Source organism: Rhizobium sp. P38BS-XIX (genome assembly GCF_012641435.1).
Classification (GTDB): Bacteria; Pseudomonadota; Alphaproteobacteria; order Rhizobiales; family Rhizobiaceae; genus Rhizobium.
Genome location: NZ_JABAIJ010000005.1, coordinates 391018 through 505075, shown reverse-complemented (window position 1 = coordinate 505075; position 114058 = coordinate 391018). Strand labels below are relative to the sequence as shown.

The following is a 114058-nucleotide window of genomic DNA, read 5'->3' as shown; positions in this document are numbered from 1 at the left end:
CGCGGGCATCGAAACCTGCGATTCACTGGCCTTCGATTTTCACAAATGGGGCCAGGTGCCCTACGATGCCGGCTTCCTGCTCGTGCGTGACAACACTTGGCAATTGCAAACCTTTGCCTCTGAAGCGTCCTATCTCAGCCGCGCGTCCACGGGCCTTGCCGGCGGTGACTGGTGGCCCTGCGATTACGGCCCGGATCTTTCACGCGGCTTCCGGGCCTTGAAGACCTGGTTCACCCTGAAAACCTACGGCACGAAAGCCTTGGGCGAAGCGATCGGCGCCAATTGTCGACTGGCGCAAGCGCTCGCCGATCGGGTCGAGCGCGAACCCGCCTTGAAACTCCTGGCGCCGGTGGCGCTCAATATCGTCTGTTTTGCCTATGTCGGCCCCAACGGCGATACGCCGCCTGCCGTCAACGCACACATCGTTGAACGGCTGCATGCCGAAGGCCGCGTTGCACCGTCCCTAACACATCTGAACGGACAGCCGGCCATCCGCGCCGCCATCGTCAACCATCGCACGCGGTTGGCTGATATCGATGCTCTCGTCCAAAGCGTTCTCACACTCGGCCCCCGACAGGATCTTGCCCAATGCTGATGACCAAATCTCCCCTCGCCGCTTCGACTTTGCCAAATGCGCGCGACGGCGCTCGAATCATCGGCATGCAGAGTATCGTATCGCTCATCTATGCCGGTCATGACGTCACGCAGCTCTGGAACGACCTGATGCAACGCGTCACGGCCGACCCGAACGACGCTGCAGCCCTTCTCGACATGGCAACGATCCTGCACACCGTCGGGCGTGCCGACGAAGCGCGCCAGGTCCTGCAGAGCGCGGTGAAACTGCGCCGCGATTTCTGCGTCGTCCATGGCGACGGCACCGGCCCGCGCCTACTCGCCTTGGTCACCGAGGGTGATTTCATGGCCAACACGCCGCTGGATTTCCTGCTGGCGGGCAGCAATTGCGTGCTTTGGCTGCGCTACATCGATCTTGAAACCACCGTGCTTGCCGATCTTCCGGAACATGATGTCGCGTTCATGGCGATTGGCGAATCAACGGAAAACGCGCCTCTTCTCGCTCATATGCGGACGCTGCTCGACAGCTTCGACGGCCCGGTCATGAACCGCAATCCGGCGCTGATCAGCGGGCTGACGCGCGATGGCGTCAGCGGGATGCTGGCCAACGAGCCATCCATCCTGTCGCCGCGCACCTATCGCGTCTCGCGAGACGATCTCGTTGCCGTGGGCGCGGGGATCAAGCCACTCGAGACATGCGTTCCGGGCCTCGCATTTCCGCTCGTGGTCAGACCGATCAGCACCCATGCCGGCCACGGAATGGAGCTGATTTCGGACGTCGCGAGCCTGGCGGCCTGGCTGGAAACGCAACCGGCCCCGGAACTCTACGTTGCGCCCTTCATCGATTTTCGCGGAACCGACGGCTACTATAACAAGCAGCGCGTCGTATTCATCGACGGCAAGGCCTATGCCAGCCACATGGCGCTGTCGGATCATTGGATCGTGCACTATCTCAGCGCCGGCATGGGACAGAGCGCCGCCAAGCGCGCCGTCGAGCAGGTATGGATGGAGAATTTCGACACCGATTTCGCAGTGAGGCACGAGGATAGCTTTGCCGCGCTTCATCGCCACATCGGCCTCGACTATTACGGCATCGACTGTGCCGAACTTGCCGATGGTCGCCTGCTGGTGTTCGAGCTCGACGTCGCGATGGTCGTTCACAACATGGACGATCCCGTCGTCTATCCGTACAAGCAGGTCGCCATGCGCAAACTGTTCGCCGGCTTCGTCGACGCCGTTGCCCGCAAGGCGCGGGGCGCAGCGCTCGCCGTTGCTTCCTAAATCGCCGGCCATCGGTTAACCGCGCAAAAGAAAACCGCGCCTTCTTTAGAAGGCGCGGCGTAATCTTCGTCCTGATTGTTCGGCGCGCGGTAGCCCAGCCCGCCGAGCCTTCCTATTAACGGAAGAGCGACAGGATCGACTGCGTCGAAGAGTTAGCGATCGACAGCGACTGAACTGCGAGCTGCTGCTGGGTCTGCAGAGCAGAAAGCTTGCTGGATTCTTCTTCCATGTCAGCGTCAACCAGCTTGCCAACGCCCGATTCGATCGAGCCGGAGAGCGAGGAAGCGAAGTTCGTCTGCAGTTCGATGCGGCTGGAGATCGAGCCGAGCTTCGAACCCATGCTGGTCATGGAGTTCAGAGCGGTCTGAACCATGTTGAGCGCGCTGGAGATCTGGCCGCCAGTCATGTTGGTGATGTCCAGGCTGAAGACCGAGTTGCTGCCCGTCTTGGTGCCGAGGATACCCGTGGTCGTGTCGATCGTGCCGGAAGCCGTTGCGCCGAACAGAACGTTGCCGGTTGCGCTGGAGTCGAACTTGTAAGAGGTCAAGCTGACCGAAACGGTGCCGTTGGTGCCGCGGATGAACGAGGAAACAACCGAAGCGGAGTCGCCGCCCTTGGCCATGACCCAGTTTTCGCCGTTGAACGAAGCCGACTGGGCAACGCTCTTCAGCTGCTGCTGCAGCTGGCCGATTTCTTCCTGAACGGACTTCTTGTCAACCGATGTTTCCATGGCGGTGACGAGCTTGTCCTTGATCTGGCCGACAACGTCGATAGCGCTGGTGACGGCGGTCGTTGCAGTGTCAACCTTGGCAGCGCCGAGGCCGAGAGCGTCAGAAACGGCGCCGATCGAGCTGTTGTCGGACTTCATGCTCGTGGCGATCGACCAGTAAGCAGCGTTGTCGGAAGCCTTGGAGATGCGCAGGCCGGACGAAACGGCGCCCTGGGTCTGCTGCAGGTCGGAACCGATGGTGCGCAGCGTCTGGAGAGCAGCCATTGCAGCGTTATTGGTAAGAATGCTCGTCATAATATTTGCCCCTTTGGCAGTGGTTGAATAAGGGACATTCCGGACCTAAAAACCGGTAACGGCATTCAGCATCATGCCTATTAACCAAACTTGTTAAGGTTAACTCGCCGCTTCGATGATGCTTAAGAAACAGCAATATGGTTAAGAAAAGCTGAACTGCCTCGTTCCGGAAAATATAAAAAAAACCGCGCCTTAGATAGGCGCGGTTAACTTGATGTTTAGGATTTTCGATCGGCGAATGCCGCCGATGCTTCCTATTAACGGAAGAGCGACAGGATCGACTGGTTCGAGGAGTTGGCGATCGAGAGCGACTGGATAGCCAGCTGCTGCTGGGTCTGCAGAGCAGAGAGCTTGCTCGATTCCTGTTCCATGTCAGCGTCAACCAGCTTGCCAACGCCCGACTGGATCGAGTCGGAGAGCGAGGAAGCGAAGCTGGACTGCAGGTCGATACGGCTGGAGATCGAGCCGAGCTTCGAACCCATGCTGGTCATGGAGTTCAGAGCGGTCTGAACCATGTTGAGCGCGCTGGAGATCTGGCCGCCGGTCATGTTGGAGATGTCCAGGCTGAAGACCGAGTTGCTGCCCGTCTTGGTGCCGAGGATACCCGTGGTCGTGTCGATCGTGCCGGAAGCCGTTGCGCCGAACAGAACGTTGCCGGTTGCGCCGGAGTCGAACTTGTAAGCCGACGTGCTGACCGAAACGGTGCCGTTGGTGCCGCGGATGAACGAGGAAACAACCGAAGCGGAGTCGCCGCCCTTGGCCATGACCCAGTTTTCGCCGTTGAACGAAGCCGACTGGGCAACGCTCTTCAGCTGCTGCTGCAGCTGGCCGATTTCTTCCTGAACGGACTTCTTGTCAACCGAACCTTCCATGGCGGTGACGAGCTTGTCCTTGATCTGGCCGACGATGTCGATGGCGCTGGAAACGGCCGTCGAAGCAGTGTCAACCTTGGCAGCGCCGAGGCCGAGAGCGTCAGAAACGGCGCCCATGGCGCTGTTGTCGGACTTCATGCTGGTGGCGATCGACCAGTAAGCAGCGTTGTCAGAAGCCTTGGAGATGCGCAGGCCGGACGAAACGGCGCTCTGCGTGTCCTGCAGGTTGCTGCTGATGCCACGCAGCGTCTGGAGGGCGGCCATTGCGGAATTGTTGGTGATAATGCTGGTCATAGGAGTGTCCCCTGGAAACTGGATACAAAATGAGGACATACCGGACTGAGATACCGGCGATGACGGAGCAGCTTCATGCCCCTCGATCCATTTTCCTAGAGGACCAAACCCGTCATGTGAGGATGAAACTCGCACCCATTACTTGCGAATTCCTTAAACGCGGGCTCCTGGAAAAAGCCTATCGGGAACGTGGCTAAGAATGGGTAAAGACAATTTCGACCGTTGCTTCGGTTTCAGGCAAGCTACGTGCGCAATGATCGCGCGAATCCATGATGCCGGCGCTCGGTCTTTGCCGTGAGCCGATTCACCATTGCGCTCGGAGTTCTCGCTCGTGAATACGAAAAACGCCTTTGTGACCGCGTCCAACTTCTACCAGAAGGGACAATATACGCGTGCGCTCGAGACCCTGAACGAGTTGATGAACGCCGACAGGTCGCCGAAGACCTATGTGCTTCTGGCGAAAACGCTGGTGAAGCTGGGCTTCAAGGCCGATGCGGCCAGCGCCTACGAGCTCGCCGGCAGGCAGCCGCCGCGCCGTGACGACTATCTTCGCGAGGCACTGCTGCTGCACGGCGAGTGCGGCAACGACGATCAAGCGCTTGCCGTCGGCAGCCTGATCCTGCCCCTCGCCTTCAAGGACCCGGAGCTTGCCTACATTCTCTGCCGGATTTTCCTGAGCCGTCAGCAGAAAGAACTCCTGTCCGGCTTCAAGACCGTACTGGTCGAAGGCCCGGAACTGCGGCATCGACTGCTCGCAGCCAAGCTCCTGACCGATGATCTTCACGACGACGGCAACCGGCACATCGTCGCGACGCTCTTCAAGAACTATCCGGACAACATCATCTTCCGCACGCTCTATCTCATCTTTGCCCGCGAAGTGTCCGATCTCGCGCTCGTCGAAAAGCACATGGCGCCGATCAACGCTTCACTGGCGCAGGGCAAGCTCGAATATGTGATCCCGGACAACCCGTTCTTCCACCTGCACTGGTGCGGCGACGAGGCGGTCAACAAATATGCGATCCACGACACCCTACCGCTGCCGGCCGGTCATGCCGAGGCTCGTCGCAAGATGCCGCATAGCTGGAACGACAAGATCCGCATCGGGTATCTCTCGTCCGACTTCTGGCCCGAGCATGCCACGATGAAGCTGATGCAGCGCACGCTGGAACTGCATGACAGAAGCCGGTTCGAAATCTTTCTGTTCGACCATTCCGACCTCGCGTCCCAGAACGAAAAGCCGTTCGACTACACGAAATGGGGAACGATGGTCGATATTCGCACCCTGTCCGATCAGGGTGCCGCCGAAGCGATCCGCTCGCGCAACATCGACATTCTCATCGATCTCAAGGGACACACGAAGGAAAGCCGCGCTCGCATACTCAACCATGTCTGCGCGCCGATCCAGGTCGCTTGGCTTGGTTTCCCCGGCACCACGGTCAACTTCGATCTCGACTATATCATCGGTGACCACTACGTGTTGCCGGAGCATTCCAAGCCGCATTTCCACGAGAAATTCTGCCGCCTGCCCGAGTGCTATCAGCCGAACGATCCGATGTATCGTCCAAAGCCGCGCCCGACGACGCGTGCCCAGCATGGGCTGCCGGAAGATGCCTTTGTCTTCGCCTCGTTCAACGGCAACCGCAAGATCACGCCGCAGATGCTTGATGTCTGGGCGAACATCCTCAAGCGGACCAAGAACAGCGTGCTCTGGCTGCTCTGCAACAGCGCACGCGCCGAGGCCAATCTCTGGGTGCGCCTGGAGGCGCATGGCATCAATCGCAAGCGCGTCGTCTTCACGACGCGTATCCGCTATGAAGACCACATCGACCGCCAGCAGCTTGCCGATCTCGGTCTCGACACCGTCCCCGTCAACGGCCATACGACGACGTCGGAACAGCTGTGGGGCGGCCTGCCGGTTCTGACCATGAAAGGCACCAACTTCGCCTCACGCGTCAGCGAAAGCCTGCTGAACGCCATCGGCGTGCCTGAACTCGTCGCCGAGGACGTCAAGGCCTATGAGGATATGGCCGTCGAGCTGGCAAGCCAGCCGGAGCGTGTCGCGCAGTTCAAGGATACGCTCGCAGCCAATCGCTACATCAAGCCGCTGTTCGACGCGGAACGCTTCACCCATCATCTGGAGACGGCCTTCGAGATGATGGCGGCGCGTGCCAAGCAGGGCCTCGCCCCGGATCACATGGACGTCGCGGCGCTGCCGACGCGGACCGAACCATTCATGACCGAGGACCAGAACGCGGCATCCATCGCTGCGGAATGAAGTGCGGGAAGCGAATCCGATAAAGATCGCCACACCTATCAACCCTCATGATCGCCGGGAGTAACGCTTCCGGCGATGGCTTTTTAGGCCGGCGGTTGAGATTTGGGTCTAGTGGAAAGAGCGAACCAGGCTGCCGACGAGCAGATTCCAGCCGTCGATGAGGACGAAGAAGAGAATCTTGAACGGCAGGGAGATCGATGTCGGCGGCAGCATCATCATGCCCATGGCCATGACGATGGTCGATACGATCAGGTCGATGACCAGGAACGGCAAGACGACCAGGAAGCCGATCTCGAAGCCGCGACGAATTTCCGAGATCATGAAGGCCGGGATCAGCACGCGATAGTCGATCTTGTTGTCGACCACGGTCGTCTGACCGCGCTCCTGCGCGAGATCGACGAAAAGCTTCAGATCCTTGTCACGCGTATTGTTGGACATGAAGGTCCGGAAGGGCTCGGCAATGCGCTGTACGGCATCTCCTTCCGAAATCTGATTGGCGAGGAGCGGCTGCACGCCGTCCTTCCAGGCCTGATCGAAGGTCGGTGACATGACATAGAAGGTCATGAACAGCGCGAGGCTGAGGAGGATCATGTTCGACGGCGTCGTCGCAAGACCCATGCCGGTGCGCAGGATCGAAAAGGCGATGATGAAGCGCGGGAAGCTCGTCACCATGATCAGGATGCCGGGCGCGATCGACAGGATCGTCAGCAATCCGAAGGTGCGGATGATCCACGCGGCGACAGAGCCGTTCACGGGAACGTTCAGAAGATCCGTCGGAAGCTGCGACGGCAATTGCTGCGCCATCGCCAACTCAGGCGATAGAACAGCAAAAACTAATGTAGCCAAGACAAGTATTAATCGAATCATTCGATCACGAAAGTTCTGAACATAACTTTCGATACTCGCCCTTCCGAGCGCAGGTCAACACGCTCTTGAATGTCATCCCGAAGATATTGCAGTCCACGGGCACCTTCGATCTGCTGCAGGGACACCGTGCGGACGTAGCTCAGGATATCCTGATGGATCGATTGGGCCAGCTGAGCATCTGGCGGTCCCTTGAATACCAGGGCGATTTCAAGCCTGATCCAGTTCTGCGAGGGATAGGCAAGATTGGTGGTGATCGGATCGAGCGTCACGATACCGTTGGCCTGCGCCTCGGCAGCAGTGTCCTTGTTGCCCTCGCCGGTGGCTTTCGCCGTCGCCTGGACGGCTGCCGTCGCGGCCTTGATCCTCGGGGCAACCATGCCGCCGACCACCCAGCCGCCGCCGCCGCCGAGCACGGTCAGTACCAGCAGCCCGACGATCGTCATGATCAACGGCGATCCCTTGCTCTTTGCCGGTTCGTCTGCGGCTGCTGCCATGTTTCTATCCGTTCGTTCTTAACTATGCGAAAGCACCGCGCCTCAAAGCGGCGACAGGAGATCGACTGCCTGCTGGCCTCTGGGCGGCTGCTGAATTTCGGTCAGGCGACCGCGGCCGCCGTAGGAAATGCGAGCTTCCGCGATCTTGTCATACGAGATGGTGTTCTCGGAGGTGACGTCCTGCGGGCGCACGATACCGGCGACGTTGAGAATGCGGATTTCCTGGTTCATGCGGACTTCCTGCGAGCCGCTGATCATCAGGTTGCCATTCTCGAGAATGCCGGTGACGACAGCAGCGACCAAGAGATTGATCTGCTCGGAGCGCTGCATCTTGCCCTTGGCATCGGTGCTCGTGTCGGAGCCTGAGGTGGCGTCGGCGTTGGTGGCGGGCTTCCAGCCGAAGATCTTGGCCGAAATATCCCAATTCATATCGCTCTTGTTGGTGCGATTGCGATTGGTCTCGTTGTCCCAGTTCGCCTTGTCGTTGATCTGGATCGTGACCGTCAGGATGTCGCCGACGTTGAGCGCGCGGGAATCCTTGAAGAGAGCAGCCTGCGAATCGTTCCAGAGCGAGTAGCCCTGCGCCACCTGATGCGGTCGCTTCGGATATTGCGACATCTGCGGCGCCTGCGCATATTGCAGACCGCTGCCGATGGGGCTCATGGCAGGCGCCCTGCCGATTTCCTTCAGGCCCTGCGACTGGCAGCCAGCGAGAAAGACGACGATTGTGCAGGCGGCCGTAAGACGCGTGTTCATGAGGGGTCCTTCGACTTCGATGTATTCGGGTCGGATGCACTGGCGATGATATTGGTGATGACCGCCGCCTTCTTCGCATCCATTTCCGCAAGAATGAGGCTCGACTGACGAGCCGAAAGCTTCATGATGATGGCGGCGGCAACCGTGGTTCTGACGTCGTTGAGGCTGGCGGCCGCGGCATCCGGCTTCATGTTCTTGTAGATGTCGACGAGGCCGAGATCCGCGGACTTCAGGAAATCGTCGCGGCGTTTCAGCCAGTCCTCGTACTCGGCCTTGCGCTTATCCATCGTCGCGATGCGTTGATCGACATCCGACTGCAATTTCTCCAGCTCCTGCTTTTGCAGCAGGTAGCGCTGGTCGCGCGCGGGATCGGCGATGTTGGTGCAGAACTGCCGGATCTCGTCCTGACTGGACGCGGGATCGACGACTGGCTTGGGTGCTTCCTGCGCGGCTGCGGCACCGAGCGAAAGAAGCAGCGCCGCCGTCGAGAGGCCCAGGCACGTCAACATTCTTCTGGACGAAACGATCGAGATCATTGCAGCACGAGCTCCGCTTGCAGGGCGCCGGCCGACTTGATGCCTTGCAGGATGGCGATGATGCCGTCCGGCTTGACGCCGATATTGTTGAGACCGGCAACCAGCGTTTTCAGATCAGGCCCTTCGAGTACGGCAACCCGGCCGCCGCTCTTGGTCGCGGTGATATCGGTCTGATCCTGAACGGCCGTCTCGCCGTTGGAGAAGGGTTCGGGCTGGATCACCTGAGGGTTCTCGCTCACTTGCACGGTCAACGTTCCGTAGCTGACGGCAACCGGCGAGACGCGAACGTCGGCGCCGATGACGATCGTGCCCGTGCGCTCATTGATGACGACCTTGGCCGGCGTGTCGGTCTGGACGTTCAGATTTTCGAGATCGGCCATCAGGCGCGTCAGATCCGCCATTTTCGGCTTGGCAACAGAGACTTCCTGCGAATCCTTGGCCTCGGCGATCGGCGCGCCGAAGCGCGAGGTCGCCCAGGCGTTGACGGTATCGGCGATGCGGATCGAGGTGGAGAAATCCGGGTTGCGCAGCTGTAGCACCAGATTGACCGAATCCTTGAAGCGCGAAGGCAGCTCACGCTCGATGATCGCGCCACCGGGAACGCGGCCGGCCGTCGTCACGCCTTCGGTGACGGATGCGGCAGCACCCTGCGCCTGGAATCCGGAAACGATGACGGAACCCTGCGCGACCGCATAAATCTGGCCGTCCGCGCCGGTGAGCGACGTCATGATGAGCGTGCCGCCGCGCAGCGACGTCGCATCGCCGAGCGAGCTGACCGTCACGTCGATGCGGCTGCCGGGGCTGGCAAAGGGCGGCAGGTTGGCCGTGACCATGACGGCGGCGGTGTTCTTTGCGGCGGACTGACCGCCCTGAGTCGAGATGCCGAGATTCTGCAGCATCGCGCGCATGGATTGCTCGGTGAACGGCGATGACCGCAGACCATCGCCGGTCCCCTGGAGACCGACGATCAGGCCATAACCGATCAGCTGGTTATCGCGGCCGGATTGCAGCGACGCGATGTCCTTGATGCGCGATTGCATCGCTGCAGCCGGATCAGCAATGATCAGGCTGGGTAGCGCAAAGAGGACTGCAAGAAATTGACGAAGCCGTTTCATTTTGCGACCACGCGGATCGTGCCGTTTTCAAGAACCGTGCCGTTGACGATGATGCCCGAATCCGTGTTGCGGGCGCGGACGCTGTCGCCGACCGCGCCGTCATCCAGCGGTGTTCCAGCCGCGGTAATCGTCATGCTGCCCATGTTCATGACGAGGCGAACATTCGAGCCGCGCGTCACGGCATAGGGCTGGCGGAGTGTGGAGACGGCGATGGTGCGGCCCGGCAGGAGCGTCCGTTTGGAGACCATGCCGGTGACCTCACGGATGCGCTTGGCATAGTCGCCCGTCAGGTTGGGGTTGGTGACCTCAACCTCTTCGAGCTGCCCGCTGCTGATGATGTCGCCGGGGTAAATCGTCTCCGTCGGAACGACGGCTGTGCCCATGTCGCTGGCGTGGGCCGCTGACGTGCCCGACACGAACATGACGGTGAGGCTCGCTGCGGCGAGCCAGGCCATTGCTAAGCTTTTCATCCGGCAAAACCTCATGTTCGGCCCGTCCTTCCCGTTACTTCAGGTTCTTGCTGACGATCTGCGCCATGTCGTCGGCCGTGGTGATGACCTTCGAGTTCATTTCATAGGCACGCTGTGCGGTGATCAGATCGGTGATTTCCTTGACCGGATCGACGTTCGACGATTCCAGATAGAACTGCTTCATGTAGGCGAAGCCGTTCTGGTTCGGATCGGAGATGACCGGATCGCCGGAAGCCGGCGTCTGGGTGAAGAGATTGCTGCCCATCGGCTGCAGGCCGGCTTCGTTGACGAAGTTAGCGATCTGCAGCTGGCCGAGCACCGTCGGCGTCGTGTTCGTGCCGATGGTGGCGGAAACCTGGCCGGACTGGCTGATGGCGATATTGCTGGCATTGTTCGGGATGGTGATGCCGGGCTGCAGCACGTTGCCGTCAGGCGTCACGATCTGACCGGTATCGCTTTTGTTGAAGGAGCCGGCGCGCGTGTAGGCGGTGGTGCCGTCAGGCATCTGGATCTGGAACCAGCCGCGACCGACGAGCGCAACGTCGAGGTCGTTCTGGGTCTGCGACAGCTCGCCCTGGATCTGAATGTTGCGGACAGCGGAGGTCTGCACGCCGAGACCGATGTTGGCGCCTTCGGGGACGACGGCCTGGTTGGGCCGGTTGGCGATGCCCTTGGCGCGCTCCGTCTGATAGAGAAGGTCCGAGAATTCGGCGCGCGCACGCTTGTAACCCGTCGTGTTGATGTTCGCGATGTTGTTCGCGATGACTTCCAGATTGGTCTGCTGGGCGTCCATGCCCGTTGCGGCAATTGCGAGCGCTCTCATGCTTTCGTCCTTCGAGCTACGGCATCGCCCTCCAGGCCGGATAGCGACCTGCGAACGACGGATGCCAAATCAGGTAATTGGAGCGGGAAATCCCGCCCTAGATCTGCATCTTGGTAATATCGAGAAAGGCAGAGACGACCTTGTCGCGCAGCGCCACAGCGGTCTGCAGCGTCTGGTCGGCCTGCATGACCTTGTCGACGACTTCGCGGGTGCTCATCGTGCCTTTGATACCGGCAAAGGAGGCGCTTTCCGCTTCCTTCAGCGAGTTGATGGAGTCCTTCGCCACATTCGACATGACCGAGGCGAAGCTCATTCCCGCATCCGCGCCCATGGCGACAGCCGGCGAGGCGTTGAGCGCGCTGGAAGCGGCGGACGTCAGATCCGTAGCGATGCTGCCGAGGCCGCGTGTTGCGGAGAGGGAAGCGACATTCTTGATGGAATCGATCATTGGGAGTTCTTCAGCAGGTCAATGGTGGAAGAGATGAGGTCGCGAGCCTGCCGTACCGTCTGCAGGTTGGCCTCGTAGGAGCGGTTGGCTTCGCGCATGTCGGCCATTTCAACGAGAACGTTGACGTTTGGCATCTTCACGTAGCCCTTCGCGTCCGCCGCCGGGTTGTCCGGATCGTATTCCTCGATGAACTTGCCGGTATCCTGGCCCAGCTTCTTGACCCCGACCGTCGTCAGACCGTTGGCGCGATCCATTTCGGCGCCGAACGTCACGGTCTTGCGCCGATAAGGATCGGCGCCGGGCGTATCGCCCGTCGAACGGGCATTGGCGATATTTTCGGAAACGACTCTCAGACGGGTCGATTGAGCCTCCAGGCCGGAGCCTGCGATCTTCAATGCGGCTGATAAGGGGTCCATGACATCTTCACTTCATCTATGGTTTTACGGTCATCAGCATCATGCGATGAAAGGAGCTTACGAGCGCGGTGTTCAAGCTGTACTGGCGCTTGATCTCGCCGGACTTGGCGAGCTCGTCTTCCAGGCCGACGGTGTTACCCGACTCCTGAACGCCGATTTCCTGATTGAGCGACGCCTCTTCGACGTTGACGTCGCCGGTCGTGCTGAATTCACTGCCCGAAAGATGCGCCGGATTGGTCCTGGCCATCCCGACATTCTGGTTGTCCAGAACAGCCTGAAACGGCGTGACATCCTTGGCGCGAAACTTCGGAGTATTGGCATTGGCGATATTGCCGGCAACAACCTGCTGACGCACCTGGAGCCACTCGGCTTGCCGCGAGGCCAGGTCAAAGAGCTGAATGGGTTGCATGGCTTCTCTCCGTTCTTACACTATCACCCTAGCGGGATAATCTTGCGTGGGACTTGCGGGAAATGCGTTCCTGTGAAGTCTTCGGAACGCCTGAAAATCAGGCGTTTCCGCCAGTTTCAATTGTTGCCGTAGACATCGCCCGCGGACGTGACAATGACCCATTTTTCGCCGCGCTGTTCGATCGAGGCGAGACGGCTGTTGTCAGGCAGGACCGAGCCGACCTTGACGACATACATGCCGGTGTCGTCCTCGATGAGCGCACGACCGTTGACCACATGCAGCAGATGGAATCCCGACTTGCCCGGGAAAGGCTGCTGGTCGGCGGGCGGCCCCTTGTCATCCTCGCGGCCGGTATTGCTGACCGTCGCGGTCGTCAGGGGATCCGGGATCAAATCCTTCGGCTCGCCGGGGTTCTTGTTGATCATGGCAAGCGGCGAAACGCTGACGACTTCGCGGCCCGGCCAGTCCGGCAGATCGCGGGTGCGATCACCTTCCGCCACATGAATGCCGAACTTGTCGGGGTTCAGGAAAACATACCAGGGGAAGAAGGCGGAGGCACCGGCAAGCACCAGACCGGTGCAGGCCAGCATCTTGTCCGTGACGGTTCGCTTTCTTGCCAATTTCGGCGGGGCGACGGGTTCGTCTGCGTCGGATTCTCTCACGTCTTGCCCCTCTTTCGGCATGGAATTCGTAGGTATCGGCTGGTTGCGACCAATGGATCTTCGGAACGATGGCGCATGTGCTCGTCACCTTCCCCTGTTCACGACGGCAGCTGCGGAGCCGTTCTTCAGCGCGGTCGCAAGATCGGTGAACGAGTCTTCGACCGGCCGTTCGTCGGGAAGCTGCTTTAGAATGTCGTAGATAATCGGCACCTGACGTACCGCGATGTCGAGATCCGGATCGCTGCCCTGGCGATAGCCGCCGATCAGACGCAGATCGCGGGTTTCCTCGTAGCGATGCACCAGCGCCTTCAGGCGCGAAACCAGCTTTTCCTGATCCGACGTCCATGCCTTGCGCGCCAGTCGTGAGACCGAGGCCAAAGGATCGATGGGCGGGTAACGGCCTTCTTCGGCCAGACTGCGCTGCAGAACGATATGGCCGTCGAGAATGCCACGGGTCGAATCGGCGATTGGGTCGTTGTGATTGTCGCCATCGACGAGAATGGAAATGATGGCGGTGATGGTGCCGGTGCCTTCCGGGCCAGGCCCGGCGCGCTCGAGAAGGCGCGGCAATTCGGTGAAGACCGAAGCCGGATATCCGCGTGCGATCGGCGGTTCGCCCGAGGCCGTCGCGACTTCGCGGATCGCATGCGCGAATCGGGTGACGCTATCGACGATCAGCAGGACGTTGTCGCCCTGATCGCGAAAATGCTCGGCGATTGTGATGGCGGACAGCGGCGCCATCTTGCGCAGCATCGGGCTTTCGTCGCTGGTCGCAACCACCGCTACCGATTTCTGCATATGGCTGCCGAGCGTATCCTCGATGAATTCGCGCACTTCGCGACCGCGTTCGCCGACGAGCGCAATCACCACCTTGTCGAAAGCATCGGCGCGCGCCAGCATCGACAGCAGCGTCGACTTGCCGACGCCGGAACCGGCGAAGATGCCGAGGCGCTGTCCCAGGCACAAAGGCGAGAAGATATCGATGGCCCGGACACCGGTCTTGAAGCCGGTTTCGACGCGCTTTCGCTTCATCGACGGCGGCGCCGTGTTCGAGATCGAGCGCGACGCGAGGCCGGACGTCAGCGGACCAAGCCCATCGATCGGTTCGCCCAGCGAATTGATCGTGCGGCCACACCAGCTATCGTCGGGCGCAATGCGGAAGGCGCCCTTTCGAATGATCGTATCCTGAATACCGATCGGCTCACCCGGTTCGATCGGACAGACATAGGTCAACTCCGGCTCGACGCGGACGACCTCGCCGAGATGGACGCCGGTCGACGAGCGATGGGCGACGAAATCGCCAAGCCGCACCTGCCTCGAAAGGCCGGCGACCGTATAATGCCCCGCGGCGATGGTGCGCACGTGACCGCCATGGGCCACGGCATTTTCGGCCATCGCATAATGCCCGGCAAGCATCGCCATATGCGACAGCTTCGGCGACAACGCGCCCTCCGGCAACCGATCCTCGACCATGATCCGCCCTCTTTACTGGCTGCCGCCGAGGGTCTTGATCGCGTCGGTGAGCGTGCCTTCACTGCTGCTGGTGAGGGTGCTGATATTGTCGAAGGCGCGGCTGACCTCGATCAGATTGGTCATTTCCCGCATGCCGTTGACGTTGGAGTTTTCGAGATACCCCTGGGCAACGCCCACATTGGAGCGGTCGATGACCGGCTTCGGGCTGTCCGTCGGCAAGATGCCGCTGTTTTCATAGCGTAGGAAGCCCTTGCTGACATCCGAGCTGTAGAGGCCGATCTGGCCCATGCGGCGGCCGCCCTGCGTGATGGTCCCGTCAGAGGAAACGCTGGGTGCGCCACCGGCAGGATCGAGCTGGATGGGCGCGCCACCCGGATCGAGCACGGGAAAGCCGCGCACGGAAACCAGCGCGCCGCTATCGGTCATGGTGAAGCGGCCATCGCGCGTCACGACCAGGCCCGCCGGCGTGTTCAAGCCGAAATAGGCATCGCCCTTGACCGCAAAATCGAAGAGATTGCCGGTGTTTTGCAGTTCGCCATTGTCGGTGGAGAGATAGTCGTTGCCCTGAGAGACGAAGGCGACCTTGGCGTTGAGCTTGTTTTCGGTATTGCTGAGAACCTGATCGAACTTGACCTCGGTGCCGCGGAAACCCGTCGTGTTCACATTGGCCAAGTTGTCGGCGATCGTCGTCAGGCGCCGCTCGAGCGCCATCTGGGACGATAGCGCAACATAAATACCAGACTGCATTTTCAACGCCCTCCGGACATTGGAGAATAACGGGAAAGGAAACGCCGGTGCGCTCCTACATTTCGTTAGCGGGGCATGGATGCCCTTACCCGCTATCCTGAAGCGCTTGGCTTGTGCGAAACTGGCAAGGCAAAAAGGACGTGCGCAGGCCCATCGAACAGCCTCACGCAAGGCAGCCCTCCTATTTCATCGTATGAAGCAACGTTCAGGTGTGGACCGACGATGAACATTATTATCGGATTTGTAGTGACCTGCGGCTGCATCATAGGCAGCTTCATGGCCATGGGCGGCGACGTAGGGGCGCTTTTCCAGCCCTTCGAATTTGTCATTATTGCAGGCGCCGGCATCGGCGGCTTCATCATGGCCAACCCGATGAAGGTCGTGAAGGATTCGGGAAAGGCGCTCGGAGAAGCCTTCAGCCATAAGGTACCGAAGGAACGCGACTATCTCGACACGCTCGGCGTGCTCTACGCCTTGATGCGTGACCTGCGCACCAAGTCGCGCAACGAGATCGAAGCCCATATCGACAACCCGGATGAATCGACAATCTTCAAGGCGGCCCCGACCGTTTTGAAGAACAAAGATCTGACGGCTTTCATCTGCGACTACGTTCGTCTCATCATCATCGGCAACGCCCGCTCGCACGAGATCGAGGCGCTGATGGATGAAGAGCTCGACACGATGCAGCACGACAAGATGAAGCCATTCCATTCGATCACGATCATGGGCGATTCCTTCCCGGCCATCGGTATCGTCGCGGCGGTTCTCGGCGTCATCAAGGCCATGAGCCACATCAACGAATCGCCTGAGGTGCTCGGTCACCTGATCGGTTCGGCGCTGGTCGGCACGTTCCTCGGTATTCTTCTGTCCTATTCGGTCTGCGCCCCGCTGGTTTCCCAGATCAAGGTCGTGCGCAACAAGCAGCACCGCCTCTACGTGATCGTGAAGCAGACGCTGCTGGCCTACATGAACGGTTCGGTGCCACAGGTCGCGCTCGAATACGGCCGCAAGACCATCTCTTCCTACGAACGTCCGTCGATCGACGCGGTTGAGCAGGAAATGATGAATCCCGGCGGTGAAAGTAAGGCAGCCTGATAATCATGAGCCAGCAATCCGCGCATAAGGCACAGACGATGGACCGCACCCTCTTTGCCAAGCTCACCGGCAATCTTGGGGATGAGGCGACGCTTGCGAAGCTGGGCACCGCTTTCGCCCAGGTCTATGCCGAATTCCTGCCAGATATCATCAAGACCGAAACCGGTCTGGATATCGGCATCGCCTATGCCGGCTGTCAGTCGGGTTTGATGAAGGATCTGCTGACGGGGCTTGGCGGAAGCCATGCTCTGGTCAACGGTTCGCTGCGCAACTGGGCGCCGAAATTCGTGCTCGGCTGCGGCGCGGGTTTTATCATGACGTTGATGGAACATATGCTCGGCGCCCGCCCGGAAGATATCGAGCCGGCCGTTGCCCGGCCGCTCTCGGTCATCGAGCTCGATCTCTCGGTCATGGTTTTCGACAAGATCGCCAACGTGCTTCGTTCGGCCGTCAACGCTCCCGGTGGTTTCGAGCCTTATCTAGACCCGCCCTACAATGCCGAAGAGATTTCCGTCGCTATTGCCGACGAAGCAAATGAGTTCGCGGCTGCGATTTCGATGACGGTCTCGCTCGGCAAGTCCGTGTCCCAGCTCGTCATCGTCGTGCCCCAGCGGGATCTGCTGCGGACTGTCGTGAGTGCGCCCCGCGCGAAAAACCCGACGGCCGCCTCCCAGGCCTGGTCGGAGCAGCTGAGCGAACAGGTACGCCGGTCGCAGGTGACTCTCGAGGCACGCGTGCGGCTGCAATCGCTGACGCTCGATACGATTTCCAAGCTCGCGGTCGGCGACGTCATTCCCTTCATGGACAATACCGACAATGTCCGGGTCGAGGTCAGCGCCAACAGCAAAGACCTTTACATCTGCGAATTCGGCCGCTCTGGCGAAAATTACACGGTGCGCGTCAAGGACAACGTGAATTCCGACGACGAGCTTCTCCGGCACCTGATGAATTGACCGGCCGGGGGTGACCCACACCCACGGCAGCTTGAGGCAAGTTTCAACTGGAATAGTGATTTCATGGCTACGAAGACGACACAGCAAAGCAGCGAGGAATCGCTGGAGTTTCCAAACAGCGACGCCGCATTGGACGACGCCATCGATGGCCTGCGCGGCGTCCTGAAGAAGGATAGCGAAGGCGGGATGCCCGATTTTGAAGCCGATGCGTTCGGTGCAGAGTCGACCGGCACCGATCTCTCCACCTTCGGCGATTTCGGCGACGATAGCGCCGAGCCGGCTTTCGGTGGCAGCGATTTCGACAGCGCCCCCGCGGCACCGGCTCCTCTTGGCAGCGCGCTTGCCGCCAATCTCGACATGATCATGGACATTCCGATCGACGTCCAGATCGTGCTCGGCAGCAGCCGCATGCAGGTTTCCGGTCTGATGAACCTGACCGAGGGCGCAATCATCGCGCTCGACAAGAAGATCGGCGAGCCGGTCGAGATCACCGTAAACGGCCGCAAGATCGGCCGGGGCGAAATTACCGTTCTGGAACATGATGACACCAGGTTCGGTATCAAGCTCACTGAAGTCTACAACACGAAGAAAAGCTGAACCCGGCTCAGGATGAGCCCACTCCCTGTGCGGGATGGAGACGAAGACCATGATGGACTTTGACGATTTCAGCGGCGCCATCGCCGAGAAACCGTTATCTCAGACTGAAAAGGCGGCCGCCGTCCTTCTTGCCATGGGAAAACAGGTGGCAGGACGGCTGCTGAAGTATTTTACCCAGAACGAACTACAGATGATCATTGCCTCGGCCCAATCGCTGAGGCTCATTCCGCCGGACGAACTGGCACAGCTCGTTGCTGAGTTCGAGGACCTGTTTACCGAAGGCGCCGGCCTGATGGACAATGCGAAGGCCATCGAGAGCATTCTCGAGGAAGGCCTCACGCCGGACGAAGTCGACAGCCTGCTCGGCCGCCGCACTGCCTTCCAGGCATACGAGACCTCCATCTGGGATCGTCTGGGCGAGGCCGACCCGGTCTTCGTCGCCAAGTTCCTGCTGCGTGAGCATCCGCAGACGATGGCCTACGTGCTGTCGATGATGCCCTCCTCCTTCGGCGCCAAGGTCCTGCTGCAACTGCCGGAAGCCCAGCGCCCCGACATCATGAACCGTACCGTCAACCTGAAGGACGTCAGCCCGAAGGCCGCACAGATCATCGAGAACCGCGTTCTCGGGCTGATGGCGGAAATCGATGCGGAACGCAACGCATCCGGTTCGACGAAGGTCGCCGACCTGATGAACGAACTCGACAAGCCGCAGGTCGATACCCTGTTGAGCTCGCTGGAAACGATCAACAAGGAATCGGTCGAGAAGGTTCGCCCGAAGATCTTCCTCTTCGACGATCTCATCCGGATGCCGCAACCGAGCCGCGTCTTGCTGCTCAACGATATCGCCGCGGACATTCTCACCATGGCGCTGCGCGGTTCGAACGGCGAGATTCGCGAAATCGTTCTCTCCTCGATCAGCCCGCGTCAGCGCCGCATGATCGAATCGGACCTGCAGATGGGCAACACCGGCATCAACCCGCGCGAAATCGCGATTGCCCGGCGCGCCATCGCCCAGGAAGCCATCCGGCTTGCCAACTCCGGACAGATCGAGCTCAAGTCCAAGGAAAATACGCCTGTGGACGAAGCGGCTTGATCTTACTGCGACTCACCTAAATCATTTTAGAGTGCTCAGCTCAGGGCCGCGTATGATGCGCGGCCTCTTTCCGTTTCATGAAGGACGGCTGCTTTGGCTGACGAAGACAAGGACAGTAAAACAGAAAGCCCGACGGAGAAAAAACTCCGCGACACACTGGAGAAAGGTAACGTTCCTCACTCCAGGGAAGCGACGCTGTTTGCCTCCATGCTTGCGACGGTCATCTACGTCACCTTCTTCCTGCCGGGGCGCATAGGCCGCATGGGCGAAGTGTTGCGCGATCTCTTCGAGAAGCCGGATCAATGGCAGCTCGAGACAGGGCCGGACGCCATTTCGCTTTTTACCCGAATCGGCTGGGAAGTGGCCAACCTGCTGCTTCCGGCGGTGGTGCTCTTCTTCACTTTCGGTATCGGCGCCTCGATCTTCCAGAACCTGCCGACGCCGGTTCTCGAGCGAATCAGGCCGCAATTCTCGCGGATTTCACCCGCCTCCGGCTGGAAGCGCCTGTTCAGCACGAGCGGCCTGGTGGAATTCGGCAAATCGCTCGCGAAAATCGTGGTGGTCAGCATTATCATGTTCTTCGTGCTGCGCAGCCAGTTTTTCCATTCGATCGATTCGATGGTTTCCGACCCGCAGACCATTTTCGTGCGCCTGTCGACGATCGTTCAGCGAATCCTGATCATCGTGCTGATGGCGACCGCCGTCGTCGGTATCGCCGACGTCCTGTGGAGCCGGTATCACTGGTTCGACGAGCTGAAAATGACCAAGCAGGAAGTGAAGGACGAACTCAAGCAGTCGCAGGGCGACCCGATCGTCAAGTCCCGCCAGCGCTCGATCGCCCGCGATCGCGCACGGCGGCGCATGATGAAGGAGGTGCCGCGCGCCACCCTCGTCATTGCCAACCCGACTCACTACGCCGTAGCGTTGCGCTATGTGCGCGAGGAAGGCGATGCGCCCGTTGTCGTCGCCAAAGGCCAGGACCTGATTGCGTTAAAGATCAGAGAGATAGCCGAAGCCAACAATATTCCCGTTTTCGAGGATCCGCCCCTCGCGCGCTCCATGTTTGCGCAAGTCTCGGTTGATAGCGTCATCCCGTCAGTATTTTACAAGGCCGTCGCCGAGCTCATCCATCGGATTTATGCCGCGCAGTCGAATAGAAAACGGGTACGATAACCAAATGAAAAAATGCCCCTACTCTGCCGAACGTGAACGAATACTTGCCGAAGCCATCAGCCCTGTCGCGAGCGAACTGCGCCTTCTGGACGCAGCCGATCTGATCTCGCTGCTGCGCTTCGAACGATACGGCAATCTGGCCGATCTCGTCGCCTCGGCAGCAGAGCTTTATTTCCTCCCGGGCGTGGTCAATTTCGGCCTCGGCGGGGACTACAAGCTCGATTGGGGCGGCCCGGCCGAAGTAACTATCGACCTCGAAATCAAGCCGCGCGGCGTGACCGTCTACGCTAAGCTGGAACTGACGGAAAATTACGCCGGCATCGAGATCAATCACATCGCCTTCGACAAGGCCTCGGCTGATCCGGACGAGAATACCGCGCTGCTCGCTCGCAGCCTGAGAGATGCACGCTACGTCATCCAAGGCGAGGCAGCGCACGTCATCTGACGCTCTTGTCTAAAAGAATATCTGGGGTTTCCGCTAAGGCGGTGCGCTATCAGCTTATATAGCCGAAGCGGATCGCCTTCGCGATTGCCTGTATGCGGTTGACGCTGTCGAGCTTGATCGTGGCCGAGCCGAGATAGGCGTTGACGGTGTGAACCGACAAGCCGAGCTTTTCGGCTATTTCTTCGCTGATGCGGCCGTCGCCGGCAAGCTGAAGGCACGCAATCTCACGTTCGCTGAGCGCTTCGGCAGCCTGAGAGCGGCGCTCATCCAGAGACAGAAGCTCCATCATGAGCTGGCAGCTGCGGCCATGCAGCTCGACGATCATGTCGCTGACCAGATCCATGAACTTCGCCGTGAAGACCACATAGCCGTTGCCCACAGCGCCCAGCCGGACCGGGAAGGCCACGCCGGCGAACGGCAGCAGGTGTGGCTTCAGACGTTGCGTGAAGGGCGCGAAATCGGGCGTTTCGGCAGTACTGTCGCTATCCCGTCCATTCCACATCAGCGGAAGCATCGACTTGTCAATGTGCTCGATCATGGCTTCGCCATAGGCTTCCACGAAGGATTTGCCGATGACCGAATTGGCCGATCCCCAATTGTCGATCTCGCAGACGAGGCGCTGCTTTTGCGGCAGACCGGATCCGTAAAGCCGATAAACCGCGAAATGCTGCGCATCGATCAGCTTCTGCATCGATACAAGCTTCGGAAACAGATCGGAGCGACCGGATATTCTGCCAGAGCGCGTGAGCCTTACATCTCCCGGCGCGTCCGTCGTTCTGTCCGGCTGGTATCGCATTCAGTGGGCCTTCAAACGAGATTGTTTCGTACGGCGAAGGCGATTGCCTCAGACCGGGTTTTGGTGGCGGTCTTACGCATGACACTGGTGATGTAGTTATTGATGGTATTGCGCGAGATGCCGAGGATCATGGCGATCTCGTCGCTGGTCTTGCCTTCGGCAATCCAGAACAGGCACTCCAGCTCGCGTTCCGTCAGATCGAAATCCCGCTCCGTCTTGCTTTCGAAGCAACGGACCGAGCTTGCGAGATAGCCGGCGAGCAAACCGACATCGCGCAGCCGTTCCGGCGATAACGCTTCCGATTCGCGGACCAGCAACAGCAGCGAGAAACGCGTGCGGCCGACGTTGAAGGTCAGCGCATAGAATTGCCGGCTGACACCACTCGGCAGCTCAACGTCGTCAGGCAAGGAGGCCACGCTTGGCTGGAACAGCGCCATGCACTTTTCCAGCTCGCCAATGCGGCCGTAACTGCCAGTCAATTCGGAGGCAAGACGCCTGACCAGATCGAAGGGCCAGTCGGAGGAAACGACGAAATCAAGGCCGCTTTCCTGGATGAAATCGCACCGCGCCAGGAGATAGCGATAGGCACCGGCATAGCTCGTCAGCGCATGCAGGCCGGCTTGCAGGTAGGTAGGGCCGGAGACCGCGCCAAGCTGCAGAATGAGCTGTTCGCGCGACATGGTTCCGGCAGCCACAACTGACCGCGCCTCCCTGTCGCCCTTGCTCGTCTGCGCTATCTGTATGTCCATTCCTGCATTTCCTGCCGCTGTTGGACGATCGGCCGTCAACGAGAGCATCATTCCGTCTAAGCCCGGCTTCGTTTTCGAGGAAGCCGTCAACGGCTCTCGGGCACAAGGCCGAATCACTGTCTACCGCGACAGAAACACATCACGGTGAAGGCACGATAGATGAACGCACTATCATTGAATGTCAGGTCGGCAATCGAATCGATCAACGTGGCATGTACTGATCTTTCCGCGTTCCTTACTCAGCAAATTTGGAACTATCGAAACACGGAAATCGGAGGTCGATTCGCGCCGATTACGCAGCTTTTACGTAAAGACGCCTTATTTGTAAGTCGATTCTTTTCACCCATCAACGGGATTTCAGGCAAAATTCCATCTTACGAACACGTCAAACCGTTCAATAGCAGCTGACGAGGCACAAAATCCGACGATCAGCACTGGTCATCCCGTGAGAGTTCCAGAAACGCAAAAGACCGGGATTGCTCCCGGTCCTTTCATCACGCGGCCTGATCGACGGCCCATTTCCTGAGAATCTTGGCGGCGCGCTCTTCGCTGATTTCCACCATGCGCGACAGACGCCGCTCCGGACCCTCCTTGACCCGGCGGTTGAAGGTGCCGGCATCGTCGCCCATCGTCAGCAGGTCGTCCGTGCTGTCGAAGCCGAAGTCCGAACCGAAGCCGTCCATCAGGGCGCCGCCGGTGCCACCAACTGCTGGGGCGAAGTCAGGCAGCTCCAGGCCAGCCGCTTCTGGAAGAGCCGTCCCGGCAGCCGCACCGCCGCCAAGCGAGCGGATCAGCGGACGGAAGCCCATCCAGATGATCAGGAAGGCGACGGCGACGAAGGCCAGCGAGTTGATGATGCCGGCCATGTTGCGGCCCAGCATGTCGGTGATGCTGAAGCTGGAGCCAGTGTCCTCGAGCAGCTGGTTGTCGAGGAAGTTCATCGCGTTGACGGTGACGACGTCGCCGCGAGCCTGATCGACGCCGGCAGCCGTCGCGACGATCTTCTGCATCTCGGCGATATAGGCATCGACCTTCGCCTGATCGGCACCTTCGCCGAGCATCTGCGCAATGCGGCCACGGTTGACAACCACTGCCACGGAGAGCTTCTCGATCTTGTAGCTGTTGCGGGTCGTCGCCGTCGTCTTGCTGTTGATTTCGTAGTTGGTCTGCTCTTCGCGCTTGTCGGACTGATCGTTCGAGGTCGGCGAATTGCCACCGGACTGAGGAGCCGCCTGCGGGATGTTCTGCTCGACGGTCGCGGCCGTATCCGGCTGGCTCTGCTGCGACTTCTGCGCTTCCTTTACGGTGCGCACGGAACGCTCGACCTTCGAGTCGGGGTCGAAGGTCGTTTCCTGGACCTGCTGGCTGTCGGTGTTGAGCTGCGCGGTGACGCTGGAACGGAAGTTGTCCATGCCCAGGAACGGTGCAAGCGCCTTGTTGATGTTGCCTTCGATCTCGCCCTGAACGTTCTGGACGATGCCCAGATTGCGGCTGAGAGCGCCGTTGGCCGGGTCATCGCCGGATGCGAGCAACTGGCCGGTGGAATCGAGAATCGTCACGTCGTCAACCTCGAGGCCGGGAACGGCCGATGCGACGAGGTGGCGGATGGCCGGGGCAGACTTGCGGGCGGCTTCCGCGCTGGCGCGGATCATGACCGAAGCTGTCGGCTTCTGATCGGCGCGACGGAAGTTGCCGACATCCTGCATGACGATGTGCACGCGCGCAGCGCTGATACCGGCAATGGAGGTGATGGTACGGCTGATTTCACCTTCCAATGCGCGGACGCGGGTGACTTCCTGCATGAAGGAAGTCAGGCCGAGCGAACCGACATTGTCAAAAAGCTCGTAGCCGGCATTGCCGCTGTTCGGCAGGCCACGCTCGGCGAGCAATGCGCGGGCCTTGCCGGTCATGCCGGCGGGAACCGTGAGGCTGGTGCCGTCGGTACCCACCTGAAAATTGATCTTGGCTTCTGCGAGCGCGATGCTGATCTGGTTCAGATCGGTCGCATCCAGGCCGACATAGAGCGTCTCCTGGGCAGGTTTATTGACGTAGAGAGCCGCAAAAAGGATCAGCATCATCGAGACAGCGCCCACGCCGCCAAGAATCAGCAGCCGGGTTCTCCCGAGGTTCTGGATGTTCCGCAACAGTGGAACTAATTGATTTAACAGATTCATTCTGTTCTCGCACGATTCGTCAAAGACCTGATGGCTTTGTGCCGTGCGGCGAAAATAGAAATCGAAACTTGTGCGAGCGTTTCGTCCGGCCGAGCGGAAATGAAAAAGCCGGGGAGAAGCGAAGAAAATTATATAAGAAAAACAGTATTCGTTATGCGCGGCCGATCAGAAAAAATCGAAATCGCCCGCGGCCTTCGCCATCGGCTGAGAGTGGACGTGGAAGCTGCCGCCGCCAAGCGCCTTCTGCATTTCCGTGAGCTTGACCAGGCTCAGTGCGGTCGCAAGATCGACCGTCCATCCCTCCGGCATGGTGCCGGCAATGGTATCGATGAATTCGGCGATGCCGCGGGTCTTCTGCACTGCAAGGTCGATACCCTGCAGAACCTTCATCGCTTCCGGAGAGGCCATGATGGCGCCGCCGCTGAGGTCGAGCAGCTGCGGCTCGATGCGTTCGATCAGATAGGCGACGTCATGCAGTTCGGAAACGACGCGCAACAGGATGGCTGGCAGCATTTCCTCGGTGGCAGTCGTCTCTATGCGCTGGAAAGGGGTCATGCGGTAGCCTCGTTGATCAGAAGAATTCGATCGTATTGTCGACCGGCTTCGGCGCGACGACCGGGCGCTGTTCCAGAGCCACGGTCTTCTGCGTCTCCGCTCCGGTGAGCGGGTATTGCCTGGCGCGTCCGGAGATCGGCCAATATTCAACCTTGCGGCCATGTTCGCCACCGGTGCTGGAGCTGACGACCGGGATGCCTTCGTCTCTCAGAAACTGCATGGCGAAGGCCGCATTCTGCTCGCCGACATTAGAGAAGGTCGCAATCGTCTTCGCGCCGCCGAAGACTTTCGCCTCCAGCCGGTCACGCCGCGCGCCCTTCTTCAAAAGGCCGTTGATCAGAAGTTCCATAAGGTGCACGCCGTAACGTGTCGCATCACCACCGCTGACCGGCGAGCTGGCCATTCCCGGGAGGAGGAAATGGTTCATGCCGCCGACACCGGCGATCGGATCACGCAGGCAAGCCGCCACGCAGGATCCGAGAATGGTCGCCAAGACCACGTCCGGATCGCTGATGACCTTGTACTCGCCCTGAATGATATGCACGCGACGGGCAGCACCCTCGACGATCATTTCAATGCTCCGAACACGGCTTCGATCGCCGCTTTCATCTTTTCGATGGTGAAGGGCTTTGCAAGGACGTTGTTGGCCCCGAGCTGCGCCGCCTTCTGCACCAGAGCACGATCGCCTTGAGCCGTCAGGATGATGAAGGCGGCCTTCTTCGTCGTCGGGTTGGTGCGAACGGCCTGGAGCAGACCGAGGCCGTCCATCTTCGGCATGTTGAAGTCGGAAATGACGAGATGATGAGGCTGCTGCTCCATGATCTTCATTCCCTGCTCACCGTCGCCGGCGGCCGTGATCTGCTTGAAACCGAGCTGCGTCAGAGCATCGCTCAGCAGCAGGCGGCTGGTGACCTGATCGTCAACGATCAGGACTTTGATTTTCTCCGCTAGAGACATTATTCGCTCCCTTCCTTTCGGGCGGCTGTGGCTTTCAAAATTTCCTCGCCAATGGCGTTCAGCGGAAACTGCTGTTCGACTGCACCAAGCTCGTGAGCGACCCTCGGCATACCGTAGACCACGCAAGTCTTCTCGTTCTGACCGATGGTGCGCGCACCCGCGTGGCGCATCTTGAGGAGACCGGCGGCGCCATCGCGCCCCATACCGGTCAGGATTACGCCGACGGCATTGCGGCCTGCCAGTTCGGCAACCGAATCAAAGAGCACGTCGACGGAAGGACGATGGCCGTTGACCGGCCCGCCGTCTGTCAGACGGCAATGAGGGGCAGACGCATTGGCAATCCGCAGATGCCGCTCGCCGCCGGGCGCAAGATAGATCTTGCCGATTGCGAGCCGTGCGCCGTCGGTCGCCTCTTCCACCACGGGCGCGCACAGACGATTCAACCGCTCGGCAAAGCTGCGGGTGAAGGTCGGCGGCATATGCTGGGTGATGACGGTTGGCGGGCAGTTGGCCGGGAACTTCTGCAGGACGTTGATCAATGCCTCGACACCGCCGGTGGAGGAACCGATGGCAACGATCTTGCGGCCGACGCGAAAATCGGCGACGGCGGCTGCCGGCACCGGTGCGCGCTGGGCACCCGGCTTGACATACTGGCGCTGCGAACGGGCGGCCGCCTTCACCTTCTCGGCCAGGTCGCCGAACGGATGTGGCTCGCCCGGAGACGGCTTGCCGACACAATCGAACGCACCGATTTCCAAAGCGGCAAGCGTGGCATCGGCGCCCCGATGCGTCATTGTGGAAACCATGATGACGGGCATCGGCCGCAACGTCATGATCTTCTCCAGGAAATCGAGACCGTTCATGTTCGGCATCTCGATGTCGAGCGTGACCACATCAGGATTGAGCGCCTTGATGGCAGCACGCGCCTCAAGGGCATCGCCGGCCTGACCGACGACGTCAACCTCGGGATCCGAACGCAGGACGGCCGTGATGAGACCGCGCATGGTCGGGGAATCGTCGACCACGAGAACACGGGCAGCGGCGTTCATGGTTTCCTCCCCGCGTTTTTGCCTTGGTAGCGATAAGTCGTAATGCCGATATTGTCGAAGACGTGCTTGGCTTCGCCGGCAACCCGTTCGGAATGACCGATATAAAGGTGGCCGTTGTCATGCAGCTGCCCGGCGAAACGGCTCCAGATCTTCGTCTGCGTCGGCTCGTCGAAGTAGATGACGACGTTGCGGCAGAAGATGACGTCGAACAGGCCCTTGAAGGGCCACTGTGCCAGAAGGTTCAGTTCGTTGAAGGTGATCAGGCGCTTGACGCGATCATCGACCTGGAATTTTCGCCGTCCCTGAACGTCAACCTCCTGGAACCACTGCTTGCGCATGGCAGGCGATATCGTCTCAAGAGAGGTCTCGTCATAGGCGCCGGCGCGCGCCAATCCCAGGATCTTGGGATCGATATCCGTCGCCAGGATCTTGAAATCGAAATCTGCGACATTCGGCATCAGCGACAGAACCGTGAGCGCGATCGAATAAGGCTCCTGCCCGTCGGAACAGGCGGCCGACCAGATGCGCACGCGGCCGCCAGCCTTGGCGCGAGCCAGAAGCCCGGGAAGCACCTCATCACGCAAATGATCGAAATGATGATTTTCCCGGAAGAAGCGGGTGAAGTTGGTCGTCAGATGCGACAGCATCTCGCGCCGCGCCGCACTGCCGGCCGGCGACGACACCAGCGCACAATAATCGCGGAAGCCGGCCAAGCCCAAGGCGCGGATATGTTTCGACAGCCTGGAATAGACCAGCGACGCCTTGCTTTCGTTGAGAGAAATGCCCGCATCCGAATAGATCATGGCGGCGATCTCGGCGAGATCGCGACGGGTCAGCGGATATTCGCCGCTGGCCAGCACCTCGTCCGGCGATGCCTTCAGATCTATTGCACCCATGACACTCATGCAGCTTCGCTTTCGCTCTCGGGGAACAGGGCTTCCAGTTCGATCAGGCAAATCATGCGGCGATCGATCGCGATGATACCGCGTGCGAACTGCCGCTCGTGGCCGGAGGAGACCTCCGGCGTCGGCTGGATGATGTCGTCAGTAATCGTCAGAATGTCCGAGACCGCGTCGACAAGCAGGCCGACCACCTTTTGGTTGACCTGCGCCACGATGATCACGTGCCGCGCCGTCGGCTCCGCACGCTTCATGCCAAGCCGGCACGAAAGATCGATGATCGGCAGCACGGCACCGCGCAGGTTGATGACGCCGAGCATATAACCCGGCGCATGCGGCATCACCGTAGCCGGGGTCCAGCCGCGAATTTCACGCACCAACATGACGTCGACGCAGAATTCCTGATCGCCGATCCGGAAGGCGATCAGCTCGCGGGCTCCCTGGGTCAGGTTCTTAACGGCATAGGACATAAACTCACCCCGCCGCCGCGTAAGACATTTCGGCCTTCAGCGACTGTCCCCGCGACGCACCGACCACGGCATCGACATCGAGGATGAGCGCTACGCGGCCATCGCCGAGGATGGTCGCGGCCGCGATGCCAGGCACATGGGTGTAGTTGGCCTCGAGGCTCTTGATGACGACCTGACGCTGGCCCTGGATGGCGTCGACCATGAGGGCGCGCTGACCGCCGCCTTCCGATTCCACCAAAAGGGCAACGCCTTCGACCGGATTGGCCTGAGTGGCGCGGAAGTTCAGGATGCGGCCGACATCAACCAGCGGGCAGAAGCTGTTGCGGATCGAGATCAGCCGATGGTTTGCGCCGAAGGAATGGATAGCGGACGCTTCCGGCTGCAGCGTCTCGACGATGGCCGTCAGCGGCACGACGAGCGTCTGGCCGGCAACCGTCACGACCATGCCGTCGAGAACGGCCAGCGTCAGCGGCAGGCTCATGGTGAAGACGGAGCCTTGCCCCGGCTTGGATGTGATGTTGATGCGGCCGCCGAGCGCCTGGATCGAGCGCTTGACCACGTCCATGCCGACGCCACGGCCGGAAATGTCGGAAATCTTGTCGGCGGTCGAGAAGCCCGGCAAGAAGATCAGATTGTCGATTTCTTCATCCGAAAGGTTGGCGTCGGTGGCGATCAGATCGTTGTCGATCGCTTTCTGGCGCACTCTCTCGCGGTTGATGCCGGCGCCGTCGTCGGCCAGTTCGATCAGGATGCGGCCCGAGCGATGCTTTGCCGTCAGGCGAACGGTGCCTTCCGGATTCTTGCCGAGCGTCGTGCGCTTCTCGGGGCTCTCGATACCGTGGTCGACGGCATTGCGGATCATGTGGGTCAGCGGCTCGGCAAGCTTGTCGATGACGGTCTTGTCGACTTCCGTGTTTTCGCCTTCGGTGATCAGGCGGATCGACTTGCCCGTCATGTCGGCGATTTCGCGGACGATACGCGACATGCGCTGGAAGACCGGCTTCACCGGCTGCGCACGGATCGCCATAACGCTGTCCTGGATCTCGCGGGTGAGCTGCTGCAGCTCTTCGAGACCCATGTTGATGGAGGACGCGCCGTTATTGTCGTTCTCTATGACGCTTTGCGAGAGCATCGCCTGGTTGATGACAAGCTCGCCGACGAGGTTGATCAGGCGGTCAACACGGTCGAGATCGACACGAATGGTCTGCCCGGCAGCGGCTGCAGCTGCATTGTTCTGCGCGGCCGCCGTGTTTGCGGCTGCAGCTGCGGCAAGTGCGGCTTCCTTCTTCTCGACGCGGGCGGCGACGGCTGCAAGCTGCGTGACGTTGCTGGCCGTTTCGGCAGCAGCGACGGCTGCGGCGACATCGTTCTTCTGCGCCGGCATCTCTTCGGCCACGGTCGCGATCGGTGCTGGACCTTCGTCGTCGAGTGCCGAAAGATCGAACGGCACGGGAACCATCGGCAGTTCTTCATCGCTGGCGGCGTCGGTCGAGACCTGCCGGACGTCGAGCTCGCAATCCCATTCGGCGAATTCGAAGACGGTGCGGATGGCGTCCTCGCCCTTGTCCGTCTTGATCGAGATCGTCCACTTGAAGTAAGCGCCTTCCGGATCAAGCTCGGGAAGGCCTGGCAAGCCATCGATATCGCAATAGACGCTCATCTCGCCCAGCCGCGCGAGATCGCGCAGCAGCAGCGTGGCGTCGTTGCCCTTGGCATAGAGATCTGAGCGCGGCTTGAAGCTGACTTCGTATTCCGGCATGCCATCAGCAACCGTCTCGTCAGCACCGAAATCATCGTCGAAGCTGAAGGGGATCGGCTGGAAGCCACTGTCATCCGTGGGAGCGGGAGCAACGACCTTCGGGGCCGCCTCGACCACCACGGCGGCGACGGCAGCAACGGCGGGAGCCGGAACATCGCCATTCGCCAGCGCTTCCAGTTCCTTGACCAGACCGCGGCTGCGCGCCTGATCGACACTGCCGCCATCGCGGGCGGCATTGGTGAGGTCCGCCAGCACGTCGGCAGCCTTGAGCATGACCTTCAGGACGTCCTGCGTCGGCTCCAGCTTGTTGGATCGAACGCAATCGAGCGTGGTTTCGAAGACGTGGGCGAATGCGACCAGGTCGTCCAGACCGAAGGCACCTGCCCCACCCTTGATGGAATGAACGGCGCGGAACACGGCATTGACGGTTTCCGGGTCACGGTCTCCGTCATTCATTTTCAGGAGACCGGATTCCAGTTCGGCGAGCTGCTCTTCGCACTCCTGGAAGAAAATCTCTTTGATTTCGTTCATATCCATAAGGGGCGGATCCTGGTTAAGCGGTTACACGCTCGATGGCATCGATCAGCTTGGCAGGGTCGAACGGCTTGACGATCCAGCCGGTCGCACCGGCCTGGCGGGCACGGTTCTTCTTTTCAGCGTCGCTCTCGGTCGTCAGCACGAGGATCGGAACCGCACGGTATCTGTCGTTGCGGCGCACGCCCTCGATGAAGCCGAAGCCATCGAGGCGCGGCATGTTGATATCCGTGACGATGACGTCCGGATTGGCTTCTTCCAGAATTTCCAGACCTTCGACGCCGTCTTCAGCCTGGATGGTCTCGAAACCCGCATTGTTGAGGGTGACGAGAAGCATGTTTCGAATAGTCCGTGAATCATCCACGGTCAGCACTTTTTTCTTCATTGCCGGATCTCCTTGGCAAGCAGATGGGAGATATCCACTCCGATCATCTGCATCGTTTTTTGAAATGCGTCCGACACCTTGGAGAAGGTGAAGGACAGCTTGTCTTCATCCCAGGTTTTGGCAGCGGCCATGATGACCTGCATGCACAAAGCCCCTACCCGTTCGACACCGGATGCATCGATCACGACGTTGCTGCCGCGCAGACCCATCAACTTACCGCGAAGCGTCGAGGCCTCGTTGAGGTCCAGCACGGTCGCCAGACTGATTGTCTTTTCGCCTTTCCTGCTCGGCATCGCTTCATTCCCCGTTGACTGAAATCGGACCTGCCGGTCCGCATGTGCATGAAACTGAAAACTCAATAGACATTCCGCTCGCCTCCCATGGCGGCGCGGCGAAGCGGGAAGCCGAAATCGGTCATCTCGTCCTCGTCCTGCCGTGCGGCGATGTCTTCGCGCGTTAAGGGCTGTCGCTGCGATACGGTCTTCACCGGAAATGAAGCCGCCGCGTGGCGCCGCTCGCGCTCGATGCGGAATTCACGGATGGTCCTGCCAAGCTCGACGACCACGCTGTGCAAATGATCTGCGCCGTCCTGCGAACGGCCGGCCAGGGTCTCGCCGACCGCAGCTCTCTCGCTGAACCCATCGATATCGGTCGTCAGCGACTTGAGGCCCGCGACCTGCAGATCGCTCGCCGCCGCAATGCCGGAAATCGCCTCGTTGATATCGCTCACCTGGCGGACAATGCTGCCGATCGCATCCTGCGTGCGGCCGACCATCTGAACACCGGCATCGACCTGCGCCTTGGTGCCGGTCACCAGAACCTTGATTTCACGCGCGGCATCGGCGGAGCGCTGCGCCAGAGCGCGGACTTCTTGTGCCACCACGGCAAACCCGCGGCCGCTGTCGCCGGCGCGGGCCGCTTCGATCCCCGCGTTCAGGGCAAGGAGGTTAGTCTGGAAGGCGATCTCATCGATGACGCCGATGATCTGACCGATCTTTTCAGCCGATGTTTCGATATCGGACATGGCCGATATCGCCTGGCCGACAATCCGGCCGCTGTCTTCCGCGGCCGTGCGCGTCGAAACAGCGACCCGTTCCGCCGAGCGCGTATTGGCGGCATTGCCGCGGACCTGCTCGGCAAGCTCGGCAAGCTGGCGCGCCGAAGCCGCCAGTCCGCGCGACTGTTCGGAAGAATCTGCGGCCAGCGATCTTGAAGAGGCCGCAATGGCCTGGGTCGTTGCTTCCGCGGTCTGTATGCCAGTGGAAAGCGTGGCAAACTGCTGCCGGATATCGTCCAGCGCGACATTGAGCGCCTGAGCGACGTCAACATAGGCCTCGGGACAATCGGCAGGCAGTCGGGCCGTCAGATCGCGATCGGCAAGGCCGTTGGCCAGTTCGGCGATCAGGTTGGCCGCTTCGGTGCGGTCGGCAAGCCGCTGTTCGGTCAGCGCGCGCTGATGGCCGGTGCGCAATTCGTTGAAACGCAGCGACACGGCGATTTCGGCGTCGACCATGACCAGGCGCACGACCGAAGTCACGAGCTCGCTCAACTCGCGGGCACGACGTTTCGCACCGGGAAGAATTGCACGACCGCCAAGCTCGTCGAGAAGGCCGGTCAGAATATGCTCCAGCATCACGCCATGGCCGGCAACCTGCCAGCGCGGATCGAGCCCCATCTTGCTTTCGCTGTCGGACAAAACCTTGACACGCTCGGCATAGAGGCTGTCGAAGCGGGCGTCTGTCAGCACATCCCAATGCGAGGATTGCAGGTCCTGAAGTCGTTCGAGCTGACTTTCGCTGGTAAAATTGCGCGCGGCGTCTGGAAAGGTCTGGAAGCGATGAAAGAGGTCGCGGAGGCCGGCCTTGAGATGCGCTTCGAGCAGCGGCCGGTTGCGGCGCAGGGTTTCGCATTGTCCGGCATCGAGACCAGCAAAGCGCAAGCGGTCGCGAAGGCTGCCAGCCTGCGCCCTACCTGCCTGATCTGACGGCGAATCCTGCGCCAAAATCGTCCCCGCCGAATGCCGAGCGCCACGCGCCGGCCAAAGCCGCTGATAATCCGCGCAAGGCGCCATGAGGAGGCGAGGAAAAGCACAGGGGGCGACCGATCAACGGATCGGCGCTCTGAAGCTCGCTCGTTCATCAAAGTCTTGTGCGGACCTGTTTGATGAGATGGATACCGGATCGACCGGTACGACGGCGCGGCTTCATGCCTGCTGAGAACGAGTCACAATTTTCCCATTCCGACGTTCAAGCTCAATATTTATGGTTAATTCCTTGCCCGAAGGTTAATGACCGCAGGCGAAGCGTCCTGTTTTGGTAAAGCCTAATTTAGGCATGAAATCTATACATGTTTTATCCGAGTATAAGCGTTGAACGCAAGTTACGAGCAAGCTTCGTGCCCTACTGCTCGCGGGCACAGACACGTGGGTGTCTATACGGAGAGAGCAATGATTGTTCTTGGATTGACCGCTTCGCTGATGGCCAGCATGACGCTCGCTGCCTTCATGCTTCTGGGCCTTATCGAAGGCGCACGTGGCAAGACTGCGTCCCGCGTTCTCTAACCTACTCGATTTCAGGTTATAACCCGGCCATTTGAAGGCTCGGGACGAGGCTTTCGCCCAGTATTTTTCTCGCCAGCCGGTAGCTAGCTTTGAGCTTGATAGTTCCGTATTAAGCCTCACGACCCGGCAGCGAGATCCAGCAGGCAATGTCCGACACGACCCAATCCCGAACCAGCGCCCAGAAACTTTCCCTGAGAGTGGCGCTCGCCATCATTTTCGGGGTCACGCTCTGGCGCGTGCTCATGTTGCTGGTCAACAGGACCGATCTTTTCGTCGACGAGGCGCAATACTGGTTCTGGGGACAGAATCTCGACTTCGGCTATTACTCGAAGCCACCGATGATCGCCTGGGTCATTCGTTTCTTCAACGCAATCTCCGGCTCGGACTCGACCTTCTGGATCCGCATATCAGCGCCGCTCTTCCATCTCGCCACGGCTCTGATGCTAATCTGCACGACACGACGGTTGTTCGATGACGAGACGGGCCGTGAGATCGCGCCCTGGGCAGGCGTCATCTTCATCACGCTGCCGGCTGCGTCGCTCTCGGCCGTGCTGGTGTCCACCGACACGATCCAGATCCTGTTCGTCACCATCGCCATCTGGTCCTTCATCGGATTGACTCGGCGTTCGTCGGTATCCGAAGCGCTGATCCTCGGCATCAGCCTCGGGCTCGCCTTCATGACGAAATATTCCGTGCTGTTCCTTTTGCCCGGGGTCGGCGTTGCAATGCTGACGCTACGCTCGGCGCGCATCACCTGGCGCGACGTTTTCATCGCCGCCATCGCCGGCGCCATCGTCGTTGCTCCCAATTTATGGTGGAACCTCACCCATGATGCGGCAACCGTAAAGCACACGGAAAGCATCGCCCAGTGGAGCACGGGTGGCAATGGAGCGGGCGTGTTGAAGCACATTCTCAACGGGCTCGGTTTCGTCGGGGCACAATTCGGCGTGGTCGGGCCAGTCGTATTCTACGCTCTCCTGTGGGCGACCTGGCGGCTGATCCGCGGGCGGAGCGAAGAGAAGGAAAGGCTGCTGTTCTGGCTGTCCATGCCGGTGGTGGTCCTGATCGCCCTGCAGGCATTTCTGGCCAAGGCCCAGGCCAACTGGGCGGTCTGCGCCTATTCCGCAGGCACGATCCTCGCCGTCTGGCTGCTTTATCGCCTGACGAAGAAGGGATTGGGGACGTCGCTGATCATCGGCGCGGTCGTCGCCTTCGTCATTCCGGTACTGACGGTCTTTGCTCTCGACATCAAATTGCCGAACGGCGATCTCGTGATGAAGCGCTATGTCGGCCGGAGCATCATCAGCCTGCAAGTCGCCGATATCGCCACCACCGCGAAGATATCGGATATCGTGGCCTCGGATCGCGCCATCCTTGCCGACCTTTTCTACACGCTGAAGGGCAAGCCGTTCCACATCTATGCCCGCAATTTCGGCGGCTTCCCGAAGAACTATTACGAGCAGGAGTTCTCCCTGCCCGCGACCTTGCCCGGCCCGGTCCTTTTCATCGACAATGATCCCATCACCTGCGCGGATGGACAGGCCGAGCTGATCAAGAGCTGGTCGCCGCCTTTTGGCGACATGAAGGGCGAGACGCTGTATGCCTACCGCGTTCCCACGAGCTGCCTTGCGCCCAAATCCTGATCTCGATGCACTTCTCCCGGAAGAAATCGCGCCAAAATGGTTGACCGGCCGGCACAACTGCCGCATGACAGGCCGCACTATGAAGACGCAAGCCGCCCTGATATCATGACCGGACCGCCGGACGCCAAGCCGGCAAAGGAATGAAGGCATTTTTGACCGTTGAGCCCGCTCGAATTCGGCGCCGCCGACAGCGAAGATAGAGACGAGAAGCCGCATCGTGCCGGAGCGCGCGTGCTGGCTTCCCTGTTCGTCGCGTTCTTCGCCTATATCGGGCTGGCGCTTGGCGGAGGCATCAATCTTGCCGCGCGCGCCGATGCGGATGCGCTTTCCTCCGGCAAGGACAATCAGCCGCTTTACCTTTCGATGCGCGATCCGGTTCGCGGCATCGTCGTTGCCGATCGCCTCGCGACGCCGAAGGCGACCTGGCATGATGTCGGCCCGGCAGCTCTTGCACCTGTCGCCTCGCTCGACCATCTGGCCAGACCCTGGCAGCGGCTCGACCAAGCCGAGGCCTCGCGGCTCGAATCTCATGCCTTTCGGGCCTATTCCGCCCGCGCGCCGCCACTCGGCTTTGCCTGAACGGTCCACGCCAACACGGCGCCTTCTCGACATGACCTGAACTCCGCCAGCGGCCCGACCGCCGGCATAAGTGTATTTCCAAGGATAATACCCATGCGCACTTCACCATGGCTGGTGGCACTCTACTCGGTGATCATCGTGCTTGGCATTCTCATTGCCTTGCCGAACGTATTGCCGCAGTCGACCCTCAGCAAAATCCCGAACTGGCTGCCGCATAGCCAGGTTTCGCTCGGCCTCGACCTTCGCGGCGGCTCCTATCTCGTCCTTGAAGTCGACGAAAAGGACCTGACCAACGGTCGGCTGCAATCGCTGCAGCAGGATTCGCGCCGTGTCCTGCGTGACAAGAATATCCAGACCCGCTCGATCATCCGCAACGGCAACCAGGTCGTCGTGACGCTGACCGATCCCGCGCAGAGCGGCGATGCAGTCACGCAGCTGCAGACGCTTTCCAACACGATCACCTCGGGCCTCTCGGCCGGCCAGTCCGATCTGACGATCACGCCGAACGGCGGCACGATCGCCATGTCCTTCTCGCAGGCAGGCATTTCGGCCAACGTCGATTCCGCCGTTCAGCAGAGCCTTGAAGTCATCCGCAAGCGCGTCGACCAGGTCGGCGTTGCCGAGCCGACCATTCAGCGCGTCGGTCCGAACCGCGTTCTCGTCCAGCTTCCAGGTGCACAGGATCCGTCGCACCTGCGCGAACTGCTTGGCTCGACCGCGAAGATGTCCTTCCATCTGCTCGCCGACAATGCCGATCCGAACAACCCGCCTCCCGGCGTCACCATCCTCAAGGACGAGCAGGGCAACAGCTACCCGGTTCTCGACCGCATCGAACTGTCCGGCGACCGTCTGACGGACGCCCGCGTCAGCTTCGACCCAAACACGCATGAGCCGCTCGTCACCTTCCGCTTCGACAGCGCCGGTGCCAACCGCTTTGCGGAAATCACCCGCGAAAACGTCGGCAAGCCCTTCGCCATCGTCCTCGACAACAAGGTTCTGAGCGCGCCGAATATCCGCGAGCCCATCACCGGCGGTTCGGGCCAGATCTCGGGCAACTTCACCGCAGACAGCGCCACCACGCTTGCGGCCCTGCTGCGCGCCGGTGCACTTCCGGCCAAGCTCACCGTCATCGAAGAACGCACCGTCGGTGCTGACCTCGGCGCCGACGCCATCCAGAAGGGCATCTACAGCGGCCTGGTCGGCTTCGTCCTGGTCGCCGCCTTCATCTTCGTGCTCTATGGCACCTGGGGCATCCTTGCGAATGTTGCACTGCTCATCCACACGGTCCTCACCTTCTCGGCTCTGACCCTGGTCGGTGCCACGCTGACGCTGCCCGGTATCGCGGGTATCGTGCTTGGTATCGGCCTTGCGGTTGACGCCAACGTTCTCATCAATGAGCGCATCCGTGAAGAAACCCGCAAGGGTCGCGGCGCCTTCGCCGCCATCGATAACGGCTTCAAGAAGGCCTATTCGACGATTATCGACGGCAACATGACGGCATTGATTGCCGCCGCCATCCTGTTCTACTTCGGCTCCGGCCCGGTTCGCGGCTTTGCCGTGACCATGGGTCTCGGCCTCATCATCTCGATGTTCACCTCCGTCGCCTTCGTGCGTGTCGTGATGATCGCCATCACCCGCCGCCGCAAGCTGAAGGTGATCACCATCAAGCCGCTGATCCCCTTCAGCCCCTATGACAAGCACATCCAGTTCATGAAGGCCCGCTTCTTCGGCATCACCGTCTCGGCGATCCTGTCGCTTGCCTCGGTAGTGCTGTTTTTCCATCCGGGCCTCAACTACGGCGTCGATTTCCGTGGCGGCATCCAGATGTCGGTCAAGACCAAGGACGCGGCCGATCTGTCGACCTTCCGCGAAGGCTTGAACACGCTGGGTCTCGGGGAAATCGCGTTGCAGTCCTTCGGCGACAACAACAGCATCCTTGTCCGCGCCCAGCGGCAGGACGGCGGCGAAGAAGCGCAGACGGCGGCGGTGACCAAGCTCAAGGCTGAAATCATCAAGATCGACCCGAGCGCAAGCATCGAAGGCACCGATGTCATCGGTCCGAAGGTCTCGGGCGAGCTTGCCTGGGCCGGCATCCTGTCCGTCGTGATCGCCAGCCTGGCGATGCTCGTCTACATCTGGGTGCGGTTCGAATGGCCGTTCGCGGTCGGCGCCATCGTCACCCTGGTGCTCGACGTCACCAAGGCGATCGGCTTCTTCGCGATTACCGGCCTCGACTTCAACCTGACGGCCATTGCGGCGATCCTGACGCTGGTTGGCTACTCGGTGAACGACAAGGTCGTGGTCTATGACCGCATGCGTGAAAACATGCGGCTCTACAAGTCGATGCCGCTGCGGGAGATCATCGACAAATCGATCAACGAGACCCTGGCAAGAAGCCTCTACACCAACGCCACCGCCTTCCTGGCGCTGGTGCCGATGGCGATCTGGGGCGGCAGCGCCGTCTCCAGCTTCGCGATCCCGATGGTGTTCGGCATCCTTGTCGCCGGCGCCTCGTCGATCTTCATCGCAGCGCCGATCCTGCTGTTCCTCGGTGACTGGCGTCGTCGCCATGCCAAGCCCGTCGCCAACGATGCGACGCCGGCTGACGACAAGTCCGGCAAAGGCAACAAGCAGATACCTGCCGCGGAATAAGCGACAGTCTCATCGAAAAAGAACATGCCCGGCTTTCGGGCATGTTCTCAACGACTTGCAGCGCAGATAGCGAATATTGGACGTCGCGGTGCGCCTAATAGGCCGGATCAGGAAATGGTCGGCATATGCAACGGCAGCCCCGGGCGCGGCGCCGTAATTTTCTCCACCACGCCGTTTTCCTGCTCGCTGACGAGCAAATGCTTACCATCGATGGTAAAAGCGATGCTGCCCGGCCGCGTGCCGTTCGTACGGATATGGCCAGCCATGCGACCTTCGGTGTCGACAAGCGAAATCTCACCCAGTCCGTACATCGCACAATAAAGGACACCGCTGCGGTCGAAGGCGAGGCCGGAGGGGCCGCGCAGCATGTTGATGGCAGGCGATGTCATCGACTGAACGAACAGCTCCTGCCGCCCGCCGATGATCTGCCGATGAACCTTGCCTGTCAGCGTTTCGCTGTAATAAAGCAGCCCATTGGCGTCGAACGCGATTCCGCTTGCGAACAGCAGGCCGGCAGCGAGGACCCTGATGACCCGGCCATCTGCTGGATCGATCTGATAGACACAACCATTATAGGCGGCCTTGAAGAAATCGGGGTGAATACGGCCGCCCTCAAGGAGATCATCGAGGCGAATGCCGGAATCGGTCATGTACAGCAGGCCGTCGGGGCCAAAGGCGAGCGCATTCGGATGCAGGAACGGGCCGTCGGCGCTCCCTTCGATCACCTGAAGGACGCGGCCTTGCGGCGACAGCCGGACAAGCGAGTTCTCCGGGCCATCGGCAACCCAAAAACATCCATCACCATCGATGGCGATCCCTGTCGGGCTGCCACCGATTCGGCAAATTTCCTGATGCGCCCCGCTCGTGTCGAAAAGCTTCAGACAGCGGCGGCTGGTATCCATTTCGACGAGCGCGAAACGCCCATCCTGCAAAGCCACGAGCCCGCTAGGCAGACGCAGCCCAGTGGCAATCGTTTCGTCCATGGTTTGAAACCTTCATTGTACGCACTACGAAGCCCCAAAAACTCAAATCGCCGAGCTAAATTGATACATAAGAATGAAGAAAGTTGTTTTCGAGCCTGAGCCATCGTCGTTCGAATAAGATTCTCGCCTGCAAAGTCACATCTGCGTGCGGATCCGGTCAAGCTTGACAGGTTCGGCCGATTCGGAACATCCATAGAACGTCTGGATAATCATGCCGCTGCGATTCGTCGCGGGTTGCGCCCGGCCATTCCTCATCCGACGCATTCAGGAGATCTCATGAGCGCCGCCTATCTGGAAAAATTGAACCCGGAGCAGCGGCTGGCCGTGGAGCATGGCACGACGGCGGGTGACGGTCATGTCGCCGGGCCTCTGCTTGTTATCGCCGGGGCAGGCTCCGGCAAGACCAACACGCTTGCCCATCGCGTCGCGCATCTGATCGTAAAGGGTGCCGATCCTCGCCGCATACTGCTCATGACCTTCTCGCGCCGCGCCGCGGCCGAAATGGGTCGCCGCGTGGAGCGGATCTGCCGTGAAGTTCTGGGCGCCAACGCCGGCATCACCGCCGATGCGCTTGCCTGGACGGGAACATTCCACGGCATCGGCGCGCGCCTGCTCAGGGACTATGCCGAGCAGATCGGCATCGATCCCGTCTTCACGATCCACGACCGGGAAGACAGCGCCGACCTGATGAACCTGGCGCGCCACGACCTCGGCTTCTCGAAGACAGAGAACCGCTTCCCGACAAAGGCGACATGCCTTGCCATCTACTCCCGTTCAGTCAATGCGGAAGCGCCCCTCGACGGCGTGCTGAAGGATTACTTCCCGTGGTGTGCCATGTGGGAGCAGCAGCTGCGCGATCTTTTCGCTGCCTATGTCGAGGCAAAGCAGGTGCAGAACGTGCTCGATTACGACGACCTGCTGCTCTACTGGGCGCATATGCTGCAGGAGCCGCTGATCGCCGAGGATATCGGCAGCCGCTTCGATCATGTGCTTGTCGACGAATATCAGGACACGAACCGGCTGCAATCCTCCATCCTGCTGGCTTTGAAGCCGGATGGGCGCGGATTGACCGTCGTCGGCGACGATGCGCAGTCGATCTATTCCTTCCGCGCCGCGACCGTGCGCAACATCCTCGATTTCCCGAAGGCCTTCACGCCCTCGGCCGATATCGTCACCCTCGACCGCAACTACCGCTCGACGCAGCCGATCCTCGCTGCCGCCAATGCCGTGATCGATCTTGCCTCCGAGCGTTTCACCAAAAACCTGCGCACCGAGCGGCAAAGCACGGAGCGGCCGCGACTGGTGACGGTGCGCGATGAGGCCGACCAGGCGCGCTACATCGCCGACCAGGTGCTGGAAAATCGCGAGGGCGGCGCAAGGCTGAAGCAGCAGGCCGTGCTCTTCCGCACCTCGAACCATAGCGGCCCGCTGGAAGTGGAACTCACCCGGCGTAATATTCCCTTCGTCAAATTCGGCGGGCTGAAGTTCCTCGACAGCGCCCATGTCAAGGATATGCTGGCGGCGCTGCGCTTTGCCCAGAACCCGCGCGACCGCGTGGCGGGTTTCCGGCTGATGCAGCTGCTGCCCGGCGTCGGCCCTTCGACAGCCCAGCGCGTGCTGGATCATATCGGCGAAGAGGCAAGCCCGATCACGGCGCTCACCGAGCTGCCACCGCCACCCCGCACGGGAGACGACTGGACCGCCTTCGTCGAGACGATGCGGGAGATCAAGAGCGGCAAGGCCGGCTGGCCGGCGGAAATCGGCCTGGTTCGGCAATGGTACGAGCCGCATCTGGAGCGGGTACACGAGGATGCATCGACACGGCTGGCGGATCTCATCCAGCTTGAGCAGATCGCCGCCGGTTATGGCTCGCGCGAGCGCTTTCTCACCGAGTTGACGCTCGACCCACCGGACGCCACCAGCGATCAGGCCGGTGTGCCTTTGCTCGACGAAGACTATCTGATCCTCTCGACCATCCATTCCGCCAAGGGGCAGGAATGGACGAAAGTCTTCATCCTCAACGCCGTCGACGGCTGCATTCCCGCCGATCTCGCCGTCGGATCATCCGCCGAAATCGAGGAGGAACGGCGGCTGCTCTATGTTGCGATGACGCGGGCGAAAGACAATCTCGATCTCGTCATTCCGCAGCGCTTCTTCGTGCATGGCCAGCATGCGCAGGGCGACAAGCACGTCTTTGCCTCGCGTACCCGCTTCATTCCGGCGACGTTGCTGCAGTTCTTCGAGGTCTGTGGCTGGCCGCAGGCGCGGGCCGAAAGCCCGGCCGCCATTCGGGCGCGGCAGGTAAGGGTCGATGTCGGGGCGCGTATGCGGGGCATGTGGCGGTGAGTTGAAGCGATTGAGGTCGGCAGATCGGTCATGTTCGACGACGCCGCGCTTTCGTGCCTGCCCCCTCACCCTAGCCCATGACACGGATCCTCACTTCGTCTCGCGAAACATCTCGATGATCGCCGAAAAATCGCGACCGCCATTGCCGAGCTTTTCGAAGAGCGCGTAGAGTTGCGCGGCTTCCGCTCCCAACGGCGTCGATGCGCCGCTGGAGAGCGCCGCTTCCTGAGATAGCCTGAGGTCCTTCAGCATCAAGGCTGCGGAAAAGCCCGGCTTGTAGTCGTTGTTGGCGGGCGACGTCGGCACGGGGCCGGGCACGGGGCAATAGGTGTTGATCGACCAGCACTGGCCTGACGAAGTGGACGCGACATCGAAGAGGGCCTGATGCGAGAGACCAAGCTTTTCGGCAAGCACGAAGGCCTCACAGGCTCCAATCATGGAAATGCCGAGGATCATGTTGTTGCAGATCTTCGCGGCTTGACCGGCACCGGCATCGCCGCAGTGAACGATCTTTTTGCCCATCACGTCGAGCAAGGGCTTGGCGGCCATGAAGCTTTCGGCCGAACCACCAGCCATGAAGGTCAGCGTGCCGGCAGCAGCGCCGCCTGTGCCGCCGGAGACTGGCGCGTCGAGCGAAAGGCAGCCCCCTTCGGCCGCCATCGCATGAGCCTTGCGGGCGCTGTCGACATCGATCGTGGAGCTGTCGATCAACAGAGTTCCCTTCGGCACGGAGCGCAGCACATCGGTCCAGACGGTGAGCACGTGCTGACCCTTCGGCAGCATGGTCACGACCACCTCGGCATCGGCGAGAGCCTCGGTCAGCACGCTCGCGGGTTTTACACCCGTCGCCTCCGCGGCCTTCAACACATCATGCGAGAGGTCGTAACCAGCAACGGCATGGCCGGCCTTGACGAGATTGGCGGCCATCGGGCCTCCCATATTGCCGAGGCCGATAAATGCGATCTGCGTCATGATGTTTCCTCCCATGATCCGTGGCAGCAATTCCGGAAAAGATGCAGAGCGGCTTTCCGTTCCGAACTTGCCAAAGGTAATCCGATAAAGCGGCTCGAAAACTCTGTGATGAGCCGTTTAGAGCGGTTCAGCTTTTCACGGAATCCCCGAACCGCTCTATCTCTTTGTTCTCGCGCAATTCCTGACGGAAAACCGCTGCGCACTTTTCCTGGAATTGCTCTAGCTCCCGAAAAGTAGTGGTTGGGCCGCGACGAAAAAGCGGTCTATATCCGCAGCCGTGACATCTGAGAGGCTGGCCGGCGACCATTTCGGATTGCGATCCTTGTCGATGACGGCAGCGCGCACACCTTCGTAGAAATCGTGATTGTGCAATATGCCCATGCAGGCACCCAGTTCGCGATCAAGGCACTCGGCAAGATCGGCGCTCACCCTTCCCGCCCGCAGCAGACGCAGCGTCAATTTCAGGCTGGTCGGCGAGCGGCCGGCAATGACACCTGCGGTTTCGGCGGCAAACTCTCCCGTTTCGTCCGCCAGTGCCTGCAGGATGTCTTCGACGGTTTCGCCGGCAAAAGCCCGGTCGATCATATCCCGGTTTGCCGCAAGCCGGCTCTCGCCCGCATCCGTCGCCATCGTCTCGATCAATGCATGGATATCCGCCGCAGAGATCGAGACGGGAAGCGCCGCAACGGCATCGATCAGATCCGGCAGCGCGGATGACGACACGCAGTGATCGGCAAAGCCGGCATGAATGGCATCGGCTGCACCAATGGCAACGCCGCTCAACCCCATCCAGGTGCCGGCTTCGCCCGGTGCGCGCGGCAACAACCAGGTGGCGCCGACATCCGGGAAATAACCGATGCCGGTTTCCGGCATGGCGAGGCGCGTCCGCTCGGTCACGACGCGATGGCTGCCATGGGCCGAGAGGCCGACACCGCCGCCCATGGTGATGCCGTCCATCAGCACCACATAGGGCTTTGGATAGCGCGAGATCGCATGATTAAGCAGGAATTCCTCGCGCCAGAAGGTCTCCGCCTTCCCGGAACCGTCCTTGCCGCTCTGGTGCAACAGGCGTATGTCGCCGCCGGCACACAGACCGCGCTCCCCCTCGCCTGAGACGATAACGCTCGCAACGGCAGGATCGACGGCGAAATCACGCAGGGCCGATGCGATCGTCCGCACCATCGGCAGGGTCAGACTGTTCAGCGCCTTCGGGCGATTGAGCCTGACGATCCCGGCCGCCCCCCGCCGCTCGATGATGACCTCGTCCGTGCTATCCATGCAAATCTCCTGTCCTTGCGTTTGACCACGAATAACGCGTCATCTGTTGTCGGCAAGGATCATCTCGGCGGCCTTTTCGGCGATCATGATCGTGGGCGAGTTGGTGTTGCCCGATGTGATCGACGGCATGATCGACGCATCGGCGATGCGCAGCCTTGCCAATGTCCGGAGCCGCAAGCGGGCATCCACAACACTTTGGGCGTCACTGCCCATGCGGCAAGTGCCGACCGGGTGAAAAATCGTCGTGCCGATATCGCCGGCGGCCCGCTCCAGATCCGCATCCGTCTCATAGGCCGGTCCCGGTTTGAACTCCTCGGGCCGGAAGCGGGCGAACGAGGGTTGCTCCACGATCCGTCGCGTCAGGCGAATGGAGCGAACGGCGATCTCCCGGTCACGCTGAGCGGAAAGATAGTTCGGGCTGATGGCCGGCTGCAGCGCGAAATCGGGGCTACGCACATGCACCGAGCCACGGCTTTCGGGTCTGAGATTGCAGACGCTGGCGGTGATAGCTGGAAAGGGATGGACGGGATCTCCGAATTTGTCGAGCGAGACCGGCTGCACATGGTATTGCAGATCCGGCGTTTCCTTATCGGGACCTGAGCGGGTGAAGATGCCGAGCTGGCTCGGCGCCATCGCCATCGGGCCTGAGCGGCGGATGAGATATTCAAGGCCGATCGCCGCCTTGCCGATCAGCTTCGTTGCTTTCTCGTTGAGCGTGGGAACACCAGTCACCTTGTAAGCCATGCGAAGCTGCAGGTGATCCTGCAGATTTTCGCCGACCGACCTGACGTCGCGCACGACGTCGATACCGGCATTGCGAAGCACATCGCCGTCGCCGATGCCTGACAGTTCGAGAATGTGCGGGGAGCCGATGGAGCCGGCGGAAAGCACGGTCTCTCTCGTGGCATAGGCGCGCTTCGCCACACCGTCGTGCTGGAATTCGACACCGGTGACGGCATCGCCCTCAACGATCAGGCGGCGGACCTGCGCTTTCGTGTAGACGGTGAGATTGCCGCCTTTCATGGCCGGGCGCAGGAATGCCTTCGTGGTGTTCCAGCGGATGCCGGAGCGCTGATTGACGTCGAAATAGCCGGAACCTTCATTGTTGCCGCGATTGAAATCCGCCGTCTCCGGGATGCCGGCCTCCTTGGCCGCAGCCTGGAAGGCATCGAGCACGGCCCAGCGCACGCGCGCCTTCTCGACCCGCCATTCGCCGCCGGCGCCGTGCATCTCGTCCTTGCCGCGATAATGATCCTCGGACTTGATGAAGTAGGGCAACACGTCGTCCCAGCCCCAGCCGGCGCAACCAAGCTGGCGCCAGAGATCGTAGTCGCGCGCCTGGCCGCGCATGTAGATCATGCCGTTGATGGAGGAGCAGCCGCCGAGCACCTTGCCGCGCGGATAATTCAGCGACCGGCCATTCAGGCCCGCTTCCGGCGATGTGGTGAAGCACCAGTCCGTGCGAGGGTTGTTGATGCAATAGAGATAACCGACCGGGATATGAATCCAGTGGTAATTATCGTTGCCGCCGGCTTCCAGCAGCAAAACCCTGTTGTTGCGGTCGGCCGAAAGCCTGTTGGCCAACACGCATCCGGCACTGCCGGCACCGATGATGATGTAGTCGAAGCGATCCATTCAAGAGACTCTGTCGTCCCCTCGCCCCGCCTGCGGGGAGAGGGTTAGGGTGAGGGGCAGGAAGGCCCGGCAAATTCAGCATTCGCTGGAAGTCCGTAATAGCCCCTCATCCGCCCTTCGGGCACCTTCTCCCCGCTTACGGGGAGAAGGAAAATCAAATCGCTAGCGCCGATACTCAAATCCCAGTTTACGTCCGAGCCGCGAGGCATAGAATTCGCCGACGACGCCGCGGCGGAAGAGCAAGACGCAAACCATGAAGACGATGCCGGTGATGATGGTGACCGGGAATTCCGAAGTGGCGAGGTAGTTTTCCAGCGTCGCCACGAACCCCGCACCGAAAAGAGGGCCGATCAGCGTGCCGATGCCGCCGAGCAGCGTCATGAGAATGACCTCGCCGGACATCTGCCAGGCAACATCGGTCAATGTCGCAAACTGGAAGACGAGTGCCTTGACGGAACCTGCAAGCCCGGCCAACGCCGCCGACATGACAAAGGCGCCAAGCTTGTAGCGCGCGACGGAATAGCCGAGCGAAATCGCCCGTTGCTCGTTCTCACGGATCGATTTCAGGATCATACCGAAAGGCGAATTGATGAAACGCCAGATGATCAGCACGCCGATCAGGAAGACGGCGAGGACGAAGTAGTACATGTTGAAGGAGTTGTTGAGGTCGAGGACGCCGAAGAGGTAGCCGCGCGGCACCGATTGGATACCGTCTTCGCCATGAGTGAATTCCGCCTGCAGGCAGAAGAAATAAAACATATAGGACAGCGCCAGCGTGATCATGGCGAAATAGATGCCCTGGCGACGGATCGCGACGAAGCCCATGACAAGCCCGAGCAGCGATGCGCCGGCAACGCCAATCAGGATGCCGAGCTCGGGCGGCAATCCCCACTCCTTCACCGCATGGGCCGTGAAATAGGCGGCACCGCCGAAAAACGTGGCGTGGCCGAAAGAGAGCAGGCCGGCATAGCCGAGCAACAGATTGAAGGCGCAGGCGAACAGCGCGAAGCAGAGCACCTTCATCACGAAGATCGGATAGATGAAGAACGGCGCCCAGATCAAGCCGACGAGGCCAAGAACCAGCAACAGCTTCTGCACCGAAAGTTTCGGACGCTCCTTGGAGCCCAAGCCGATTAATCCAGCCATATCACGCCTCCCGACCGAAGAGGCCCGCGGGCCTGAGGAGCAGCACGATCGCCATGATGACGAAGATGACGATGTTGGAAGCTTCCGGATAGAAGACCTTGGTGAGGCCCTCGGCAATCCCGAGCATATAGCCCGTCACGATCGCCCCCATGATGGAGCCCATGCCACCGACGACCACCACCGCGAAGACGATGATGATCATGTTCGAGCCCATCAGCGGCGATACCTGATAGATGGGTGCGGCCAGTACCCCGGCAAAGGCGGCAAGCGCGACGCCGAAACCGTAGGTCAGGGTCAACAGCACCGGCACGTTGACGCCAAAAACCTGCACGAGCGTCGAATTCTCGGTCGCCGCGCGCAGATAGGCACCGAGCTTGGTCTTCTCGATCAGAAGCCAGGTGCCGATGCAGACGATCAGCGAGGCAATGACCACCCAGCCGCGATAGACGGGCAAGAACATGAAGCCGATATTTCTCGCGCCCGCCAATTCCGTCGGAACGGCATAGGGTTGGCCGGAAGAGCCATAGAGATAACGGAACGTTCCCTCGATGGTCAGCGCCATGCCGAAAGTGAAAAGCAATCCGTAAAGCGGGTCGATCTTATAAAGCTGGCGCAGGCAGAGCCGCTCGACCACCGCCCCGAACAGGCCGACGATCAGCGGCGCGACAACGAGAGCCGGCCAATAGCCGATGCCGGCATAGGCAAGCAGCAGATAGGCGGTGAAGGCGCCGAGCATGTAGAGCGCGCCATGGGCGAAATTGATGACGCGCAGCATGCCGAAAATGATCGCGAGGCCGAGGCTCAGCAGCGCATAGAAGGAACCGTTGATGAGACCGATCAGCAATTGTCCGAGAAGCGCCTGGATGGGGATGCCGAATATCATCGTCATGGCTCAGACCCCCAACACTTTGTGCAGCATGTCCATGCGCTCTGTGAGCTCGCCGACCGGAAACTCGGAAACCATCTGGCCGTGATCCATCAGATAGAAACGATCGGCGATGCGGCTGGCGAAGCGGAAATTCTGCTCCACGAGCAAGATGGTCATGCCGCGACCTTTGAGCTTCTGCAGGACTTCACCGATGCGCTGGACGATGACCGGCGCAAGGCCCTCAGTGGGTTCGTCGAGCAGCAACATACGAACGCCGGTGCGCAGGATGCGGGCCATGGCGAGCATCTGCTGCTCGCCGCCCGACAACCTCGTGCCGACACTGTTGCGCCGCTCATGCAGATTGGGAAACAGCTCGAAAATCTCGTCGAGCGTCATGCCGCCAGCGGCAACGACCGGCGGCAACATCAGGTTTTCATAGACGCTGAGCGTCGAGAAGATGCCGCGCTCCTCCGGCACGAAGCCGATGCCCTGATGCGCCGTCTTGTGCAGCGGCACCTGCATCATGTCCTTGCCGGCGAAGGCGATCCTGCCCTTGCGGGCACGGACGATGCCGACGATGGTGCGCAATGTCGTCGTCTTGCCGACGCCGTTGCGGCCGAGGATGGTGATGGTCTCCCCCTCGTCCACGCGCATGTCGACGCCGTGCAGGATATGGCTTTCGCCGTACCAGGCATTGAGGCCCTGAACTTCCAGAAGCGGCGCCATCGTCAAGCCTCCTCCGTGCCCATATAGGCTTCGCGGACGCGCGGATCGCGGCTGACCGCGGCATAGTCGCCCTGAGCGAGGATCTCGCCACGCTGCAGCACTGTGACATGATGGCAGATATCGGCAACCACCGAGAGATTGTGCTCCACCATCAGCACGGCCCTGTCGCGCGCGACGTCGCGAATGATCGCGGAAACTGTGTTTACGTCCTCAAGACCCATGCCGGCCATCGGTTCGTCGAGCAGCAGCACCTTCGGATCGAGCGCCAGCGTGGTCGCGATCTCCAGCACGCGCTTGCGGCCATAGGAAAGATCGGCAGCGATGGCATCACGCTCCTTCGAGAGGCCGACAGAGGCAATGAGCTGTTCAGCGCGCGCATTGAGACTGTCGAGGGCCGACAGCGGCCGCCAGAATTGGTGCTCGAGATTGTTTGGCCGCTGCAGGGCGACGCGGACATTGTCCAGTACCGTCAGATGCGGGAAGACGGCCGAAATCTGGAAGGAACGCACGAGACCCATGCGCGCAACCTTGTCGGGTCTTGTCTTCGTAATATCGGTGCCGAGCAGCGTAATCGTGCCGTGCGTCGGCTGCATGAACTTGGTGAGCAGATTGAACACCGTCGTCTTGCCGGCGCCGTTCGGGCCGATCAATGCATGGACACGCGCATGCTGCACATCGAGATCGACATTCTTGACGGCCGTGAAGCCGCCGAAGTCGCGGCGCAGTCCCCGGGCGGACAAGACCACCCGGGGTTCTTCCTGCAGATGTGTCGCTGACATCGTCATGGGCTGATCCGCGCCCTATTGCTTGACGAGGTCGCAGCCGCTCTTGGCTGGGTCGATATAGGCTTCCTTGCCCGGGATCGTCGCCAGCACATTGTAGTAATCCCACGGTTCCTTGCTCTCTTCCGGCTTCTTGACCTGAAGAAGATACATGTCGTGGATCATGCGGCCATTGGCGCCGACGGTGCCGCCGCGACCGAAGAAATCGTCGACCGGCATTTCATGCAGTTCCTTGGCGACGGCCTCGGTATCATCGGTGCCAGCCTTCTGCACCGCCTTCAGATACTGCATCACGGCGGAATAGGTGCCGGCATGGATCATGTTCGGCATCTTACCGGTACGGGCAAAGAAGCGCTTGCCGAACTCGCGGCTCTTGTCGTCGAGGTTCCAGTAATAGCCTTCCGTCAGCGTCAGGCCTTGCGCCGCCTGCAGGCCGAGACCGTGGACTTCGGCGAGCGTGAAGAGCAGCGCCGCCAAATGCTGACCGCCCTGGGTGATGCCGAATTCAGAGGCCTGCTTGATGGCGTTGGACGTGTCGAGGCCTGCATTGGCAAGTCCGATGACCTTGGCCCCGGACGACTGCGCCTGCAGCAGGAAGGACGAGAAATCATTGGTCGACAACGGATGGCGGACGGAGCCCAGGATCTTGCCGCCGCTCGCCTTGACGAAGTCGCCGGTCTGCTGCTCGAGGGAATAGCCGAAAGCGTAGTCGGCAGTCAGGAAGAACCACGTGTCCCCGCCCTGCTTGACGAGCGCGCCGCCGGTGCCGACGGCAAGAGCGTGGGTGTCATAGGCCCAGTGGAAGCCATAGGGCGAGCATTGCTTGCCGGTGAGATCGGTCGTCGCGGCACCCGTGACGATGTCGATCTTCTTCTTTTCCTTGGCAACGGCCTGGACGGCGAGCGCGACCGACGAGGTCGTCAGCTCCATGATCGCGTCGACCTTGTCCTGATCATACCATTGGCGGGCGATGTTGGATGCGATGTCGGGCTTGTTCTGATGGTCGGCATCGACGATCTCGATCGGTACGCCCAAGACTTTGCCGCCGAAATCCTCCGCGGCCATCTTGGCGGCCTCGACGGACGATTTACCGCCGAAGTCCGCATAGACGCCGGACTGGTCGTTGAGGATGCCGATCTTGACGACACCATCGGATGGGCCGGCCGCGAAAGCCGCCGTGCTGGTTGCAAGCAAAAATGCCAGGGATGCAATAAGACTCTTTCGCATATCCTCTCCTCCCAGAGATTTCGGCAAAAACGAATCTGTTCAAAATTGGCCAGTCGCTTTCCTCAAAACGACTTTTCCCGCGGCCAAGATCACGGAAATCGCGCGTTGACGCAAGTCGGGATTGCAACTAATTCCAAACAATGTCTGTTCATTTTTGAACAGAAGGGAGAGGCATGAAGAACGCGCCGCACTTCACCTGGGATGACCTGCAGTTCTTTCTGGCCGTTGCGCGAACGGGGCAGCTTTCGACCGCCGCAAGGCAGCTACGCACCAGTCATGCCACGGTTTCGCGCCGCATCGACCGGCTGGAATTCGCGTTGAAAGTCAAGCTGTTCGAGCGCAATCCGCGCGGCTATATGCTGACATCGATGGGCCAGCGCTTTATAGACACGGCCGAGCGCATGGAGCAGGAAACCGAGCGCCTGCGCGCCGATCTTTCCGCAGGGTCGGCGGCACAACGGGGTGTCGTGCGCATCAGCGCGCCGGAGGGATTTTCCAACTTCTTCTTCACCGGCGTGCTACCCGAATTCACCGCACGGCATCCGAACATTTCGCTGGAGCTGATCACCATCCAGCAGATCATGTCGCTTTCGCGCAAGGAGGCTGACATCGTCGTGGTGCTCGACCCGCCGAAGGCCGGTCCCTACTTCACCGAGAAGCTCAGCGACTACCATCTGCAGGTCTATGGATCGCGCGATTATCTTGCCCGGCATCTGCCAATCGAAAGCCGCGACGATCTGCCCGACTTCGCCTTCATCGGCTATATCGAGGATATGATCTTCGCGCCGGGGCTGGATTATCTCGGCGACGTGCACCCGCGCATCAAGCCGCAATTCCAGAGTTCGAGCATCTTTGCCCAGCTGACGGCGACGAAGAATGGCCTCGGCCTCTGCGTGTTACCCTTCTTCATCGCCGGCAAGCATCCGGATCTACAGGTGGTGCTGCCACACGAGGTCGATCTGAAACGCCATTACTGGATCACTTGCCACCGTGACCTTCGTCAGTCGCCGCGCGTGCGCACGGTCATCGACTTCCTGACGGAAGCGGTGCAGCAGAATGCGCCGGCTTTTCTAGGACCATGGTGCGATAAGGACGGCTAAGGCTCATGCGGGCCGTCAGATGCTTGGGGCGGCGCATATCTTCTTGAGCCCGGCGGGATCGAACCCTCCTCGCTCCACAAGACGAAGCTCCCAGTCCAGCGACGAACGCACGATCGTTTCGAGGCTGTTGTGTTTCGGCGACCAACCCAGTTCGCGACGCGCAACTGTCGCGTCGGCGACCACGCTTGCCGCATCGCCTGGCCGGCGCGGCGCGACATGGATCGGGAAGGTACGGCCGTGTACGCGCATGACCATGTTGAGCACGTCGAGCACGGAATAGCCCATGCCATAACCGCAATTGGCGACCAGCGAACACCCGCCCCCGCGCAGATGCCTCAACGCCAGCAGATGTGCCTCTGCAAGATCGCTGACATGGATGTAGTCACGGACACCGGTGCCGTCGTGCGTTGCATAGTCCGTACCGTAGACATTGACCCGGTGGCGGCGACCGAGCGCAGCCTCGCAGGCCACCTTGATGAGGTGGGTCGCCCCATCGGTCGATTGACCCGCGCGCCCCTCGGGATCCGCACCGGCGACGTTAAAATAGCGCAGCGCCACGTAGCTGAAATCGTAAGCCGCAGCGGCGTCGCGCAGCATAAGCTCCGACATGAGCTTCGATTGGCCGTAAGGCGATTCCGGCCGCAACGGCGCATCTTCGGCAACCAGCCTGTCCGCCGGCTGCTGGCCATAGACGGCGGCGGTCGAGGAAAAGACGAAATGACGGATGCCGGCTCGGACGGCGGCACTCATCAAGATACGGGTCTTGCCGGTATTGTTCTCGTAGTAAGCGAGCGGGTCCTCAATGGACATCGGCACGACGGCCGAGCCGGCGAAATGGATGATGGCCTCGATATCGTTTTCGGCAAAAATCTGACGCAGAAGCGCTTCGTCAGCGACATCGCCGAGATAAAAGCGGGCAGCTGGCGGCACCGCCCAGCGAAAGCCCGTCGACAGGCAATCGAGAACAACGACGTCCTCGCCCGCGTCAAGCAATCTCCAGACCATGTGGCTGCCGATATATCCGGCTCCGCCGGTCACCAACACCGTCATTCTTCGCGTCCCCGCCAAGTCTTGTCAGTGCCATATGAGGCTGTCTCTGCTGCGAAATTGATTAAAAATGGGAGAGAAACGAGAAAGATTGCAGGAATGGTTACGGCAAGACTTCCTGGATTGGTTGCATTTTATCGATCCAGGAAACGCGCGGACCAAAAACGGGCGGTCAAAGCATCAATACCGCCCCTTTCTGTATATCACAAGCTCTGAATATATCGACTCAGTCGCTCGGCAGCATCTGTCACCTGCACTGGATCGCGCAGGAAGCAGGCGCGCATGAAGAGCTCACCGCCCAACCCGAAGGCCGTTCCTGGCGCCAAGCCGACGCCGGTCTTGTCGACGATGTCGATGGCCGCCCTGCGGCTGTCGGTGACGCCGTCGATCTTGAGGAAGGAATAAAGCGCGCCATCCGGCTTCAGCGTATGCACGCGATTGGTGGCGATCAGCGCGTCGCAGAGGATATCGCGCGAGCGCTTGGCCTTGGCGATGTTGGAGCGCACGAAATCGTCGCCTTCGTTCAAGGCTGCGACTGCGCCCTTCTGCATGAATTGCGCGACGCCGGAGGTCGAATATTGAACGAGATTTTCGATCACCTGCCCGAGTTCGGCCGGAGCAACGATCCAGCCGACACGCCAGCCGGTCATCGACCAGTTTTTCGAGAAGGAATTGACGAAGAGGATCTTGTCGTCGGCGTCCTTGACGTCGAGGAAGCTCGGCGCGCGGCCGCCCGCATAGTAGTAAAGCGCATAGATTTCGTCGGCCATGATCCAGAGATCGTGCTTGCGCGCCAAGGCGAGGATATCGCGCAGATCCTGCTGGGTCGCGGTCCAGCCCGTCGGGTTCGACGGGGTATTGATGAAGAGGCCTTTGGTTTTCGGCGTGATCGCGGCTTCCAGCCGTCCCAAATCGAGCGACCATTTGCCGTGCTCGAACTGCAGCGGCACGGGCACGGAACGAGCGCCCGCAATCTCGAGCGCGGCGGCGATGTTCGGCCAAGCCGGAGAGAGATAGACCATCTCGTCACCGGGAGAGGTGATCGCCTGCACGGAAAGCTGGATTGCCTGCATGCCGGAACCGACGACGTAGAAATTCTCCATCGGCAGCGACGTACCGAAATGCCGGCCGTAGTAATCGGCGAGCGCCTGGCGCAGTTCCGGAATACCGCGCTGCCAGGTGTAAAAGGTCTCGCCCGCGTTGAGCGAGGCCATGGCGGCGCGATTGATGAAATCCGGTGTCGGCAGATCGCCCTCGCCGACCCACAGCGGTAGCAGACCTTCGCGGCCGCGAGCATAATTCACCACTTCAACGATCCCGCTTTCAGGCGCTGCGAGAGCGCGCGGGCTGAGGCTGTCCAGTATCGGCATGCAAGGTCTCCGGTTTCTGCCTTCATAAAGCAGAGCAGCGGACAAATCCTATGACTTTGCCTTAGCGATCAATCGATTTTGGTGATGAATAAAGCCTCGGCCCTTTTGGGACCGAGGCTTCTGAAAAGACTAAAATGAAAAGCTGCTAGCGCCGTGCGAGAAGATCGCGGATTTCCGTCAACAGCTGAACGTCTGCCGGAGGCGGCGCTGCTTCCGTGACCTTGGTTTCCTTGCGCTCGACCTGAGCGCGCAGCGTATTCACGCCCTTGACCATCAGGAAGATGATCCAAGCAAGGATCAGGAAGTTGATGAGGACCGTGATGAAGTTACCGTAAGCGAACACGGCGCCCTGGGCACGGGCGGCTGCCAGCGTCGGCGCGTTGACCGCCGAGGAGAGACCGATGAAGTAGTTCGAAAAGTCGAAGCCGCCGAAAATCGCACCGACGATCGGCATGATGATATCGTCAACCAATGATTTCACGATACCGCCGAAAGCGCCGCCGATGATCACACCAACCGCGAGATCCATAACATTGCCACGGGCGATAAATGCCTTGAATTCATTAAGCATTGAGCAGTCCCCTTCGCGTTGCCGTTGAATTCACTTGTGATGTTTAGCATCCATCTTTTTCCTTATTTTTCAACAGCAAATTGGCTCAAGGCTCGGATCAGGCAGGTATATCCCACGATAAAGCGGCCCATACGGCCATTTCATCGCTCACAACTTCCCGCTCTTGTTCGATGGTTGCCGACAAAAAATCCGTCGCCATGAACGAGCACTTCACCGGAGCTTGGGTGAGTCGCCTGCCTCAACCGCCAATGCTTCAAGCATTAGGAGCATTTTCCGGCATCACCTTGTCGATAAGCTTGCCTATATGATCCCCGGCAGGCGTCTGGTCGAAAAGGATGCGATAGATGATCGGGGAGATCACATAATCCATCAGCTCCGCCACGGTGGGAAAGGGCTCACCGCTCGCTTCTGCGCGCGCAACGAAGGCCGCCAGTTGCTGTTGTGTGTAACCGCTGCATTTCTCCGCATTGCTCGCGTCCGTGGTCGAGAGAACGTCTCTCAGCATCTGCCGCCCGACGCCCGAGGTCATTTCATCGGCATATTGCTCCACCCAGGCCTGCAGATCCTCGCGAGCAGTGCCGATCCGGGCCGGCTCGCATTCCGGCCGCAGGCGCGAGGCGGCAACGTCAGCGAGAAGCGCCTGGAGATCGCCCCAGCGGCGATAGATCGTCGACGGAGTGACATTGGCGCGCTGCGCAATCGAAGGGATCGTAATATCGGACCGGTCCATTGTCGTCAGCATATCGCGCACCGATTGATGCACGGCCGCCTGGACTCTGGCGCTGCGCCCGCCTGGACGGGGATTTTCCCTGTGACCCATATGCTCTTGCCGATCTTTCCCATGTCGTTTGCGGCAAGTTCTGCGCCGCGATATGCCTCAATATGGGGATGAAGGCGCTGGTTTTAATGGATGGGCGGCGGATTTGCCTGATGGCGCTTACACCGCAGCGTCGGACATACGACGCTGCGGTGCTTCAAATGGCATATTGCCGATCGTGTTGAAGATCAGCCGGATGGGCTGCCAATTAATGTAAGAATACGCTTACGGTTTGAGCTTCAGCTCGGCAAGGCCGCTTCCGTCCATCGCAAACGGCACCGATGTGTGCTCATGGACGATTGTCCAGACGCTCTCTTCCTTTCTGAGGCCGAGCGTCTGGCGAAACCAAAGATCGACGTCGATTCCATCGGTCTTTCGGCCCGTCATCCGCACAAGACCGGTCCAGAAGGCAACATCATCGCCGACGGTCAGCCTGACATCGACGGCATCGCCGCCGATCGGTCCTTCCCAGGTCGAAAACCAGCTTTCCAGACCCTCTTCGCCCTTGCCTTTATAAACGAGAGGTGGGGCCAGCGTGAAGCTGACGATATCGTCGCTCAAATGCCTGACGACGCCAGCGGCATCTTTCTTGCCGAGCGCGGAGGCCCAGCTTGCAATCACTGCATTGATCGCGTCAGCCTCGTGACGATTGCCGATGATCTCGATCATGTCATTCTCCTCGTTTTGCTTGTCTGAACGTAGGACGAATGAAAAGGGCCGCTCCCGACAGGACCGGCCCATTATTTTGATCACCTATGACTTATTGCCTCAGGCCGCCTTCTTGGCCGCATATGGATCGAAACGTCCATAGAAAGTCTCGCCCTTGGCGGCCATGTCCTTCAGCAGTGCCGTCGGCTGGAAATGCGGACCGTAAGCTGCGGCCAGCTTTTCGCAGAGTTTCACGAACGTCTTGACGCCCATGCCGTCGATGTAGGACAGCGCCCCACCGGTATAGGGCGCAAAACCGAAGCCGAGAATGGAGCCGACATCGGCCTCGCGCGGATCGGTGACGATGCCCTCTTCCATGGTGCGGGCCGCTTCGAGCGCGATGGTCACGAGGAAGCGCTGCTTCAGCACGTTGACATCGACATCATCGGCCTTCTTCTGCGGATAGAGATCCTTGAGGCCCGGCCAGAGCGACTTCTTGGCCGGCTTCGGCGGATACTCATAGAAGCCCTTGGCGTTCTTCCGGCCCAGGCGGCCCTCGCGCTCCACCAGACCGGTAACAAGCTGCATGTGACGCGGGTCGACGGCCTTCTCGCCGAGATCAGCAACCGTCGCCTTCAGGATCTTGTAGGAGAGATCGATGGCGACTTCATCGTTGAGCGCCAGAGGCCCGACCGGCATGCCGGCCATCTTGGCGGCATTCTCGATCATGGCAGCGGGCACGCCTTCGATCAGCATGTCATAGGCTTCATGGATGTAGCGGAAGACGCAGCGATTGACGAAGAAGCCGCGCGTGTCGTTGACGACGATCGGCGTCTTCTTGATGGCGGAGACGTAGTCCAGCGCGACGGCAATGGCCCGGTCGCCCGTTTCTTTACCGAGGATGACTTCCGTCAACATCATCTTCTCGACAGGCGAGAAGAAGTGGACGCCGATGAAATCAGCCGGACGCTTCGAATTCTTCGCAAGGCCGGTGATCGGCAGGGTCGAGGTATTGGAGGCGAAGACGGCGCCGGGCGGCAATACGGCCTCAACAGCCTCGATGACAGCCTTCTTGACTTCGCGATCCTCGAACACCGCCTCGATGACGAGATCTGCGTCCTTCAAATCGGCATAATCTGAGGATGGCGTGATGCGGGAGAGCAGAGCAGCACCTTCATCTTGCGTCAGCCTTCCCTTACCGATCGAATCCTTGACCAGCCCCTCGCCGACGCCCTTGCCCTTCGTCGCGGCTTCGATGTCACGGTCGATAAGCGTGACGGGAATGCCGGCGGCTGCAGTCACATAGGCGATGGATGCGCCCATGAAACCGGCGCCGACGACGCCGACCTTCTTCAGCTCCGTCTTCGGCTGGCCTGCCGGGCGGCGCGCGCCCTTGCCGAGCTCCTGCATGGAGATGAACAGCGAGCGGATCATCGAATAGGCTTCGGTCGTCTGCAGCACATGGGTGAAATAGCGCTGCTCGATCTTCAGGCCGGTATCGAAGGGAACCTGCAGGCCTTCATAGACGCATTTGAGTATGGCGAGTGCCGCCGGATAATTGCCCGAGGTCTCGCGGCGCAGGATGGCAGGCGCTGCCGGCCAGAGCTGTGCTGCGGCCGGCGTCCAGATGCCGCCGCCCGGTGCCTTGAAGCCCTTTTCGTCCCAAGGCGCGATAGGCTTCAGGCCGTCCTTGATCATCTGCTTGGCGGCGGAGATCAGCTGATCCGGCTCGACCACCTGATGCACGAGGTTCATTGCCTTGGCCCGTGCCGCCGTCAGCGACTGGCCCGTCGTCATCATCTGCAGGGCGGACTGCGCATCCGTCAGGCGTGACACGCGCTGCGTGCCGCCGGCGCCGGGGAAGATGCCGACCTTGACCTCAGGCAGCGCGATCTTGACGCTCTTGTCGTTCGACGCGACGCGGCCGTGGCAGGCCAGTGACAGTTCGAAAGCGCCACCCATGCAGGTGCCGTTGATGGCCGAAACCCAAGGCTTGCCGCAGGTTTCGAGCTTGCGGAACAGGCCGGTCATGCGGCCGACAAGATCGAAGAGTTTCTTTGCGGCTTCTGCCGGATCCTTCGCCTTTTCCTCCTGATAGAAGGAGAACATCGACTTGATCATCGAGAGATCGGCGCCGCCGGAGAAGGAAGACTTGCCAGAGGTGAAGACCACGCCCTTGACGGCGGCATCGGCGACAGTCGCATCGATGACGGCGTTCAGCTCGTCCATCACCTCGGCGGTGAAGACGTTCATGGATTTGCCGGGCATGTCCCAGGTGACGAGGGCGATGCCGTCTGCGTCCGTTTCGACGGTAAAATTCGTATAGACCATTGGGTTCCCCTCCTCAGACGCGTTCGATGATCGTCGCGGTGCCCATGCCGGCACCGATGCAGAGCGTGACCAGCGCGGTGTTGAGATCGCGGCGCTCCAGCTCGTCCAGCACGGTGCCAAGGATCATCGCGCCGGTTGCCCCGAGCGGATGGCCCATGGCAATCGCGCCGCCATTGACGTTGATCTTGTCATGCGGGATCTCGAAGGCCTGCATGTAACGCAGCACCACGGCGGCGAAGGCTTCGTTGAGCTCGAAGAGATCGATGTCGGCGAGCGTCATGCCGCTGCGCTTCAGAAGCTTCTCTGTCACGTCGACCGGGCCGGTCAGCATCAGCGCCGGGTCGGAGCCGATGTTGGCGAAGGCCTTGATACGGCCACGCGGCTTCAGGCCCATGCTGTCGCCGCCTGCCTTGGAACCGAGCAGCACGGCAGCGGCACCATCAACGATGCCGGAGGAATTGCCGGCGTGATGAACGTAGTTGATCCGCTCGACTTCCGGGTGCGCCTGGATGCCCACGGCTTCGAAGCCGCCCATTTCGCCCGGCATCTGGAAGGATGGGTTGAGCGAAGCCAGCGCCTGCATATCGGTGCCGGGACGCATATGCTCGTCGCGGTCGAGAATGGTCAGGCCGTTGATGTCTTTTACCGGCACGACGGAATTCTTGAAGTAGCCCTTTTCCCAGGCATTGGCGGCGCGCTTCTGGCTCTCGACGGCATAGGCGTCGACGTCATCGCGGGAGAAGCCATATTTGGTGGCGATAAGATCGGCTGAGACGCCCTGCGGCATGAAATAAGCCGGGAAGTTGACTGAGGGATCCATGAACCAGGCGCCGCCGGACATGCCCAGGCCGACACGCGACATGCTTTCGACACCGCCGGTGATGACGATATCGTCGGCCCCTTGCGCGATCTTCGCCGCACCAAAATTCACGGCATCGAGGCCGGAGGCGCAGAAGCGGGAAATCTGCATGCCGGGGGCCTTGGTGGAGTAGCCGGCTTCGAAGGCAGCCCCCCTCGGGATGACGGCGCCGGCTTCCATGACCGGATCGACGCAGCCCATGATGATGTCGTCAACCGTTTCGGTGTCGAGACCGTTGCGGTCGCGGAGTGCCTCAAGCGTCCTGGCGGCGAGACGAACGGACGGCACTTCGTGCAGCGACCCATCCTTCTTGCCGCGCCCGCGCGGCGTGCGCACGTGGTCGTAAATGAAAACCTCGGTCATGTCTCATCTCCCTGCGGCGGCGAACGCCGCCTTGATCAAAAGGCTTCCGCCGCCAGTTCCATCATCGTGTCGGCGCCGGTTTCGATGCGGGCCTTGCGCAGTGCCGTTTCCGGCATGATGCGCTCCATGTAGAACCGCGCCGTGACAAGCTTGTTCTTCAGATAATCCTCGCGCGCGCTGTCGCCAGCCGCAAGGCCATCCTGCGCCGCCTTCGCCATCTTCGCCCACATATAGCCGAGGACGACGAGGCCGAAGAGGTGCATATAGTCGGTCGAGCCGGCACCGGCATTGTCAGGCTTGGCCATGGCGTTCTGCATGAACCACATGGTCGCGGCCTGCACGTCGTTCAAGCCCTTCTTCAGATGCTTGGTATAGAAAGCCATCTGTTCGTCATTGCGGTTCTCTTCGCAGAAGTCACCGATTTCCTTGAACATGGCCATGACGGCGCGGCCGCCGTTCAACGCCAGCTTGCGGCCGACGAGATCGAGCGCCTGGATGCCGTTGGCGCCTTCATAGATCATGGCGATGCGGGCATCACGGACATACTGGCTCATGCCATGCTCTTCGATATAGCCGTGGCCGCCGAAGATCTGCTGCGCCATGACGGCGTGCTCAAAGCCCTTGTCGGTCATGACGCCCTTGAGGATCGGCGTCGCCAGACCGAGGAGATCATCAGCGGACTGGCGCTCCTTCTCATCCGGGGAGCGATGGGCAATATCGGATTTCAACGCGGTCCACAGCAGGAAGGCGCGGCCGGCTTCGTTGAAGGCGCGGATCGTCATCAGCGACCGTCGGATATCGGGGTGGACGATAATCGGATCGGCTTTTTTGTCCGGCGCCTTCGGGCCTGACAGCGAACGGCCCTGGATGCGCTCGCGGGCATAGTTGGCAGCATTCTGATAGGCGATCTCGGCAATCGACAGGCCCTGCAGGCCGACGCCGAGGCGCGCCTCGTTCATCATGATGAACATGGCGTTGAGACCGCGATTTTCAGCACCAATCAGAAAGCCCGTGGCTTCGTCATAGTTCATCACACAGGTGGCGTTGCCGTGAATGCCCATCTTGTGCTCGATCGCGCCGCAGGTGACCGGGTTGCGGTCGCCGAGGGAACCATCTTCCTTGACGATGAACTTCGGCACGATGAACAGCGAAATGCCCTTGGTGCCCTCGGGCGCACCTTCGATGCGGGCAAGAACGAGATGGACGATATTATCCGTCATGTCGTGCTCACCGGCAGAGATGAAGATTTTTTGGCCCGAAATCTTGTAGCTGCCATCAGCCTGAGGCACCGCCTTGGTGCGGAGCAAACCGAGATCGGTGCCGCAATGCGGCTCGGTGAGGTTCATGGTGCCGGACCAGCTACCCTCGACCATTTTCGGCAGATAGGTCTGCTTCTGCGCGTCGGAGCCGTGCACGAGGATCGCGGCAATCGCGCCCTGCGTCAGGCCCGGATACATCATCAGCGACATGTTGGCGGCGGAGGTATACTCGCCGACGGCGCAATGCAGCACATAGGGAAGCCCCTGCCCGCCAAATTCCTCCGGCACGGCGAGACCGAGCCAGCCGCCTTCGCGATAAGCGTCATAGGCCTCCTTGAAGCCCTTCGGCGTCGAGACCGTGCCGTCGTCATGGCGCACGCAGCCTTCCTGATCGCCGGAATAGTTGAGCGGGAAAAGCACCTCTTCCGAGATTTTGGCCGCTTCCCCGACGATCGCCTCGATCATGTCTGGCGTGGCATCGGCATAACCTGGAAGATTGTTGTAGCGCTCCAGTCCGAGCACATCGTTCAGGACAAAGAGCGTGTCGTTCACCGGGGCCTTGTAGACTGGCATCTTTCGAATTCCTCCAATTCGGCGCCGGACCTCAGATTCCGGCCGTTGGTTCACTCTTACAAAATATTGACGTTTGCGTAAACGTCAAATTCACGCGCTGCGCTGAATTTTTGGTGAAGGTGATTTTGACGGAATCGAAATGGGCGGCATCGCCAGTCAACTGGCGCTTTCCATAAGAATAGCAGGCGTTGCGGACGCGGCTACGCAATAAAAGGTTAAAGATTTCAACCGAACTTAACGAGTTGTTTACCACGTTTCGTGAATTGTACGAGTTGAGCAGCACTGCTTCGCGTTACTCTACGTATTCCGTGATGACGCGCTGTTTTGCGGCTCGGTTTGAGGAAAGCCAATACATTTATCCCTTTCCGAACGGTGGGATGCGAGCTGCCAACCATGCTGCATCGTGTTCTTCCCGTCAGCACGTTGGATCAGGGTGGTCCATAGTTCGAGGCGAGCAAAAGATATGAGCGGATCGCGATCAAATCCTACAGGCACGGGCGACTGGGCGTCGCTGGATGCCTTGAGCCGCACCATCGAAGGGCTGGAGGCACGTATCGAGGGCCTTATGGGCTCTGCGACCTCGAGAGATACTCGTCCACGCGCTCCTGCGGGTTATGGCGCTGTTCCCGAGCGAACCGCTCCGCCGGAGCGCATGCCGCCGCGTCCGGAACGGGAGCTAGCCGCCAGCCGGCCCTATGAACGGCCACTGCGCGCCGAGCGTCCGGAGGGCGATCCGCGCCCCGACCCGCTTGCAGAAATCCGCCAGCGCCAACGCATGCTGGAAGCCAACCGCGAGCGGCTGCATTCCCGACGCGAAGAAACCCTTTCTGCCGAGCCGCAGCCCGCCCGCCGCCCGCTCGATACGCACAGCCCGCGCCAGCCGCAGCGTACGAACACCGAAAGCACGGTCGACATCGCCCAGGCGCTCGTCAATCTGCGCCAGGATCTCAAGCGCGATATCGCCGAGAGCGTGACGCGCGAAGTGAGCGCCCTGCGCGCCGAAATTCGCGACATCCGTGAAAATGCCGACGACAAGCATTTCGCCGCCGACGTTCGACAGGACATGGCGCGCCTGGCCGACAGCATCAATCAGCTCGCCGGGCAGCCGGAAACCGCAGGTCTGCGCGCCGAGTTCGACGAACTGCGCTCGCTGATGGACGGCCTTGCCCGGGAGGAATCCCTCCACCACGTCGAGCGCCAGGTGAAGGCGATCGACACGACCGGCCTGCAGGACGAGCTGGTTTCGCTGGCCTACCGCCTTGACGACATCAAGCAGCATCTCGGCGGCATGAACGACAGCCCCGCCGTGCACGCACTGGAAAACAAGCTGCTGACGATCGCGACTGCCATGGAAAGCCTCGGCTCCATGATGCAGCCGCAGGATCAGGCCATGCAGCGGCTCGAGGGTCAGCTCAGCGGCCTTGCGGATCAGATCGACCTCATGCACAGGGATGCGGCACGCCGCCAGCCGACAGACGATCTCTCGGGTCGTCTTGAAGCACTTGCCATGCGCATCGACGAGCTGGGCAGCGCCAAATCCGTCGCGCGTCTCGAGGAGCGTCTGGACCAGCTTTCGCATCTGATGGAGCGTTCGCAGAAACTCGCGCCGCAGCCGGAGCTCGTCGGCTACCTCGCCGATATCTCGCACAAGATCGATGCACTGGAACATGGGTCGGTCGGCAACGTGCTGGCGGACCGTCTGGATTATCTCGCCCGCCGTATCGACGAGATGGATTTCCATCCGCCCGCACCGGCCGCCGTCATCGACGACAGCATGGTTCGCCGGCTCGAAGGCCGCCTCTCCGATATCGCGGCACGTCTGGAAGCCAGCACGGCGGCCCCGCCGACGGATACGCAGGCTCTGCGAAATCTCGAAGAGCAGATCGCCCATCTTTCCACCCTGCTGACGAACGAGCCCCGCGCCGTCGCCGACATGCCCGCAGATTTCGACCGCCGGATGAGCGCGATCGAAGACTACATGTCGACCAACGACGAATACATCATCGAAGCAGCCCGCCATGCGGCGGAAACCGTCGTCGAGGCTTATTCGCGCGACGGCGGAATCGGTGCCGGCGCTCAACCGTCCGACATGGCCGCGCTGACGGCGCTCGCCGAAGATCTTCGCCATCTCGAAGATCTCAGCCGCGCCAGCGACGAACGCACGCACCGCACCTTCGAAGCGCTGCACGACACGCTGCTCCAGATCGCCGATCGCCTCGATCACATGGAAAGCCGCAAGCCGGCGGCTGCCATGCCGGCGGCAGCCTTCGAAAGCGACGTCTTCGCCGAGGCCGACGCACCGCCGATCAAGCCGCCCATGGCCGCAGCGCAAAAAGCCGGCCCAATCATTCGCACGGTCGCCGCCAGCGAAGCTGCGGGCGCTCCCGAAGCAGCCGTTGCGCAGGCGATCGATGCCAACACCAAGGCCGAGATCAAGGCTGCCGCCAAGAAGGGCGGCTCGAAGGCCGGTCTTCTGGCCAGCATCGGCAAGCGCTTCTTCACGCCGGAGAAGGCCGAGCCGATCTTCCCGCCGGACCGTCCCGTCATCGAACAGGCGCCGTCAATCGACCCGGCCGACATGATGCCGGCTGACGATTCCAACGAGCTGCTGGAACCCGGCTCCGGCGCACCGGATATCAAGAAGATCCTGGAGCGCGTGCGTGCCAGCCAGAACTCGGCACGCGGCGGTCGCCAGCCGACCGAAAACGAGCGCGCCGACTATATCGCCGCAGCCCGCCGCGCCGCACAGGCCGCAGCAATCGAAGTCGATCAGGCACAGCGCTCGACGCCGGCTTCCAAAAAAGAAGCAAAGAAAGGTGGAGCGTTCTCGCGCTTCCGTCGCCCGATCCTGCTTGCGATCGGTGCAGCCTTGCTTGCCATCATGGCCTTCCCGCTCGTCAATACGCTGACACGCGGTCAAAGAGCACCGGCACCGGCCGAAATCTCGACGACGGTCGCGCCGAGCAGCGCCCCGACCCAAAACCTCGCAGCCAACGCAAGCCCTGTAGCCGGCGATGCGCAGCCCGCAGCAAATCAGGCGGCAGCACCGGAAGCATCTGCACCGGCTGCCGCTACCTCTGCCGCCGCTACGATTGCGACCCAGCCCGCCGCCGCGGCAATCGCGCCGACCAGCGATCATCTGACGGCCGCCGCTCCGCTCGACGGCAACCAGACCGCCGGCGAAACACTGACGCCGGCCGGAAGCGCGGCTCCCGCACAGCAGACTGCCGCCTTCGTTCCGACAGACAAGTCGGCAGCCGCCACGCAGGCGCCAGCTGCTGCGACGCCCGAAGTCCAGGTTCCGGATGGCATCCAGCCGCCTTCCCTCGTCGCTGCCGCGAAATCGAGCGATCCGGTCGCTCTCTTCGAGGTCGGCGCCCGCTTTACCGATGGCCGTGGCGTTACGGCCGATATGAAGCAGGCCGCCAGCTGGTATCAGCTTTCGGCCGACAAAGGTTATGCACCAGCCCAGTATCGTCTCGCGAGCATGTACGAGAAGGGCAACGGCATCGACCGTGATCTCGTCAAGGCAAAGACCTATTACGAGCAGGCCGCCAATCAGGGCAATGCCAGCTCCATGCACAATCTGGCCGTTCTCTATGCCTCCGGCGCGGCCGGTCAGCAGGATTACAACTCGGCGGCAAACTGGTTTACTCGCGCCGCCAATCTCGGCGTGTCCGACAGCCAGTTCAACCTCGCCATCCTCTATGCGCGCGGCAACGGCGTGAAGCAGGACCTGCAGGAATCCTACAAGTGGTTCGCCATCGCCGCAAAGAGCGGCGACAAGGACGCCGCGCAGAAGCGTGACGAGGTCGCCAACGCCATGAAGCCGGCCGATCTCGACAGCGCCCGCGCCAGGGTCGACCTCTGGAAGGTGCAGTCAGCCGATCCCAAGGCCAACGGCACCGATATTCCCGACGAGTGGACCACCGGCAAGGGCGTAAACACCGCGTCCATCGACATGAAGAAGGCCATTCGCAACATCCAGGCCATCCTCAACAAGAATGGCTTCGATGCAGGAACCGCCGACGGAAGCATGGGCGAGAAGACCGTGGCAGCACTGAAGAGCTTCCAGAAATCGGTCGGCCTGCCTGCCGACGGACGGGTGACGGATCAGGTCGTCAAAGAACTGCTGGCTCGCAACAAGTAATCCTTGGCGCATGCCGCGATACGGATATGCCGGCGGACCACGCCGGCATTTTTCGTTTGAGAGAGGCGTGAAACCCAAAGCCGTTGTCCTCTGGCGCCGCGCTCAACGTCACAGAAATGCGGAAAATGCCGCGCTAGAGTGAAGCCGGCAATTCGAAGGCTGACGCAGCCCAGCTTTTCCTAAGGCTCTGGCAATGATTTCAGATTAGAATTTGCCGTTTAAAGGGGAAAATGGTCCAGGCTGCGGTCATCGTGCCGAAATGCCTGCAAATGGGAACAGCGCGTGACGATCTATCTGCCGATCGCAGAATTGTCGGTGAATATTCTTATTATTCTCGGCATGGGCGCAGCCGTAGGGTTTCTCTCCGGCATGTTCGGCGTTGGCGGCGGTTTCCTCATCACCCCTCTGCTGATTTTCTACAACATTCCCCCGGTCGTCGCGGTCGCCACCGGTTCCAACCAGGTGGTTGCGTCCTCCGTGTCGGGAGCGCTCACCCATTTTCGCCGAGGCTCGCTCGATCTGAAGCTGGGAATGATCCTGCTTGCGGGCGGTCTCGCCGGTGCGACGTTCGGTCTCTGGCTTTTCGTGCTGCTCCGCCGCCTCGGTCAGATCGATCTCATCATCTCGCTGATCTACGTCCTGTTGCTCGGCACCGTGGGAACGCTGATGCTGTGGGAAAGCGTGCGGGCCATGCGCCGCGCCGCCGGCAAACTGCCGCCGCTGAGCGTCAAGCCGCGCCACCATAACTGGGTGCAGCGGCTGCCCCTGAAACTGCGGTTCAAGAAATCCAAGCTGTATCTCAGCGCCATTCCGGTCATCGGCCTCGGCTTCTTCGTGGGCATGCTGACGCCGATGGGTATCGGCGGCGGCTTCATCCTCGTACCCGCCATGATCTATCTGCTGCGCGTGCCGACCAATGTGGTTGTCGGCACCTCGCTCTTTCAGGTCATCTTCGTCACCGCCTTCACCACGATCGTCCAGGCCGCGACCAATTATTCCGTCGATATTATCCTGGCCTTCCTGCTAATGGTGGCGGGCGTGATCGGCGCTCAATATGGAGTGCGCGTCGGCCAGAGACTGCGCGGCGAGCAATTGCGCGCCCTGCTTGGCCTCCTCGTTCTTGCCGTCGGACTTCGCCTCGCAATCGCGCTGGTGGTGACGCCTGCCGACATCTATTCGGTGGTGCTCGAAGGAGTCAGCCGATGAGAGGTCTCGGGCTGCTTGTCGCCACGATACTACTGCTTGCGCCGCTCGGCGCTCGGGCGCAGGTGCTGCTCGATCAACCGACAGCCTCGACGACCTCGCGGGAAACGATGGAGATCGGAACCTCCACCAGCGAAATCGCCATCACCTCGGATTTCGCCGGCACCGACCTGACGATTTTCGGCGCCCTCTCGAACACCGACCAGCTTCTGCTGGCGATCGGTCAGTACGACATCGTCGTCGTGCTGGAAGGACCACGAGAGAATGCGGTCGTGCGCAAGAAGGAGCGCGTGTTCGGTATCTGGGTCAATACGCGGTCGATGACGTTCGAGCATGTGCCGCAGGCCTATTCGCTTTCGAGCACACGCGCCGTCGACAACATCACCGCGCCACTGGAGCTCAGCGATCGCGGCATCGGGGTCGACCACATCCCCCTCACCCCGGTCGGCTTCGTCGGCAATGTCGGCGACGTTCCGGAGTTTCGTCAGGCGTTCCGGCGACTGCAGTCATCCGGGGGCCTCTATGAAAGTGATCCGGCAGGCGTGCGTTTCGTCAGCTCATCGCTCTTTCGGGCAACGCTGAAAATTCCCGCCGATGTGCCGAACGGAGTGCATACCGTGCGCGCCTATCTCTTCAAGAGCGGCAAGTTCCTCAGCGAAAAAGCCCTGCCACTGCGGGTCATCAAGACTGGCATCGAGCAGACGATCACCGACGCGGCGCATCAACAACCCATTGCCTATGGCGTGTTTTCAGTGCTCCTCGCCCTGGTGACGGGATGGGGCGCCAGCTTCCTGTTCCGTAAAAACTGATCAGCCGCTTTTCCTGCGATTGACGACCTCGAGATAGGCTTCGGTCAAACGGTCGAGCACAGAAGGGGTGCCGGGTGGCAGAACCTTGCCGAGATGCTGTGCGCGCAGCTCGTCCATGAAATCCCCCCAGAGCTTCGGGCCACCATTTTCCAGAAGCTCGGCGCGAATGGACAGCTCTTCCGAAACGGGAAGATGCTTGCGACCCCATGCGCCCATATGGGCAAAGAGCGGCACGAGATCGATCGCCATTTCCGTCAGGCTGTAAATGGCTTTCTGCTTGTGGGAGGGATCGTCCTCCCGCGTCAGCAAGCCGCGCTCGACCAACCGTTTCAGCCGGTCAGCGAGAATATTGGAGGCAATGCCCTCCTCCGAATTTTGCAGCAGTTCGCGGAAATGGCGGCGATTGCCGAACATGATGTCCCTGATGATGATCAGGCTCCAGCGATCGCCGAGGATTTCCAGCGTCAGATTGATCGGGCAGCCGGAGCGATGCAGTGCGTCCATAGGGGTCTCCAAAAACTGCTTGCATTTTGCCATCAGTATCGCTAGCTTTCAACTGCTTGCATTTAGCAACTGGTTTTAATTATAGTTTGGTTATCACGATGGAGGACATGATGAGGAAGCTCGTTATCTGGAATTTGATGACACTCGACGGCTATTTCGAAGGAACCAAGCCTTGGGATATCGATTTTCACATGCTCGCCTGGGGCGACGAGTTGGAGCGCTATGCGACGGAGCTGGGTAACGAGGGCGATCTACTGATCTTTGGCCGCAAGACCTATGAAGGCATGGCCTCCTATTGGCCGAGCGCGACGGACACGCCTGAAATCGCCACTTACATGAATGGCATCGCCAAGATTGCCGCCTCGCGCACGCTCGAAAAGGCCGAGTGGAACAACAGCCGCGTCGTCCGCGACATTGCCGCCGAGGTAAAAAAGCTAAGGCAGGAGCCCGGCAAGACCATCTTCGTTTTCGGCAGCGCCGAGGTGGCGGATGTATTGCTGAAGGCGGGGCTGGTGGACGAGATCCGTATCTGCCTCGTTCCCGTCGTGCTCGGTGCCGGGAATCCCCATTTCAAACCCGCCAGCGAGCAGCGACCGATGAAACTTATCGGTTCCAGTCCCTTGAAGACCGGAGCGGTGATCCTGCGCTATGAACCGGTGAACGCGGTTTAGGCGGAGAGATTGCCGAACCGCACGGAATAGATGCGATCGCGGCCGAGCAGGTGCGCAATCAGGCTTTCCCGCGCGAAGAGGCCGGTCATCGCCTTGTGGCGAAGATCGAGGCCACCGGTCATCACACCGAAGGCCGGCATCAACAGACGGGCGCCATCCGTTGCAAAACACGGGCGGCGCACTGATTTCTCCCGGCGCCGAACGGTGGCGGACGGGTGCAAATGGCCGGCGATTTCGCCTGCCTGCAACCCGGCCTTCGGCTCATGACGAAAGGTCAAGCCGCCATAATGCATTTCGTCGACCGAATGGCCGGGCAGATCGACCGTGCCGTCCGGATCGTGATTGCCGTTGATCCAGACCCATTCGCGGCCGCGCGCCATGCCGACGATGCGGCTGCGAAACTCATCCGGCAGATGCTGAGAGCCGACACGATCGTGGAAATTGTCGCCCAGCGAAACGACGATCTTCGGATCATAACGACCGATGACGGCGGAGAGAACCGTCAGCGTCGCCAGCGTGTCGTAGGGCGGCAGCATCATGCCGCGACGGGCGAAGGCCGCGCCCTTTTCAAGATGCAGGTCGGAAACGACGAGAATACCGGCATCCGGCAGATAGAGCCCGCCAAGCGGATCGCAGACGGCAGCAACGCCATGAACGGCGGTCTCGACCGCCTTGGCACCGGTCGAACCGTTTTCCTGTCCGTACATGTCGCGCGCCAGCGCCAAGCGGTTCATCACTTCAGCCGTCTACTTTCGTGTTCCGTTTTGCATGATTCCATCCGAAACCGCCTCGCGCTTTCGGGATCACACCTATTCCATCGCCTCGCGGATCAGATCGTCCGCCGCTTCAGCCAGCAGGGAATCATGCGCCTCGCCGGGCACCGGCACCTTGCCGATCTCCAGCATCACCGGCACTGCGAGCGGGGAAATATGATCCAGCGCGCGATGGGTGATATGGCCCTTGATTCGCTTCAGCATATCCGCAAGACGGCCAATATCCAAAAGTCCGGTCGCCGCATCCTGCCTCGTTGCCTGTAGCAGGATGTGGTCGGGCTCGTGACTGCGCAGCACGTCATAGATCAGATCGGCCGAGACCGTCACCTGTCGGCCGGTCTTTTCCTTGCCCGGATGCCGGCGCTCGATCAAGCCTGCAATGACGGCGCAATTGCGGAAGGTGCGCTTCAAAAGAAAGGATTCGTCGAGCCAGGCTTCGAGATCGTCGCCGAGCATATCCTCGTCGAAGAGATCCGACAGGCTGAGATGGCCGTTGGCGATCATCAGCCCCATGTCCTCCAGCCCCCAGATGCCGAGGGAATAATCGGTGGCCACGAAGCCCATCGGCTTGGCGCCGGCGCGCTCCAGCCTTCGGGTGAGCAGCATGCCAAGTGTCTGGTGCGCCAGCCTTCCCTCGAAGGGATAGGCGACGAGATAGGCGCGACTGCCGCGTGGAAAGGTCTCGATCAGGAACTCGTCGCGCTTCGGCAGCAGCGACTTCTCTTTTTGAATTTCCAGCCAATCCCGCACCTGATCCGGCAGGCGATGCCGCCGATCGGGATCGGCAATCATCGCCCGCACCTGATCGGCGAGATAGGTCGAAAGCGGAAACTTGCCGCCGGCATAGGACGGGATTTTCGGATCCAGCGAGAAGGCCTGCGACGCCAGGCACTCGCTCTCGCGGATGCCCTCGAAGCGCAGCACCTTGCCGGAAAAGAGGAAGGTGTCGCCGGGTGCCAGCTGCTCGACGAAATATTCCTCGACCTTGCCGAGCGGCGCCCCGCCTCGTCCCAGCGAGCCGAGCGTGTTGCGCTTTACCAGCCGGATGTTCAGCATCGCCTCTTCGACGATCGTGCCGAGGTTCAGGCGATATTGCTGCGCGACCTGCGGATTGGAGACGCGCCAGCGCCCATCCGCCGTCTTGCGGATACGGGCATAGCGCTCATAGGTTCTCAGCGCATAGCCGCCGGTGGCGACGAAATCGACGATGCGCTCGAAGGTCTCCCAGGAAAGCTCGGCATAGGGGGCCGCACTCTGAACCTCGTCATATAGCTCCAGCATGTCGAACGGTTCGGCGCAGGCCATGCCGAGCACATGCTGGGCGAGAACATCGAGCGCTCCGGCCCCGATCGGTGGGGTATCCTGCGCGCCGATATAATTGGCATCCAGCGCCGCCTGGCACTCCATGACCTCGAAGCGATTGGCCGGCACCAGGATCGCCTTCGACGGCTCGTCCATGCGGTGATTGGCGCGGCCGATGCGTTGGGCAAGGCGGCTGGCACCCTTCGGCGCGCCGACATGGATGACGAGATCGACGTCACCCCAGTCTATGCCGAGATCCAGCGTCGAGGTGGCGACGACGGCACGCAGCCGGTTTTCGGCCATGGCCGCTTCGACCTTGCGGCGCTGGCCGACATCGAGCGAGCCGTGATGCAGGGCGATCGGCAGATTGTCGTCATTCGCCGTCCACAGCTCCTGAAACAGCATTTCGGCCTGGGAGCGCGTGTTGACAAAAAGGAGCGTCGTGCGATGCGCTTTCAGCTCGCGATAGATATCGGGGATGGCATATTTTGCGGAGTGACCGGACCAGGGGATGCGCTCTTCCGTCGACAGAATGGAAATATCCGGCTTGGCGCCGCCTTCGACGATAACCAGGCCCGCGTGGCGCTCCTTTCCCGGCTCTTGCGCCACCAGCCATTTCTGCAGGTCCATCGGGTCGGCAACGGTCGCCGAAAGACCGATGGTCTGCACATGCGGCGCCAGCTTGCGGATGCGGGCAAGACCGAGCGACAGCATATGGCCGCGCTTGGACGTGACGAGCGAATGCAGCTCATCGAAGACGATGTATTTCAGATCCTTGAAGAAGCGCTCGGCCTCGCGATTGGCAAGCAGCAGCGCCACCTGCTCCGGCGTCGTCAGCAGGATATCGGGCGGGTTGAGCTTCTGCCTTTGGCGCTTGCCGCTCGGCGTATCACCGGTGCGGTTTTCGACCGATACGGGCAGGCCCATTTCCGAGACGGGCTTCATCAGGTTGCGCTCAATATCGACCGCGAGCGCCTTCAGCGGCGAAATATAGAGCGTATGAATGCCGGTGAAGGCTGAGCCCGGCGGGATCTTGCCGCGCCGCGTGAGGTCCGTCAGCGACGGCAGGAAGCCGGCGAGCGTCTTGCCGGCGCCTGTCGGCGCAATCAGCAGCGTGCTTTCGCCCGCTTCGGCCCGCGCCAGCAGCTCCAGCTGATGCGCACGCGGCTGCCAGCCCTTTTCCGTAAACCAGCGGGTAAAGGGGGCAGGCAGGGCAAGGAGGCGGTCTGCATCGATCTGATCCACGGGGTAAATGTAATGAATATACGGCGGATGAGAAGCGGGGGCGTATCGTGTCCGTTGGCTTTGGCGCTCTGCGAGAGTGTGTACCCCCTCTGTCACTTCGTGACATCTCCCCCACAAGGGGGAGATCGTTTGGAGTATGCCGCCACACCTCAGTCAACATCGGGCTTTTGTTTCCGCAGACGCAAGGATTACTTGAGGCAGGCAGGTGCGACGAATTACCGATCTCCCCCCATGTGGGGGAGATGTCACGATAGTGACAGAGGGGGGTGTCGATGGCTCGGCATATTCCAAACAAAGCTTACACGCAGCACATTTCCAAGGCTCTTGACTCCAATCTAAATCATGGATAAAAAATATCTACGATTAGAGAGGCACCAAGATGAAGCTCGGAGACGGCGTCGAACAATCCATTCATTGCGTTGGCATGCTGGCGGGCCTGTCCGATGGTGGCGTACTTTCGGCAGCAGCACTCGCCGAATTTCATGGCGTTTCGGTCAGTTATCTTCTCAAGCACCTGCAGGCGCTTTCTGGCGCCGGCATTCTCGACACGGTTCCCGGGCCAAAGGGCGGATATCGGCTGGCGCGCAAGCCGGAGGCGATCAGCCTGCTTGACATCGTGCTGGCAGCGGAAGGCCCCGCCCCTGCCTTCCGTTGCAGCGAAATTCGCCAGCGCGGGCCGAATCCCTTGGAAGGGCGCTACTTTGCCAAGCCCTGCGGCATCAATGCCGCCATGCTTGCGGCCGAGCGCGTCTACCGGGCCGAACTGGCCAAAACGAGCATCGCCGATGTGCTGACGGATCTCAGGCAGACGGATACGGATGGCGGGATTGCCGCCAGAGGCTGCGCCTTCCTCGCGCTTCATGAGCGCAAGACAAAAAGCTGAACATCAAGACATCGAACCCAAGGAGAAGATCATGCATCCCCGCTTCAACTTCGTAAAAGCCTCGCCGGATTCCTATAAGGCCGTCTCCGCGCTGGAGAATTTTGTGCAGACCTGCGGCCTGGAGCGCCGCTTGATCCACCTCATCAAGCTTCGTGCGTCGCAGATCAACGGCTGCGCCTATTGCGTCGACATGCATTCGAAGGAATCCCGGCATGACGGCCTTAGCGAACAGTGGATCAACCTCATGTGCGTCTGGTGGGAATCGCCCGTCTATGACGACCGTGAACGTGCCCTGCTGGCCTGGGTCGACTCCGTTACCAAGATTGCCCAGACCGGCATTCCGGACGCCGATTTCGAGCCGTTGAAACAGCACTTCAGCGAGGAAGAGATCGTCAAGATCACTGTGGTGATCGGCGCAATCAACCTTTGGAACCGGCTTGCCGTCGGCTTCCGCTCGCAGCATCCCATCGATGCGGCCAGCAAGGCTGCCTGAGTCCACTCCCCAAAAGTAAAAGAGCGCGGGACAAAATCCCGCGCTCTTTTTTCTATACCAGCCTCGTCGAAGCGAAGCTGGAGAACCTTAGGCTGCTTCGGAAGCGAAACCAGCGGTCGGAACTTCCGAGATGGTCTTCAGAACCTGGGACGCGATCTGATAGGGGCAACCCTGCGAGTTCGGACGACGATCTTCGAGGTAGCCCTTGTAGTTGTTCTTGACGAACGAGTGTGGGACGCGGATCGAAGCGCCGCGGTCGGCAACGCCGTAGCTGAACTTGTTCCACGGAGCCGTTTCATGCTTGCCGGTCAGGCGCAGATGATTGTCCGGGCCGTAGACAGCGATGTGTGCTTCGAGGTTCTTGTCGAACTGAGCCATGAGCGCTTCGAAATAGGCCTTGCCGCCGATTTCGCGCATGAACTTGGTCGAGAAGTTGCAGTGCATGCCAGAGCCGTTCCAGTCGGTGTCGCCGAGCGGCTTGCAATGATACTCGATGTCGATGCCGTACTTTTCCGTCAGGCGCTGCAGCAGGTAGCGAGCCATCCAGATCTGGTCGGCGGCCTTCTTGGAGCCCTTGCCGAAAATCTGGAATTCCCACTGACCCTTGGCCACTTCGGCATTGATGCCTTCGTGGTTGATGCCGGCTTCCAGGCACAGATCGAGATGCTCTTCGACGATTTCGCGAGCGATATCGCCAACATTGCTGTAGCCGACGCCGGTGTAGTACGGACCCTGCGGAGCCGGGTAGCCGGATTCCGGGAAGCCGAGCGGACGGCCGTCCTTGTAGAAGAAGTATTCCTGCTCGAAGCCGAACCATGCGTCTTCATCGTCGAGGATGGTCGCGCGGCTGTTGGATGCATGCGGCGTAACACCGTCCGGCATCATGACTTCGCACATGACGAGCGCGCCGTTCGTGCGAGCCGGGTCGGGATAGATCGCGACGGGCTTCAGCACGCAATCGGAGCTGCGGCCTTCGGCCTGCTGCGTGGACGAACCATCGAAGCCCCACAGCGGAAGCTGCTCGAGCGTCGGAAATGCGTCGAATTCCTTGATCTGCGTTTTGCCGCGCAGGTTCGGTACCGGGGTATATCCATCGAGCCAGATGTACTCGAGCTTAAACTTCGTCATTACGCACCTCATAACAGTTAATCAGGCAAGTAGGAAAAACTTGGCCCGGCGCCCGCCGGAAAATTCCTCTCTACGAACGTCTGCCAAGGGAGATGCATACGCCGTGCCAGTTTTTCGAACGGAGCGGAACGGGCTCGAAAATTCCGTGTTTCAGCCTGAAAATTCCGCGCCTCATGAGTGCTAAACGCTGGATTCCGTTCATATCGCCGGCTTCCCGAAAAATAGCGCGGACCAACTTGTCGCAGCCTCTTCGATTGGCGTCAGCGCGCAAAAGGGGCAATCAATATTATTGATTAATAATATTATAAGGATAAAACTGCCTATAATTTCAACTTTCCGCATTTTTTTTGAGCAAAATGCTGAAATCCGCTTTGGACTTTGCTATATATGAAGTGTCTCTTTAAGCGCGCCCGCTTAAATACCAAAAGGGAGAGACAGAGAATGGCAATCGGTGCTCAAAGCGAAACGGCAAAGATCTTTCAGTTCCCCGTGAAGGCCCGGGCTACGGCGGTTAGTCAGCGCCCGCAGGTAAACCTTACTCCGGACATCGGTCCCAGCATCGCGACCGCTGCGTTTGACAGCTGGTATCACGAAGAGGCGATCACTCAGACCGATCCCAGCCGCAAGCAGTAAGGACCTGACGTCAAGCAAGCCCGATCAGAGGGCGATATAGCGATCCGATCGATGATTGATCGCGACGAAGAGGTTGAGCGCGATTGCGCCAATGACCGAGCAGATGACCACGGGAGGCGTGGTCACCGCAAAAGCGACGGCGAGCACGCAGAGGTCGATACCAAGCTGCACCAGTCCCGCCCTGACACCGAATTTTTCTTGCACATAAATTCCGAGAATTCCGACACCGCCGAGGCTCGCGCGATGGCGATAGAGCGCGAGCAGCCCGAAGCCGAGCAGGATGCCGCCGAGAACGGCCGACCATAGCGCATTGATATGCGCAACATCGAAGAGAAGCGGCTGCAGGTTGGTCAGCAGCGAGGTCAGCGTGATGGCGATGAAGGTCTTAATGGTGAAGACCGGGCCGAGCTGCTTCAGCGACAGATAGAAGAACGGCAGGTTGACCACAAAGAAGGCCAGGCCGAAATTCACGCCGATCGCATAATGTAGAAGGAAAGCGATGCCGGCCGTGCTGCCAGTCAGAAGGCCGGCGCTGGAAAGGCAGAACAGCCCGAGCGACGAAATCAGACTGCCTGTCAGGATACCCTGGACATCTTCAACCAGTGAATGACGGGTCGCAGATGTATTCCAGACGCCAAAAGCGCTCTTCGCGTTCGCCATGTGCTTTCCCCTGTGTTTCCTGGCTTTTTGCTAAAAGAGCAGGCGACAATCAAGCGGAATTACGTAAGCAATGCTGACCTATTTGAAATTCGCAAGATTCGACATATTCAAGCCGATTTCCGCGTAACGAACAGAATGCCGTGGACTGGTTTTCCGCCATCCATGCGAATGACGCTACGGGCGAGATCCAGCACGGCAAAGCCGTGATCTGACAAAACTCCCCTGACATAGGCTTCCGAATGAGCAAACCGCAGGGAGTCGCGCAGCAGATAACCATCGTTCTCTTGCGCATCCTCGACCGAAAACGCAAAGACGGCGCCCTCTGCCGATAGCTTCGCCACGATCGCCATCACGCCCTGCAGATTGCCGAGATACATCAGCACATCGGCCGCCGTGATCAGGTCGGCGCGGCCGGCCGCAAGCCCTCCATCGAAGACGCCTGACAGCTCCGGCCCCAGCGAAAGGTCGGCCTGGGCAAGATGATCGTAGACCTGCTTCTCACTGGCCTTGGCAAGCATGCCCTTCGACAGGTCGTAGCCCTCGAGCCGGTCAACCCTGTCGCGGATTTCAGGCCCAAGCAGGCCCGTGCCGCAGCCCAGATCGACGGCAAGTCGGAAATGGTTCGGGATACCGTCCGTCTCGGCGATCAACGCCGCCAGCTTGCCGGGAACGGTGTAGCCGAGCTTCTCGACAAGCGAGGTTTCGAAGCGGTCGGCATAGTCGTCGAACAGGCGCTCGACATAGGGGCTCGGCGGCCGCTCGGGCACCTCTGCGCCACCGAGAACGGCAAGCTTCAGCTCAGCGCCGAACACATCGCCAGCATCGAGCCTCAGCACCTCCTTCAACGCGGCAACGGCACCCTGCACATCGCCGGCCTTCTCAAGATAAGTGGAAAGCGTGAACCAGCCCGCAGCCCAGAGCGGAACCAGCTCCAGCGCCTGCTCCATCAGTTCGGCAGCACTTGCGGGTTCGCCGCTTTCGGCAAGCATCTTCGCATAGTCGGCGCGGCGGTCGGCAATGACATCGCCGGAGGAAAGCTGGCTCGGCAGCATCGGTTTCATCCTGTTTGACGCCCGCGTTTGAACGCGGCCATAAAAAAACTCAAGTCCTATTTCAGGCAGACGCTAGTTTGAGAGGTGCGCCAGGCAAAAATGCTTGCGAGTCGCCGGCCCCGGCCCTATCTCAACAACCACCGACTGCCACCATGGAGACGTCCGTATGCCCGATCAGGTGAACAGATTCCTCGGCGACTCGCCGGGCCGAACGCTGGTGAAGCTCCTCGTGGTGTCGCTCGTCGTCGGCTTCGTGATGAAGTTCTTCGGCTGGCGGCCGCTCGATTTCCTCAACGGCGTGCGCCGGTTCATTGTCGACCTCTGGCACAGCGGCTTTGCCGCGCTCGGCGAATTCGGCGATTACGTGCTGCTGGGCGCAACGATCGTCATTCCCATCTTCATCATCCTCCGCCTGTTCAATTATCGCCGCTGACATGACATCACAGACACTGACCTTATCGCGCCGCGATGCGTTGCGCCTCGCCGCCCTCGCGCTCACCGCGACCGTTGCCAGCTGTGCGACGCCACCAACGCATGTTTCCAATACACCGGCCAGCGACCAGACCGCATCCGCTCTGCCGCTCGTCAATGCACTTCGCGCCAAGCACGGCCTGCCACCGCTGGCGATCGACAGCGCCGCCAGCACCGCCGCCATCTATCAGGCGCGGCGCATGGCCGACGCCGGCAAGATGGAACATCTGATCGGTATCGGCGACGATTTCGGCAAGCGCGTAAAGGCGAGCGGCGTCAAGCTGCCGGCAGCGGAAAATATCGCCGAAGGTCAGCGCGACGTGAATGCCGCGGTCACAGCCTGGATCAATTCTCCGAAGCATTTGCACAACATGCTCGGCAAATATGACGGGCTTGGCGTCGCTCTTGCGTCCACCCCCTCTTCCGGCGGCAGGCCTTATTGGTCCATGGTGCTTTCCTCGAACTGAGGAGGCATAGCATACCATGAATGTCCAGCAAGGAGGCGGGAGGGTCCTGCCCTTCGACGTGACGCATCGGCTCGTGCTGTCGATCGCGCTTCCGATGACGCTGGGCTTCATGACGACGCCTCTGCTTGGCCTCGTCGACACTGCCGTCGTCGGCCATATGGGTCTGCCCGATGCACTCGCCGGGCTGGCGATCGGCGCCGTGCTGTTCGATCTGCTTTTCTCAAGCTTCAACTTCCTGCGCGCGTCAACGACGGGGCTGACCGCGCAGGCCTATGGCCGCCATGATCGCCGCGAACAGCAGGCGGTCTTCTGGCGAGCCCTGATATCGGCGCTCGGTTGCGGCATCCTGATCGTGCTTCTCTCGCCTTTGCTCCTGTGGCTGGGCCTCAAGCTCATGGGTCCGCAAGGCGGCATCGCCGACGCGACGCGCACCTACTTCTCCATTCGCATGCTCTCGGGGCCGGCAGCGCTTGCCAATTACGCACTGCTCGGCTTCGTCCTCGGTCGTGGCCAAGGCCGCATCGGGCTGCTGCTGCAGACGGTAATCAACGGCGTCAACATCGTGCTCGCCATCCTGCTCGGCCTCTGTCTTGGCTGGGGTGTCGCCGGCGTTGCCTGGGGCACCCTGATCGGCGAGGCGACAGGCATGCTGCTCGGGCTTTTCATCGTCCTGCGCAGTTTTGCCGGCGACGAACGGCCGCCGCGGTCCGAGTTGTTCTCGCGCGCCAAGCTCACGCAGCTTTTCGCGCTAAACCGGGATATCCTCATCCGTACCTTCGTTCTGATCGGGGCATTCACGCTGATGACCCGTATCGGCAACAGCTTCGGCGCGGTCATGCTGGCTGCGAACGCCGTGCTGATGAACTTCTTCCTGCTGTCAGGCTATTATCTCGATGGGCTCGCCAACGCCGCCGAGCAGATCACCGGCCGCTCGATCGGCGCCAATTATCGGCCGGCGTTCGATCGTGGCCTGAAGCTGACGGCATTCTGGTCTTTCGGGCTGGCACTTGCTGCCGCCGTCTTCTTCTTCACCGTCGGTCCGGCGCTGATCCGCCTGCTGACAACCTCGGAAGAGGTTCGCACGGCAGCCGCGACATACCTGCCCTGGGCCGCTGTCACGGGCCTGACCGGTGCGCTCGCCTTTCTGATGGACGGTGTCTTTATCGGCGCAACATGGTCGCGCGAGATGCGCAACAAGATGCTGCTGTCCTTCGGCGGCTACCTTATCGCGCTCGCCATCTTCGTGCCGACGCTTGGCAATCATGGCCTATGGATGGCCATGAACGCTTTCCTGCTGTTTCGCGGCATCTTCCTGGCCATGGGTCTGAAGAAACGGGCGGATCAGACGTTCCGGTTTGCCCAGTAATCCAACTTCGCATCGCGCAGCTCTCGAATGGAGCCAGCGCGTTCGCGGTCGAGCAGCTTCGACAGGCCGGAAATGATCTGGCCCGGCAAACCCGGCCCTTCATAGACCATGCAGGAATAGAGCTGCACGAGATCGGCGCCCGCCTTGATCTTTTCCAGAGCAGTCTCGGCGGACGACACGCCGCCAACGCCTATGATCGGCAGTGCGTCACCAACGCGACGACGCATCTTCGCCAACACGGCGGTCGATCTCTCAAAGACTGGTTTTCCCGAAAGGCCGCCTGCCTCCTTGGCCTGACGCTGATCTTTCAAGCCATCGCGCGATAGCGTGGTGTTGGAAACGATCAGCCCGTCGAGCGAATGTGACAGCACCTCCGCCGCGATATCGTCCATGCCCTCCTCGGTCAGATCCGGCGCGATCTTGAGGAAAACGGGAACACGCTTGCCGGCCTTCGTTGCCTCATCGTCGCGGGCGGCGAGTACGGCCGAAAGCAGGGCGGACAGGCTTTCGCGCGCCTGCAGATCACGCAGGCCAGGCGTATTCGGCGAGGAGATGTTGGCCGTGAAATAACGCGCCACGGAATAGAAACGACGGATGCCGGCCACGTAATCGGCGATACGGTCGGCACTATCCTTGTTGGCGCCGATGTTGACGCCGATCATGCCGCTATTGCGGATCGCCTTCAGCCGCTGGAATGCGGCCTCGTGGCCCTCATTGTTGAAGCCAAGGCGGTTGATGACGCCTTCGTCCTCCACCAGCCGGAAGATGCGCGGACGCGGATTTCCCGACTGCGCCTTCGGCGTTACCGTGCCGATTTCGGTAAAGCCGAAGCCAAGCTTCAGCAGCGCCTCCGGCACCTCGGCATTCTTATCGAAGCCGGCGGCCATTCCGATGGGGTTGGTAAAGTCGAGCCCCGCCACCGTCTGGCGCAGGCGTGGATCGACTTTGACGCTGCAGGACGGCAGCAGCCCCGATTTCAGCGCCGCTATCGACATGCCATGCGCAGTTTCCGGATCGAACAGGAACAGGCCACGCCGGCCGAGGTCGCGAAAGGCGCCGATCATTCCGCCATCTCCGGAAACACGTGGGCACCATCGTCGCCGATCGGCAGCGGCTTTTCCCAGATGACTGCCGAAAGCGGCAGCGGTGCATGGAGATGGGGGAAGAGATCACCGCCGCGCGAGGGCTCGAAGATCAGCTTGTCGCCCAGCGCATCGCCGTCGACCGCTACGAGTAACAGGCCGGTCTGCCCGGCGAAATAGAGCTCGGCGGTTTTTCTGGCCTGCTTTGCGGTGGATAAATGAATATAGCCGTCGGTCAGATCGATCGCCGCGCCATGAAAAACGCCGGTTTGTCTGGCTTGTTGCCAGAGCGCATCCGGCACGATCTTGTAAACCACTGGCATGGCGATCATCATCCCTATGTAAAGCTATCCTGATAGGGCTTTGCACGAAAACATCAGCCGATGTCCACGGTTTCCGTGATGGATTTGGGGTTTAACGCAGAAAATCCGGAGGATGACATGACGAAGCAACTGAAAATCGGCCTTGCAGCCACGCTTTTGCCTGCAGCCTTTCTTCTTGCCATGCCGGCTATGGCGACCGAGCCGAATGCGGAACGCTTTCAGCTCGAGCGCAGCGGAGATCACTTCATCCGCCTAGACAAGCAGACAGGCGCCATGTCCATCTGCCAGGATCAAGCCGGCAATCTCGTCTGCCGCATGGCCGCCGACGAGCGCACCGCCTATGACGACGAGCTGGATCGGCTGTCCGACCGCGTGGCGAAACTGGAAAAGACCGTCACCACAACCAGTGACTCACATCTGCCTGACGATGCCGAAATCGATCGTACGCTCGGCATCATGCAGAAATTCATGCGCGGTTTCATGGGAATGGCGAAGGAATTCCAGAACGAGGAACCCGACACCAAGCCGCAACCGCAGAAGACCTGAGGCGGGCTAAAAGCGCCAACGAAAGCACGGGGATAAAGGACCGTATTCCTATGCCGGCCTTTACTCGCAAAAATGCCTCGGTTAACGTTTTTTAAAGAGTAAAGCGCCGGACGAGCCGGCGCGCGGATACTGAGCGGCAATGCTGTCACATGAACAGATATGGGGTGCGATCGACCAGCTTGCCGAGCGGCATGCCCTGACGCCCTCCGGTCTTGCTCGCCGCGCCGGGCTCGACGCCACCTCCTTCAACAAATCCAAACGCCTGAGCCAGGACGGCCGTCTGCGCTGGCCCTCGACGGAATCCATCGCAAAGGTGTTGGAGGCGACCGGCGCCAGTCTGGAGCAATTTCTCAACCTCACCCGATCCGGGGCGATCGCTGCGGAGACCATGAAACAGACGGCTTCGCCGGCCGGCAGCTCCATCCCGCTGATCGGATTTGCCCAGGCCGGCGCCGGCGGTTTCTTCGATGACGGCGGCTTTCCCGCCGGCCAGGGCTGGGACATGGTGGAGTTCCCTGCGGCGTCCGGACATGGCGTCGGCGTCTATGCGCTTGAAGTGCAGGGCGAAAGCATGTTGCCGCTCTACCGCGATGGGGATATTCTGATCGTCGAGCCGGGAGCTCAGATCAGGAAAAATGACCGTGTTGTTGTGAAGACCCGAGAGGGCGAAGTCATGGCAAAGGTCCTGCTGCGGCAGAGCGCCAAGTCGATAGAATTGTTGTCGCTCAACCCCGAACATCCCAACCGCAGCTTCGACCTGACGGATGTGGACTGGATTGCCCGGATTATCTGGGCCAGCCAATAGGAAAGTTTTCTCGTTATGCGTCGTGATATTTGGCTTGCCGGTGTGGTAGGCGCGGTAGTCGGTTCATGGTTGACCTTGGTCGTGCTCCAGCTTGGAGAGCACGGCTTTTCGCTGCCGCATCGCAGCAGCAATCCCGTAGCGGACAATCGCCCAACTGCAGCGCCGGCACCTGCCGAGACCGCCAAGGCTGATCCCACGCCGCCGGAGAGCACCGAGGCATCAAAGCCTGTCGATACGTCCAGGCCAGAAAACGCAGGCGGAAATGCCCAGCCCCAGGAACAGGCAAAAGCGCCGCCCGTGACGCCGCCTGCGGATACAGCGCCGGACAAGGCGACGCCATCAGCAACAGCACCCGCTTCGACAAACGCATCCGAGAGTGGCACGCAACCCTCGGAAACTGCCGCGGCTGCTCCAGCGACGGCAACACCGGCAGCCGCTGATGCTCAGAAGAAGCCGGCGGACGACGTGGCCAAAACGGAAGAGAAGGCTGTGGCAGCTCAGCCCGTCTTGCAACAGGACAAGAAGCCTGAAACCGATGTGGTTCCTTCGGACTCAGCAGCAACCAAGCCCAGCGATGGGCAATCGGCCCCTACGACGCCTGACGCTGTAAAGAACACACAGGTCGCAGCCGTCGACACACCGAAGCCGGCTGGCAGCATGACCGATACATCGAACTCGGCTTCGGCATCGCCGCAACCAGCCCCGACTGAAGAGGCGAAAGCAGAGCCGCTGCCGGACAACCGCAGGCCAGCGGACCAGATCGACAGGGAGCGCGCAGCAGCCGAGCATCGGACGATTTCACCGGCTCAACCTCAGTCTGAACAGGCCTCGCTCGGTCCGGCACAAAAGCCACAGGAACAGGTGCCGTCCATCGAGCTTATCCGCCCCTTCTCCGATCAGGCAGGGATAGTGACGGTTGCGGGCAAAAGCGTCCAGCTCGTTGGCGTCATTCCGACCGATGTCGAGCGGATGTGCACCAGTGACAGCGGCAAGGTCTGGCCATGCGGCCAAGCTGCCCGCACGGCCTTCCGCATGTATCTGCGAGGACGCACCATCGACTGCGACCTACCGAGCACGGAATGGAAGGGCACGGTGACAGGCGCCTGCCGTTATGTGCGCGTCGATCTGAGCGCGTGGCTTGTACGCTTCGGCTGGGCCGATCCGGAGCCGGGCTCGCCGCTGGCGCCGCTTGTCGAGGAAGCCAAAGAAAAGAAGCGCGGCATGTATGGCGAAGACCCGCGTAAGAATGGCAAATCGACGCTCGGACCCGCCCTGCCCAAGGAAGATCCGCTCAATCCGATCTGACGCCTTGCTTCCGCCACCAGCTTTTGCGAAGAGACATGCCACTTTTCGGTGTGACAAACTCAAAGGACTTCGCCTGTCATGAACAAGCCGCTTTCCGCTCACGAAGCCCTGATCTACGTCATGGTTCTGGCTTCGGCCGTCGATCGCACGATGAACGACCGCGAGCTTAGCCGGATCGGCGAGCTCATTCACGCGCTGCCGGTTTTCAAGGGCTTTGACGACGACAAGCTGATCTCGGTCTCGCGCGATTGTGCCAAACTGCTGTCGGGCAGCGAAGGTCTCGACATCGTGCTCGAAACCGTGCGCGACACGCTGCCCGCGCGGCTCTACGACACCGCCTATGCGCTGGCCGTCGAAGTGGCCTCGGCCGACCTGTCCGTCAAGGCGGAAGAATTGCGTCTGCTCAGCCTGCTGCGCGATCGTCTCAGCCTCGACAAGCTGACCTGCGCCGCTATCGAGCGCAGCGCTATCGCGCGTTACCGCAAGGCCTGATCAGTAAAGCCCGTAAGGGAAATAGCGCAAATAGATTTCCTGCAACTTGCCATCGCGCGAAAGCGTTGCGAGCGCATGATTGATTGCCGCCGTCAACTCGCCATCCTGCTGGCGCAGCATGATCGTCATGCCTTCGCCCAGAAATTGCTGCGACAGGTAGGGACCGTCGAAAAGCGCGCAGCACTTTTCGGCAGCCGGAGACGAAACCCAGAAGGACAGCTGCAAGCCGTCGGCAAAGGCGGCATCGACCTTGCCATCCTTCAAGGCAGCCAGAAGCGCGTCCTTGTCGTCAAACGGTACCGGCTTGAGAGCGGGGAAGAACGCTGCCATCATGGCTTCATGCGCCGTTCCCTTGACGACTCCGACCGGATGCCCGCCAAGAGAGGCGGCCGTCGTGCCGTTGATCGTTGCCTTGAGATTGCGGGCGAAACGCGCCGGCAACATCAGGAACGGACGTGAGAAGGAAAAACTCTTGCGAAGTTCCGGCGTCACGGCGACACCGGCAATGACCGCATCGCCCTGCGACGCCGAAAGCGCAGCCTGCAATTCACCGAACGGCAATGCCTGGATCTGGCACTTGTCCGCAATCGCAAGCTCGTCGCAGATCTTGCGGGCAAGCTCGACATGGAAGCCTGTCAGCTTGTTGTTCTGATCCAGGAAATTGAAGGGCGGAAAATCGATCGAGGTGAGGAAACGCAGCCGCACCAGCGACGACAGGTCGGGTTTCGGCAGGCGCTCGCGTGCATCGAAAAGGATCGGCAGATTGGGCGGCTTGGCGTCCTGAGCCGCCGACGGGAGTGCCAAGGATGAGGCGATCAATATCCCGCCTGCCAGGCGTCGCGCCAAAGCGATTGTCGACGAAAGGCAAACACGCATGGTCTTGATCCGGCCTCCTGTCGTGGATGCAAATTCCTGATTCATTAGAACCGATGTAGCAGAGTCACGCCGCAGGGGGAATATCGCGCCTCGCATCGAACCCGCCGCGCCTTGGGGATGAGCAATGCCAGACCCCGCGCATCGCGTGGTTGCAGCTCGCAAAGCTGACGCAAATTTAATGTTGGGAACCGGCCCGGACGGGTCTCCTGTTAGCAGTCGATTAAACTCTGTTGGTTGTACTCCCCGCATCGACGACATCGGCCGGCAAGCCGATTGCATGACGCATGTCGCCAAAGCCTTGTCTTCAAGGATCCAAGCACTCGATTTCACCCGCTCACGTCAGGCAGCGCCGTGCTGCATCCGTTTCAGGACAGCAGCCTCCTTACGTTTCCTCGATGACACCAAGCATTTGCAGACGGACCGCCATGTTCAGAAACTTCAAAATCAAGACCAAGATGCTCGCCGTGATCCTGCTTCTCGGCATCGTCTCCTTCACCGGTCTTCTCTATATCGCGGCAGAGTTTCGCCGGGCGGATCAGGCCTATAGCGCCTTCCTCGACAACGAGGCCGTTGCGGCCAGCGAAGCTGCGCGCGCCAGCGCTGCATCGTTGGCCTCCGTGCTGCAGGCAAGCCTGATGCTGAATTTCGATCCCGCCAGCGATGAATTCAAATCGGTTGCCGCCAGCGAAAGCCGCTTCAGCGATGCGAAGCAAAGGCTCAAGCACGCGGAGAGCCTCGTTCCTGCCGAAAGCCAGGCGATCGATGCAATTCTGTCCGGCCTTGACGACCTGCAGGCGCTGACCAACAAAGCTATCGATCAGCGCAAAAATGGCGACGTCAAAGGTGCCACGGCTAGCATGGCCGCGGTCAACGGCAAATTGCTGACCCTCGTCGCCAGCATGCAGGCCAACAACGAAGCTCTGACAAACCGGATGAACAATGGCGCTGACGCGCTGTCGATCGACATCAACAGCGCGGTCAACTATGCGCTGTTTGCTCTCGGCGGCTTGACGCTTCTTGCGCTGATCCTCGGCGTCTATGTCGCGCAGAACGGTATTGCGACGCCGCTGATGCGCCTCCATCAGCGCATGACCGCTCTTGCCGACGGCGACACCACCAGCGAGATCGACGGGCAGGACCGCCGCGACGAGATCGGCCACATGGCTTCGGCCGTCGCGGTTTTCTGCGACAATGCCATCGAGCGAATCAAGCTGGAGGCGCAGGCGGAAGCCGACCGCACGCTCAGCGACAGCGAGCGCGCCCAGCGAGAAGCCCGCCAGACTGCCGAGGCCGCTCATCTGCAGCAGGCCGTGCAGGCCGTCGGCGACGGTCTGAAGCGCCTTGCGGAAGGCGATCTCGTCACGCACATCGACAATCAACTCGTCGTACATCTCGACCAACTGCGGCTGGACTTCAACAGCTCGCTGACCAAGCTCAACGGCACCATGCAATCCATCGGCAGCAATGCCAGAGCAATCAGCGCCGGCGCCAACGAAGTTCGCGGCGCTGCCGACGAGCTTTCGAAGCGCACCGAACAACAGGCGGCATCGGTCGAAGAAACAGCGGCCGCACTCGAGCAGATCACAACGACGGTCAAGGACGCGGCACAGCGTGCGCGTGAGGCGAGCCAGCTGGTCGCCCATACGCGGGCCGGAGCCGAACGATCCGGCACGATCGTCCGAAATGCCATCGACGCCATGCAGAAGATCGAAAAATCGTCAAGCGAGATCGGCAACATCGTCAGCGTCATCGACGACATCGCCTTCCAGACGAACCTTCTGGCGCTGAATGCCGGTGTGGAAGCCGCGCGCGCGGGGGAAGCCGGTAAGGGCTTTGCGGTCGTTGCACAGGAAGTGCGCGAACTCGCCCAGCGATCTGCAAATGCCGCGAGGGAGATCACGACGCTGATTTCCACGTCGGAAATGCACGTCCGCACCGGTGTCAGCCTCGTCGGCGAGACCGGCAAGGCGCTCGATGCGATCGTTTCGGAGGTGCAGGAAATCAACCGGCATGTCCACGCCATTGCCGAAGCCTCGCGCGAGCAGTCGGCTGGCCTGCAGGAGATCAATACAGCCGTCAATGCCATGGATCACGGCACGCAGCAAAATGCCGCGATGGTGGAGGAAAGCACGGCGGCAAGCCACAGCTTGGCAACGGAGGCAGCCTCCCTGGCAGCCCTTCTCGCGCAGTTCCGGACAAGCGGCGGAGAGACGATCCCCATGCCGGTACGACCTATCAAAAGCGTGCCGTTGCGCCCATCGGTGCGGCCCCTGCCCGGGCCTGTGGCCGTTCCATCCATTCGGGTCGTCGATGGCCCGAAGATGCGCTCCAGCCCTTCGCCGGCACGTGCGCTTGGCCAGAAGCTGCTCAACGCATTTGGTCCCGGCCAGTCTACGCGACCGACAGACAAGGATGCGGACTGGACGGAATTCTGAGTGGGGTAAACGGTCGCAACCGGCAGATGACGGGCGGAGCGCTCAGCGAGAGCCGCCTGTCATTTCACCAATAGTTTCAGCTCGATATTTTCAGCCGTGGGACGATCCGTTTCACCACGCCTCTTCACAAGTCTTGCCGGCGCGCCGACATAGATGCCGTATGGCTCGGTCTTTCCCTTGACGACGGCGTTGGCGCCGATGACGCATCCCCTGGCGACGCGTGAGCCACCGAGGATCTTTGCTCCTGCCCCGATCCAGACATCATCCTCGATGACGATCGGCTTCTTCGTCACGCCCTGCAGACGGATAGGCTGAGTGAGGTCGTCGAAATTATGATCGAAGGAGATGACCATGGCATGGGCGGCGATGCGCACGTCATTGCCGATGACAATTCCGCCGCGGCCCAGCATGATGCTGTATTCGTTGAAAGAGACGTGATTGCCGATCTCGATGCTGCCTTCCTGCGCATCGATGACCACACCCTTGCGAAAATGCACCCGTTCACCGATGCGCACGTCGCCGCGCTTCCAGATGATCCGGGTGCCGAACGGAACTTTCGTACTGCGAGCAATCTTCAGCACGCCGTGCCGAAAGATTGCTCGAACCCTGTAAAACCATGCAATGCCACGCATTCAAACGCTCCTGCCAAGGGGCGCCCATTTTTCCATATCCGTCTGGCGCCCACCTGAATGGGCTAGAAGATGGATATGCGAGAGAAGGGCTGCAAGTGTTGCCCCTCTCCCTGCATCTTTCAGCGGCGTGCGGCAAGGCCGGTGATCAAGGCGATCACACCAAAACCGGCGGCAGCGGCACAGACGGCAGACCAACCGCCGAAATCCCATGCCGTACCGGCAAGTGCCGATCCCAGCGCTCCGCCGAGAAAGAAAATGCCGACGAACAGGCCGTTGATGCGACCACGGGCTTCCGGCTGAAGAAGATTGATCGCGCGGCGTCCCAAGGTCTGGTCGCCGGTGACACCGACATCGAGCAGAACGGCGCTCACACCGAGAAGGATCAGCATCAAAAGCGGATCGCCGGATCGCATCTCTCCTGCCCAAGCGGCCAGCGCCATGGCGGCAAGCAGGATAATATGGGAGACCAGCGTCGCCATTCGCGTCCAGCCCCTGTCGCCCATGCGGCCGAAGGGAGAGGTTGCAGCCGCCCCGCCAGCACCCACTAGCGCAAACAACGCGATGCTGGACTGGCCGAGCGAGAATGGCGGTTGTGCCAGACGCAGGGCGACGGATGTCCAGAACAGGCTGAAGCTTGCCATGACCAATGCAGCCGTGAAGGCGCGCAGCCGCAAAACAGGCTCATCACGCAACAGCTGGAACAACGAGCCGATCAGTGCACCATAGCTCGTGTTGACCATCGGACGGCGCTCCGGCAGGCGCAATGCCAGCACCGCGGCCAGCAGTGCGAGCGTCGCAGCGCTCAGCGCATAGAAGCTTCTCCAACCCCAGAAATCGGCAACAAGGCTCGCCAAGGGACGCGAAATAAGGATGCCGACCATCAGCCCGCTCATGACATTGCCGATGACCCGGCCGCGATGCTCGGGCGGCGCCATGGCTGCAGCAATCGGCACGAGGATCTGGATCGCGGAACAGGCCGCTCCCAACAGAAACAGGAAGATCAGCAGGCTCCACCCGGTCGGCGCGAAGGCGGCGGCGATGGCCATGACCAGCGCCGAAACCAGCATGCGCAATACCAGCTGGCGATTTTCCATGAGGTCGGCCAGCGGCACCAGAAAGAACAGGCCGGCGGCATAGCCGAGCAACGAAGCCATGGCCACAAGCCCGGCACCGCTTTCAGAGAAGCCGAGCGATGGCCCGATGACGCCGACCAGCGTCTGCGGCGCAAACAGATTGATGATGATGACACCGGTTGCGATGGCAAACAGTACGGTCGAGGGAGCCGCAACCGCCTCCGGCAAATCGTCTTCGGCATCGCTCGCCAAAGGTTCAGGGGCTTGAGACATAGGTTCTCCAATAATTTCTGATAATATTGTTGCCTACCTTTATCGCTTTGTTGCATAATGCGGCAATTGAAATGAAATAATAATGATTATGCGAGTTCCTTATGAACATTCATGATCTGGAAGCTTTTGTCGCGGTGGTGGAAACCGGGTCGCTGGTTGCGGCATCCGCGCGCATCAACCTGACACAGCCAGGCATTACCCGCCGGATTCAAAATCTGGAAGACAGCCTCGGCGTCGCTCTGCTTGACCGGCAGTCCAAGCCGTTGAAGCCGACGGCGGCGGGGCGTGACGCCTACGAGCATGGACGCCGCGTCCTGCGCTCTCTCGACGATCTCAAGGCCGGCGTCTCTCCCGACGGCGCCATCGGCGGTGAATTCCGTCTCGGCATCATGCCTTATCTCTCCGAGGCGGCGCTCTCCGCCCCGCTCGATCTGCTCCGCAACCAGTTTCCGCAATTGACGCTGCGGATCGTCTCGGGCTGGTCGCCGCAACTCGTCGAACAGGTCGCCCATAGCCAACTGGACGCGGCGACCGTCTGCCTGACCGAAGGCGTGGAGCCGCCCGAAAACGTCGTCGGCGACGTCCTCGGCGTGCACAGCGTCATTCTCGTCGCAGCACGATCACTTGGCGTTCCCAAAGTCCCACGGCTTGAGGAGCTCTCCCGTTTTCCCTGGATCATGAACCAGAGCGGCTGCGGGTTTCGCGCCTTCATTCACCATCGCTTTGAGGCCGAGCGCCTGCCCTTCGACGTGGCCGTCGAGGCGATGAGTGCCGATCTGCGCATGTCACTGGTGGCGCGCGGTCTCGGCATCGGCGTGCTGACACCGGCTGCGCTGTCGGATAGCCGCTGGCGCAACGCCGTCGACATCATCGAGACGCCGGATTTCAGCCCGAAAGTCGTGAATTGGCTCGTGCATCGTCCGCCGGCAGGCCGCCTCGCCCGCCCGATTGCAACCTTCGGCAATGCGCTGGCGGAAACGCTTAAAACGTCGGGGCGTTTGTAATCGCGGACGTCAGCCCTGCGGCTTGTTGATCATGGCCTCGATATTGTAGCCGTCCGGATCGAGAATGAAGCAGGCATAATAGTGTGCCGTATATTCCGGGCGCGGACTGGGCGGCCCGTTATCCCTGGCACCGGCTTCGAGAGCGGCCTTGTAAAATGCATCGACGTCTGCCCTGCTTTCGACGCGAAACGCGACGTGCAGATGCGTCAGCGGCGTCCTGCTTCCCGTATGCTGGATTTCGAACAGGCTTCCATCACCCACATCGAAAGCCCAGAACACGTCGTCCTTTCCAAAAGAAAGGCGGTATCCCAGAGGTTCGAGCGCCTTCTCGTAAAAGGATTTGCTCTTCTGCAGATCGCTGACTTCGATGGTTAGATGATCAATCATTTGAGCATGTCCCCCGAAATATTAGCAACGAAAACAGGCTAGTCGCAGGGGAGGCTTCATACAACAGCTATTGCGTCACATCATCGCCTGATGGTGTCGCATTGCGTCCAGACGCTGGTTTCCGTGAGAACAACGGTAGCGGCAGGGAAAGGATTGGAGCGGGTGAAGGGAATATAAACACGGTGATATACTATTGATATTAATTATGATTTCGTAAATTATTAATTATAGTACCGTATTCTATACCGTAGTTTGGGCGCATGGTCATAGTCGCCGTCACACAGACTCAAATTCAACAATCGGATGCTGCTTGCCTCCCAACGTCCTATCTGATTGGGTGCCTACTCAAATTGAGAAAGGCATAAAAAGTGGTTGGGATGTTTAGCGCTGATGATGAAGCCGCTCGTATACTTGATATACTTGAAATTCAGTTTGGATGTTACGAGTGGTTCGCTGTGCCTCTGCGTAACGCGGATAATCGCCAGAATGTCCTCGATAGTTTATCGACGCTTTGGCACCGTTATTCCATCGCGCGTTACCACGCCCCTCTTCAAACTGAGCGGAGGATCACGGAGGCACGCGACACCGCTCGCAAGATCGCAAAGGCAATTTCGTTGTTGAAAACTGCCCCTAGGCGCGTCGTCGCTGAACGATATATCAACGGACCCGCAAGCCTAGCCGAGTACGAAAAGGCGATCGAGATATTGAGCCGCTACCAGAGTGAGCTCGCATCTTTTGGCAAACAAAAGCTTTCACGCGGAGCAAAAAGTGATCCGGTTATCACCGCTGCCACTCGTGCCGCTGCCAGAATTTATACCGATATAACCGGGAGCGACTTTCCTAAGACCATCGACTACGTCAATAGGAAAGCCAAGCGAGGCGAAAAAGTCTTTTCAACGCATCCACTGAACTTTGTGCATCAAATATTAAATGCTGTCGATTCAGACATCGACGCCCCGCAAGTAGCAACCGCTGTTCGCACCGCCGTCAACCCTATAATTAGCGCAAAAAAGGGTCGAAAGAAATCGTCAATTACTCCTTAGCTGATAATGGAATCCGGCTCGAAAATGTAAAATATCGGTGATGTTCTTTTTCAACTCAAACAGAGGAACATCACTGAAATGCAGTCTTTAATAGAATCTCTTTCATCCAAGCCCGACGACAGCTTGATACGAATGCCGGAATTCTTGCGCTATATCCCTGTATCGCGCTCGACGACTTATGCCAAAATCAGGGCGGGCGTCTGGCCGGCTCCCCTGAAGATTTCAGAACGTGTGGTCGCCTTCAGAGTTAGCGACGTGCGTGCACTTCTGGAGCGCTTTGAGCGGGGAGAGGCACAATGAAAAAGTCGGAGCACTCTCACACGCGTAAGCCGAACAAGACGAATAGCAAGCCTTCGCCTCACAAAGCCAAGACGGGAAAGGGCGCGTCCGCGCGCGCTATTCCGATTGCACCAGAAAATTCGGATAATCCGAAAATTCTCGAACTGGTGAACGCGCGTGGCGAAGTGGATAGGGCGAAACAGGCCCACCGCAAATTCGTCTGGAAGATGATTGCTGTAGCAAACGCCATCGCCGCAGCGCTTATGAAGGACATGGAGTCCTGGCGCGAATTCTGTGCTCTTGATTGGGGGAAATTGACCGGGCCGAAGGTCGAGCAGCGCCACCAAGCATTTCGCTTTACGCTGAAGTTCATTTTTGCCAAGGGCAAGAAGGGCGAAAAGCGAGCCAGCTTCTACTACAACGCTGTTAAGGCGTTAGTCGAGCAAGGGCGTCACGACAAAGGTCTGGTTAAGGCGATCGAGAAGGCTGGCGGCCTGAAAAAGTTGCAAGGCCAGAAATCGGGTAGAAGCAAGTCTGCGGTGAACGGTGCGAGCCTTTTAGGCGAGAGCAAAATCACCGATGATATCGATGAGCCGCTAGAAGACGATGATGACACGGATAAGGCATGCCGGCGTCAGGTGCACGAAGAAAAAGACGACTATGACCATCGGAAGTCGTCACCGTCGAAGTCAAGCAACTCACAGACGGAAATGCCATTTATGCTTGTATTCCAGGATCACCCTCGTAATTTGACAAGCTCGAAGCTTCCTGTGCGGATTGTTATCAAAGGTGAGGTTTTGAGCCTCGGCAGGACTACCACCATCAAGGTAGATAGTCACAAGCTGAAGAAACCTAAGCCCTGACGAATACTTTTTCGAAATGATCTGAAGAAAAGAAATGCCCGGCTTAACCGCCGGGCATTTCGCTACGTACTTTTGGAAGCAGCAGTATTTCCGATTGACCAACTCGGCCCCGATCAACCTGCTTCAACGCGTATCCGATAGCCTTTCGTTCCGTACGCTCGATCGGCACGGCGTGCAGGCGCATAATCGGCTTCGTCTTTCCGGCATATTTTCCTTGGTGCTCTTCGAGATACCTGTGAAGCGCGACCTGCATCCGACACCTCGGCGGCAATAGGAATATTCCGTGCCAATGCTTACCATCGTTCACGGTGCTCTCCTCGGCGCTCAGCTTCAGATGGCTATTCACCGGCCAATCGGGCGCGGCCAGTAGCCTTGGGAACTCAGTGTACACACTACCTTTGCGCGGCTTCCTGACAATGCGTGTAAGAAGCTGTTTATAAAACTCCTCGATTGCTGTGGTCATTCTTTCGTTTGTTCGCCGTTCGCTTCCGTACATCTGGTTGAACATGAACGTCAACATATATGGCTCGTATCCTGCGTTTATCGCGGTCATAGTCCATTCGATCCATTCGTCGAAGTATTCCTTATTGGTCGACATATCCTGATACTACCTTATCCTATGGGTTTGTTCTTTTGGGTCAGGTGCGTTGACCATCTTCCCTACACTGCGAGGTTATGCAGGCATGACTGGCCCATATGCCTTGCCGTCTTTCAGACAAGGACATTCCAAGACTCGAAACTCGTGTAGGACTCCGGTGGCCATTCCTCCCTTCGCCCGCATCACGATATACCTGCACATTCAATTCGCATCGCTGCTGCATTCCATGCCGCCCAAGGCTCGACCGCGCCGAGGCATTGCTTGGCTGGATTGCTCACGAGATAAATTGGCATCGCGCATAAGTGCTTTACCGGCGCTGGCTAGATCCTGGCATGCATTCGATTAGGACCGCTTTTTGGATTCTTGCGCGGGCATCAATTTGCCATCTGTGATTGCATTAAAAAGTAATGCAATTGACAAACATAAATAATATCTATATAAATCAATATGTTGCCGATTGCGTATTGATCATCGGCAGTGCGAACCGCCCTTTACATTGCCCCTCGCGGGGCCTTCATCGTTTTTGGAGAGCCAGATGAACATGTCTGCGTCGACTGCCGCCGCTCGCGCTTCGTTACCCTACCCTATCGTCCTGCTCGGTCGCGACGATAGCGGCAAAGCCCATGCTTCATATTTCTCTGCGACCGATGGCCACTCGGCGAAAAAGGCTGCTGGGCTGATGGGCATGGTGACCCTTCGGGCCGATACCGACGACATCCGCGCGCTGATGGCAAAGATTCCGAAAGGCAAACTATTCGATAGCGGCAAGGCATTCGTGCCGTTCGTCAAACAGGCTCTGTTCAAGCAGCTCGCGGCCCATTTGCCCGAGGAAGAACGAATGATTGCTGATCGGCCTCGCTCAGCGACAAGTGAAACCGTTGTCGCGTCGGAGGCCAATGGCGGGGGGCAAGCGCAAGCCCCGGTAAAACCTTCGCAACTGGCCGAAGATTGGTCGAAGTTGAAAATCGGTAATCTCGTGCTGGCAACCGAAGGGCCGATGGAAGGATGGTTCGAGGCGACGATCATCGAAATAAAATCCAACGGTGCCTTGCGCTTGAAGTGGCGTGATTACCTCGACACCCCTCCGTTCGATCGGCCGATCGCGCAGGTGGCAATGCTTCATCCCAAATATGTTGAGGCTTGAGGCTCATGCTGATGGTCGCAGAAAAACACGAAACGAATGGCGCCGACATTGTCGGCGTCAAGGCCGCGCGGATACGAGCGCTCAATGATACCTTCCGGTGCGCGCTTCCTGAGCGCGGCGTAATGATCACGACCGGCGTCAGGGCGTTGCCCGCCGATCGTCTGCTTGCCCTGCTGGTTGCTGTTCGCGAATTCGATGCCTTCAATCCTGGCAACGACCCACATGACGAACATGACTTTGGAGCCGTCGAACTCGAAAGCACGACTTATTTTTGGAAAATCGACTATTACGATCTCGATCACCGCTACGGCTCGCCCGACCCTGTCGATCCTGGCCTGACAAGCCGCGTGATGACAATCATGCGAGCGGATGAGTACTGAGGGATGGTACGGCGGGGCTTACGCCGTTGGCTTTCGCTTGCGCCCTGCACGCAGAGGCGGTGTAGGTTTAGCGTCTTTAGCAGGTTCAACGAATAGTTCAGCGACGCGCTCGCCTAGGACATTTGCCAAGGCTTCAAGCGTTGCGACCGTTACGTTTTCTTCGCCACGCTCGACACGGCCAACATATGCGCGGTCTATCGCTGCTTCGAGCGCAAGCCGTTCCTGCGATATGCCCTTGGCAACCCGCAAGCGCCTTAGATTCCAGCCGATGATTTCGCGTGTATCCATGGCGCAGGACAAGGCCACACCAATCACATATTAATCGACGGACTGTTGATCCATCATTTAATTTGTGCCACCAACTTTCATACAATCACGAATTGGCGGTGAACGGAGAAACATCGCCCTAAGCAAGAGGGAATTGGAATGAACGCCTATCTTGATGGCATGAGGAAATACGCAACGTTTAGCGGTCGTGCGACACGCTCGCAGTTCTGGCTGTTCACTTTGATATTCGGGATCTTGAACGTTGTTGGCGCGATGCTTGACGCCGCCCTCGGCATCAGCAACCCTGACGGCGCTGGCATCATTACCTTTTTGATCGTCTTGGTGCACTTCCTGCCCTATATTTCGGTGCTCGTCCGGCGACTGCACGATATCGACCGGAGCGGTTGGTGGTATTGGTTAGGCCTTGTCCCAATCATCGGCATTATCGTGCTGATCGTCTTCCTGTGCACGAGATCGATGGTTGGGCCGAACCGATTTGGTCCCCCAGCTGTTTCGCTGCCCGATGCTAATTCAGCAGGGGGTGGGGCGGGCTCGTCACAGGCCAAGGTCGAACAGCTGGAGAAGCTGGCGAGCCTGCGGGCTTCGGGTGCCATCGATGAGGCCGAGTTTCAGAAGATGAAGTCTGACCTTTTGAACCCCTCGGCCCGATGATGATAAAACCCCTCCGTTCAAGATTGGCGCGTTTGATTGAACTGACGGCTTTTTCAATCGTACTGGCCTTGGCAGCAAAACCGGCGAATGCGGATGACAACACTGACCTTCTTGCCGGGATCGCGATCGTTGGTCTGATCGCCACACTGGTTTATATGATCCCCACCATTGTCGCCTTTTGCCGTAGCCATCCCAATCGATGGCTGATCGCTGTCATCAACATCGTGCTCGGTGGAACTGGCATTGGCTGGCTCGGCTCATTGGTATGGGCTTGCTCGGCAGCACATCTCAGCCCTTCAGGCAGCAACGGTGGTGAGAGTGGGCTCAACCTGTTCGTCAATGATGCCCAGCGGGTGAAGATCGAGCCAGCGGGCCAGCAATCGAATTTTGACGACATCGCCACGCAGCTGCTTCGCCTCAAGCGCCTACGCGACGACGGCGCAATTGCTTCAGACGAATACGAAGATCTCAAGCAACCGCTGATCCGTTCGCGTTAGTGCCATCGGCCAAAAGCGCATAAAAGCGGCGCTTCCGCCGCCGAACTAGCCCTCAATTGAGGACTAGCGCACCCGCGTCGGCATGACGCGAAAGGAATGGAATTGCACCATGCGGATTTTAATAGTTCTTTTTTTTCTTATGATCCTAGCCGGGCTGGCTTGGTTCCAAGCCGACGCGAAATGGTTGGCTTACATTCAGGCCGCTGCCGCAGCCTCGCTCTTCCTGGCCTATATCGGCTATGTCTGGTCTCGGGATGAAGACGAAGAATAGTGCTCGAGCCTTAAGGCAACGTGCGGTTCGACTATTCGGCAGGCTAGCGGCTAAAAGTGTATCCTCGGCCACCATTATGGCCGCCTATCTAAAGGCCATCGAGTACCTATCAAACCTATGCCGGTCGCTTAAAAACTAGAAGATCCGGTCGTGAAACTTCATGCTCCGCCGAAGAGACTGCAGCGATCATCTCCCACCCATCTGCCCCAGCTGCGATTAACGCTTGTTGAAGTTGCTCCCGATAGGTGTCGCTATCGAAATAGTTCACCAACTGCACGACGTTATATTCCCAAGCTGGCATGTGATTGTCTCCCTCGCGAAAACAAGCATAAGTTGCCAGATGAGTGCTTGACTTGCAATAGATCAATAAAACATCAGACACACCTCGATCATACCGATAAGCACGGATGAGGCTCGCTGGAATTTGATGACGCCGACTTCGCCCAGTTTCCTGGGGTGACAATCGTGAACAAATATCGTTTGCGTTGAAGGTCAGGCTTCACCGCTTAAGCCTCACCACGGCATCTTCCACGTTCTGGCAGCTGTTGTCCTTGTTCTTTGCAATATGGATTAAAGTGCGCAGTGGCTAAAACAACGACGATTCTTGTCCTAAGCGAGCGGAGTGGGTACCGCGTTGGCCGCCTACGTCGGCGAGGTAGCGGCGTGTGCAGCGACGCCCCAAACCTCTACCGCAGCCTCAGCCATCCATTTTTGTCGCTCTTCAATCGCCTGTCGGTCCCATGAAGACGCAGGCTTCAACTTCTGGATAGCGCGTGTGATTTTATCGTTCGCGCCGATAGCCAACACCGTCGCTTGGCACCTCGCCAACAGAAATTGCGACGTCGGGTATACGATCGCTTTCTCTGAGTAGGGCCGATTCTTGATGACGCGATTCACAGATGATTCGACTAGCATGAGATTGCCGAGGCGCTGAACCAACTCGAACTGGTCCGCTCCCTCACCGAACTCTGCCATGGCGTCCTGATCCGCACCCTGCGCTAGAATGTGCTCGATGTCGTTTTTCGTCTCAAGGTAATGCGAAAGGCCTTCACGGCCAGCTTCACCGTAGGCAAGGCCGTCGAAGTGGCGTGTGATTTTAGCAAGGAGATAGCGAAGTCGAAATTTCCTAAGATCGTAGGTGTGCAGAGTCAGGAAGGCATTTATAAAGGCCTGCCGGTGGAGAGCCTTCTGACTTGTTAAAAATTCGCTCTCGAAGGCAGAAAAAGCAGCTTCGTTTGAAACGTGACGTAGACGCCGAGCTGCCTGCACAATGATCCGTTCATAATCCTTGCCAGGAACACCCGCGATCAGCCACACGAACATCAATTCCTCGACACGGCGAGTTAGTCGCTCGAACAACTCTGGGCCAAGGTGCCGACCTGCCAGCAATAAGATAAAATGTTGCTTTACTGCGCTGCCGCCGAGCGATCGGGTGTTGGCGATGCCGTAGTCAATTCCGCCATTCGCATTCCTGCCCCGCGAGAAATTTTGAAACGCTGCTGCGCCCTCTCGAAGATGCTCAGCAAACCCAATTGGATTACGCCCATGTCCAGTTTGGCCCTCATTACGGGTTAGCCAGTCGTAAATATCCTCTTCTTGCAACTTCGCATCAACATCATAAGTAGCTAACAAATAGTATCGCAGAAACCTGAGCGGCTTTTCGCCAGCTTCGTAGATCGTTTGCGTTACCCCTTTCCAAACCTCCTTAAGTTTATTGAATTCTACTGCGCGGGCGTTCATGAACAGAAGGTTCTTGAGAAGATCCATAGCATCGAGGCCAACGCCCCGATCGTTAATAGTTTCGAAAATCTTCAATGCTCGGCTAACGTTCGGTGTTTCGATACGAATAAGCTTAACTTTGTTGGTAAAATAGCCGTGGAAGCGACGCAAGCCGTTTGCATCGGATGGGAACTGAACGCTAAGGAACTCCCTGATAGTGTCATAGGCATTAGCTAGGTTGCGGATCGATCGTGTTCCGTCCCGCCGTGCAGCCTTGCCCTTGCCTTCACCATACTCCATGAGGACGCCACTTGCATCTTCGTACTGCAGATCTAGCCGCATCCGCTCGATGGTATCTCCTTGCCAATTGGTATCTTGAGCCGCGATTTGTCCGCTAAGCGTAGCAGGCACTTTTCCGTCCAACTCAGCAATCAAATCCCGCAATGCGCAGAGAGTCAGAAACGACGTCGTGCTGCGTTGCTGCCCGTCAATAAGGTCGAATACCCCATCAGCTCCAGGGCAGACGACGATTGTACCGATAAAGTACTCAGGGGCACCGTCCTTGGTTGCCTGCTCAAACTCACCGTGGATGTCTTTCAGAAATTGCTCAACTTCTTCGCCGCGCTCCCCTTTCGCATCAGCCTCCCCCCAAACGTATTCCCGCTGATAATCTGGAACGAGATAGAAATTTTGAAAAATTTGCCCAATGCTGAGATCTTGCGAAGTGATCGAATGTCCGCTCATCAATGCCCCGTAGAAATTTAAAGCTTCGAAAGCGCCGTGAAAATGGAATCGGCGAGTCCTAATGTCACTTGCCGCGCCACAACTATCAATGATTTATTCGCGATCTAGCCCTAGCGACCAGCAATTGAATCTCTGGCAGCCATTTGAGCACGTATGATTCAAGGATTGCTTGTCCGCTGCACATCACGATCGTCATTTGTGCCAGCGCGGACATCGGCACCACCACCGCCACATCAGCGTATAGGCGCATGCGACAGCACGAAGGTTACCCGCTTGGCCGTAACATCAGTCTTGACGACGACTATTTGTGACAGGGTAGCCTCGGGCCTAAAGCTTGAGGTGACATATGACAAAAATCGGTTACGCCCGCGTAAGTACGATTGACCAAGATTGTGAAATCCAACAGCAACGCCTGAAGGCGGAAGGCTGCGTGATTGTGCGGGCCGAAAAGATATCGGGCGCGAGCCGTGATGGTCGAACAGAGTTAGCGACGATCATCGAATTTCTTCGTGAGGGTGATGAGTTGATAGTGACGCGGCTTGATCGTCTTGGCCGCGACACCCGCGATGTCCTCAACATCGTACATGAGTGCGAACAGCGCGGCGCCTTTGTCACCATTCTCGATCCTCACGTGTCAACTCGCGGCGAAATGGGGCATGTGATATTAACAGTGCTGGGCATGGTCGCGCAGATGGAGCGGCGCTTCATCAAGGAGCGTCAAAAGGAGGGAATAGCTCGTGCGAGAAGTGCTGGCGTCTACAAGGGTGGCAAGGTCCGACTAGATCACACCCTGATACAAAAGCTTCATCGCGAGGGCGTAGGGGTGTCAGCTATAGCAAGGGCAGCAAAGTGTTCGCGCATGCAAGTTTATCGAGTGCTCGCCCGCTTGCCGTCGCGATTGGCTTGAGCTTCGTCGTGATAGTCATCATCACATCTATATTCTGAACAGTTCTCTGAGGCGCTGCTGACTTACCGCCTGTCTAACAATCTCTTTGGCAAGAAATGGATAGCGACGCTCCATAAAATTCAGCGATATATCGTGTTGGGCATACGCGATCAAAATATTACATCGCTCCTGAACATAGTTGTCATCTTGGTTGAGCCGTAGAGCATTAATCGTTCCCGCGATTTTCCGCTTTAGGTCTTTGCCGAGGCCGGGATTAGGGCGTAATAAACAAGCTGGAACATCCATGAAGAACCAATCATCCTGCACCTCGAAGGGATCGACGATATCGATCGAGTCGCCTTTTGATGTGTTTACCCTCCCGCCAGCTAACCGGAAATTTTGCCATTCGTAGGCCAAGTGAGGATGACCGTTGTCGCCAGCTTTGGGAAGAAAATGATCCACCGTCCCTTGCTCCGGCAGATACATTGCCGTGTACGCGCATATGCCGGAATACGCCTCATGAAGTTCGCGAACGGCTTTGTTCCAAAAATTATTTTTCTTAAACTGCTTTGACGTTGGCTTCGGGCACGTCGCCAAGAAGGCGGCGCCTCGCTTTCGAACTTCACTGTCGAAACCCGGATACTCCTGTTTGGGAACGACGCCGATCATATTTTGACACCATGCTGCTCAGCGAAGTATAGCCATCTAGGCCAAAATTTGTCGTCGTTGGCTAGCTGTGATTTGAGACGCTCTGAAATTGACGCCACGGCTTCAGGACTAGGATCGTCCTCAAGCTGCAGCGCCTTCGCCTTTTCGATTGCCTCTTCCGCCTCTCTAGAACGAGCGTGACGAAGACCGAAAAGCGGAGAGGTAAGCCATCCTGAGGCATCCCCATATTTCACGAAGGGAATATCCTCCAGCCTGACCGTCGGACCGACACCATATAAGTGATAAAGGACGTCAATCGAACGATCGAAGGTAGCCTCCATCGAGGCAAGAATCATTGGTGAATGGGTCGCAGCTATCATCTGCAATGCTAAGTCGCTACTCAGAAGGTCGCCGACGCTCATCAGAGCTGGCAGTACTATCCGCTGCCACTTCGGATGTAGATGAGCCTCCAATTCATCCACAATCACCATCATACGGCGAAGTGGAGCTTCGCCCATTTGCTTCGCTACAAGTTCATGTTCCTGCCAGCACCAAATGATTAAATATGCCAGCAAAAGTACTCGCTGCACCCCCGACGACGCGTGCGTTACTGGTACGGTCCCATACCGGTGCTGAATGGTCGGTATGTCTCGCGGTTCGTCGGGAATTCTGACCGATGGCCCAGGAGTCAGAGTACCAAGATCTTCAGGAGACAATCGCTTGAGTACAGCGGCGAACTGATCAAATGTCTTTCGATCGGCTGACATCTGCCATTTGACCCAGTCTCTGATTAGACCCTCGATTGTACCCGGCCGTCCGTTCCACAGCTCTTGAGCTGAAAGACTGTTTGAAGTTAGTATTTTTCGATTGTACCTCCCACGTACCGGGTCGGCGAAAGCAAAGGAACCATCTGCCCGAGAAAAAACTGCGATCGCCTCCACCGTCATCGCTTCTTTCGGACGTACCCAACTGAAACTTTTGCGGTCAAACTTGGACTTATAGCTAGTTACTCTTCCTGAGATTCCGCTTAAAGCGTATTCTACTTCAGGAATGACAGCGGGATCATCCAGCAGCGGAAGCGCTTCACGTTCGGCCCAAGAGCCGGTAGCTGCCCACCAAGCAAAGTCGAGTAAAAAAGATTTTCCTAGACCGTTGTCGCCAGTGATGATGCTTAGTCGCTGCCCAAAATCGAGTTCCATTTCTCGAGCAGGGGCAGCGTTGGACAAGCGTAACGATCTTATCGTTCGACCACCTTCGGCTTTTGCGTCTGGCGGCGAAGGTAGTTCCCGCGTGATAGCCGTCATCCCAAGTGGCTCAGACGAAAATGCCGCACCGTAGGAAAGAACGTTGTCCATCATTCTGGCAGAGAATAGACGCTCTTTTTCAGTTTCAGTTATCTTGTACTCGGAGAAAAATTGCTCAACGAGCTCATCGTAGGTGCTAACACTGCCTATATCAGCGCTCTTGTAAAGCCATACTGCAAGTGCATCGACTGGGATGCCTGTCGTAAAGCTTCCCTCCTCCAAGATGTTCGTGACCCGCCGGAGGTAGTCTGGGGCAAATCCCCACAGGCGCGTTTTTTTCGGGTGCTCGAAAACCGGACCGAAAGTCTGCGTATTGACGGTCTGCAGACCGGTAGACGGATATCTCTGAACAACCCACGACTGCGCACTTTTAAAAGGCTGAAAATAGTACGAACTTCGGTGATCAAGGCGATGGTGTTCGTCTAGGTGCTCCTCGGTGAGTTTATCCATGCTCACCTCGTCTACGGCTCCAACGCTCAGTCCATAGCGCTTGCATGCAACGAACGTAATCCCAATAAAAGGATGCACGTGGGCGCGAAGAATACTTATTGCGTGGAGAACCGCTTCGGCTGTGAGATACATATCGTCTTTATACCGATTTGAGGAAAGTATACTATTCCAAATCTAATTCGCCTTCATCGAAGAGCTTTTTAATCTGATCAATCATCAAGTCGCAATATTCCTTTTTGGCGTCTATACCGATGACGCGGAAGCCGTGCTTTAGAGCAAATATCAACGAGGTCCCACTTCCGGCGAAGGGATCTAACACAACACCTCTTGGCGGCGTTGTCGTAAGAACCGGAATGCGAACAAGCTCCTCCGAAAACCGCGCTTTATGTCGGCCGCTTTGACCACGAACCGGTGCTATCTCCCAAGTGTCTAACGGCGGTAAAACGGTACCCGTTTCCGAGGTCCTGCCAACTGCATTCTTGTCGAAATAATACCAACGCTCTTTCACAAAGTGAAAAACGTATTCATGCGACATTGAGCAACGGTCTCTCACTTGGTCTGGTATTGGGTTCGGCTTTACCCAAACGTTGTCGTTTCGGACGATCCAGCCTCGATCTTGCATTTCGATGGCAAACCGATGCGGAATCAAAAGCAACTGTTTGGGAACACACCATTTTCCGTCGCCTTTTTTATCTTGCGGACGGATACCAAAACGGCGAGCCGATTGTTTGGCCTCACCGCTACGATGTTCACCTTTTCCACTCCAGTATGTGTCACCGATGTTGACCCATAGACTGCCGTTGTCCGCAAGTACCAAACCGGCCGCTTCGAAAACGTCTGCAAGAGTAGATATAAATTCGGATGGATGCGCTTCTAGGCCGATCTGACGTTCAACTTCGTAGTCGCGCTGTCCATAGAAGGGGGGCGAAGTTACAATACAATTTGCCTTCACCCCCTCTTCTGCAAGCAGCGATAGGGCTTCACGTACATCCATGTTGAGAACGAGTGCAGTTTCGTCGGAGTAAGCTGCGGCATTCCTCAGCCGCTTCGATGTGAATGCGTCTTCAGACATGACCTGAGGATGCATGGCCTCGTTCGCACGAGTGAGCGGGCGGCTATCGTCTGGTAAATCGACCAATTTCGGCTTGGTCCCTTTTTTAATGCGCGTCATCGAGAATCACAAATCATATAAATGCTGAGTCAGCATAACGACTGGCACACGTTCAAGCGAGGCCCGCCCGACCTTTTAAACAACAGCCGCTTGGTGGATCTCCCGCTCAACCCTGAGCGACCGTCCATAGCCGTCCATTCGACGATAAGAATGCTCAATAAAAGACGAGTGGGTCGCGGCTCTGGCACGATCTCACGCGCTTGCCGGAAAATCGACCTCGTCGGCTTTATTACAAGTTTGGGCTACTATTCACATTCCAAGCTGAATGGCCGAAAATATCAGCAAAACCGTCTCTCTTTTTCGAACCCAGCGATCCAAGATTTCCCGATACACTGAACATGCTGCCAGGACGACGAGCCACCCTAAGCCAAGGCTGCTCTTCATCACGAAACGCCGCCACTGTTCTGAGCTCCGACAGTTCCAGGCACACTATGCCGTTAGAGCCGCAAACTAAGGCAACGAAGACAACAGCGCAGCAATCATCAAGCTCCCGAAGTTGACCGATATTTTGATGGCTGAAGGCGAACGGCCAAGGCGTCAGGCGTGCAGTGGAGTGCTTTATGTAAAGCCCGACCCTTCTATTGACAACATAAAAACCCAATCGCCCGTCAGTCGACATGGGGCCAATCGAAATTTCGTACGGAGATTGATCGATCAACGCGCAAATCGCGGCGCCGTGGAATAACTTATACTCGGGTATCATTTCATATTCTTGATAAACTGAATGCTTCCTTCGAATTTATAGAATAACCTCGCTCTACCTGCAGCATTGGTATAAATCTTGAAATGGTGAATGGCATCTGGGTATTTTGCCTTTTGCAAATCAGACGTGCCGATAAACCCCCGTCGTCGCTCGATAAGGTCCTGATCAGCATCGCTGTATTTGACTATCGATCCTGTTGGATGAAAAGCCAGCGACGCAACTTGCTTGGGGAGTGTTTTTATTATGTATTTACGCAAGTAGGTGGGAAAACTTTGTTCTCCAATCAATGCAGAAAGTTCCTCCATTAGCTGAATCGAGGGCTTTCCGGATGAAATTAGCTTTTCTACGTCAGCGTTATATTCGAACAGCGCGAACGACATTTCCCCTCTATTTAGATCAACCGTCGATCTATCGATACTTGAGCTGGACACGGCTGCTATTCGCTGGTCGGTCAGCCAGACCAGCGAGCCCATCTTTTGCCTTATCGCATCTAGCGCCAGCCGATGGAAAACAAAGCATCGGTGCCAATCTGTATAAAGCGCCGAGGGAATGGTGAGTTCGAAAAACCGAAGGTAATTCCCTCTGCTTCCAAACATTCTGGCCCGCTGAATATATGTATCTTGCTGAATTTTATGCCGAACGTCACGAGTAAAAAACATAGATAGCAAATTTTCTAAGGTAACACCTCGCGACACAATGTTACCTCCAATAATTATGGTAAAAAGACTACTTGGATTTGTCGCAGAAGCGCCTCTTAAACTAAAGTCACGTTCGCTATTTATGATAACTACCGAGTTTCTTGCGATGTTATTAAGTATATATCTCGTTAATTCATCAACATCCGCGTCAGCATAACGGTCGGACAGGATTTCCCATATTTCTTCGACATATTTCTGAAAGCGACTAGATGATCGATCCTGCAGATCATGCAACGCGCTGCTAATGACGGACCAGTCGGACTTATGATCCGTTTTCTTTCCACTGGTATGGATAAGGAACGAATAGTTTTCTTCCGTCGCATTAACATACTTGTTCAAATAAGCGACGTTTGCCAAAAATCGAAACAAAGCACTTCGTGCGTATTTAGGCTCATCTCCACTGTTAGACAGTAATTTTAAAGAAAATTTAACTTTGTTATCTAGAGGAAAGAAAACATCTTGTCCTGTATAAGCCGAATGCGGAGGAAAATCTACCCAAAGATGACTATCGTTTTGAAACGTATTATTCAAATCCAGTCGAGCTGGAGTTGCCGTTACACCAATATAAATCCCGGTGTCGGAAAGAATCTGGTTAATCAGGCGATTTATTTTCGTTTTATCTCCCGAATTAACTTTGGAGTTTGGAGACGCATAGTCTGCCTCGTCATCGATCACAACGATTCCATCGATGGTTCCGATTTTATCGATCAGCTTCCGCAGGTCGTTAGCGTTTTTCTTGCAAAAAATGACGTGCTTCCCACTTTTTATCGGAATGGTGGGATCTAGTATTTCTGAAAAATTTCTTGCAGATGGCGCTAAACCCGACGTCTTGAAACGTCCAAGATTCTGACCAAGCAAATCAACGCTATCATTCAATAAATGCAAAATAAAATTATGACCTTGGTCGAGAAGTTTCGCTGTTAGGCAAATCATCATCTCGGTTTTGCCGCTTTGTGGCTCTCCGTAGATCACAAATGACCGAGTGGCTTTTGCTCTCAAATTTTCGATCGCTCCACGAACAGCGATCTCGATACAGTCAACTTGCTTACCCGCATTTTTCAGTCGCTCTAACTGACCCTCGTATTGACGAGCCGAAGAGGCACCATTCAAGAAGTTGTTAATGTTGAAAGCTGCCACGTACCCCTCCCGATTCCACGGAGACACAATCGGCATTCCACTCAATTTCGTCAATAGGTTGAATCGCTTGCCCCACTCTTTGGCAATCTGGCTGATGGTCACGTTAATAATAGGGCCAGAGGAGCGCCGACCAATCTGTAGGTATGCGCCGCGGCAGTTCCTCCGCAAAAAAGGCGCCGCGTCAAAAAGTCGATACCGAGGAAAAGAAACCGACGCGAATAGCGAGTCAAGAAACAGCTTGCGAAAGGCCGTCAGTTTTTTTGGCTCGTTCCTCATCAAGCATATCGGCCCACCATTGCATCATCTGCACGCGCTCATTCCAATATGTCGCACGGTTGTAGACTCGTCGTACTTTTCGAGCGTCGAGATGAGCCAGCTGCGCTTCGATAGCGTCCGGGCTGAACGTGCCCGACTCGTTCAGGATGCTACTAGCGGAAGAGCGAAAGCCGTGTGCTGTATGCTCGGTGTTGGTGACACCCATTCGCCGCAAAGCTGAATTCATTGAATTTTCCGACAAGAAGGTCTTCCCCGACATCATCGATGGAAAGACCTGCCGCTTATCTTCGAACAGTTCTTTCATGTGCTTTAAGATCTCGATTGCTTGCCGGGATAGAGGGACGTGATGCTCACGCCGCATTTTTGTCTTTGCCGCAGGAATGGTCCAAATCGAATTTTCGAGGTCAAGTTCTGACCACTCCATTGAACGGGTTTCACCGGGACGAGCGAAGCAAAGAGCTTGAATTTTAAGCGCACCAATTAGTGATGGCCATCCGTCGTACCCGTAGATCGCCCTCATAAGACCGCCAAGTTCCTTACGGTCCGTGAGCGCTGGGTGACTTACCGGTACGTGCCGCTGCAAGGCACCCCTCAACGCTGAGGTCGGATCATTTTCAGCTCTTGCGGTTGCGATGGCGAAACGGAAGACACGCCCTATTGCTGATCGCGTAGCAAGCGCGCTTTCGACCCGGCCGCTTTTTTCAATGACGCTCAAGACATCTAAAACGTCCTTCGCCGAAATCTGAGTTATGGGATAAGGCGAAAGCTTCTTTGCGAGCTCCTTCAGCATCCAAGTGTTTTTATCGATGGTGGGCTCAGCGCGCTTATCTCGCCGCAGCTTTGCGATGAATTCATCTGTGATCAAGCCAAACGTGTTACCCGCTGCCGCCTTGGCAGCCAGTTGCTCACGCTTCTTTGCCAAAGAGGGATCTAAGCCCTCCGACAATTTTCTCTTAGCTTCGTCTCGTCGAACACGAGCGTCAGCCAACCCAAGGGCCGGATAGGTGCCGAGTGTCAGCGTCCTGCGCTTGCCAAAATAGGCGTAGTCCAGCCGCCACGACTTGCCACCGGCCTTTGAAATATAAAGGTAGAGCCCTTTCCCGTCGGGCAATTTGTACGGCTTATCGGATTTCTTCGCGTTCCTGATTTGCACATCGGTGAGTGACATTGACGGTATCGGTCTCGACGGTAGCGGCGTGATACCGTGATTTTGTACCGAAAAAAATGCTGGCTGTCACCGTACTTCGTTGCACTTCGCTACACGCGCGCGAGGTATGAAACCAATTCATCTACTTGATTTCTATGAAAATACTGCACTTTGTTGGACGATATTAAACAATATGGTTGGGGGCAGCTGGAGCGGGTGAAGGGAATCGAACCCTCGTATTCAGCTTGGGAAGCTGCTGCTCTACCATTGAGCTACACCCGCCTGGCACCCTGAGGTGTCCAACAGTTGGTGGCCTCTGTCAAGGCCGCCGGTATGCGATTAGAACCGGAAGTGCTTCGAGAGTTTCAGGCCCTGGGCCTGGTAATTCGAGCCGACACCGGAGCCGTAGAGGCTTTCCGGCTGCTCCTGCATGTGCTCGTAAATCAGACGCCCGACGATCTGGCCGTCCTCAAGAATGAAGGGCACTTCATGGCTGCGCACTTCCAGCACGGCGCGGCTACCGCGACCGCCGGCAGGGGCATGACCGAAGCCAGGATCGAAGAAGCCGGCATAGTGGACGCGGAACTCGCCGACCAGCGGATCGAACGGCGTCATCTCCGCTGCGAACTGCGGCGGCACATGAACCGCTTCGCGCGATACCAGAATGTAGAATTCATCCGGGTCGAGAATCAGTTCGGTGCGCCCCCGGCTGTAGAGCGGCTCCCAGAAATCGAAGATATCGTGCTGGGCCTTCTTGTCGACATCGACCACGGCCGTGTGGTGCTTGCCGCGATAGCCGATCAGCCCTTCCTTGTCGCCGGCAAGGTCGATCGACAGCGCGATGCCGCCGCCGGTGATGTTCGGCCGCTTGCTGGCAACCAGCGTCTCGCTCTCATGCAGCGCCAGCAGTTCCGGCTCTGTGAGCAGGGCCTGGCCAACGCGGAAGCGGATCTGCGACAGGCGCGAGCCACGGCGAACGACGATCGGGAAGGTGCGCGGGCTGATTTCGAGATAGAGCGGGCCGGAATAGCCGGCCGGGATCTTGTCGAACTCCTGCGCCCGATCGGTGATGACGCGGGTGAAGATGTCGAGACGACCTGTCGAGCTCTTCGGATTGGCAGAGGCAGACATATCCGCCGGAAGATCCAGACGTTCCATCAGCGGCACGATGTAGACGCAGCCGGTTTCCAACACGGCGCCCTCGGAGAGGTCGACGACGTGCAGTTTCAGCCTATCGAGCTTGTCAGCAACAAGATGCGACGGACCCGGCATGAAGCTGGCGCGAACGCGGAATGCATGCGAGCCAAGCCGCAGGTCGAGGCTTGCCGGCTGGATCTGATCGGAGTCCAGCTCTCTCTCGCTCGTCAGCCGTCCGGCATCGAAGAGCGCCGCAATGGCGCGATCAGCTAAAATTCCAGTGTTGCGAGCCATCATGCCTCATCCTAGCCCAAACCCTGCCAGTCGAAAACCGACCTGCAGGGCTCCGGCCGATTGAAAACCTTACTGCGACCTTTGCGCATCCTGCCGGATACGGGGGCTGTCATTTGTCGCAGACAAAACCAAACTCAGGGAATTGACGCAAGCGGTCAACGGCAGTATTGCAACTTATCCCGTGGTGATTTGGCCGGTCGGCTTGCAGCCACGTTAAACAAGTGGCTAAAAAGACCGGGGTTAAACCGGTCTGCATTTGCGGCCGGTTTTTTTGTTTTGAAAGTGGTGATGGCATGAGCAAGACTTGGCGCCCCGCAACCCAACTCGTTCACGGCGGAACGCTCCGTTCGCAATTCGGAGAAACATCCGAAGCGATCTATCTGACCCAGGGTTTCGTTTACGATACCTCCGAAGCGGCCGAAGCCCGCTTCAAGGGCGAGACGGATGGCTTCATCTACGCCCGCTACGGCAGCCCGACCAATGACATGTTCGAAAAGCGCATGTGCGCTCTGGAAGGCGCCGAAGACGCGCGCGCCACGGCTTCCGGCATGGCTGCCGTCACCGCCGCCATTCTCTGCCAGCTGAAGGCCGGGGATCATATCGTTGCCGCCCGCGCCCTGTTCGGCTCGTGCCGCTGGGTCGTCGAGACGCTCGCACCGAAATATGGCATCGAATGCACCCTCGTCGACGGCCGCTTCGTCGAGAACTGGGAAAAGGCTATTCGTCCCACGACCAAGGTCTTCTTCCTCGAAAGCCCGACCAATCCGACGCTGGAAGTGGTCGATATTGCCGCGGTTGCCAAGCTCGCCAATCAGATCGGCGCCAAGGTCGTGGTCGACAACGTGTTCGCCACGCCGATGTTCCAGAAGCCGCTCGAACTCGGCGCCCACATCGTCGTCTATTCCGCGACCAAGCATATCGACGGCCAGGGCCGTTCGCTTGGCGGCGTCATCCTCTCCGACAAGCAGTGGATCGACGAGAACCTGCAGGACTACTTCCGCCACACCGGCCCGGCCATGTCGCCCTTTACCGCGTGGACGCTGCTGAAGGGCATCGAGACATTGCCGCTGCGTGTGACGCAACAGACGGCAAACGCCTCCAAGGTCGCCGATTTCCTTGCCGAGCAGACCAACAAGGTCGCGCGCGTGATCTATCCGGGCCGCAAGGACCATCCGCAGGCCGATATCATTGCCAAGCAGATGAGCGGCGGCTCGACCCTCGTCGCCTTCGAGCTGAAGGGCGGCAAGGAGGCGGCCTTCAAGCTGCAGAACGCACTGGAAATCGTCAAAATCTCCAACAACCTCGGGGATTCGAAGAGCCTGATCACCCATCCGGCCACGACGACGCACAAGAACCTGACCGACGAGGCTCGTGCCGAACTCGGCATTTCGCCGGGCACTGTGCGCTTCTCCGCCGGCATCGAAGACAGCGCGGATCTGGTCGAAGATTTCGCCCGCGCGCTCGAGCAGGTTTCCGCCTGATACTGAGCGAGCCGCCCGGTCACCGTCCGGGCGGCTCGACTTTCTTGAGCCTGATGTCGGAAGTCGAGGCGCCTCAGCTTGAGGCCTTGAACCGAACCAGACCATTGTGCAGGAAGACCATCTTGTCGAACAACGCCAGATCCAGGGGATTTGGCAGACGCACATCCGAAAGATCAGGTACGGGCTTCACGAGTGGATCGTATGAACGATCGATCTGCGAGGTAAAGACAACGATCATTCCCCTGCTCCGTGCAAACGCCTTCAACGTGTTGACCTGGATCATCAGCTCTGGCTTCTCCCGCTTCTGATCGAGCAGTTGCAGATAATCGACGACCGCCAACGTGCCGGGCGCCGCGCCCGCCAGTCTCTCGACGATATAGTCTGCGCTGATGGCATCGGAGTTTTCGAAGCCGAACAAGGATGCAAATTCCGCATGATCGGCACCGATCATCGGGAAGCGATCCAGAACGACCTTCTCCGTATCCTCCAGCGTGAAGAACATGCTACGATTGCCGGCCCTCATCGCCTCGACGGCGAGCCTCAGGCTCATCAGCGTCTTGCCATGACCGCGCCGCGCGCCGATCAGGACGAGATCGCCCTGGCTCAGTTGCGAATATAGCTCGTTGACGGAAAGGGCAGCCGCCGTTTTGGAAGCAAGCAGGCTCCAGGCATCAAAACCTTCGCCAGCGGCGATGCTGTCCAGTGCGGCATGCAAGGGGATATTCTGCTGGCGGGACAAGAGCCTCGCCTTGCGCTTCAGATGATATACCGGGGCGGAAAGCCTCATTTAAACCTCCTATTGCGAGCAATGACCGCAACCCCTCCTTATGCCAGGCGCTCAAACAGTCGGTTCCGAGATCGAAAGCCCCGCATGAAATATACTTTCCCGATGGAGGGGGGAGGCATGGGCCGTGCCAGAATCAGATCATAGCCGAAATCGCCGCAACGGAAAATCGCATCCGGCCTTTTTCGATCGAAAGGGCATCGCAAAGATGGGTTACTCGAAGCGGAGCTTTTATGCACACATGCCCAGATATGGCGTTCACCAGCCAAGTGAACCTAAAATGGTTGTAAGCCTTTCTTGGTGATAAACAAACCAAGGTGCTGATGGGGCATACAAGTCCAAAGGACAGGTGGACAGAGATACTTTCAAAAGCGTCTCGTTAACCTTGAAATGCGACTGGAATATCTAAAATCCGGCACGATCTGCGTGTTCGTGATAGTTTTCATCGTTCCATTCCTTGACGGAACGAATAGGTTATAGGATACCGCTAGTTATCCTGCTCTTTGCGGGAAATATGGAAAGCGGATAAGATGCCGCGGACTTTAAAATGCTGGAACGTCGGCGGCGCTCAAAAGAACGCACGGTGTTTCAGAGCAGCGGCAAGGTATCAGGCATGTATCGCGCTTTAACACGCGACATAGAAGTAGTGGTCGAACCGTTTTATCTGGAGGAGCAATCCGATCCGGACGACGACCGTTATGTCTGGGGATACCGTATCGTCATTTCCAACCACTCGGAAAAAGCCGTGAAGCTGGTGACGCGCTATTGGCATATCACCGATATGAACGGCATCGTGGATGAAGTGACGGGACCGGGCGTGGTCGGCGAACAGCCGCATCTGAAGCCCGGCGACACCTACGAATATTCTTCGGGCTGCCCGCTGGACACGCCGTCAGGCATGATGTTCGGCCATTATCAGATGGAAACGGACGACGGGGAGCTCTTTCATGTCAAGATCCCCGCCTTTTCGCTGGATACGCCCAACCTGCTGCGTACGCTGAATTAAGCCGCGTCAGGCCGCCTCTATTTCCGAGACTTCGAAACGATAGGTCGTCGAGCAGAACTCGCACGTCACGGCAATTTCGCCATTCTCCTGGCTCGCTTCGACTTCCTCGGCGGTAAAGCCCTTCAACACGCCCTTCAGCTTGTCGCGCGAGCAGGAACAGCGGTCGAAAACAGCCTTCGGCTCGTAAACGCGCACGCCGCGCTCGTGAAACAGCCGGTAGAGCAGCCGCTCGGCACCGACCTGTGGATCGGTCAGCTCATCCGCATCGATGGTTTCGACCAGGCTGCGTGCCTCTGACCAGGCATCGTCCTCGACATTTGCGCGGACGCCGGTATCACCGTCGCCGCCGTGAAGGTCGGGCTGGCGCATGCGCTCGGGAGCCTCCGGCAGAAACTGCGCGATCAGCCCCCCTGCCCGCCAGCGATGGCGCGGCTTGCCGTCTTCATCGCGGTCGAAAAGCTCGGCGGCCGCGAGGCGAACACGGGTCGGGATCTGCTCGGACTGACGGAAATAGGTGCCAGCGATTTCTTCCAGCGACGCGCCGTCGAGCGCGACGATGCCCTGATAAGGCTGGCTGAACCGGCCCTGATCGATGGTGAAGGCCAGCACGCCCTTGCCGAGCAACTGCTCGGGCTCGGTGCGCCCTTCGGCGACCGCCTTGGCCAGTGCGTCCTCATCGAAGCGGGCATAGGCGCGGATATTTTCCGGCGTGGTGAAATCGGCGACCAGAAGATCAACGGGACCGTCGCCCTTCGTCTGTACCGTGAACTTGCCTTCGAACTTCAGCGAGGTTCCGAGCAGGACGGTCAGCACAATGGCCTCGGCCAACAGGCGCGCAACCGGCGTCGGATAATCGTGCCGGGCAAGAATGGCATCCAGCAGCGGACCGAGCTGCACTGCCCGGCCGCGCACGTCCAACCCTTCCACCTGGAAGGGAACGACATGATCGTCACCGGCGAAATCGAATTGACCCAGCGTGGCGGCATTTTCGGCCATTGCTTTACTCCTACTGCGCCCGCGCCTTTGAACGCGGCTTCATATCCTCAGATCGCGCCCAGGCACCAAGCAAGAATCGACTTTTGCGCATGAAGACGGTTTTCCGCCTCATCGAAAACAACGGATTGCGGACCATCGATCACTTCGTCCGTGACTTCCTCCCCGCGGTGAGCGGGCAGGCAGTGCATGAACAACGCGTCGTTACCGGCCTGTGCCATCAAAGCCTTGTTGACCTGATAGGGCTGGAAGACGTTGTGACCGCGGGCCCGGTGTTCCTGATTCATGGAAACCCAGGTATCGGTTACCACACAATCGGCGCCGGCGACCGCACGGTCGGCATCATGCGAGAGCATGATTTCGGCGCCCTCGTTGCGGGCCCAGTTCAGATAGTGATCCTTTGGCTCGGAACCAAGGGGTACCGCCATGTTCATGCGATAGCCGAAACGTGCGGCCCCTTCAATCAACGAATGGAGCACGTTATTGCCGTCGCCCGTCCAGGCAATCGTCTTGCCCTTGATGGGGCCGCGATGTTCTTCGAAGGTCATGATATCGGCCATGATCTGGCAAGGATGCGTGTCGTCGGTGAGCGCATTGATGACCGGAACCGTCGCATGCTCTGCCAGTTCCAGCAGGCGGGAATGATCCGTCGTGCGGATCATGATCGCATCGACATAGCGCGAGAGCACCTTGGCCGTATCGCCGATCGTCTCGGCGCGGCCAAGCTGCATTTCGGTGCCGGAGAGGAACAGCGTTTCGCCGCCGAGCTGGCGCATTCCGACATCGAAGGAAACGCGGGTACGGGTGGACGGCTTCTCGAAGATCATCGCCAGCATCTTGCCGGCAAGCGGCTTGTCGGCCGTGCCGGCC

Annotated in this window: 109 protein-coding genes, 1 tRNA gene and 1 riboswitch (2 of these 111 running past the window's edge); of the genes, 39 read left to right on the top strand and 71 right to left on the bottom strand. The window is 59.2% G+C overall.

All coding sequences use genetic code 11. The features are described from left to right. On the top strand, nt 1-595 hold the 3' end of the coding sequence (locus HGP17_RS19300) for a pyridoxal-dependent decarboxylase (protein WP_168811921.1). Its footprint begins 893 nt before the window's first position; 595 of the gene's 1488 nt are visible here — the last part of the coding sequence; its start codon lies off the left edge, out of view; it ends in the stop codon at nt 593-595. Then, complete coding sequence (locus HGP17_RS19295) at nt 589-1854, top strand: tetratricopeptide repeat-containing protein (RefSeq protein ID WP_168811919.1); 1266 nt, start codon at nt 589-591, stop codon at nt 1852-1854. Before HGP17_RS19300 ends, HGP17_RS19295 begins: the two co-directional genes overlap by 7 nt. A gap of 115 nt (nt 1855-1969) precedes the next feature. On the opposite strand, the gene HGP17_RS19290 is transcribed toward HGP17_RS19295, so the two are convergent. Then, a complete protein-coding gene (locus HGP17_RS19290) occupies nt 1970-2878 on the bottom strand; it encodes a flagellin (RefSeq protein WP_168811917.1) in 909 nt (302 codons plus the stop codon). Between the two features lie 257 nt (nt 2879-3135). After that, nucleotides 3136-4044 carry a flagellin gene (locus HGP17_RS19285; protein ID WP_168811915.1) on the bottom strand — a complete coding sequence of 303 codons (909 nt, stop codon included), beginning with the start codon at nt 4042-4044 and terminating at the stop codon, nt 3136-3138. Between the two features lie 331 nt (nt 4045-4375). On the opposite strand from HGP17_RS19285, the gene HGP17_RS19280 reads away from it, so the two are divergent. Beyond that, nucleotides 4376-6319, top strand: coding sequence for a glycosyl transferase (locus HGP17_RS19280; RefSeq protein WP_168811913.1), 1944 nt, complete (start codon nt 4376-4378; stop codon nt 6317-6319). A gap of 108 nt (nt 6320-6427) precedes the next feature. Here the strand turns inward: HGP17_RS19280 and fliP are convergent, their stop codons facing one another. The 13 genes from fliP to flgF form a co-directional block, all read right to left on the bottom strand. After that, a complete protein-coding gene (gene fliP / locus HGP17_RS19275; RefSeq protein ID WP_168811911.1) occupies nt 6428-7186 on the bottom strand; it encodes a flagellar type III secretion system pore protein FliP in 759 nt (252 codons plus the stop codon). Next, nucleotides 7183-7680 carry a flagellar basal body-associated FliL family protein gene (locus tag HGP17_RS19270; protein ID WP_168811909.1) on the bottom strand — a complete coding sequence of 166 codons (498 nt, stop codon included), beginning with the start codon at nt 7678-7680 and terminating at the stop codon, nt 7183-7185. The genes fliP and HGP17_RS19270 overlap by 4 nt, the downstream gene beginning before the upstream one ends. A gap of 42 nt (nt 7681-7722) precedes the next feature. Next, a complete protein-coding gene (gene flgH / locus HGP17_RS19265; protein WP_168811907.1) occupies nt 7723-8436 on the bottom strand; it encodes a flagellar basal body L-ring protein FlgH in 714 nt (237 codons plus the stop codon). After that, nucleotides 8433-8972 carry a MotE family protein gene (locus tag HGP17_RS19260; protein ID WP_168811905.1) on the bottom strand — a complete coding sequence of 180 codons (540 nt, stop codon included), beginning with the start codon at nt 8970-8972 and terminating at the stop codon, nt 8433-8435. The genes flgH and HGP17_RS19260 overlap by 4 nt, the downstream gene beginning before the upstream one ends. Further along, the gene (locus tag HGP17_RS19255) at nt 8969-10087 is read right to left on the bottom strand and encodes a flagellar basal body P-ring protein FlgI (RefSeq protein WP_168811902.1); all 1119 of its coding nucleotides are present in this window, start codon (nt 10085-10087) and stop codon (nt 8969-8971) included. The genes HGP17_RS19260 and HGP17_RS19255 overlap by 4 nt, the downstream gene beginning before the upstream one ends. Continuing rightward, complete coding sequence (flgA, locus tag HGP17_RS19250; protein WP_168811900.1) at nt 10084-10572, bottom strand: flagellar basal body P-ring formation chaperone FlgA; 489 nt, start codon at nt 10570-10572, stop codon at nt 10084-10086. Before flgA ends, HGP17_RS19255 begins: the two co-directional genes overlap by 4 nt. A gap of 19 nt (nt 10573-10591) precedes the next feature. After that, a complete protein-coding gene (gene flgG / locus HGP17_RS19245) occupies nt 10592-11380 on the bottom strand; it encodes a flagellar basal-body rod protein FlgG (protein ID WP_168811898.1) in 789 nt (262 codons plus the stop codon). A 97-nt stretch (nt 11381-11477) separates the two neighbouring features. Then, complete coding sequence (locus HGP17_RS19240) at nt 11478-11828, bottom strand: flagellar hook-basal body complex protein FliE (protein WP_168811896.1); 351 nt, start codon at nt 11826-11828, stop codon at nt 11478-11480. Next, nucleotides 11825-12244: a flagellar basal body rod protein FlgC gene (gene flgC / locus HGP17_RS19235; protein WP_168811894.1), complete on the bottom strand. Its 420-nt coding sequence runs from the start codon at nt 12242-12244 to the stop codon at nt 11825-11827. The genes HGP17_RS19240 and flgC overlap by 4 nt, the downstream gene beginning before the upstream one ends. A 16-nt stretch (nt 12245-12260) precedes the next feature. Beyond that, nucleotides 12261-12653: a flagellar basal body rod protein FlgB gene (flgB, locus tag HGP17_RS19230; RefSeq protein ID WP_168811892.1), complete on the bottom strand. Its 393-nt coding sequence runs from the start codon at nt 12651-12653 to the stop codon at nt 12261-12263. 116 nt (nt 12654-12769) lie between these two features. Beyond that, the gene (locus HGP17_RS19225) at nt 12770-13315 is read right to left on the bottom strand and encodes a flagellar protein (RefSeq protein WP_168811890.1); all 546 of its coding nucleotides are present in this window, start codon (nt 13313-13315) and stop codon (nt 12770-12772) included. A gap of 84 nt (nt 13316-13399) precedes the next feature. After that, the gene (fliI, locus tag HGP17_RS19220) at nt 13400-14788 is read right to left on the bottom strand and encodes a flagellar protein export ATPase FliI (protein ID WP_168811889.1); all 1389 of its coding nucleotides are present in this window, start codon (nt 14786-14788) and stop codon (nt 13400-13402) included. Nucleotides 14789-14800: 12 nt separating this feature from the next. After that, complete coding sequence (gene flgF, locus HGP17_RS19215) at nt 14801-15535, bottom strand: flagellar basal-body rod protein FlgF (RefSeq protein WP_168811887.1); 735 nt, start codon at nt 15533-15535, stop codon at nt 14801-14803. 222 nt (nt 15536-15757) lie between these two features. Between flgF and motA the strand changes: the two genes are divergently transcribed. The 6 genes from motA to HGP17_RS19185 all read left to right on the top strand — a co-directional run bounded on the left by motA (nt 15758) and on the right by HGP17_RS19185 (nt 20891). Continuing rightward, complete coding sequence (gene motA, locus HGP17_RS19210) at nt 15758-16630, top strand: flagellar motor stator protein MotA (protein WP_168811884.1); 873 nt, start codon at nt 15758-15760, stop codon at nt 16628-16630. A 5-nt stretch (nt 16631-16635) separates the two neighbouring features. Continuing rightward, nucleotides 16636-17583: a FliM/FliN family flagellar motor switch protein gene (locus HGP17_RS19205; protein WP_168811882.1), complete on the top strand. Its 948-nt coding sequence runs from the start codon at nt 16636-16638 to the stop codon at nt 17581-17583. A gap of 63 nt (nt 17584-17646) precedes the next feature. After that, entirely contained in the window at nt 17647-18180 is a 534-nt protein-coding gene (fliN, locus tag HGP17_RS19200; RefSeq protein WP_168811880.1) for a flagellar motor switch protein FliN, read from the top strand. Nucleotides 18181-18229: 49 nt separating this feature from the next. Beyond that, nucleotides 18230-19273, top strand: a complete 1044-nt coding sequence (fliG, locus tag HGP17_RS19195) for a flagellar motor switch protein FliG (protein ID WP_168811878.1) — start codon at nt 18230-18232, stop codon at nt 19271-19273. 93 nt (nt 19274-19366) lie between these two features. Next, a complete protein-coding gene (flhB, locus tag HGP17_RS19190; RefSeq protein ID WP_168811876.1) occupies nt 19367-20446 on the top strand; it encodes a flagellar biosynthesis protein FlhB in 1080 nt (359 codons plus the stop codon). Between the two features lie 4 nt (nt 20447-20450). Then, nucleotides 20451-20891, top strand: coding sequence for a hypothetical protein (locus tag HGP17_RS19185; RefSeq protein WP_168811874.1), 441 nt, complete (start codon nt 20451-20453; stop codon nt 20889-20891). Between the two features lie 49 nt (nt 20892-20940). Here the strand turns inward: HGP17_RS19185 and HGP17_RS19180 are convergent, their stop codons facing one another. From HGP17_RS19180 to HGP17_RS19120, 13 genes are all read right to left on the bottom strand, one after another. Beyond that, a complete protein-coding gene (locus HGP17_RS19180; RefSeq protein ID WP_168811872.1) occupies nt 20941-21687 on the bottom strand; it encodes a helix-turn-helix transcriptional regulator in 747 nt (248 codons plus the stop codon). An 11-nt stretch (nt 21688-21698) separates the two neighbouring features. After that, entirely contained in the window at nt 21699-22436 is a 738-nt protein-coding gene (locus HGP17_RS19175) for a helix-turn-helix transcriptional regulator (RefSeq protein ID WP_168811870.1), read from the bottom strand. A 494-nt stretch (nt 22437-22930) separates the two neighbouring features. Beyond that, on the bottom strand, nt 22931-24610 hold the full coding sequence (gene fliF / locus HGP17_RS19170) for a flagellar basal-body MS-ring/collar protein FliF (RefSeq protein WP_168811868.1): 1680 nt from the start codon (nt 24608-24610) through the stop codon (nt 22931-22933). A 165-nt stretch (nt 24611-24775) separates the two neighbouring features. Beyond that, entirely contained in the window at nt 24776-25165 is a 390-nt protein-coding gene (locus HGP17_RS19165; protein ID WP_168811866.1) for a hypothetical protein, read from the bottom strand. A gap of 16 nt (nt 25166-25181) precedes the next feature. Beyond that, nucleotides 25182-25736, bottom strand: coding sequence for a chemoreceptor glutamine deamidase CheD (gene cheD / locus HGP17_RS19160; RefSeq protein ID WP_168811864.1), 555 nt, complete (start codon nt 25734-25736; stop codon nt 25182-25184). Further along, complete coding sequence (locus HGP17_RS19155; RefSeq protein ID WP_004128537.1) at nt 25733-26122, bottom strand: response regulator; 390 nt, start codon at nt 26120-26122, stop codon at nt 25733-25735. Before HGP17_RS19155 ends, cheD begins: the two co-directional genes overlap by 4 nt. Next, nucleotides 26122-27171 carry a protein-glutamate O-methylesterase CheB gene (gene cheB, locus HGP17_RS19150; RefSeq protein WP_168811862.1) on the bottom strand — a complete coding sequence of 350 codons (1050 nt, stop codon included), beginning with the start codon at nt 27169-27171 and terminating at the stop codon, nt 26122-26124. The genes HGP17_RS19155 and cheB overlap by 1 nt, the downstream gene beginning before the upstream one ends. Then, nucleotides 27168-28076, bottom strand: coding sequence for a protein-glutamate O-methyltransferase (locus HGP17_RS19145; RefSeq protein WP_168811860.1), 909 nt, complete (start codon nt 28074-28076; stop codon nt 27168-27170). Before HGP17_RS19145 ends, cheB begins: the two co-directional genes overlap by 4 nt. Beyond that, complete coding sequence (locus HGP17_RS19140; RefSeq protein WP_168811858.1) at nt 28073-28540, bottom strand: chemotaxis protein CheW; 468 nt, start codon at nt 28538-28540, stop codon at nt 28073-28075. The genes HGP17_RS19145 and HGP17_RS19140 overlap by 4 nt, the downstream gene beginning before the upstream one ends. A 4-nt stretch (nt 28541-28544) precedes the next feature. Then, on the bottom strand, nt 28545-30836 hold the full coding sequence (locus HGP17_RS19135) for a chemotaxis protein CheA (RefSeq protein ID WP_168811856.1): 2292 nt from the start codon (nt 30834-30836) through the stop codon (nt 28545-28547). A 16-nt stretch (nt 30837-30852) separates the two neighbouring features. Then, nucleotides 30853-31218 (bottom strand): chemotaxis response regulator CheY1, encoded by a 366-nt coding sequence (gene cheY1 / locus HGP17_RS19130; protein ID WP_004128526.1) that lies wholly within the window; start codon nt 31216-31218, stop codon nt 30853-30855. Further along, entirely contained in the window at nt 31215-31511 is a 297-nt protein-coding gene (locus tag HGP17_RS19125; RefSeq protein WP_168811854.1) for an STAS domain-containing protein, read from the bottom strand. The genes cheY1 and HGP17_RS19125 overlap by 4 nt, the downstream gene beginning before the upstream one ends. 62 nt (nt 31512-31573) lie before the next feature. Then, complete coding sequence (locus HGP17_RS19120; protein WP_168811852.1) at nt 31574-33220, bottom strand: globin-coupled sensor protein; 1647 nt, start codon at nt 33218-33220, stop codon at nt 31574-31576. 704 nt (nt 33221-33924) lie between these two features. Between HGP17_RS19120 and HGP17_RS19115 the strand changes: the two genes are divergently transcribed. The 3 genes from HGP17_RS19115 (at nt 33925) to secD (ending at nt 38652) form a co-directional block, all read left to right on the top strand. Further along, a complete protein-coding gene (locus HGP17_RS19115; RefSeq protein WP_168811850.1) occupies nt 33925-35421 on the top strand; it encodes a glycosyltransferase family 39 protein in 1497 nt (498 codons plus the stop codon). A 159-nt stretch (nt 35422-35580) separates the two neighbouring features. Further along, nucleotides 35581-36000 (top strand): hypothetical protein, encoded by a 420-nt coding sequence (locus HGP17_RS19110; RefSeq protein ID WP_168811848.1) that lies wholly within the window; start codon nt 35581-35583, stop codon nt 35998-36000. Nucleotides 36001-36093: 93 nt separating this feature from the next. After that, nucleotides 36094-38652 (top strand): protein translocase subunit SecD, encoded by a 2559-nt coding sequence (secD, locus tag HGP17_RS19105; RefSeq protein ID WP_168811846.1) that lies wholly within the window; start codon nt 36094-36096, stop codon nt 38650-38652. Nucleotides 38653-38759: 107 nt separating this feature from the next. On the opposite strand, the gene HGP17_RS19100 is transcribed toward secD, so the two are convergent. Further along, complete coding sequence (locus tag HGP17_RS19100; protein WP_168811845.1) at nt 38760-39635, bottom strand: SMP-30/gluconolactonase/LRE family protein; 876 nt, start codon at nt 39633-39635, stop codon at nt 38760-38762. Nucleotides 39636-39911: 276 nt separating this feature from the next. On the opposite strand from HGP17_RS19100, the gene HGP17_RS19095 reads away from it, so the two are divergent. Then, complete coding sequence (locus HGP17_RS19095) at nt 39912-41981, top strand: ATP-dependent helicase (RefSeq protein ID WP_168811843.1); 2070 nt, start codon at nt 39912-39914, stop codon at nt 41979-41981. Nucleotides 41982-42071: 90 nt separating this feature from the next. Here HGP17_RS19095 and mmsB read toward each other — a convergent pair whose 3' ends face one another. The 8 genes from mmsB to HGP17_RS19055 form a co-directional block, all read right to left on the bottom strand. Next, the gene (gene mmsB / locus HGP17_RS19090; protein WP_168811841.1) at nt 42072-42953 is read right to left on the bottom strand and encodes a 3-hydroxyisobutyrate dehydrogenase; all 882 of its coding nucleotides are present in this window, start codon (nt 42951-42953) and stop codon (nt 42072-42074) included. A gap of 219 nt (nt 42954-43172) precedes the next feature. Continuing rightward, nucleotides 43173-44231 carry an enoyl-CoA hydratase/isomerase family protein gene (locus HGP17_RS19085; protein WP_168811839.1) on the bottom strand — a complete coding sequence of 353 codons (1059 nt, stop codon included), beginning with the start codon at nt 44229-44231 and terminating at the stop codon, nt 43173-43175. A gap of 39 nt (nt 44232-44270) precedes the next feature. After that, nucleotides 44271-45866: a GMC family oxidoreductase N-terminal domain-containing protein gene (locus tag HGP17_RS19080; RefSeq protein ID WP_168811837.1), complete on the bottom strand. Its 1596-nt coding sequence runs from the start codon at nt 45864-45866 to the stop codon at nt 44271-44273. A 162-nt stretch (nt 45867-46028) separates the two neighbouring features. Further along, complete coding sequence (locus HGP17_RS19075; RefSeq protein WP_168811836.1) at nt 46029-47012, bottom strand: branched-chain amino acid ABC transporter permease; 984 nt, start codon at nt 47010-47012, stop codon at nt 46029-46031. Nucleotide 47013: 1 nt separating this feature from the next. Continuing rightward, on the bottom strand, nt 47014-47901 hold the full coding sequence (locus HGP17_RS19070) for a branched-chain amino acid ABC transporter permease (RefSeq protein WP_168811834.1): 888 nt from the start codon (nt 47899-47901) through the stop codon (nt 47014-47016). A gap of 3 nt (nt 47902-47904) precedes the next feature. Beyond that, nucleotides 47905-48606 carry an ABC transporter ATP-binding protein gene (locus HGP17_RS19065; protein ID WP_168811832.1) on the bottom strand — a complete coding sequence of 234 codons (702 nt, stop codon included), beginning with the start codon at nt 48604-48606 and terminating at the stop codon, nt 47905-47907. 2 nt (nt 48607-48608) lie between these two features. Continuing rightward, complete coding sequence (locus HGP17_RS19060) at nt 48609-49391, bottom strand: ABC transporter ATP-binding protein (protein WP_168811830.1); 783 nt, start codon at nt 49389-49391, stop codon at nt 48609-48611. Nucleotides 49392-49406: 15 nt separating this feature from the next. Further along, complete coding sequence (locus HGP17_RS19055) at nt 49407-50615, bottom strand: ABC transporter substrate-binding protein (RefSeq protein ID WP_168811828.1); 1209 nt, start codon at nt 50613-50615, stop codon at nt 49407-49409. A 173-nt stretch (nt 50616-50788) separates the two neighbouring features. On the opposite strand from HGP17_RS19055, the gene HGP17_RS19050 reads away from it, so the two are divergent. Continuing rightward, a complete protein-coding gene (locus HGP17_RS19050) occupies nt 50789-51715 on the top strand; it encodes a LysR family transcriptional regulator (RefSeq protein ID WP_168811826.1) in 927 nt (308 codons plus the stop codon). Between the two features lie 15 nt (nt 51716-51730). On the opposite strand, the gene galE is transcribed toward HGP17_RS19050, so the two are convergent. The 8 genes from galE to HGP17_RS19010 all read right to left on the bottom strand — a co-directional run bounded on the left by galE (nt 51731) and on the right by HGP17_RS19010 (nt 61553). Continuing rightward, the gene (gene galE / locus HGP17_RS19045) at nt 51731-52765 is read right to left on the bottom strand and encodes a UDP-glucose 4-epimerase GalE (protein ID WP_168811824.1); all 1035 of its coding nucleotides are present in this window, start codon (nt 52763-52765) and stop codon (nt 51731-51733) included. Between the two features lie 200 nt (nt 52766-52965). Next, nucleotides 52966-54132 carry a pyridoxal phosphate-dependent aminotransferase gene (locus HGP17_RS19040; protein ID WP_168811822.1) on the bottom strand — a complete coding sequence of 389 codons (1167 nt, stop codon included), beginning with the start codon at nt 54130-54132 and terminating at the stop codon, nt 52966-52968. 145 nt (nt 54133-54277) lie between these two features. Continuing rightward, entirely contained in the window at nt 54278-54703 is a 426-nt protein-coding gene (gene mscL / locus HGP17_RS19035) for a large conductance mechanosensitive channel protein MscL (RefSeq protein WP_168811820.1), read from the bottom strand. Between the two features lie 253 nt (nt 54704-54956). Continuing rightward, the gene (locus HGP17_RS19030) at nt 54957-55523 is read right to left on the bottom strand and encodes a TetR/AcrR family transcriptional regulator C-terminal ligand-binding domain-containing protein (protein WP_168811818.1); all 567 of its coding nucleotides are present in this window, start codon (nt 55521-55523) and stop codon (nt 54957-54959) included. A 222-nt stretch (nt 55524-55745) separates the two neighbouring features. Next, nucleotides 55746-56189 (bottom strand): nuclear transport factor 2 family protein, encoded by a 444-nt coding sequence (locus HGP17_RS19025; RefSeq protein ID WP_168811816.1) that lies wholly within the window; start codon nt 56187-56189, stop codon nt 55746-55748. A 99-nt stretch (nt 56190-56288) separates the two neighbouring features. Continuing rightward, on the bottom strand, nt 56289-58499 hold the full coding sequence (locus HGP17_RS19020; protein ID WP_168811814.1) for a 3-hydroxyacyl-CoA dehydrogenase NAD-binding domain-containing protein: 2211 nt from the start codon (nt 58497-58499) through the stop codon (nt 56289-56291). Between the two features lie 13 nt (nt 58500-58512). Then, nucleotides 58513-59721: an acetyl-CoA C-acetyltransferase gene (locus tag HGP17_RS19015; RefSeq protein ID WP_168811812.1), complete on the bottom strand. Its 1209-nt coding sequence runs from the start codon at nt 59719-59721 to the stop codon at nt 58513-58515. Nucleotides 59722-59756: 35 nt separating this feature from the next. Continuing rightward, on the bottom strand, nt 59757-61553 hold the full coding sequence (locus HGP17_RS19010; protein ID WP_168811810.1) for an acyl-CoA dehydrogenase C-terminal domain-containing protein: 1797 nt from the start codon (nt 61551-61553) through the stop codon (nt 59757-59759). A 463-nt stretch (nt 61554-62016) separates the two neighbouring features. Here HGP17_RS19010 and HGP17_RS19005 point away from each other — a divergent pair, with 463 nt between their 5' ends. The 3 genes from HGP17_RS19005 (at nt 62017) to HGP17_RS18995 (ending at nt 67715) form a co-directional block, all read left to right on the top strand. Next, on the top strand, nt 62017-65703 hold the full coding sequence (locus HGP17_RS19005; protein WP_168811807.1) for an SEL1-like repeat protein: 3687 nt from the start codon (nt 62017-62019) through the stop codon (nt 65701-65703). A 282-nt stretch (nt 65704-65985) separates the two neighbouring features. After that, nucleotides 65986-66909, top strand: a complete 924-nt coding sequence (locus HGP17_RS19000; RefSeq protein WP_168811805.1) for a sulfite exporter TauE/SafE family protein — start codon at nt 65986-65988, stop codon at nt 66907-66909. Continuing rightward, nucleotides 66906-67715 (top strand): TIGR02186 family protein, encoded by an 810-nt coding sequence (locus HGP17_RS18995; protein WP_168811802.1) that lies wholly within the window; start codon nt 66906-66908, stop codon nt 67713-67715. The genes HGP17_RS19000 and HGP17_RS18995 overlap by 4 nt, the downstream gene beginning before the upstream one ends. Here the strand turns inward: HGP17_RS18995 and HGP17_RS18990 are convergent, their stop codons facing one another. Next, nucleotides 67716-68219: a helix-turn-helix domain-containing protein gene (locus tag HGP17_RS18990; RefSeq protein WP_168811798.1), complete on the bottom strand. Its 504-nt coding sequence runs from the start codon at nt 68217-68219 to the stop codon at nt 67716-67718. It lies immediately after the preceding gene. Between the two features lie 110 nt (nt 68220-68329). Between HGP17_RS18990 and HGP17_RS18985 the strand changes: the two genes are divergently transcribed. Further along, nucleotides 68330-68890: a dihydrofolate reductase family protein gene (locus tag HGP17_RS18985; protein WP_168811796.1), complete on the top strand. Its 561-nt coding sequence runs from the start codon at nt 68330-68332 to the stop codon at nt 68888-68890. Here the strand turns inward: HGP17_RS18985 and pdeM are convergent. Both pdeM and HGP17_RS18975 read right to left on the bottom strand, forming a co-directional pair. After that, nucleotides 68887-69624 (bottom strand): ligase-associated DNA damage response endonuclease PdeM, encoded by a 738-nt coding sequence (pdeM, locus tag HGP17_RS18980; RefSeq protein ID WP_168811794.1) that lies wholly within the window; start codon nt 69622-69624, stop codon nt 68887-68889. The two genes, HGP17_RS18985 and pdeM, sit on opposite strands and share 4 nt — an antisense overlap. Nucleotides 69625-69699: 75 nt before the next feature. Further along, nucleotides 69700-72210, bottom strand: coding sequence for a ligase-associated DNA damage response DEXH box helicase (locus HGP17_RS18975; protein ID WP_168811792.1), 2511 nt, complete (start codon nt 72208-72210; stop codon nt 69700-69702). Nucleotides 72211-72589: 379 nt separating this feature from the next. Here HGP17_RS18975 and HGP17_RS18970 point away from each other — a divergent pair, with 379 nt between their 5' ends. Together HGP17_RS18970 and HGP17_RS18965 are read left to right on the top strand one after the other, a co-directional pair. Beyond that, a complete protein-coding gene (locus HGP17_RS18970; protein ID WP_168811790.1) occupies nt 72590-73093 on the top strand; it encodes an Rrf2 family transcriptional regulator in 504 nt (167 codons plus the stop codon). Nucleotides 73094-73124: 31 nt separating this feature from the next. Further along, nucleotides 73125-73586: a carboxymuconolactone decarboxylase family protein gene (locus HGP17_RS18965; RefSeq protein ID WP_168811788.1), complete on the top strand. Its 462-nt coding sequence runs from the start codon at nt 73125-73127 to the stop codon at nt 73584-73586. An 87-nt stretch (nt 73587-73673) separates the two neighbouring features. Here HGP17_RS18965 and HGP17_RS18960 read toward each other — a convergent pair whose 3' ends face one another. After that, on the bottom strand, nt 73674-74714 hold the full coding sequence (locus HGP17_RS18960; RefSeq protein WP_168811786.1) for a glutamine synthetase beta-grasp domain-containing protein: 1041 nt from the start codon (nt 74712-74714) through the stop codon (nt 73674-73676). 441 nt (nt 74715-75155) lie between these two features. On the opposite strand from HGP17_RS18960, the gene HGP17_RS18955 reads away from it, so the two are divergent. Next, nucleotides 75156-75347 carry a DUF2735 domain-containing protein gene (locus HGP17_RS18955; RefSeq protein WP_168811784.1) on the top strand — a complete coding sequence of 64 codons (192 nt, stop codon included), beginning with the start codon at nt 75156-75158 and terminating at the stop codon, nt 75345-75347. Nucleotides 75348-75371: 24 nt separating this feature from the next. On the opposite strand, the gene HGP17_RS18950 is transcribed toward HGP17_RS18955, so the two are convergent. Together HGP17_RS18950 and HGP17_RS18945 are read right to left on the bottom strand one after the other, a co-directional pair. Further along, complete coding sequence (locus HGP17_RS18950) at nt 75372-76007, bottom strand: YitT family protein (protein WP_168811782.1); 636 nt, start codon at nt 76005-76007, stop codon at nt 75372-75374. 107 nt (nt 76008-76114) lie between these two features. Then, nucleotides 76115-77059, bottom strand: coding sequence for a methyltransferase domain-containing protein (locus tag HGP17_RS18945; RefSeq protein ID WP_168811780.1), 945 nt, complete (start codon nt 77057-77059; stop codon nt 76115-76117). Nucleotides 77060-77225: 166 nt separating this feature from the next. Between HGP17_RS18945 and HGP17_RS18940 the strand changes: the two genes are divergently transcribed. The 3 genes from HGP17_RS18940 to HGP17_RS18930 are packed head-to-tail and all read left to right on the top strand — an operon-like array spanning nt 77226 to nt 79363. Next, the gene (locus HGP17_RS18940; protein WP_168811778.1) at nt 77226-77492 is read left to right on the top strand and encodes a DUF6460 domain-containing protein; all 267 of its coding nucleotides are present in this window, start codon (nt 77226-77228) and stop codon (nt 77490-77492) included. A 1-nt stretch (nt 77493) separates the two neighbouring features. Further along, the gene (locus HGP17_RS18935; protein WP_168811776.1) at nt 77494-77997 is read left to right on the top strand and encodes a CAP domain-containing protein; all 504 of its coding nucleotides are present in this window, start codon (nt 77494-77496) and stop codon (nt 77995-77997) included. 16 nt (nt 77998-78013) lie between these two features. Then, on the top strand, nt 78014-79363 hold the full coding sequence (locus HGP17_RS18930; RefSeq protein WP_168811774.1) for an MATE family efflux transporter: 1350 nt from the start codon (nt 78014-78016) through the stop codon (nt 79361-79363). Here HGP17_RS18930 and HGP17_RS18925 read toward each other — a convergent pair. Then, nucleotides 79339-80427: a quinone-dependent dihydroorotate dehydrogenase gene (locus HGP17_RS18925; RefSeq protein WP_168811772.1), complete on the bottom strand. Its 1089-nt coding sequence runs from the start codon at nt 80425-80427 to the stop codon at nt 79339-79341. The genes HGP17_RS18930 and HGP17_RS18925 overlap by 25 nt on opposite strands. After that, nucleotides 80424-80780 (bottom strand): DUF952 domain-containing protein, encoded by a 357-nt coding sequence (locus HGP17_RS18920; RefSeq protein ID WP_168811770.1) that lies wholly within the window; start codon nt 80778-80780, stop codon nt 80424-80426. The genes HGP17_RS18925 and HGP17_RS18920 overlap by 4 nt, the downstream gene beginning before the upstream one ends. A 105-nt stretch (nt 80781-80885) precedes the next feature. Here HGP17_RS18920 and HGP17_RS18915 point away from each other — a divergent pair, with 105 nt between their 5' ends. From HGP17_RS18915 to HGP17_RS18900, 4 genes are all read left to right on the top strand, one after another. Then, the gene (locus HGP17_RS18915) at nt 80886-81314 is read left to right on the top strand and encodes a hypothetical protein (RefSeq protein ID WP_168811768.1); all 429 of its coding nucleotides are present in this window, start codon (nt 80886-80888) and stop codon (nt 81312-81314) included. Between the two features lie 139 nt (nt 81315-81453). Continuing rightward, nucleotides 81454-82119, top strand: coding sequence for a helix-turn-helix transcriptional regulator (locus tag HGP17_RS18910; protein WP_168811766.1), 666 nt, complete (start codon nt 81454-81456; stop codon nt 82117-82119). Between the two features lie 15 nt (nt 82120-82134). Further along, nucleotides 82135-83424, top strand: coding sequence for a thermonuclease family protein (locus tag HGP17_RS18905; RefSeq protein WP_168811764.1), 1290 nt, complete (start codon nt 82135-82137; stop codon nt 83422-83424). Nucleotides 83425-83502: 78 nt separating this feature from the next. Beyond that, a complete protein-coding gene (locus HGP17_RS18900) occupies nt 83503-83916 on the top strand; it encodes a tellurite resistance TerB family protein (protein ID WP_168811762.1) in 414 nt (137 codons plus the stop codon). On the opposite strand, the gene HGP17_RS18895 is transcribed toward HGP17_RS18900, so the two are convergent. Continuing rightward, nucleotides 83917-84792 carry a transporter substrate-binding domain-containing protein gene (locus HGP17_RS18895; protein WP_168811760.1) on the bottom strand — a complete coding sequence of 292 codons (876 nt, stop codon included), beginning with the start codon at nt 84790-84792 and terminating at the stop codon, nt 83917-83919. A 425-nt stretch (nt 84793-85217) separates the two neighbouring features. On the opposite strand from HGP17_RS18895, the gene HGP17_RS18890 reads away from it, so the two are divergent. Then, nucleotides 85218-87227, top strand: coding sequence for a methyl-accepting chemotaxis protein (locus HGP17_RS18890; RefSeq protein ID WP_168811758.1), 2010 nt, complete (start codon nt 85218-85220; stop codon nt 87225-87227). A gap of 59 nt (nt 87228-87286) precedes the next feature. Here the strand turns inward: HGP17_RS18890 and HGP17_RS18885 are convergent, their stop codons facing one another. Together HGP17_RS18885 and HGP17_RS18880 are read right to left on the bottom strand one after the other, a co-directional pair. Next, complete coding sequence (locus tag HGP17_RS18885) at nt 87287-87859, bottom strand: acyltransferase (RefSeq protein ID WP_168811756.1); 573 nt, start codon at nt 87857-87859, stop codon at nt 87287-87289. Between the two features lie 119 nt (nt 87860-87978). Next, complete coding sequence (locus tag HGP17_RS18880) at nt 87979-89205, bottom strand: MFS transporter (RefSeq protein WP_168811754.1); 1227 nt, start codon at nt 89203-89205, stop codon at nt 87979-87981. Between the two features lie 101 nt (nt 89206-89306). Between HGP17_RS18880 and HGP17_RS18875 the strand changes: the two genes are divergently transcribed. Next, nucleotides 89307-90209 (top strand): LysR family transcriptional regulator, encoded by a 903-nt coding sequence (locus HGP17_RS18875; protein WP_168811752.1) that lies wholly within the window; start codon nt 89307-89309, stop codon nt 90207-90209. Nucleotides 90210-90218: 9 nt separating this feature from the next. Here HGP17_RS18875 and HGP17_RS18870 read toward each other — a convergent pair whose 3' ends face one another. Continuing rightward, on the bottom strand, nt 90219-90596 hold the full coding sequence (locus HGP17_RS18870) for a VOC family protein (RefSeq protein ID WP_168811749.1): 378 nt from the start codon (nt 90594-90596) through the stop codon (nt 90219-90221). Nucleotides 90597-90973: 377 nt separating this feature from the next. On the opposite strand from HGP17_RS18870, the gene HGP17_RS18865 reads away from it, so the two are divergent. Both HGP17_RS18865 and HGP17_RS18855 read left to right on the top strand, forming a co-directional pair. After that, the gene (locus HGP17_RS18865; RefSeq protein WP_168811747.1) at nt 90974-91639 is read left to right on the top strand and encodes a hypothetical protein; all 666 of its coding nucleotides are present in this window, start codon (nt 90974-90976) and stop codon (nt 91637-91639) included. 296 nt (nt 91640-91935) lie between these two features. After that, a complete protein-coding gene (locus HGP17_RS18855) occupies nt 91936-92781 on the top strand; it encodes a hypothetical protein (protein ID WP_168811743.1) in 846 nt (281 codons plus the stop codon). Between the two features lie 43 nt (nt 92782-92824). On the opposite strand, the gene HGP17_RS18850 is transcribed toward HGP17_RS18855, so the two are convergent. After that, nucleotides 92825-93379 (bottom strand): hypothetical protein, encoded by a 555-nt coding sequence (locus HGP17_RS18850; RefSeq protein ID WP_168811741.1) that lies wholly within the window; start codon nt 93377-93379, stop codon nt 92825-92827. Between the two features lie 535 nt (nt 93380-93914). Between HGP17_RS18850 and HGP17_RS18845 the strand changes: the two genes are divergently transcribed. Further along, nucleotides 93915-94523: a hypothetical protein gene (locus HGP17_RS18845; protein ID WP_168812001.1), complete on the top strand. Its 609-nt coding sequence runs from the start codon at nt 93915-93917 to the stop codon at nt 94521-94523. Nucleotides 94524-94534: 11 nt separating this feature from the next. Next, a complete protein-coding gene (locus HGP17_RS18840) occupies nt 94535-94903 on the top strand; it encodes a DUF3768 domain-containing protein (protein WP_168811739.1) in 369 nt (122 codons plus the stop codon). 18 nt (nt 94904-94921) lie between these two features. On the opposite strand, the gene HGP17_RS18835 is transcribed toward HGP17_RS18840, so the two are convergent. Then, nucleotides 94922-95191, bottom strand: a complete 270-nt coding sequence (locus HGP17_RS18835) for a helix-turn-helix transcriptional regulator (RefSeq protein ID WP_168811737.1) — start codon at nt 95189-95191, stop codon at nt 94922-94924. A gap of 138 nt (nt 95192-95329) precedes the next feature. Between HGP17_RS18835 and HGP17_RS18830 the strand changes: the two genes are divergently transcribed. Beyond that, on the top strand, nt 95330-95842 hold the full coding sequence (locus HGP17_RS18830) for a DUF805 domain-containing protein (protein WP_168811735.1): 513 nt from the start codon (nt 95330-95332) through the stop codon (nt 95840-95842). Nucleotides 95843-95874: 32 nt separating this feature from the next. Further along, nucleotides 95875-96339 (top strand): superinfection immunity protein, encoded by a 465-nt coding sequence (locus HGP17_RS18825; protein WP_168811733.1) that lies wholly within the window; start codon nt 95875-95877, stop codon nt 96337-96339. Between the two features lie 913 nt (nt 96340-97252). Here the strand turns inward: HGP17_RS18825 and HGP17_RS18820 are convergent. Then, nucleotides 97253-99073, bottom strand: a complete 1821-nt coding sequence (locus tag HGP17_RS18820) for a DUF262 domain-containing protein (protein ID WP_168811731.1) — start codon at nt 99071-99073, stop codon at nt 97253-97255. Nucleotides 99074-99419: 346 nt separating this feature from the next. On the opposite strand from HGP17_RS18820, the gene HGP17_RS18815 reads away from it, so the two are divergent. Then, entirely contained in the window at nt 99420-99980 is a 561-nt protein-coding gene (locus HGP17_RS18815; protein ID WP_168811729.1) for a recombinase family protein, read from the top strand. A gap of 27 nt (nt 99981-100007) precedes the next feature. On the opposite strand, the gene HGP17_RS18810 is transcribed toward HGP17_RS18815, so the two are convergent. The 8 genes from HGP17_RS18810 to HGP17_RS18775 form a co-directional block, all read right to left on the bottom strand. Further along, the gene (locus HGP17_RS18810) at nt 100008-100628 is read right to left on the bottom strand and encodes a hypothetical protein (RefSeq protein ID WP_168811727.1); all 621 of its coding nucleotides are present in this window, start codon (nt 100626-100628) and stop codon (nt 100008-100010) included. After that, entirely contained in the window at nt 100625-102361 is a 1737-nt protein-coding gene (locus HGP17_RS18805; protein WP_246704143.1) for an AAA family ATPase, read from the bottom strand. The genes HGP17_RS18810 and HGP17_RS18805 overlap by 4 nt, the downstream gene beginning before the upstream one ends. Nucleotides 102362-102524: 163 nt before the next feature. After that, nucleotides 102525-103532 carry a site-specific DNA-methyltransferase gene (locus tag HGP17_RS18800; protein ID WP_246704142.1) on the bottom strand — a complete coding sequence of 336 codons (1008 nt, stop codon included), beginning with the start codon at nt 103530-103532 and terminating at the stop codon, nt 102525-102527. Nucleotides 103533-103761: 229 nt separating this feature from the next. Continuing rightward, nucleotides 103762-104235 (bottom strand): hypothetical protein, encoded by a 474-nt coding sequence (locus tag HGP17_RS18795; RefSeq protein WP_168811723.1) that lies wholly within the window; start codon nt 104233-104235, stop codon nt 103762-103764. Continuing rightward, complete coding sequence (locus tag HGP17_RS18790; protein ID WP_348648967.1) at nt 104232-106070, bottom strand: Z1 domain-containing protein; 1839 nt, start codon at nt 106068-106070, stop codon at nt 104232-104234. Before HGP17_RS18790 ends, HGP17_RS18795 begins: the two co-directional genes overlap by 4 nt. A 226-nt stretch (nt 106071-106296) precedes the next feature. After that, nucleotides 106297-107514 carry an integrase arm-type DNA-binding domain-containing protein gene (locus tag HGP17_RS18785; protein WP_168811721.1) on the bottom strand — a complete coding sequence of 406 codons (1218 nt, stop codon included), beginning with the start codon at nt 107512-107514 and terminating at the stop codon, nt 106297-106299. Nucleotides 107515-107701: 187 nt separating this feature from the next. Continuing rightward, nucleotides 107702-107775: transfer RNA gene (locus HGP17_RS18780), tRNA-Gly, on the bottom strand. Between the two features lie 57 nt (nt 107776-107832). Further along, nucleotides 107833-108927: a 2'-deoxycytidine 5'-triphosphate deaminase gene (locus HGP17_RS18775; protein ID WP_168811719.1), complete on the bottom strand. Its 1095-nt coding sequence runs from the start codon at nt 108925-108927 to the stop codon at nt 107833-107835. A 168-nt stretch (nt 108928-109095) separates the two neighbouring features. Continuing rightward, nucleotides 109096-109174, top strand: a riboswitch (SAM riboswitch). Between the two features lie 43 nt (nt 109175-109217). On the opposite strand from HGP17_RS18775, the gene HGP17_RS18770 reads away from it, so the two are divergent. Continuing rightward, nucleotides 109218-110405 carry an O-succinylhomoserine sulfhydrylase gene (locus HGP17_RS18770; RefSeq protein ID WP_168811717.1) on the top strand — a complete coding sequence of 396 codons (1188 nt, stop codon included), beginning with the start codon at nt 109218-109220 and terminating at the stop codon, nt 110403-110405. 73 nt (nt 110406-110478) lie between these two features. Here HGP17_RS18770 and HGP17_RS18765 read toward each other — a convergent pair whose 3' ends face one another. Further along, nucleotides 110479-111192, bottom strand: a complete 714-nt coding sequence (locus HGP17_RS18765) for a DNA helicase (RefSeq protein ID WP_168811715.1) — start codon at nt 111190-111192, stop codon at nt 110479-110481. Between the two features lie 610 nt (nt 111193-111802). Here HGP17_RS18765 and apaG point away from each other — a divergent pair. Continuing rightward, on the top strand, nt 111803-112195 hold the full coding sequence (gene apaG / locus HGP17_RS18760; RefSeq protein ID WP_168811995.1) for a Co2+/Mg2+ efflux protein ApaG: 393 nt from the start codon (nt 111803-111805) through the stop codon (nt 112193-112195). Nucleotides 112196-112201: 6 nt separating this feature from the next. On the opposite strand, the gene HGP17_RS18755 is transcribed toward apaG, so the two are convergent. Together HGP17_RS18755 and argF are read right to left on the bottom strand one after the other, a co-directional pair. Further along, complete coding sequence (locus tag HGP17_RS18755; protein WP_168811713.1) at nt 112202-113191, bottom strand: Hsp33 family molecular chaperone; 990 nt, start codon at nt 113189-113191, stop codon at nt 112202-112204. Nucleotides 113192-113238: 47 nt separating this feature from the next. Next, a protein-coding gene (gene argF / locus HGP17_RS18750) for an ornithine carbamoyltransferase (protein ID WP_168811711.1) crosses the window boundary here: on the bottom strand, nt 113239-114058 show its 3' portion. It continues 98 nt past the right edge of the window; only the last 820 of its 918 coding nucleotides appear in the window; its start codon lies beyond the right edge, outside the window — the gene reads right to left on this strand; it ends in the stop codon at nt 113239-113241.

Excerpts from the sequence above, each read along its gene's own strand:
- HGP17_RS19295 (WP_168811919.1), top strand. The coding sequence starts at position 589 with ATGCTGATGACCAAATCTCCCCTCGCCGCTTCGACTTTGCCAAATGCG.
- HGP17_RS19290 (WP_168811917.1), bottom strand. The coding sequence starts at position 2,878 with ATGACGAGCATTCTTACCAATAACGCTGCAATGGCTGCTCTCCAGACG.
- HGP17_RS19285 (WP_168811915.1), bottom strand. The coding sequence starts at position 4,044 with ATGACCAGCATTATCACCAACAATTCCGCAATGGCCGCCCTCCAGACG.
- fliP (WP_168811911.1), bottom strand. The coding sequence starts at position 7,186 with ATGATTCGATTAATACTTGTCTTGGCTACATTAGTTTTTGCTGTTCTA.
- HGP17_RS19270 (WP_168811909.1), bottom strand. The coding sequence starts at position 7,680 with ATGGCAGCAGCCGCAGACGAACCGGCAAAGAGCAAGGGATCGCCGTTG.
- flgH (WP_168811907.1), bottom strand. The coding sequence starts at position 8,436 with ATGAACACGCGTCTTACGGCCGCCTGCACAATCGTCGTCTTTCTCGCT.
- HGP17_RS19260 (WP_168811905.1), bottom strand. The coding sequence starts at position 8,972 with ATGATCTCGATCGTTTCGTCCAGAAGAATGTTGACGTGCCTGGGCCTC.
- HGP17_RS19255 (WP_168811902.1), bottom strand. The coding sequence starts at position 10,087 with ATGAAACGGCTTCGTCAATTTCTTGCAGTCCTCTTTGCGCTACCCAGC.
- flgA (WP_168811900.1), bottom strand. The coding sequence starts at position 10,572 with ATGAGGTTTTGCCGGATGAAAAGCTTAGCAATGGCCTGGCTCGCCGCA.
- flgG (WP_168811898.1), bottom strand. The coding sequence starts at position 11,380 with ATGAGAGCGCTCGCAATTGCCGCAACGGGCATGGACGCCCAGCAGACC.
- HGP17_RS19240 (WP_168811896.1), bottom strand. The coding sequence starts at position 11,828 with ATGATCGATTCCATCAAGAATGTCGCTTCCCTCTCCGCAACACGCGGC.
- flgC (WP_168811894.1), bottom strand. The coding sequence starts at position 12,244 with ATGGACCCCTTATCAGCCGCATTGAAGATCGCAGGCTCCGGCCTGGAG.
- flgB (WP_168811892.1), bottom strand. The coding sequence starts at position 12,653 with ATGCAACCCATTCAGCTCTTTGACCTGGCCTCGCGGCAAGCCGAGTGG.
- fliI (WP_168811889.1), bottom strand. The coding sequence starts at position 14,788 with ATGGTCGAGGATCGGTTGCCGGAGGGCGCGTTGTCGCCGAAGCTGTCG.
- flgF (WP_168811887.1), bottom strand. The coding sequence starts at position 15,535 with ATGCAGTCTGGTATTTATGTTGCGCTATCGTCCCAGATGGCGCTCGAG.
- motA (WP_168811884.1), top strand. The coding sequence starts at position 15,758 with ATGAACATTATTATCGGATTTGTAGTGACCTGCGGCTGCATCATAGGC.
- HGP17_RS19205 (WP_168811882.1), top strand. The coding sequence starts at position 16,636 with ATGAGCCAGCAATCCGCGCATAAGGCACAGACGATGGACCGCACCCTC.
- fliN (WP_168811880.1), top strand. The coding sequence starts at position 17,647 with ATGGCTACGAAGACGACACAGCAAAGCAGCGAGGAATCGCTGGAGTTT.
- fliG (WP_168811878.1), top strand. The coding sequence starts at position 18,230 with ATGATGGACTTTGACGATTTCAGCGGCGCCATCGCCGAGAAACCGTTA.
- HGP17_RS19185 (WP_168811874.1), top strand. The coding sequence starts at position 20,451 with ATGAAAAAATGCCCCTACTCTGCCGAACGTGAACGAATACTTGCCGAA.
- HGP17_RS19180 (WP_168811872.1), bottom strand. The coding sequence starts at position 21,687 with ATGCGATACCAGCCGGACAGAACGACGGACGCGCCGGGAGATGTAAGG.
- HGP17_RS19175 (WP_168811870.1), bottom strand. The coding sequence starts at position 22,436 with ATGGACATACAGATAGCGCAGACGAGCAAGGGCGACAGGGAGGCGCGG.
- fliF (WP_168811868.1), bottom strand. The coding sequence starts at position 24,610 with ATGAATCTGTTAAATCAATTAGTTCCACTGTTGCGGAACATCCAGAAC.
- HGP17_RS19165 (WP_168811866.1), bottom strand. The coding sequence starts at position 25,165 with ATGACCCCTTTCCAGCGCATAGAGACGACTGCCACCGAGGAAATGCTG.
- cheD (WP_168811864.1), bottom strand. The coding sequence starts at position 25,736 with ATGATCGTCGAGGGTGCTGCCCGTCGCGTGCATATCATTCAGGGCGAG.
- HGP17_RS19155 (WP_004128537.1), bottom strand. The coding sequence starts at position 26,122 with ATGTCTCTAGCGGAGAAAATCAAAGTCCTGATCGTTGACGATCAGGTC.
- cheB (WP_168811862.1), bottom strand. The coding sequence starts at position 27,171 with ATGAACGCCGCTGCCCGTGTTCTCGTGGTCGACGATTCCCCGACCATG.
- HGP17_RS19145 (WP_168811860.1), bottom strand. The coding sequence starts at position 28,076 with ATGAGTGTCATGGGTGCAATAGATCTGAAGGCATCGCCGGACGAGGTG.
- HGP17_RS19140 (WP_168811858.1), bottom strand. The coding sequence starts at position 28,540 with ATGTCCTATGCCGTTAAGAACCTGACCCAGGGAGCCCGCGAGCTGATC.
- HGP17_RS19135 (WP_168811856.1), bottom strand. The coding sequence starts at position 30,836 with ATGGATATGAACGAAATCAAAGAGATTTTCTTCCAGGAGTGCGAAGAG.
- cheY1 (WP_004128526.1), bottom strand. The coding sequence starts at position 31,218 with ATGAAGAAAAAAGTGCTGACCGTGGATGATTCACGGACTATTCGAAAC.
- HGP17_RS19125 (WP_168811854.1), bottom strand. The coding sequence starts at position 31,511 with ATGCCGAGCAGGAAAGGCGAAAAGACAATCAGTCTGGCGACCGTGCTG.
- HGP17_RS19115 (WP_168811850.1), top strand. The coding sequence starts at position 33,925 with ATGTCCGACACGACCCAATCCCGAACCAGCGCCCAGAAACTTTCCCTG.
- secD (WP_168811846.1), top strand. The coding sequence starts at position 36,094 with ATGCGCACTTCACCATGGCTGGTGGCACTCTACTCGGTGATCATCGTG.
- HGP17_RS19100 (WP_168811845.1), bottom strand. The coding sequence starts at position 39,635 with ATGGACGAAACGATTGCCACTGGGCTGCGTCTGCCTAGCGGGCTCGTG.
- HGP17_RS19095 (WP_168811843.1), top strand. The coding sequence starts at position 39,912 with ATGAGCGCCGCCTATCTGGAAAAATTGAACCCGGAGCAGCGGCTGGCC.
- mmsB (WP_168811841.1), bottom strand. The coding sequence starts at position 42,953 with ATGACGCAGATCGCATTTATCGGCCTCGGCAATATGGGAGGCCCGATG.
- HGP17_RS19085 (WP_168811839.1), bottom strand. The coding sequence starts at position 44,231 with ATGGATAGCACGGACGAGGTCATCATCGAGCGGCGGGGGGCGGCCGGG.
- HGP17_RS19080 (WP_168811837.1), bottom strand. The coding sequence starts at position 45,866 with ATGGATCGCTTCGACTACATCATCATCGGTGCCGGCAGTGCCGGATGC.
- HGP17_RS19075 (WP_168811836.1), bottom strand. The coding sequence starts at position 47,012 with ATGGCTGGATTAATCGGCTTGGGCTCCAAGGAGCGTCCGAAACTTTCG.
- HGP17_RS19070 (WP_168811834.1), bottom strand. The coding sequence starts at position 47,901 with ATGACGATGATATTCGGCATCCCCATCCAGGCGCTTCTCGGACAATTG.
- HGP17_RS19065 (WP_168811832.1), bottom strand. The coding sequence starts at position 48,606 with ATGGCGCCGCTTCTGGAAGTTCAGGGCCTCAATGCCTGGTACGGCGAA.
- HGP17_RS19060 (WP_168811830.1), bottom strand. The coding sequence starts at position 49,391 with ATGACGATGTCAGCGACACATCTGCAGGAAGAACCCCGGGTGGTCTTG.
- HGP17_RS19055 (WP_168811828.1), bottom strand. The coding sequence starts at position 50,615 with ATGCGAAAGAGTCTTATTGCATCCCTGGCATTTTTGCTTGCAACCAGC.
- HGP17_RS19050 (WP_168811826.1), top strand. The coding sequence starts at position 50,789 with ATGAAGAACGCGCCGCACTTCACCTGGGATGACCTGCAGTTCTTTCTG.
- galE (WP_168811824.1), bottom strand. The coding sequence starts at position 52,765 with ATGACGGTGTTGGTGACCGGCGGAGCCGGATATATCGGCAGCCACATG.
- HGP17_RS19040 (WP_168811822.1), bottom strand. The coding sequence starts at position 54,132 with ATGCCGATACTGGACAGCCTCAGCCCGCGCGCTCTCGCAGCGCCTGAA.
- mscL (WP_168811820.1), bottom strand. The coding sequence starts at position 54,703 with ATGCTTAATGAATTCAAGGCATTTATCGCCCGTGGCAATGTTATGGAT.
- HGP17_RS19030 (WP_168811818.1), bottom strand. The coding sequence starts at position 55,523 with ATGGGTCACAGGGAAAATCCCCGTCCAGGCGGGCGCAGCGCCAGAGTC.
- HGP17_RS19025 (WP_168811816.1), bottom strand. The coding sequence starts at position 56,189 with ATGATCGAGATCATCGGCAATCGTCACGAGGCTGACGCGATCAATGCA.
- HGP17_RS19020 (WP_168811814.1), bottom strand. The coding sequence starts at position 58,499 with ATGGTCTATACGAATTTTACCGTCGAAACGGACGCAGACGGCATCGCC.
- HGP17_RS19015 (WP_168811812.1), bottom strand. The coding sequence starts at position 59,721 with ATGACCGAGGTTTTCATTTACGACCACGTGCGCACGCCGCGCGGGCGC.
- HGP17_RS19010 (WP_168811810.1), bottom strand. The coding sequence starts at position 61,553 with ATGCCAGTCTACAAGGCCCCGGTGAACGACACGCTCTTTGTCCTGAAC.
- HGP17_RS19005 (WP_168811807.1), top strand. The coding sequence starts at position 62,017 with ATGAGCGGATCGCGATCAAATCCTACAGGCACGGGCGACTGGGCGTCG.
- HGP17_RS18995 (WP_168811802.1), top strand. The coding sequence starts at position 66,906 with ATGAGAGGTCTCGGGCTGCTTGTCGCCACGATACTACTGCTTGCGCCG.
- HGP17_RS18990 (WP_168811798.1), bottom strand. The coding sequence starts at position 68,219 with ATGGACGCACTGCATCGCTCCGGCTGCCCGATCAATCTGACGCTGGAA.
- HGP17_RS18985 (WP_168811796.1), top strand. The coding sequence starts at position 68,330 with ATGAGGAAGCTCGTTATCTGGAATTTGATGACACTCGACGGCTATTTC.
- pdeM (WP_168811794.1), bottom strand. The coding sequence starts at position 69,624 with ATGAACCGCTTGGCGCTGGCGCGCGACATGTACGGACAGGAAAACGGT.
- HGP17_RS18970 (WP_168811790.1), top strand. The coding sequence starts at position 72,590 with ATGAAGCTCGGAGACGGCGTCGAACAATCCATTCATTGCGTTGGCATG.
- HGP17_RS18965 (WP_168811788.1), top strand. The coding sequence starts at position 73,125 with ATGCATCCCCGCTTCAACTTCGTAAAAGCCTCGCCGGATTCCTATAAG.
- HGP17_RS18960 (WP_168811786.1), bottom strand. The coding sequence starts at position 74,714 with ATGACGAAGTTTAAGCTCGAGTACATCTGGCTCGATGGATATACCCCG.
- HGP17_RS18955 (WP_168811784.1), top strand. The coding sequence starts at position 75,156 with ATGGCAATCGGTGCTCAAAGCGAAACGGCAAAGATCTTTCAGTTCCCC.
- HGP17_RS18950 (WP_168811782.1), bottom strand. The coding sequence starts at position 76,007 with ATGGCGAACGCGAAGAGCGCTTTTGGCGTCTGGAATACATCTGCGACC.
- HGP17_RS18945 (WP_168811780.1), bottom strand. The coding sequence starts at position 77,059 with ATGCTGCCGAGCCAGCTTTCCTCCGGCGATGTCATTGCCGACCGCCGC.
- HGP17_RS18940 (WP_168811778.1), top strand. The coding sequence starts at position 77,226 with ATGCCCGATCAGGTGAACAGATTCCTCGGCGACTCGCCGGGCCGAACG.
- HGP17_RS18935 (WP_168811776.1), top strand. The coding sequence starts at position 77,494 with ATGACATCACAGACACTGACCTTATCGCGCCGCGATGCGTTGCGCCTC.
- HGP17_RS18930 (WP_168811774.1), top strand. The coding sequence starts at position 78,014 with ATGAATGTCCAGCAAGGAGGCGGGAGGGTCCTGCCCTTCGACGTGACG.
- HGP17_RS18925 (WP_168811772.1), bottom strand. The coding sequence starts at position 80,427 with ATGATCGGCGCCTTTCGCGACCTCGGCCGGCGTGGCCTGTTCCTGTTC.
- HGP17_RS18920 (WP_168811770.1), bottom strand. The coding sequence starts at position 80,780 with ATGATGATCGCCATGCCAGTGGTTTACAAGATCGTGCCGGATGCGCTC.
- HGP17_RS18915 (WP_168811768.1), top strand. The coding sequence starts at position 80,886 with ATGACGAAGCAACTGAAAATCGGCCTTGCAGCCACGCTTTTGCCTGCA.
- HGP17_RS18910 (WP_168811766.1), top strand. The coding sequence starts at position 81,454 with ATGCTGTCACATGAACAGATATGGGGTGCGATCGACCAGCTTGCCGAG.
- HGP17_RS18905 (WP_168811764.1), top strand. The coding sequence starts at position 82,135 with ATGCGTCGTGATATTTGGCTTGCCGGTGTGGTAGGCGCGGTAGTCGGT.
- HGP17_RS18900 (WP_168811762.1), top strand. The coding sequence starts at position 83,503 with ATGAACAAGCCGCTTTCCGCTCACGAAGCCCTGATCTACGTCATGGTT.
- HGP17_RS18895 (WP_168811760.1), bottom strand. The coding sequence starts at position 84,792 with ATGCGTGTTTGCCTTTCGTCGACAATCGCTTTGGCGCGACGCCTGGCA.
- HGP17_RS18890 (WP_168811758.1), top strand. The coding sequence starts at position 85,218 with ATGTTCAGAAACTTCAAAATCAAGACCAAGATGCTCGCCGTGATCCTG.
- HGP17_RS18885 (WP_168811756.1), bottom strand. The coding sequence starts at position 87,859 with ATGCGTGGCATTGCATGGTTTTACAGGGTTCGAGCAATCTTTCGGCAC.
- HGP17_RS18880 (WP_168811754.1), bottom strand. The coding sequence starts at position 89,205 with ATGTCTCAAGCCCCTGAACCTTTGGCGAGCGATGCCGAAGACGATTTG.
- HGP17_RS18875 (WP_168811752.1), top strand. The coding sequence starts at position 89,307 with ATGAACATTCATGATCTGGAAGCTTTTGTCGCGGTGGTGGAAACCGGG.
- HGP17_RS18870 (WP_168811749.1), bottom strand. The coding sequence starts at position 90,596 with ATGATTGATCATCTAACCATCGAAGTCAGCGATCTGCAGAAGAGCAAA.
- HGP17_RS18865 (WP_168811747.1), top strand. The coding sequence starts at position 90,974 with ATGTTTAGCGCTGATGATGAAGCCGCTCGTATACTTGATATACTTGAA.
- HGP17_RS18855 (WP_168811743.1), top strand. The coding sequence starts at position 91,936 with ATGAAAAAGTCGGAGCACTCTCACACGCGTAAGCCGAACAAGACGAAT.
- HGP17_RS18850 (WP_168811741.1), bottom strand. The coding sequence starts at position 93,379 with ATGTCGACCAATAAGGAATACTTCGACGAATGGATCGAATGGACTATG.
- HGP17_RS18845 (WP_168812001.1), top strand. The coding sequence starts at position 93,915 with ATGAACATGTCTGCGTCGACTGCCGCCGCTCGCGCTTCGTTACCCTAC.
- HGP17_RS18840 (WP_168811739.1), top strand. The coding sequence starts at position 94,535 with ATGGTCGCAGAAAAACACGAAACGAATGGCGCCGACATTGTCGGCGTC.
- HGP17_RS18835 (WP_168811737.1), bottom strand. The coding sequence starts at position 95,191 with ATGGATACACGCGAAATCATCGGCTGGAATCTAAGGCGCTTGCGGGTT.
- HGP17_RS18830 (WP_168811735.1), top strand. The coding sequence starts at position 95,330 with ATGAACGCCTATCTTGATGGCATGAGGAAATACGCAACGTTTAGCGGT.
- HGP17_RS18820 (WP_168811731.1), bottom strand. The coding sequence starts at position 99,073 with ATGAGCGGACATTCGATCACTTCGCAAGATCTCAGCATTGGGCAAATT.
- HGP17_RS18815 (WP_168811729.1), top strand. The coding sequence starts at position 99,420 with ATGACAAAAATCGGTTACGCCCGCGTAAGTACGATTGACCAAGATTGT.
- HGP17_RS18810 (WP_168811727.1), bottom strand. The coding sequence starts at position 100,628 with ATGATCGGCGTCGTTCCCAAACAGGAGTATCCGGGTTTCGACAGTGAA.
- HGP17_RS18805 (WP_246704143.1), bottom strand. The coding sequence starts at position 102,361 with ATGGATAAACTCACCGAGGAGCACCTAGACGAACACCATCGCCTTGAT.
- HGP17_RS18800 (WP_246704142.1), bottom strand. The coding sequence starts at position 103,532 with ATGACGCGCATTAAAAAAGGGACCAAGCCGAAATTGGTCGATTTACCA.
- HGP17_RS18795 (WP_168811723.1), bottom strand. The coding sequence starts at position 104,235 with ATGATACCCGAGTATAAGTTATTCCACGGCGCCGCGATTTGCGCGTTG.
- HGP17_RS18785 (WP_168811721.1), bottom strand. The coding sequence starts at position 107,514 with ATGTCACTCACCGATGTGCAAATCAGGAACGCGAAGAAATCCGATAAG.
- HGP17_RS18775 (WP_168811719.1), bottom strand. The coding sequence starts at position 108,927 with ATGATGGCTCGCAACACTGGAATTTTAGCTGATCGCGCCATTGCGGCG.
- HGP17_RS18770 (WP_168811717.1), top strand. The coding sequence starts at position 109,218 with ATGAGCAAGACTTGGCGCCCCGCAACCCAACTCGTTCACGGCGGAACG.
- HGP17_RS18765 (WP_168811715.1), bottom strand. The coding sequence starts at position 111,192 with ATGAGGCTTTCCGCCCCGGTATATCATCTGAAGCGCAAGGCGAGGCTC.
- apaG (WP_168811995.1), top strand. The coding sequence starts at position 111,803 with ATGTATCGCGCTTTAACACGCGACATAGAAGTAGTGGTCGAACCGTTT.
- HGP17_RS18755 (WP_168811713.1), bottom strand. The coding sequence starts at position 113,191 with ATGGCCGAAAATGCCGCCACGCTGGGTCAATTCGATTTCGCCGGTGAC.